This is a genomic window from Flavobacterium sp. U410, assembly GCF_053570605.1.
Map to the genome: position 1 here is coordinate 1 of NZ_JBSEFI010000006.1, position 115,343 is coordinate 115,343.

Sequence of the window (115,343 nt, forward strand, 5' to 3'; positions counted from 1 at the left end):
ACAAATAAAAAAATCCCACATTTCTGTAGGATTTAATTTTAGTGGGCGATGAGGGGTTCGAACCCCCGACCCCCTCGGTGTAAACGAGGTGCTCTGAACCAGCTGAGCTAATCGCCCTTATGTTTGCTTTACTTTGCCGTTGTTTTTAGTTCCGTATTGCGAGTGCAAATATACACTGATTATTTGTATTTGCAAACGTTTTGAAAATATTTTTTATTTTTTTTCTACTTTTTCTAAAACAGCCTTATTACTATAGTTGATCATAGTTACGGTAATGTCTTCACCTTGAGTATTTTTACCTTCAATAATGTAAATTTTACCCTTTTTATAAGGTTGGTTACTTTTTGAAAAATCTACATCGCCATAGCGCAACGTTTTTTTAATATCGTCTATATTAACCCAACCTTCGTGTAATTGAGCATCGGCTTCTGTAGAAACGTCTAATGGTTTTTTGCGTAAGTCTTGTAAAACTCTACAATTAGGAAGGTAACAAAATTCAACTCCGCGAGATTCAGCTTTTGCTCCTAAAAAATAAACCACGAAAAAAGTACCTAATAATAAACCAAATAAATAGTATGCTAATCGAAATTTAAATTTCATTTTTTAATTTTTTGTAAATGTAAGTCAATTTTTTGCATTAGCGGTAGCAGTGTCATCCTTTTTAACGGTTTTTAAATCGTTAAAAAGATAGAACGGATGACGCGACCCAAAGGGGAATGCCCTAAAAAACAAGCAAATTAATATCTCGGAATTCCAAATCAAACCAATCGGCAATGGAGCGATTAGTCAGCAAACCGTGATACATATAAACTCCGTTTTTTAAGCCACGATTGCAACGAATGGCGCTTTCGATTCCTCCGTCATCGGCAATGTGTAACAAAAATGGCGAAATAATGTTACTAATCGACATAGAGGCCGTTTTTGAATAGCGTGAAGGAATATTAGGTACGCAATAATGAATGACGTTATTTTTAATGAATGTCGGTTTGTCGTGCGTTGTTACTTCTGAAGTTTCAAAACAACCTCCGGTATCAATACTAACATCAACAATTACAGCGCCTTTTTTCATGTGTTCAACCATGGTTTCGGTAACCACAATGGGCGCACGGTTTTTGCCACGCATGGCTCCGATAGCGACATCGCAACGACGCAAGGCTTTTAAAAGCGATTTTTCCTGAATGGTAGAGGTAAAAATACGTTGGTTTAAAGCATTTTGTAAGCGACGAAGTTTGGTAATTGAATTATCGAACACTTTTACATTAGCACCAAGACCAATGGCGGTTCGTGCAGCATATTCGGCAACGGTTCCGGCGCCAATAATAACAACTTCTGTAGGCGGAACTCCAGTAATATTTCCGAACAATAAGCCTTTTCCAATATTTTGATTGATCATTAATTCGGCAGAAATGTGGATGGATGCTATACCTGCAATTTCGGAAAGTGAACGAACAGCAGGGTAGGAACCGTCTTCATCTTTAATAAATTCAAAAGCTAAAGCCGTAATCTTTTTTTGAGACAACGCCTCAAAATATGCTTTTCTTTGGGTTTTTAATTGGATAGCCGAAATGATAATTGTTTTTGGGTTCATCATTTCGATTTCAGTTAACGTAGGCGGTTCTACTTTTAGAATCATGGGGCAACCAAATACTTTTTGGGTATCGTTGGTTACTTCGGCACCTGCATCTTGGTATTCTTTATCAGAGTAACTAGAACTTTCTCCGGCTCCAGCTTCCATTAAAACTCGGTGTCCGTGAGAAACTAAAGAAGCAACAGCGTCAGGTGTTAAACAAATTCGACGTTCTTGATAAGCGATTTCTTTGGGAACACCAATGAATAATTCGCATTTGTGTCTTGCTACTTCAAGTTTTTCTTCTTGAGGAATTAACTGAGCTTTTGAAAACGGACTGTAAATAGCCATATTTTTGTATCTGATTAAAGGACAGCCAATTTAGGGAATATTTTAAAATTTTAAAAGGAATTTATGACTATAAAAACAAATTTATCCACATTTTTTTGTGAATTATTTATTTTATAATCCTTTGAATTTTAATGTGTTATTGTAAAAGTTGATCAAAACTTTGAATAATAAACTTTGGATTATCCACTATTCCGAAACCATAAGAGGCATAAACAAAAGGAATTGTGTTGTTTATAGCTGCTTCGGCATCCCAATGGGTATCGCCAATGTAAATCGGATTTTGTAATTGATTTCGTTCTATAACCTGTTGAATATTATATGTTTTGGGTTGGCCTGTATTGCCCGAACATTCAAAATCCTGAAACAAATGATTCAATTGATGGAAATTAAGAAAATTTTCGATATAACCCGACAAGCAATTACTGACGATATACAGCGAATACTTTTGACTCAATTCTTCTAAGACTTCTTTTACTTGAGGAAATAATTGACCGCCTTCGGCTTCTAAAAAGATCTTTTCTTGTTTTTTGTACAATTCGAAAAAGGAATCCAAGGCATCTTCCGTTACAAAAGGAAAGTTTTCTTTTAGAATGATTTCGACTCTTTGTCCTGAAAATGAACGTACTAATTGTCCGTCTACTTTAAAATCGGTTTTTCCAAAAAGAGCTAAAGTTTCGTTCCAAGCCTTTGCTGTGGTTTCGGAAGCATCCCAAAGTGTTCCGTCTAAATCAAAGACTAGACTATCGGGTGAAAGTTCTTGTAAAATTGCCATTAATTTTTGATTTTTAATTCTCTTTTTCCTCCGGGCAAGACTTTAATACTGATTGAAGCATGATCTATCGGAATAAGATTTGGGGTTTTTTCCGGCCATTCGATAAAACACCAATTTCCCGAATAAAAATATTCGTCAATTCCCATATCATAGGCTTCTTCTTCCGAATTTAAACGATATAAATCGAAATGATATACGGTTTCGCCATTGGCAGCCTGATATTCGTTAACCAAAGAAAAAGTGGGACTACTAGAATTATCAGTCACGCCTAAATGTTTAACCAAAGCCTTAATGAGTGTCGTTTTTCCGGCACCCATTTCGGCATGAAAAGTAATTACTTTTTTAAGTTTTGGAATAGCTAAAATTTCTTTTGCTACTTCATCTATTTCTTCTAATGAAAAAGTTCTGATCATTAATACTCAGTGTATTTGATTTATTTTGGTTCCAATACTAAAAACGGAATAATCATTTCTTCCAATGAAATTCCACCGTGTTGATAGGTATTGCGATAATAACTTACATAATGATTGAAGTTATTGACGTAAGCCAAAAATAAATCGTTTTTAGCAAAAATAAAAGAACTACTCATATTGATTGCCGGAAGTCCGATTTTTTTAGGATCTTTTACTGCAAAAACGTCTTTTTCTTCGTAAGTTAAACTACGTCCGGTTTTGTAACGCAAGTTTAATGAAGTGTTTTTGTCACCAATTACTTTGGACGGATTTTTACAATTGATTGTTCCGTGATCGGTAGTTAAAATCAATCTAAAACCTAGTTGTTGTGCTTGTTGAATGATTTCAAACAATGGTGAATTTTTAAACCAACTCACAGTTAACGAACGATAGGCTTTGTCATTGGATGCCAATTCTTTTACGACTTCCATTTCGGTTTTTGCATGCGAAAGCATATCCACAAAATTATAGACAACCGTTGTTAAATCATTGTTTTTTAAGGATTTAAAATTTTCAACTAATTTCTTTCCATCTTTAAAATTGGTGATTTTATAATATTCTTGTTTAATATTTAATCCTAAGCGTTTTAATTGCTCCGTTAAAAATTCGGCTTCGTATAAATTTTTTCCGCCATCATCAATGTCATTTTTCCAATATTGCGGAAATTTCTTTTCCATATCTAAAGGCAACAAACCTGAGAAAATGGCATTTCGAGCATATTGCGTCGCGGTAGGAAGAATAGAGTAGTAACTAACTTCTTTTTCTAATTTATAGTAATTGTTGACAATATTTTCAAACGCTTTCCATTGGTCATAACGCAAATTATCGATCACTACAAATAGAATCGGTTTGTCTTTTTTACGAATTTCGGGCGCTACTAATTTTCCGAAAACCTGATGTGATAAAATAGGGGCATCATCGTCATCTTGAATCCAATCTTGGTAATTTTTTTCTATGAATTTACCGAACTGAACATTAGCTTCGGTCTTTTGGCTTTCCAATATTTCAACCATACTTTGGTCGTCAATATTTTCCAATTCCATTTCCCAATACACCAATTTTTTATACAATTCCACCCAATCTTCAAAGGAATTCACCATGGCTAAATCCATTGCAATTTTTCGGAATTCTTTCTGGTAATCTAAAGTCGTTTTTTCGGAAACCAAACGCGAATGATCTAAATTTTTCTTTAAACTCAATAGAATTTGGTTCGGATTTACCGGTTTTATCAAATAATCGGCGATTTTGGAACCAATGGCTTCTTCCATGATATATTCTTCTTCACTTTTGGTAATCATAATTACCGGAACGGAAGATTTTTTTTCTTTCATTTCGGCAAGCGTTTCCAGTCCGCTTAAACCGGGCATATTTTCGTCAAGAAAAACAATATCGAAGTTGTTTTCTTCAAACAAATCAATAGCATCCTGACCGTTATTACAAGTGGTTACTTCGTAATTTTTCTTTTCTAAAAATAATATATGAGGCTTTAGTAAATCGATTTCATCATCGACCCAAAGTATTTTGATTTTGTTCATAGTTTTAATTTTAATGCGCAATTTACTACTAATTAAACGAAGAATTTATTAAAGTTAGTATAAAATTTGTTGGGAAATGGTTAAAAAGAAAAAGCTTCCTTTAGTAAGAAAGCTTTTCGAATTTTTATGTGATTTTTTATAGCTAGCAATTATAAAACGGACTATCCCAATTGTATTCGCTAACGCTATTTCCTTTTTTGATCAAAAAGAAGAACGTAATAGCGATAATCCATTTCCAACTGAATAGTAATATGATTAAAAACTGAACATCGGTTAATGTTTTTCCTAAAACAAAATGCAACAAATTGGTACTCAAAAGACTTAAAAGAGCAGTAGTTACAATTAAAGTCATTAAACTTTTCATAGGCCACGCTACTATTTTTTTGGACCAATGCAAATCATTTCCCCAGTAATCTAAAAGATAATAATAGTCGTTTCCTAAAGCCATAAATAACAAGGGATCATCATAATTATCCAATTTGAAACTGCTTTTAGGCGCTAAAATTTTAAAATGGTGCAATTCTGTTTCATGTAATTTTTCAAAACCAGCAATCTTTTCAATGGTTTCTTCCGGATATTCATTTTTGTAATATTTGGTATCCAAAAAACGCAGGCGATAATCAATACATAATTTCTTTATGGCATCAACATGATAAATTTTATCGGTTTCCAATGCGTCGAACTGAAAATAATTTGCTTTTTTTCCTTCCGATTGCTTCAGTCGGTCAGTGATGGCTTGGTTTAAAAATGGTTTATTTTCAATAATTTGAAGTTGGGAAAGTACTTCAGACAGTTCCAATTTTGCCTGAAATTTATCCAATTCTTTTTTGAGACTATAATTCATAATCCTTTCATTTTAAATTAAATAGCAATTTGGTATTGATATATCAAATATATTGAATTCTAACTAAGAAAAGAAAGCTTAAATGTTAATTTTGATATGAATTTTATAACTAAAAAAGCTATTTTATGAAAAATATAGCAAACGGATATAATTCTTATCTTTGTTGGAAATTTTTTACCTGTGAGCCAAACTAATAAACTCAAAATATTTAATGATCCTATTTACGGATTTATCACAATTCCTAATACGCTCATTTACGATCTAATTCAACATCCTTATTTTCAACGTTTACGCCGAATTTCTCAAATGGGAATGTCGTATTTGGTTTATCCCGGAGCGCATCATACTCGTTTTCATCACGCTTTAGGTTGTATGCACATTATGCAAAAAGCCGTGCAAACATTGCGTTTTAAAGGCGTTGAAATTTCTCCGGAAGAAGAAAATGCTTTATACATTGCTATTTTGTTACACGATATCGGTCATGGTCCGTTTAGTCACGCCATGGAACATAGTATTGTAGAGGCTATTCAACACGAACAGATTTCGCTTCTGTTTATGGAGCAATTAAATATTGAATTTAAAGGTCAATTGTCATTAGCCATTCAAGTTTTTAAAGGCGAATACCATCGAAAATTCATGTTGCAATTGATTTCAAGTCAGTTAGATATGGATCGAATGGATTATTTAAAACGGGATAGTTTTTATAGTGGAGTAGCAGAAGGGAACATCAATAGCGAGCGTTTAATCCAAATGATGAATGTTGAAAATGATGTTTTGGTTATTGAAGAAAAAGGAATTTATTCAGTTGAAAAATTTTTAGTAGCTCGCCGATTGATGTATTGGCAGGCTTATTTGCATAAAACATCAGTTGTGGGCGAACATATTTTGGTCAACATATTAAAGAGAGCCAAAGAACTTTATGGTAAAGGAATCATTTTAGAAGCTAGTAAACCTTTACAATTCTTTTTAGAAAAGAAAATAAAGTTCGAAGAATTTGATGCATTTGTTTTGGAAATGTTTTCCTATTTAGATGATTACGACGTATTGAGTGCGGTAAAAGCTTGGCAATTCAATGAAGATGTAGTTTTAAGTTCACTTTGTAAGATGATTATCAATAGAGATTTACTTAAAATTAAAATGAAGGACGAAAAACCAACTAAGGAAACCCTTTTACCATATAAAGAAAAATTTATGAGTATGACAGGACTTTCTGAAAAAGAAGTTGAGTATTTTGTCTTTAAAGGAAATCTAAAAAATCAGGCATACAATAAACAAGGTGAGCCCATTAGAATTTTAAAGAAAGACCGAACAATAGAAGATGTAGTGGAAGCATCAGACCAATTACACTTGAAAGCGCTTTCGAAACCCGTAACAAAATATTACATCTGTTTTCCAAAAGTGATCTTAGGAAACTAGGTTTTTAATTTAATTTTATATTTTTGTCGGGTTAAACCAATGTTATCAAGTGGCAAAATAGCTTGAAAAATGTTTTAATTTATTTGTTGAATGAAATTTACAGCAGAACAAATTGCAGGGATTTTGGAAGGTGAAGTAGTAGGGAATCCTAGTGCAGAAGTTTATAAATTAGCTAAAATTGAAGAAGGATCAGAAGGTTCCTTAACTTTTTTAGCCAATCCAAAATATATCAATCATATTTATACGACAGAAGCTACAATAACTATTGTCAATAAATCTTTTGAACCGGAACAAGAAATAAAAACCACTTTAATAAAGGTAGAAGATGCTTATAAATCTTTTTCTACTTTATTAGAATATTATAATCAAGTTAAGTTAATGAAATCAGGAATTGAGCAACCTAGCGTACTTTCTGAAGGAGTAACTTACGGAGAAGATTTGTATTTGGGAAGTTTCAGTTACATTGGTAAAAATGTAAAAATCGGAAATAACGTAAAGATTTATCCTAATAGTTTCGTTGGTGATAATGTAACGATTGGTGATAATTGTATTTTATTTGCCGGAGTTCGCGTGTATTCTGAAACTGTAATTGGGAATCATTGTACTTTACATTCAGGAACAATTATAGGTTCTGACGGTTTTGGATTTGCACCACAAGAAGACGGAACGTATAAAAAAGTACCTCAAATTGGTAATGTAATCATTGAAGATTATGTAGAAATAGGTTCTTGTACTACAATTGACAGAGCCACTTTAGGCTCAACAGTAATTAGAAAAGGTGTAAAATTAGATAACCAAATCCAAATTGCTCATAATGTAGAAATCGGGGAAAACACGGTTATTGCTTCGCAAACCGGAGTAGCTGGATCTACTAAAATTGGTAAAAATTGTCAAATCGGTGGGCAAGTGGGCATTGTAGGACATCTTATTATAGGTGATAATGTCCGCATTCAAGCACAATCCGGAATTGGCAAAAATTTAAAAAATAATGAAGTAGTGCAAGGAAGTCCGGCTTTTGGATATACTGATTTTGCGAAATCTTTTGTTCATTTCAAAAACTTGCCTAAAATTGTAGCCGATTTAGATCAGCTTAAAAAAAGTAACAACTAAACTAAAATAGATCGTCATGGTTAAACAAACAACCATTGGTAATGAAATTTCATTAAAAGGAGTAGGGCTTCACACAGGACAAGAAGTTACTATGACTTTTAAACCGGCGCCGGTCAATAACGGAATCACTTTTGTTCGTGTTGATTTAGAAGGGCAACCTATTATTGAAGCAGATGCTAATTATGTGGTTAATACTCAAAGAGGAACAAATCTTGAGAAAAAAGGAGTAAAAATTCAAACTCCTGAACACGTTTTAGCAGCAATTGTTGGATGTGATATTGACAACATTATTATTGAATTAGATGCTTCAGAACTTCCTATTATGGATGGTTCCTCTAAGTATTTTGTAGAAGCTTTGGAAAAAGCAACCATTGTAGAACAAGATGCTGAAAGAAAAGTGTATGTCGTAAAAGAGGTTATTACGTATATAGATGAAGCTACAGGAAGTGAAATCACAGTAATTCCTGCTGATGAATATAGTGTTACTACCATGGTTGATTTTGGTACTAAAGTTCTAGGTACTCAAAATGCAACTATGAAAAGTATTAAAGAATTCAAAAACGAAATTGCTAGTTGTAGAACTTTCAGTTTCCTTCACGAGCTTGAAACTTTATTGAATAACGGTTTAATTCAAGGAGGTGATTTAAATAATGCCATTGTTTATGTAGATAAAGAAATATCTGAAGAGACAATGGAAAACTTAAAGAAAGCTTTCAATAAAGATAATATTTCAGTAAAACCTAATGGAATTTTAGACAATCTTACGCTACATTATCCGAATGAAGCTGCTCGTCATAAATTATTAGATATATTAGGTGATTTAGCTTTGATAGGAACAAAAATAAAAGGTAAAATCATTGCTAATAAACCCGGACATTTTGTAAATACTCAATTTGCTAAAAAAATGTCTAAAATTATTAAGTTAGAAGAACGTAACAATGTTCCTTCTTATGATATTAATCAAGAGCCGGTAATGGATATTCATGGTATCATGAATTTATTACCACACAGACCGCCATTTTTATTAGTAGACAAAATCTTAGAACTTTCTGAAAATCATGTGGTAGGACTTAAAAATGTCACCATGAATGAAGATTTCTTTGTTGGACATTTCCCAGGAGCACCTGTAATGCCGGGAGTTTTACAAATTGAAGCAATGGCACAAACCGGAGGTATTTTAATCTTAAGTACGGTTCCGGATCCTGAAAATTACTTGACTTATTTTATGAAAATTGATAATGTTAAGTTCAAAAATAAAGTTTTACCAGGCGATACGTTATTTTTTAAATGCAATTTAATTTCTCCTATCAGAAGAGGAATTTGTCACATGCAGGCGTATGCATACGCTAATGGAAAATTAGTATCAGAAGCCGAATTGATGGCACAAATTGTTAAAGTAAAAAATTAAATATGAATCAACCGTTAGCTTACGTTCATCCGGGAGCAAAAATTGCAAGAAATGTGGTGATAGATCCTTTTACTACTATTCATAATAATGTAGAAATTGGAGAAGGAACTTGGATTGGCTCAAACGTAACCATCATGGAAGGGGCAAGAATTGGTAAAAACTGTAACATTTTTCCGGGTGCAGTTATTTCAGCTCCACCACAAGATTTAAAATATCAAGGCGAAGAAACTATAGTAGAAATTGGCGATAATACAACTATTCGTGAATGTGTAACCATTAACAGAGGAACCACTGATCGCATGAAAACGAAAATTGGTAAGAACTGTTTAATTATGGCGTATTGTCACGTAGCACATGATTGTATTGTAGGTGATAATTGTATTTTTTCAAATAATACCAATTTAGCCGGACATATTACTGTTGGTGATTTTGTTGTTTTAGCCGGATTAGTAGCTGTACACCAGTTTTGTTCTATCGGAAGTCATTCTTTTGTGACCGGAGGTTCTTTAGTTCGTAAAGACGTTCCGCCGTTTACAAAAGCTGCCCGTGAACCACTTTCTTATGTGGGTATTAATTCTGTAGGATTAAGAAGAAGAGGTTTTTCAACAGAGAAAATTAGAGAAATTCAAGAAATTTATAGAATTTTGTACCAAAGAAACTACAATACTACTCAAGCTTTGAGTATTATTGAAGGTGAAATGGAAGCAACAAATGAACGTGATGAAATTATTCAATTCATCAAAGACTCATCAAGAGGTGTAATGAAAGGATATTCAGGAATTTACTAAAATCAACATAAACAAAAATTAAATAAGAACCATGGCTACAACAGCAGATATTAAAAACGGATTATGTATTAAATTTAATCACGATATTTATAAAATCGTTGAATTTTTACACGTAAAACCAGGAAAAGGTCCTGCTTTCGTTAGAACTAAATTAAAATCATTAACCAACGGAAAAGTTCTAGACAACACTTTTTCTGCAGGTCATAAAATTGAAACTGTTCGTGTAGAAACACATACATTCCAATATTTATACAATGAAGGTGATGATTTTCACTTCATGAATACAGAAACTTTTGAACAAATTACATTAAACAGAAATATTCTTGATGCTCCGGATTTATTAAAAGAAGGAGAAAATGTAATGGTTCAAATCAATACTGAAACTGAGTTACCATTGGCAGTTGATATGGCGGCTTCCGTAATTTTAGAAGTAACCTATACTGAACCGGGAGTTAAAGGAAATACAGCAACAAATGCTACTAAACCAGCAACTGTTGAAACTGGAGCTTCAGTTAACGTTCCTTTGTTCATTAATGAAGGAGACAAAATTAAAATTGATACCGCTACAGGTAAATACATGGAAAGAGTTTAATTTTAAAAACAGCCCCAATGTTTTATTGGGGTTTTTTTATGAAATTTTATAGAAAACATAGCTTACAAGAAATTGCCGAAATCATTGATTGTGGTTTTATAGGCGATGCCCAGTTTCCGGTTTTAGGAATGAATGAAATTCATGTTGTAGAACCCGGAGATATTGTTTTTGTGGATCACCCCAAATACTACGACAAAGCACTTCAGTCGGCAGCTACTATTGTTTTAATTAACAAAGAGGTAGAATGTCCGGAAGGAAAAGCGTTGTTAGTTTCTGATGATCCTTTTCGTGATTTCAACAAATTAACGAGACATTTTAAACCGTTTCTTTCGGCTTCAACTTCTATTTCTGAAACGGCAGAAATAGGTGAGGGAACCGTTATTCAGCCCAATTGCTTCATTGGCCACAATGTAGTTATTGGTAAAAATTGTCTAATTCATGCCAATGTTACTCTTTATGACAATACCGTAATTGGTGACAACGTAATCATTCACTCGGGAAGTATCTTAGGTGCTGATGCTTTTTATTACAAAAAGCGTCCGGAAGGCTTTGACCAATTGCTTTCTGGCGGTCGAGTAGTGGTAGAAGACAATGTAGGAATCGGAGCTTTATGTACTATTGATAAGGGAGTTACCGGAGACACAACTATTGGAGCCGGAACGAAAATTGACAACCAAGTACATGTTGGTCACGATACTGTTATTGGTAAAAAATGCTTAATTGCTGCTCAAACCGGTATTGCAGGTTGTGTTGTCATTGAAGACGAAGTAACCCTTTGGGGGCAAGTAGGTACAACTAGCGGAATTACTATTGGAGCCAAAGCTGTCGTTCTGGCACAATCCGGAGTTTCCAAGTCTTTAGAAAGTGGAAAAGTATACTTTGGTTATCCGGCTGAAGAATCTCGTGAAAAACTAAAACAATTGGCTAATGTCAAAAAAATTCCTGAAATAATAGAAATTTTAAAGAATAAATAAGTTCAATTTTTGACTTAATCTTTCGATAAAAGGATACTAATTTAGCAAATATCCACTAAAATAATTTCAAAAACATGTGGCTATTTTGTTTAAAAACTTATTTTTGTAGAATAAATAAATAACAAATCAATAATCTCAAATTATGAGCGTTTTAGTTAATAAAAATTCAAAAATAATTGTTCAAGGATTTACCGGTAGCGAAGGTACTTTCCATGCATCACAAATGATTGAATACGGTACAAACGTTGTAGGCGGTGTAACACCAGGAAAAGGTGGTTCTACTCACTTAGACAAACCGGTTTTCAATACAGTTAAAGATGCTGTAGATCAAGCTGGTGCAGATACTTCTATTATTTTTGTTCCGCCTGCATTTGCTGCAGACGCTATTATGGAAGCTGCTGAAGCAGGAATTAAAGTAATCATCTGTATTACTGAAGGTATTCCTGTAGCGGATATGATTAAAGCTTATGACTATATCAAAGATAAAGAATGTCGTTTAATTGGTCCTAACTGTCCTGGAGTAATTACTCCTGAAGAAGCAAAAGTAGGTATTATGCCTGGTTTCGTTTTCAAAAAAGGTAAAGTAGGTATCGTTTCTAAGTCAGGAACTTTAACGTATGAAGCTGCTGATCAAGTAGTGAAACAAGGATTAGGTATCACAACTGCAATTGGTATTGGTGGTGATCCAATTATTGGTACTACAACTAAAGAAGCTGTTGAATTGTTAATGAATGATCCGGAAACAGAATGTATCATTATGATTGGTGAAATCGGTGGGCAATTAGAAGCTGATGCTGCTCGTTGGATTAAAGCTGACGGAAACCGTAAACCGGTTATTGGTTTCATCGCTGGTGAAACTGCTCCTAAAGGAAGAACAATGGGACATGCCGGTGCAATTGTTGGTGGTGCTGATGATACAGCTGAAGCTAAAAAACGCATCATGAGAGAAAACGGAATTTTCGTTGTTGATTCTCCTGCTGAAATAGGTAAAAAAGTTAAAGAAGTTTTAGGATAATTCCTAATTTCAAATATAAAATAGGAAAGCCTCGTTTTACGAGGTTTTTTTATGCTAATTGCTCATAAAATTAGGATAACTTTAAAAATTAGAAGTACATCTATACTATCGAAATTAGTATATTTGCTTATAATTTTAACAAACGGACAAAAAATGAAATTATTAGAAGGAAAGGTAGCTATCATCACTGGTGCCAGTAGAGGTATCGGTAAAGGTATAGCTGAAATTTTTGCCAAGCATGGTGCTAACGTAGCTTTTACGTATAGTTCATCGGCTGCTTCTGCACAAGAATTAGAAAATGAATTAAACGCTTTAGGTGTTAAAGCAAAAGGATATCAATCAAATGCAGCTGATTTCAGCGAAGCCCAAAAATTAGTGGATGATGTTTTAGCCGATTTTGGTAATATCGATATCTTAATCAACAATGCCGGAGTTACAAAAGATAATCTTTTAATGCGTATGTCAGAAGAAGATTTTGATAAAGTAATCGAAATCAACTTGAAATCGGTTTTCAATATGACAAAAGCCGTTCAAAGAACCATGTTAAAAAACAGAGCTGGATCTATCATTAACATGAGTAGTGTTGTAGGAGTGAAAGGAAATGCAGGTCAGGCTAATTATGCAGCTTCAAAAGCAGGTATGATTGGTTTTACTAAGTCTATCGCTTTAGAATTAGGTTCACGTAACATTCGTTGCAACGCTATTGCTCCTGGATTCATTGAAACAGAAATGACAGCTAAATTGAATGACGATGTTGTAAAAGGCTGGAGAGAAGGTATTCCTTTGAAAAGAGGTGGAAGTCCAGAAGATGTAGCCAATGCTTGTGTATTCTTAGCTTCTGATATGAGTGCTTATGTAACGGGACAAGTGTTGAACGTTGATGGAGGAATGTTAACTTAATAATTCGAAAGTAATATGACAACAAGCACATTTTTTTTACTTGGCTTAGCGTTTGGTATAGCTGCTTGTTTGTCCTATTTTCAATATTTATACAAAGCCAGTGAAAAGAGTTCCAAGTTCTTTTTATTGGCTTTTTTACGTTTTTTTAGCTGGTTTTTGGTATTGGTTTTACTCATTAATCCTATTATCAGTTCTAAGAAATACGAAATCGAAAAAACGCCTTTGCCGGTTTATTTTGATAACTCAGAATCTATAAGTGATTTAAAGGCAAATGAAGAAGCTAAAAAGATATTCAATCTCATAGAAAACAACCCTAAAATTCGTGAAAATTTTGAGGTTCAACTGTTCCAATTTGATGAAAAAGTTACTTTAATAGATACTTTAAATTTTAAAGGAAAACAAACACAAATAGAACAACTTAGTCGGGAAACAAAACAGCTTTTCAGAAATAAGAAAGCACCTGTTCTTATTGTAACAGATGGTAACCAAACTTTTGGTAATGATTATACCTTTAGTTTTACTGAAACCACTCCGGTTTATCCCATTGTTTTAGGTGATACAACACAAGTTTTAGACTTAAAAATTGACAAAATAAACGTCAATAAATATGCCTTTTATAAAAATAAATTTCCGGTTGAAATTTTTACGAATTACAGCGGAAATCAAAATACGGAAGCTACTTTACAAATCCTTTCTAACGGAAAGGTTATTGCAAAACAAAATATTACATTCAATTCACAACAGCAATCAAAAATTGTTCAGTTTTATTTAGAGGCCAATTCTATTGGTTCTCAAAAATTTTCGGCAGTAATTAGCAGTAATCTTGTTGAAAAAAACAAAAAGAACAACACTAAACCTTTTGTTGTTGAAGTTATTGACCAACGTACCGAAATTGCGCTAATCAGCGACATCAATCATCCCGATTTAGGTGCATTAAAAAGAAGTATCGAGAATAATCAGGAACGCAAAGTAACTATTGTAGCGCCTGATAAAATAAACGACTTAGGAAAGTTTAATGTGTTAGTTGTATACCAACCTAATGCTAAGTTCAAAAGTATCTTTGAAACCAATGCCAGATTTAAATTAGGCGTTTTTGTGATTACCGGAACCCAAACAGATTTTAATTTTTTAAATCAGGTTCAGCAAGATTTTGTGTTTAGAATGAATAATCAAACCGAAAATTACTCGGCAACTTTTAATTCCGGTTTTAATGCATTTCTTCAAGAAGACATTCGTTTTAGTAATTTTCCGCCTTTAGAGAATAAATTTGGAACGTTTAATGAAGTTTCTAAAGGAAATCCTTTATTGTTAGCCAAAATTAGAAATATAGAAACCCCAAATCCTTTACTTACGTTCAAAGAAGACGGTAACCAAAGAAAAGGGTATTTGTTTGGCGAAAATATATGGAAGTGGCGAATGGAAAGCTATTTGCAACAAAAATCGTTTAAAGATTTCGATTTGTTTGTAGACAAAATTATCCAATATTTGGCAACCAATTCTGATCGAAAATCATTATTGGTGCAATATGAAAGTTTTTACAACAGCGGAGAAACTATCGAAATTTCAGCGCAGTATTTCAATAAAAATTATGAATTTGACGAAAACGCAGAACTTTCAATTGCATTAAAAAATAAAGAAACTAACGAAGTTAAAAATTATAATTTCATGAAAGCCAATCAGACTTTCAAGGTTAATTTTAACGATTTGAAAGCCGGAAATTATAGTTTTACCGTAACCGAAAAACAATCGAAAGCAACAGAATCGGGTTCATTTGAAGTTTTGGATTTTGATATCGAAAAACAATTCGTCAATCCGGATGTAAATCGTTTGCAAGAATTGGCTCAAAATACTAACGGGAAAGTGTATTATCCTAACCAAGTTCAAGATTTGTTAACCTTTTTAGCTCAAAATAAAGAATATCTTCCGGTTCAAAAAGAAATCACAACCAAAGAACCTTTAATCGATTGGAAATGGCTGTTAGTTCTTATTGCTATTAGTCTTTCGGCAGAATGGTTTATTCGAAAATACAATGGCTTGTTATAGTCTTAAGCCAATCTTAATTTAACATTAAGCGGTTCTTAAGCAAAACTTAAGTTGTACTAAAGACCTTTGATTCGCTAATCAATTGTACTTTAAAATGCTTAAATTTTCAAAACGATTCAGAACGTTAACATGGTTCAGTTCAGGTTTTATCTTGATTTCTTTCTTATTGCGAATAGCTTTTTTGCTTTGGCAACTTAATGAAGTCGATCTAAGTATTATTAAGATATTCCGCATTGTATTGACCGGATTATTTTTTGACATCGGCGTGCTATCTTTTTTATGGACAATAGTTACACTCTATACCTTATTAATACCTCAAAAATGGATTGGAAGCTTTGCTGATAAAACAATCACTTTTTTCGGAATGGGATTGGTTACTTTAATTTTCACCTTTACTTTTTTTGCAGAAATTACGTTTTGGGAAGAATTCCATTGCCGTTTTAATTTCGTTGCAGTTGATTATTTGATTTATACTTATGAAGTGATTAAAAATATCAATGAATCTTATCCTTTGGTTATTTTAATTCCTTCCATTTTAGCTTTAGTAAGTTTGATTTTTCTATTATTTTCAAAGAAAAATGTGTTCAAAGATACTTTCACGGCTACAATTGATCTTAAAACAAAAGCTACTTTCTTTGGTACAAGTTTAGCCGTTTGTTTATTTTATTCTTTCTTTATCAAAAATAATCAAGCCGAATGGTCTGAAAACCGATACAACAACGAAATTTCAAAAGCGGGTATTTACTCATTCTTTTCTGAATTTAGAAACAATAAACTAGATTATGCTGCTTTCTACGAAACCATTGAGGAAAAAGAAGCCTTTTCTTTGGTACGCAATCATTTCAACCATAAAAACACTACTTTTCTTTGTACTGATGAATGCATTAAAAGAGAAATAAAAGATACTGTTCCTGAACTTCATCCTAATGTTGTTTTTGTTTTAATGGAAAGTATGAGTGCCGATTTTATGCGTTCTTTCGGAAACAATCAAAACCTAACTCCGAATTTAGATAGCATAGCCAAACAAGGTTTGTTCTTAGCCAATTTATTTGCAACCGGAAACCGAACTGTTCGTGGCATGGAAGCGGTTACGCTGTCTATTCCTCCGACACCGGGACAAAGTATTGTAAAAAGAGAGCACAACAATAATCTTTATACTGTTGCTAGTGTTTTTAAGGCTAAAAACTATCAATGTAACTTCTTTTATGGAGGTGATGGTTATTTTGATAATATGAATTCATTTTACGGTGGAAATGGCTTTGATATTTATGATAGAGGTAGAGGAAGCATTTTAAGCGATGAAATTAAAACTACTCGTCATTTGATTACGGATAAAGAAGTAACTTTTGAAAACGCTTGGGGAATCTGTGACGGTGACATTTATAATAAAATGATTCAAGTGGCTGATAAAAGTTACCAAGATAAAAAGCCTTTTTTCAACTTTGTCATGACGACTTCTAATCACCGACCTTATACGTATCCGGAAGGAAAAATTGATATTCCATCGGGAACGGGTAGAGAAGGAGCCGTAAAATATAGCGATTTTGCAATAGGCGAAATGTTCCGAAAAATAAAAGATAAACCTTGGTTTAAAAATACCGTTTTTGTTTTCATTGCCGATCATTGCGCTAGCAGTGCCGGAAAAGACGAAATTGATGTTAAAAACTATCACATTCCGGCAATTATTTATGGTAATAACATTATTCAACCTGAAAAAGTAGAAACATTATGTAGTCAAATAGATATTTTCCCAACATTATTTGGACAATTACATTGGAATTATACGTCAAATTTCTTTGGAAGCGATATAAAAGCTTCTGATTATCAATCACGTGCTTTAATTGCAACGTATTTAAAATTAGGTCTTTTAAAACCCAATCATGAAGTTTTAGTACTTTCTAATAAAAAGAATTGCCACCAATACCAATGGGATGAAGAAACTAATAATTTGAAACCAGAAAAAGTTAATTCAAAATTTGAACAAGAAACTATTGCATGGTATGAAACAGCTGACTATCTTTATAGTAATAGATTACTTAAATAAATAAAAAATGAAGCTATTTCTTTCTTTTTTTATATTGTGCATTTTTTACATGGTTTCAGGCCAAACAAAAAATGATACTATTTCAAAGGATAAAGATCTAAAATTCAATTATAAAGCTTTGATTATTCCAAGTGTATTAATTGGTTATGGAATAATTGGAATGGAAAGTCATACTATTCAGTCTTATAATAATGAAATAAAAGATGAACTCACTGAAAATATAGATGATAAAATAACCATTGATGACTTTTCACAATATTCACCGGCTGCTTCAGTATACGTTTTAAATGCTGTAGGGATAAAAGGTTGGCATAATATTAAAGACAGAACTGTTATTTTGGCTACAGCTTATGCTATAATGGGAGGAACGGTTTTAACTGTTAAAAGTACTTCAAGAGTTGAAAGACCGGATGGTTCTTCTAATAATTCCTTTCCATCAGGGCATACAGCAACGGCTTTTATGGGAGCCGAATTTTTGTATCAGGAATACAAAGATGTTTCCATTTGGTATGGTATCACAGGTTATGCTGTAGCCGCCGGAACAGGTTTTTTCAGAATGTATAATGATAGACATTGGCTTACAGATGTTATGGCCGGAGCCGGAGTAGGTATTTTAAGTACAAAGATAGCCTATTGGCTACATCCGGTATTAAAGAAAAGTATTTTCAAGAACGAAAAGAAAACCAACAAAGTAGTAATGCCTTATTACAACGGAAATCAATACGGAGTAGGACTGGCAATTACTTTCTAAATAAATTGATATGATTTTTCAGATATTATTTTTAACAGTGACTACAATTATAGCTTTTTGGTTAAGTGCTGTAAGTGGTGGTGGAGCAAGCTTAATTTTAATACCTGTATTGAATTTGTTTTTACCGACGTCAACCATTCCTTTTACATTAACCGTAGGAACTTTATCTAGTTCGGCGTCACGAATTGTTTTCTTTAAAAAGTATATCAATTGGAAGATTTTCTTCTGGTTTTTTCCTTTTTCGGTTCCTGCAGCGTTTTTGGGTGCTTCGTTAATGAAATCATTAAACCCCGATTATTTGCAATTTGGAATTTCACTGTTTTTAATAGCCAATGTATTTCAATTGATAAAACCGCAAGATCAATTAGAAAACAACTCTAAAAAATCAAATGTTATTTTAGCCTTAATCGGTTTCTTAGCAGGTTTTATTTCCGGAGTAACAGGTGCCATTGGATTACTTTTCAATAGATTTTATTTTAAATATGGCTTATCTAAAGAGGAAATCATAGCCACAAGAGCAGCAAATGAAATTTGCCTTCACATCACCAAATTGATTATTTACTTTTCATTAGGATTGTTTTCAAAAAATGCCATTTGGTTTGGTCTAGCAATTGCTATAGGAGCTATTTTATCTTCTTATTCTATTCAATTTTTGCTTCCGTTTATCAAAGATTCTGTATATAAAAAAATTGGTTATACAGCCATGGTATTTTCCGGTTGTCTTTTACTAATGAGTTCGTCAAAACGAATTATTGAACAAGATAGAATAGCTATATTAAATCAAAAGGACGAAACAAAAATCAATTGGAGAAACAAAACCATAGTTCTGGAATTTTCTTCAAAAGAAGGCATAGAAATTGAGATTCCTGCTAATAAAGAAGATTTACCTGAAAATCTTAAAAAAGAATTTCATAAATTTAAAGAATTATATGACGAAGTCATGATTGAAAAAGTCTATAAATCATATGCGCTAGAAGGTTATGAATTCAATTGCTACAGTCAAGATAATTTAAAGAAAGTTACCGTTCTCAAAGGTTAAAGTTAAGATTCACTTAAGAAAAAAAATAAGCATAATTATTAAACTTATAAATCGTTTAATTTGTATAATAAATAATCTACTATGAAAAAGATTGCAACGCTTTTAATACTATTAACTTCGTTAGTTAGTTTTTCTCAAGATTGGAAATACAATTTTGAAGAAGCAAAAAAAACGGCTCAAAAAGAGAACAAGAACATTATTGTAATTTTTTCAGGATCTGATTGGTGCGCGCCATGTATCAAGCTAGATAAAAACATTTGGCAATCCGAAGAATTCAAAAAAGAATCAGCTGAAAATTGGGTTTTAGTTCGTGCCAATTTCCCCAGAAAAAAAGCCAACCAACTTTCTGAAGAACAAACTACTCTCAATAGAGAATTAGCAGAGAAATATAATAAAGAAGGAAGTTTTCCTTTGGTTGTAGTTTTAACACCAACAGGGAAAGTTTTAGGAAAAATGGGATTCAAAAACGTTTCTCCTGAAGAATATATCAAAATGATTCACGCTTTAGAAGATTAAATTATGCGCTATTTCCTTTTCGTTTTATTTTTTGGACTGGTAACCAATGCCCAAATTGTCTATAAAAAGCAACAAAGCTTGTTGGGAAGTCCCTTCGAAATTACAGTAGTAGTTCCTGATAGTACAAAAGGAGAATATTACTGTAATATGGCTATTGAAGAAGTAAAACGAGTAGAAAATTTAATATCAGATTGGATTCCAACAACGGAAATTTCGCAAGTCAATCAAAATGCAGGAATCAAGCCTGTAAAAGTGAGCAAAGAAGTTTTTGATTTGGTTACCCGAGCTATTCAAATTTCTAAATTAACTGAAGGCGCTTTTGATATAAGCTATGCTTCTATGGATAAAATATGGAAGTTTGACGGCAGCATGAAAAAAATGCCAACTCCGGAAGAAATTCAAAAATCAGTAGAGCGGGTAGGCTATCAAAATATTATTTTAGATTCCAACAACTTAACTATTTTCCTTAAAAATAAAGGAATGAAGTTGGGTTTAGGCGGAATAGGACAAGGATATATAGCAGATAACATTAAAATGTTACTCCAAAAAAAAGGCTGTACTTCAGGAATTGTAAATGTATCAGGAGATATCAATGTTTGGGGATCACAACCTGATGGAGAGTCTTGGAAAGTCGCTATTGTGAACCCTATGAATAAATCGAAAGTTTTTGCTACTTTTCCATTGATTGACAGTGCGGTAGAAACTTCCGGAAGTTATGAAAAGTTCGTAACGTTTAACGGAAAACGATATTCACACATCATTGATCCTAGAACCGGTTATCCGGCAAGCGGAATCGTTAGTGTTTCTGTTTTTGCAAAGCAAACAGAACTTGCCGATGCCTTAGCCACAGCTATTTTCGTATTGGGAAAGGAAATCGGATTAAATCTGATCGATCAATTACCAGGATTAGGATGTATAATTGTTGATGACAAAGGCGAAATATTTACATCGAAAAGCATTGATATTAAACAATACCAACACCACGAATAAACTACTTAACATTATGAAGAAGATTTTAATTTTAATTGTCTTGATTGCAGGTTTACAATCATGCAATACTGTAAAAGAATACGACAAGCAGTATCTTAACGATCCTGAAATGAAATTATCGGCACGTCCATCCGAACGTTTCGAAACCAATTATCAAGTATATAGAGAAGCTGCTGCAGGAGCCAATGGTGGAAAAACCGGTGGTGGTTGTGGTTGTAACTAAAACTAACTTTTTTAACAAATAGAAATGAAGAAATTAATTGTCTTTCTTATAACATTGTCCGGTTTTGCAGCAGAAGCTCAGGAAAAAGACTCTACAGAAGTTAGTTACAAAAAACGTGTTTTGGAAGCTACAGAAGTAGATTTCTTAATGAGTTACTACAAACAAGACGGAGTTCACTCAGCTGTTTCAGGCGGTAGAGGAATGGAAAAATTAACAGATGTTACACCAACGATTGTGGTAACGATGCCTTTAAATGACGATGATGTTTTAACAGTAGATGTCGGAGTTTCTGCGTATTCATCCGCTTCTTCAGGAAATATCAATCCGTTTGATAGCAATACACCGAGTCCGTGGCAAGCCAGTTCGGGAGCTTCTGCTTCTGACCAATTGACGAGTTTGGTCATGAATTACAGCCATAGTTCTGATGACAGAAATACCATTTGGAATGCTCATATTTCGGGCTCTGTGGAATATGATTACCACTCTATTGGTTTTGGCGGTGGTTATACTAAATTATTCAATGATAAAAATACAGAATTTAATGCTTCTGCAAATGTGTATTTGGACCAATGGAAACCTATTTATCCTAAAGAACTTCAGGATTTTGCTGATTTTGGTTTAAATGGCGGAATTTTTCACCGTTTTACGATTACCACAGATGATCCTTTGAATTTTGCATCTTACAATCCTGAAAAATTTAAGTTTCATAATAACAAGAATCGTAATTCGTATGCTTTGTCATTGAGTTTATCTCAAGTATTTAGCAAAAAAATTCAGGCGTCCTTTTTTGTTGATATTTTACAACAACAAGGTTTACTTTCAACACCTTACCAACGTATTTACTTCAGTGATAAGCCTAATTATTACATTAATGAATTTCAGTTGGCCGACGACATCGAACGTTTGCCCGATACACGTTTTAAATTGCCTATCGGTATGCGATGGAATTTTTATCTAAACGAACGTATTACGTTAAGAACCTATTATCGTTACTATTGGGACAACTGGGGCATCGATTCGCATACAGCAAGCATCGAAATTCCGGTAAAATTAAGCGATAAGTTCACTATTTATCCAATGTATCGTTATTATACGCAAAATGCCTCTAAATATTTTGCACCTTACGAAATGCATTTGTCTACAGAAGAATATTATACTTCTGATTATGATCTATCTACTTTTGTGGCCAATCAATACGGTGGAGGTATAAGCTATACAGACATTTTTACATCGGCTAAAATTTGGAAATTCGGTATTAAAAATATTGATTTACGATTTAATCATTACGATAGAAACGATGGTTTAAGCGCAAATATCGTATCTTTCGGCATTAAATTCATACAGCAATAAAAAATATGAACATACTCATTGTTGAAGACGAAATAGGTATTTCAAATTTCCTAAAACAAGGACTAGAGGAGGAAGGCTTTTCCATAACTACAGCTTCAAATGGAGCAGAAGGGTTGGAAAAAGCCCTTCAATCTTCTTTTGATCTTATTTTACTGGATTGGATGATGCCCAAAATGTCAGGCTTAGAAGTATGTCAAAACATCAGAAAAGTAAATAAAACCGTTCCCATTTTGTTCTTAACTGCTAAAGATACCGTTCAGGAAACAATAGAAGGCTTAAAAGCAGGCGCAAATGATTACATCAAAAAACCATTCAGTTTTGAAGAATTACTGGAGCGTATCAAAATTCACTTTCGCCAAAAAGAAAATACTACATTAAAACTGGGTAATATTACATTAAACAAAAGTACATTTCAGGCTTTTATTGATGGAAAAGAAGTCTCACTTACCCAACGGGAGTTTGAACTGTTAGCTTATTTAATTGAAAATAAAGGAAAGGTTTGCACTCGCAATAATATTATTGAAGACGTCTGGGATATTCATTTTGAATATGATACAGGCGTAATCGATGTGTTTATGAATGCCATTCGTAAAAAACTGAATTTATCAAAAGAACAAGATTTAATTAAAACTATCCGTGGCGTAGGGTATATGGCGCAAGATTAAATGTTTTCACTGTCTTTTAAAAATAGAATTGCTTTTTATTACATCGTGAGTTCAGCTTTACTCATCGGATTGGTATTTCTATTTTTATTTCAGATATCCAAACTGAGCATTAATTCCCATATTAATGGCGAAATTACAACCGAACAACAAAAACATTTGCAAAGTGTCACCCTTGATAATAACGATACTTATTTAATACGTGTGAACCAATGGCGAGATAGAGAACATAACGCTGTGGATGTTAATCCTGTTTTTGTTGAATTTTATGATAATAACAGAGAACTCATTGATAAATCACCTAACTTAAAGGATAAAGATTTAATACTGTATGATCAAAGTAAAGACAATAAATTCGTTGATGCAGAAATAAACGGAAAAAAAATCCGACAGATACAAACTGAAATTTTCGACAATAAAAAAATTGTAGGGTACATGGTGGTCGCCATGTCAATGGATGATGCTGATTTTATAATAATTCTTCAAAATGTATTATTAATAACCTATCCCTTAATTTTAGTTATTCTATTTTTCATTGCCCGATTTTTTGCCGGTAGAAGTATCGCACCGATCAGTGCGATTATTGAAACTTCTTCAACCATAACAAAAGATAATCTTTCCAGTAGAATTCAACTTCCGAATAACAAAGACGAATTATATCATTTATCACTACAGATCAACCAGTTATTGGATCGAATTGAAAATGCTGTAGAACGTGAAAAACAATTTACTTCTGATGCTTCTCACGAATTAAGAACGCCTTTGGCAGTCATAAAAGGTACTTTAGAAGTTTTAATTCGCAAGCCCAGAACGAAAGAAGAATACAACCAAAAAATAGCATATTGTATTAACGAAGTGGATCGTTTGAACACTTTGGTCGATCAATTGTTGCTTTTAGCGCGTTTTGAAAACCAAAAACAAAATATTAAAAACGATACCATTTATCTCAACACATTGATTTTAGATATTCTCTCAAGGCATTCCATAAGTCTGAAAGAAAAAAATATTGCAGTTACTACATCGATTAAAGAAGATGCAACACTGACATCCGATTATTATCTGATTTCTATAATCTTCAACAACATTATTTCAAATGCCATTAAGTATTCTAATTTTTATGGAAAATTGCGAATTGAAGCAATTTCAACTGAAAACGGACTAGAATGCAAAATTTCTGATAACGGATTAGGCATTTCCAAAGAAGATTTAGATAAGATATATAATTCATTTTTTCGCTCTAATGTAACTTCACATCCCGAAATTAAAGGAACCGGAATTGGTTTATCCATTGTGAAAAGACTTTGTGACCTTCTAAATATTAAAATAGCTATTGACAGTACAGAAAATAAAGGCACTACAGTTCTTCTAAGCTTTTCTTAATTTTACTTTAAGGGAATCTTAAGTTAAATTACTATACATCCGTAGTATTTTTGCTAAAAATTTAAAAGCCTTGGAAAAAATCATTGCCTTTAGTTTACGTAATAAGTTAATTATTATACTTTTTACACTTGGAATAGCTGGATTTGGTATTTATTCAGTTTTTAATATTTCAATCGGAGCCGTGCCTGATATTACAAACAATCAGGTTCAAGTTATTACTACTTCTCAAAATTTATCGACTCAGGATATTGAGCAATATATTACCTATCCTGTGGAGCTGGAAATGGCAAACTTACCTGGAGTTGAAGAAATTCGTTCCGTATCAAAATTTGGACTTTCAGTAGTAACTATTGTATTTTCAGATGATGAAGGGACCTATTTGCCACGTCAGTTAATTGCTGAGAAAATCAAATCGGCTAGTGAAAAAATCCCGCAAGGTTTTGGAACTCCTGAAATGGGACCTATTACCACAGGTCTAGGTGAAGTGTACCAATACATTTTAGATGTTAAACCTGAATTTAAAGATCAATATTCGGTAACCGATTTACGCACCATTCAAGATTGGGTAGTAAGACGACAATTGTCTGGTATTAAAGGTGTTGTAGAAATCAATACTTGGGGTGGCTATTTAAAACAGTATGAAATCGCCATCAATACATCGCAACTCAAAGCGATGAACGTTACAATTAATGAAGTGTTTACAGCTTTAGAAAAAAATAACAGCATTGCAGGCGGTTCTTATATTGAAAAAGTAAACCAAAGTTACTTCATTCGTGGCGAAGGAAAAGTTAAATCGCTAGAAGACATCAATAATATTGTTATTAAAAACGAAAATGGAACTCCGGTTTTTATTAAAAACGTAGCCAATGTTCGTTACGGAAGCGCCAATCGTTTTGGTGCCATCACAGGAAATGGTGAAGGCGAAAAAGTATTAGGCCAAGTAATGATGCTAAAAGGAGCCAATTCTAAACAAGTACTAGAAGACGTTAAAACTAGAATTGCCGAAATTCAAAAAACATTGCCAAAAGGTGTTTACATCAATGGTTTTTTAGAACGAAGTGAATTAGTTGCCAAAACGACCTTTACGGTTTCTGAAAATCTTATTTTAGGTTGTTTGATCGTTATTTTTGTGGTGGTTCTTTTGTTAGGAAATTGGCGTTCAGGCTTAGTTGTAGCCTCTGTTATTCCGCTTTGTTTGCTATTTGCTATTTCGTTCATGAACATCTTCGGAATTGATGCTAACTTAATGAGTTTAGGTGCCATCGATTTTGGTATCATTATCGACGGAGCCGTAATTATTGTCGAATTTATTGCATTCCAAATTTCGAGTAAATCACAACATTTAAACGCTATTGATAAAGAACATCGTCAAGCAGAAATTGATGATATTACCTTAAAAAGTGCTTCTACGATGATGAATTCGGCTGTTTTCGGGCAGTTGATCATCTTGATTGTTTTTATTCCTATCTTGTCATTATCTGGGGTAGAAGGTAAAATGTTTAAACCCATGGCAATGACCTTTAGCTTCGCTATTGTGGGAGCTATGTTGTTCTGTTTTACTTATGTTCCTGTGGTTTCTTCAATCTTCTTAAAACCATCCGAAGAAAATCCGAAATCAATTTCAAACCGATTAATTAAAAAATTAAACAGTTGGTATTATCCCATCATCAAATGGGCTATTGTAAATACTAAAAAAGTACTTTATGCAGCCGTTGCTCTTTTAGTTATTTCTATTGGAATTTTCACCACAATGGGAGGCGAATTTACACCAACATTAGACGAAGGTGATTTCGTAATTCAACCAGTGCTAAAAACAGGAACGTCATTGAGTAAAACTATTGAAACTACAACTAAAATAGAACAAATTATATTGAAAAACTTTCCTGAAGTACAACAAGTAGTAAGTAGAATAGGAGCTGCCGAAGTTCCGACCGATCCTATGAGCATGGAAGAAAGTGATGTTATTGTAAAATTAAAGCCAAAATCGGAATGGGTTTCTGCAGAAACTAAGGATGAACTAGCGGATAAAATTAAAATTGCTATCCAAAAGAAAATTCCAAACTTAGAGGTTGAATTTACACAACCTATCGAAATGCGTTTTAATGAATTGGTTTCAGGAACCCGTTCTGACGTGGCTGTTAAAGTATTTGGTGAAGATTTAGATGTTTTAGCCCAAAAAGCCAAAGAAATTGAAAAAGCCATTAAAAATGTAGAAGGTGCTTCTGATATTATTTTGGAAAAAACAGAAGGTTTACCGCAAATGGCTATTACCTATAATCGTGCTAAAATTGCACAATTCGGATTAAATATTGCCGACCTAAACGAAATGATTTCTCTTGGATTTTCTGGAAAAACTGTTGGAAACGTCTTTGAAGGAGAAAAACGCTTTGACCTCGTAGTCCGATTAGATAAAACGAAACGTCAGGATATAGAAGATCTACGCAATTTATTTGTTACCACACCGGATAACTTCCAGATTCCACTACGGGAACTGGCTGATATAAGCTATACAGAAGGTCCCGCTAAAATTTCACGCGACAATACCAACCGTAGAATCGTAGTAGGAGTTAATGTAAGAAATCGCGATTTGCAAAGTGTGGTTGATGATATTCGAAAAATTGTAGATACACAGATCAAATTACCGGCAGGCTATTATGTTACATACGGAGGCCAATTTGAAAATTTACAAAGTGCTAAAGCTCGTTTAATGGTAGCCGTTCCTATTGCCTTGTTCTTGATATTCATTATGTTGTATTTTGCTTTTCATTCGATCAAGGAAGCTATTATGGTTTTCTCTGCCATACCATTATCTGCTGTAGGTGGAATTTTGTTCTTATGGATTAGAGATCTACCGTTCAGTATTTCGGCAGGTATCGGATTTATAGCTTTGTTTGGTATCGCAGTACTTAATGGAATTGTTTTGATCGAGCATTTTAAAGAACTTAAACATAGAGGAATGGATAGTATTGACGAGTTAATTTTAAGAGGTACAACAGATCGTTTGCGTCCGGTATTATTAACTGCCTCAGCAGCAGCATTAGGTTTTCTTCCTATGGCAGTCTCAGCTTCTGCCGGTGCCGAAGTTCAACGCCCGTTGGCAACTGTTGTAATCGGTGGTTTATTTACTGCTACATTGTTAACTATGGTTGTTTTACCGGTTTTATTTAAGGTTTTAAATACCAAAGAATTCAAGAAACCTACAATCAATGCATCGGTAATTGTATTGCTAATTTCTCTTTTTGGCGGAATGCAGTCAGTTAATGCACAAGAAAAATCGCAACAGGAAATTAACCAACTTTTTACTTTGGCGATGGAAAACAACACCGAATTAAAAGCCGGACAATTACAGGTTGACAAACAAAAAGCGAATATTGGTTCGGCATTTACCATTGATAAAACCAATATTTATTATAGCTACGACCAAAACAATTTAGCCATCAATAATTTACCGTTAAAAGTTTTTGGTGTCCAACAAACCTTTTCTTTTCCTACGGTTTATTTTGCCCAAAAGAAAGTTTTAAAAACAGCTTACGAAAAAGAAAAAGCGAGTTTCGAACTTCAAAAAAGCAAACTAAAATCAAGTGTAGAAAAAGTATATAACCAAATTGTGTTTTACCAACATCAAGAAAAATTATACCATTTCTTAGATAGTTTACACCAAAATTTCGCTAAAGCCAGTAGTCGCCGATTTGAATTGGGTGAATCTAATTATCTCGAAAAAATAACTGCTCAGGCAAAATATAAGCAAATTACCACACAACTAAAACAAGTTGCCAGCGATAAAAAAACGGCGTATGCCCAATTGCAAGCTTTGTTGCAAACCGATTCTTTGGTTACGGTTCAAAACGCAGAACTTCAGCCATATCAACTAAGCGATTCTACTTCGCAAGGTTTATACGAAGATTATTTTACAAGAGTTAGTGCTAATATGAAACAACAAAACCGCTTTCAGAAACAAAACTGGTTTCCTGATCTGAGCATTGAGTATTTCAGAGGTAAAAACAGCGGTTTGTCACAATCTTTATATGGAATTCAGGTTGGAGTAGCAATCCCTTTGTTCTTTAACGGCAATGTGACCAAACAAAAAGTAGCCCGATTGGAAATGGAAAGTTGGGAACAGCAAAAACAAAGTGAAACCGAAAAGATGAATCGCTATATCGAACAAAAACAAAGCGAATTATTGAAATATCAGGAAGCTATTGATTATTACAACCAAACTGGAAAACATTTAGCTTCCGAAATTATAAAAGTGGCTGATATGAGCTACAAACACGGGGAAATTGATTTCTTCCAATACATTCAAAGTTTGGACAATGCAACCCAAATAGAAATAGAATTTCTAAACAATGTTTTATTATACAACAATGCTAAAATTGACTTACAATACCTTAATTACTAATCTCATGAGAAAAATAAGCTATATCTTTTTACTAAGCCTGGTAACTCTTTCTTGTAAAAATCAGGAAACCACAGCAGAACCCGAATCTACTAATGAAGACGGATATTCTGTAACTCATGAGCAATTCAAAGCCATGAATATGGAATTAGGTTCACTATCTGAACACGATTTCAATATTTCCGTTCAGGCAACCGGAATGATTGATGTTCCGCCACAAAATAAAGCTAAAGTCACTACTTTTTTAGGAGGTTATGTAAAAACTACTAATCTTTTGGTAGGGGATAAAGTAAAAAAAGGAGAGGCACTATTAACGTTAGAAAATACAGATTTTGTTGATCTTCAGAAAGATTACGTAGAAGTTGCTGAACAAATAGGTTATCTAAAATCAGAATATGAAAGACAAAAAACTTTATATGAGGAGAAAATTACCTCACAAAAAAATTACTTAAAAGCGGAAAGTGATTATAAAAAAGCATTCGGAATGTACCAAAGTTTAAAAAAGAAATTAGAACTTTTAAATATTTCCCCCGCACAAGTAGAAAAAGGAAATTTTACATCTGTAATTACGCTTTATGCACCTATTTCCGGTGATATAACTCAGATGAATGCCAATGTAGGAATGTTTATGGCTCCTTCTGATATTATTCTGGAGATCGTTGATATCGATCATTTGCATATAGAATTAAATGTTTTTGAAAAAGATATTTTAAAAATAAAAGAAAAACAAAACATTGTTTTTACCGTTCCGCAAGCCTCTAAAGAAAAGTTTAATGCCGAAGTGGTTTTAGTAGGTAAATCCATTGAAAATAAAGACAGAACTATTATGGTTCACGGTCATTTAGACGATAATATTAAACAACGTCTGTTAACCGGTATGTATGTCGAAGCTAAAATTGAAACCGAAAGTATTAAAAGCTTAGGTATTCCAACAGAAGCTATTCTGTCAGAAAATGACAAAAAATTTGTATTTTTAGTAGATAAAGATCAAAACGGAAGTTACAGCTTCAAAAAGGTTTTGGTTAAAACAGGCGAACAAACCGATACCTTTACCCAAATTTTACCGGAAAGTAATTTACCTTCTACTGCTAAAATTTTGACAAAAGGCGCTTTTGATATTAACTAATGTGAATTGATATGACCGAAATCAAAAAACTAAGAGAACAACTGCAAATGGAAGTAGACACCAGTTTTCTCTATTATTCCATTGCTCAATTACAGGCTGACGAAAATTTAAAAGCAGTTTTAAACAGTTTGTCTGATATTGAAAAAGGTCATGCCAATGCTATTCTGAAAAAGATTAATGTGATCGACCCTAATTTTAAAATGATCCCGCCTTCGGGCAAAGCAAAATTACAATTGAAATTAGGTAAAGTCTTTGGATACAGTTCCATACTGAACAATTTATCCAATATTGAGAAAAATTATGCTTCAAAAACAATTCAGCAAAAAAATGCCGATGGCGTTCCGCTTGATGGTTTTGAGCACAATCACTTAAAGATCATTGAAGCAGTCAGTGACAATCAGAAACTTAATATTGATGGTGGCTTTTTATCCAAATTTGAAAGCCGACATAAATCGGTTGGGGGAAATGCTTTAAGAGCGGCCGTTTTAGGAGCCAATGATGGCTTGGTGTCCAATATGAGTTTAGTTATGGGAGTTGCCGGAGCAGCCGTTTCTAACAGTACCATTTTACTCACCGGAGTTGCCGGATTATTAGCCGGTTCCATTTCTATGGCTTTAGGCGAATGGCTTTCCGTGCAAAGTTCACGCGAATTAAACCAACGCCAGATTGAGTTGGAAACAGAAGAATTAGAAGCTTCACCAGAAGAAGAGAAACATGAAGTAATTTTGCTTTATCAAGCTAAAGGAATGAGCAAAGAAGAAGCTCAAAAATTAGCCGATAAACTTTTTGAAAACAAAGAAACCGCTTTAAATACATTAATTTCAGAAGAATTAGGAATTAATAAAGAAGAAATGGGCGGTTCGGCTTGGGAAGCGGCTATAACTTCTTTTTTATTGTTTTCTGTTGGAGCTATCATTCCATTGTATCCTTTTATCTTTTTAGACGGATTCAAAGCAATTATGCTCAGCATAGCCAGCGGAGTAGTAGGGTTATTTATTATTGGAGCTTCAATTACGCTTTTCACCGGAAGATCGATTTGGTTCTCAGGATTCAGACAGATTATTTTTGGATTGGCAGCAGCAGCAGTAACCTACGGAATTGGGGCTTTAATTGGTGTTTCAGTAGCAGGGTAATGTTATTTTTTGAAAATACTATTTGCTCAATTCAAAAACTGTTGTACATTTGTCAAACAAAATAGAACAAAAATGTTTTTAAATCAATTACATCATCATCATCATTTTTTACACGCTCAAGCGAGGTAATGATGATTGGTATGTAATAATCTCATAAAATAATAACCCGTTTGAGTACATCAAGCGGGTTTCTTTTTGCTCATTACTCTCTTGGTGTACTCATTTTTAAGAAAAAAGTAAAATGAACACCTTAAAAATTGCCATTCAAAAATCAGGACGATTAAACGAGGATAGCTTAAAAATCCTTAAAGACTGTGGAATTTCTATTGAAAATGGGAACGACCAACTCAAAGCTACGGCTTCAAATTTCCCTTTAGAAGTTTTATATCTGCGTAACTCCGATATTCCGCAGTATGTATCAGATGGTGTAGCAGATATTGCCATTGTAGGCGATAATCTATTAATTGAAAAAGGAAACGACCTTGAAATTGTCGAACGATTGGGTTTTTCAAAATGTAAGGTTTCGGTCGCTGTTCCAAAAGCTTTCGATTACAACGGATTGAAAAGCTTACAAGGCAAAAAAATTGCCACTTCTTATCCTAATACCGTGCAACGTTTTTTTAATGGAAATGGTATTGATGTCGAAATTCACCAAATCTCAGGTTCTGTTGAAATTGCACCAAATATCGGGCTTTCTGACGCTATTGTCGATATTGTTTCTACCGGAAGTACGTTATTCAAAAACAATTTAAAAGAAGTAGAAGTCATTCTAAAAAGTGAAGCGGTTTTGGCTGTTTCCCCAAAAATTGACCCCGAAAAACGAGAATTACTGCAAAAACTACAATTCCGTATCCAATCGGTTCTAAAAGCCAGAAAATCAAAATACATTTTAATGAATGTTCCCAATGATAAAATTCAAGCCGTAAGTTCTATTTTACCGGTTTTAAAAAGTCCAACAATTATGCCTTTGGCGGAAGAAGGTTGGAGCAGCCTGCACTCGGTTATTAATGAAGATACTTTTTGGGAAGTCATTGACCAACTAAAAGAAGCAGGTGCCGAAGGAATTTTGGTTTGCCCAATAGAAAAAATGGTTCTTTAATTCAAAAAACAACACACACAATGAATACAATTTTAAATCCGGAACAAAATACTTGGAACGAATTGATGCAAAGACCAACGCAGTCATTTCAAGATATCGAACTCACTGTCAGTGCCATTTTTAAAGAAATTCAACAAAAAGGAGACAAAGCAGTAGCAAAATATACGTCAATTTTTGATGGAATTACGTTAGAAACTAATCAAGTAACCCAACAAGAAACTACACAAGCCGAACAACAACTTTCTAACGAACTCAAAGAAGCGATTCAAACCGCTAAAAAGAATATTGAACGTTTTCACGCGGCTCAAAAAACAACCAAAGTTGCTGTAGAAACACTACCCGGAATCAATTGTTGGCAAGAAAAAAAGCCCATTTCAAAAGTAGGTTTGTATATTCCCGGAGGTTCAGCACCTTTGTTTTCAACTGTTTTAATGTTGGCCGTTCCTGCAAAATTAGCAGGTTGTCAAGAAATTATTTTATGTACCCCGCCTAACAAAGAAGGAAAGATCAATCCGGCAATTTTATTTGCAGCCCAATTATGCGGTATCACACAAATCCAAAAAATTGGTGGCATTCAAGCCATTGCTGCTATGACTTTTGGAACGGAATCGGTACCGAAAGTGTACAAAATTTTTGGACCAGGAAACCAATTTGTAACAGTTGCCAAACAAGTAGCTACGCAATACGGAGTTGCTATCGATATGCCAGCCGGACCTTCGGAACTTTTAGTGGTAGCCGACGAAACGTCAAATCCTGCATTTATAGCTTCTGATTTATTGAGTCAAGCTGAACACGGCGCTGATAGTCAAGTGATTTTGGTCACTACTTCTCAAGAGATTCTTAAACAAACTGAGGCTGAAATTGAAAAACAATTGGCTGTTTTACCACGCAAAACTATTGCCGAACAAGCTATTGCGCAATCGCGTTTAATCTATTTCGATTCGGAACAAAAAGCGTTGGATTTTATTAACGAATACGCTCCGGAACACTTTATTATTGCAGCACAAAACGAAGAGTTTTATATTAATGGTATTCAAAATGCAGGTTCGGTTTTCGTAGGTTCTTACGCGCCCGAAAGTGCCGGTGATTATGCTTCGGGAACTAATCACACTTTACCAACCAATGGCTATGCTAGAAATTATAGTGGTGTCAATTTAGATAGTTTCTTGAAAGCAATCACTTTTCAAAAAATCACTCCAAAAGGTTTACAAACTATTGGAAATACTATTGAAATTATGGCAGAAGCCGAAGGTTTACAAGCGCACAAAAATGCAGTTACAATTCGTCTAAAAACACTTGAAAATGAAAACATTTAATATCGATTCGTTTATTCGTTCCAATATCAAAGCTATGAAACCGTATTCGTCGGCACGTGATGAATTTCAGGATTTTGAACGCGAAATGATTTTTTTGGATGCCAACGAAAATCCGTTTAATACAGGCTTAAATCGGTATCCGGATCCGCAACAAAAGAAGTTGAAAGAGCTTTTGGCGAAGCAAAAAAACGTAAAAACATCACAAATTTTAATTGGAAACGGAAGTGATGAAGTTTTGGATTTAGTTTTTCGTGCGTTTTGCGAACCCAATTCTGACAATGTTATCTCTTTGCCGCCAACCTACGGAATGTACAGTGTTTTAGCCAATTTAAATGCTATTGAAAATAGAGAAGTTTTGTTGACCAACGATTTTCAGCCTAACACACAGCAGATTTTAGAAACCGTTGATAACAATACCAAAATCATCTTTTTGTGTTCGCCAAATAACCCAACAGGTAATTGTTTTACCGATGAAAACATTACTTTTTTATTGGATAATTTTGATGGATTAGTCGTTTTAGACGAAGCTTACATTGATTTTGCTCAAAAAGATAGTTGGTTACAAAAACTAAACGAATATCCTAATTTAATCATTTCGCAAACGCTTTCAAAAGCTTATGGTTTAGCCGGATTGCGTGTTGGTCTTTTATATGCTTCTGAAGAAATTATTCAAGTCTTAAACAAAATAAAACCGCCGTATAATATTAATACATTATCACAAGAAAAAGCAATTGCTGTTTTACAAAATGAAGACATATTAAAAAATATAAACACTTTATTTACAGAAGAAAAAAATAAATTAATTCAACAATTACTTAAATTTGAATTTATAAAAGAAATCTACCCAAGTGATGCTAATTTCATGCTGATAAAAGTAGATGATGCTAAAAAAAGATACCAAGAACTAGTAACCAAAAACATTGTTGTTCGCGATAGAAGTAACCAACCACTTTGCGAGAATTGTTTGCGAATTTCCATTGGTACACCCGAAGAAAATAAAATCGTTTTAGAAACCCTAATGAACTTATAAATGGCACAAAAAGTATTATTTATCGATAGAGACGGAACTTTGGTTTTAGAACCATCTGATTATCAAGTGGATCGTTTTGAAAAACTAAAATTCTATCCGGAAGTGTTCTATTATTTAGGGAAAATTGCCAAAGAATTGGATTACGAATTGGTGATGGTAACTAACCAAGACGGTTTGGGAACTGAAAGTCACCCCGAAGAAAACTTTTGGCCGGTTCAAAATTTCATTATCGAATGTTTTGAAAACGAAAAAGTTACGTTTAGCAAAGTTCACATCGACAACAGTTTTCCGCACGAAAATAAACCGACACGCAAACCACAAATCGGAATGTTAACCGAATATTTAGATGCCGAAAAATACGATTTGGCAGACTCTTTTGTTATTGGCGATCGTATTACTGATGTAGAATTGGCTAAAAATTTGAACGCTAAAGCTATTTTTATTGCGAATGAAGAAACTTTGGGACAAACAGAACTTTCGTCTTCAGTTCAGGATTTAGAAGCGTTTATTGCGTTAAAAACGAAATCTTGGAAAAACATTTACGAGTTTTTAAAGTTAGAAAGCAGAAGCGCAAGTATTGTTCGTAAAACCAATGAAACGGATATCGCCATCACGCTAAATTTAGACGGAACTGGTAAAAGTGAAATTGATACGGGAATTGCTTTTTTCGATCACATGTTAGACCAAATTGCGCGTCACGGTCAAATGGATTTGGAAATTTCAGTAAAAGGAGATTTGGAAGTTGATGAACACCACACCATTGAGGATACAGCTATTGCGCTGGGCGAAGTTTTTGCAAAAGCTTTGGGCAATAAATTAGGCATTGAGCGCTACGGATTTTGTTTACCTATGGACGACTGTTTAGCTCAAGTAGCTATTGATTTTGGCGGAAGAAACTGGTTGGTTTGGGAAGCTGATTTCAAACGTGAATTGATTGGAAAAATGCCAACGGAAATGTTCTTTCACTTTTTCAAATCGTTTACCGATGGTGCCAAAGCAAATCTAAACATCAAAGCAGAAGGAACAAATGAACATCACAAAATTGAAGCTATTTTTAAGGCATTTGCCAAAGCGATAAAAGTAGCCGTAAAACGCGATCCCGATAAAATGATTTTACCGTCCACTAAAGGTCTTTTATAATGAATACAACTCAAAAAATAGCACTTATAGATTACGGCGCTGGCAATGTTCAAAGTGTTTTGTTTGCTTTGGAACGCTTGGGTTTTCAAGGAATTGTTACCCATGACGCTGCAATTATTCAACAAGCTGATAAAGTGATTTTTCCAGGTGTAGGCGAGGCGAGTAGCGCCATGCAAAAGTTAAAAAGTACCGGTTTAGACCAAGTGATTCCACTTTTGAAACAGCCGGTTTTAGGAATTTGCTTGGGTATGCAATTGTTGTGTCGTCATTCAGAAGAAGGAAATACTAATGCTTTAGGCATTTTTGATTTGGATGTGAAAAAATTCAGCAATAGCGTCAAAGTACCGCAAATGGGTTGGAATACCATTTCAAATTTAAAGTCTGATTTGTTCCGAAATATTTCAGAAAACGAATATATGTATTTGGTTCACAGTTATTATGTTCCGAAAAATCCGTATAGTATTGCACAAACTAATTACGGAATTGATTATGCTTCGGCGATTCAAAAAGACAATTTTTACGGTGTTCAATTTCATCCGGAAAAAAGTGGAAAAGTCGGAGAACAAATTTTAAAAAACTTTTTAGATAGTTAAAAACATGAGAATTATACCTGCCATTGATATTATTGACGGAAAATGCGTTCGTTTGACCAAAGGCGATTACAGCACGCAAAAAACGTATAACGAAAATCCGTTAGAAGTGGCCAAAGCCTATGAAGATGCCGGAATTGACTATTTACACGTTGTGGATTTAGACGGAGCCAAATCGAGCCGAATCATCAATTATAAAACCTTGGAAACTTTGGCAATCAAAACCCAACTCAAGATTGATTTTGGTGGTGGCTTAAAATCGGATGATGATTTAAAAATTGCTTTCGATTGTGGCGCACAGCAAATTACAGGCGGAAGCATTGCCGTTAAAAATCCGGAAGTGTTTGAACAATGGATTTCAAAATACGGTTCGGAAGCCATTATTTTGGGCGCTGATGCTAAGAACGAAAAAATTGCCGTTTCGGGTTGGCAAGAAGAATCCACTGAAGATTTATTGCCTTTTATTGCCAAATATCAAACCAAAGGCATTCAATATGTAATTTGCACCGATATTTCGAAAGATGGAATGCTTGAAGGTCCGAATTTTGATTTGTACCAAAAGATTTTAACCGAATGCAATTCGTCAAATGAAAATTTAAAACTCATTGCTTCCGGCGGAATTTCTAACGAAAAAGAGCTGTATCAATTAGCCGAATTAGGTTGCGATGGAACAATTATCGGAAAGGCGATTTACGAAGGGAAAATCAGTTTAAAACAATTGGAACAATTTATTATGGGTCACAAATAAAAAAATTATGCTAACCAAACGAATTATACCTTGTTTAGATATTAAAAACGGACGCACCGTAAAAGGAGTCAATTTCTTAGCTTTACGCGATGCGGGCGATCCGGTGGAATTGGCACAAAAATATGCCGAAACTGGTGCTGACGAATTGGTTTTTTTAGATATTTCGGCTACGGAAGAACGCCGTCGAACTTTAGTCGATTTGGTTCGAAATGTGGCTAAAACCGTTAATATTCCGTTTACTGTGGGCGGCGGAATTGCTTCTGTTGCTGATGTTTCGGTATTGTTGCAAAACGGCGCTGATAAAATTTCCATCAATTCGGCTGCTGTTAAAAATCCGAAATTAGTAGAAGAATTAGCTAAAGAATTTGGAAGCCAATGTGTTGTGGTTGCCATCGATGCGAAACCAATTGAAAACCAATGGAAAGTACATTTGGTTGGTGGTAAACAAGCCACTGCAATCGATTTATTTGATTGGGCAAAAACTGTTGAAAATTTGGGCGCCGGAGAAATTCTGTTTACTTCTATGGATCATGACGGAACCAAAAATGGTTTTGCAAACGAAGCTTTAGCCCAATTGTCGTCTTGGGTCAATATCCCGATAATTGCTTCGGGTGGAGCAGGAGCCAAAGAACATTTTGCCGATGCGTTTATTCAAGGAAAAGCCGATGCCGCTTTGGCTGCTAGCGTTTTTCATTTTAACGAAATTCCCATTCCGGAATTGAAACAGTATTTAGCCGATCAAAATATTGTGATTCGGAAGGTTTAAAACTTCTCTATTTCACTCGAAGTGACAATCATACAAATTATTTTAACTCGTTAATGATACATTTAAAAATATGAAACCAAATTTTTCAAAAAATAGCGATGGCTTACTTCCGGCTGTCATTCAAGATGCAGAAACTAAAAACGTACTGATGTTGGGTTACATGAACGAAAAAGCTTTGGCACAAACGTTGGCTACTCAAAAAGTAACTTTTTTTAGCCGAAGTAAAAACCGATTGTGGACCAAAGGCGAGGAAAGCGGTAACTTTTTACAACTGATTTCCATTGCCGAAGATTGCGATCAAGATACGCTTTTGGTACAAGTAAAACCATTGGGACCAACTTGTCATACAGGTTCAGATACATGCTGGCAACAAGTTAACAATCAGGAATATGGATTTTTAACTCATTTAGAAGAAACCATTACTAATCGCAAAGAATTAGCCGAAAGTAATGCTGAAACCAATAGTTATGTCACTTCTTTGTTTAACAAAGGAATCAATAAAATTGCGCAGAAAGTAGGAGAGGAAGCTGTTGAAGTCGTTATTGAAGCCAAAGACAACGACGACGATTTGTTTTTAAACGAAAGTGCCGATCTATTGTTTCACTATTTGATTTTGTTACAAGCCAAAAATTATAAACTAAACGATGTCGTTAACGTTTTAAAAGAAAGGGAGAAGTAATGATTTGCTTCTCCTTATTTTAAATTATTGAATCTCCTAATATTTTAATCAAACTAGGAATCTTTATTTTATCTGTTGTTTGTAATAAATCTATGTTACCAAAACCATTTTGTAATTTACCTTTCAATATACCTAAAACGGTTTTACCATATCTATATCTTTTTGGATTACTTTCGTATTCTTGTTTTAATTTTTCAATAGTTTTAGGATAGCTAAATTTTATTCCTTCTCCATTTAATTCAGCTTGTTTTCTATAAATCTCAATTTTATTATAAAGTTTATCCAACGATTTCTCTTTTGCTTCTTCTGTAGCTTCATCTATAAAACTTTCTATTTGTATTATTGAATAATTAGGATATAGAGAGTTTATATGTTCTGCATTTATAAAGTATGACTCTATATCATAATTCTCAGTTTGAAATAAATGGAATCTAATTTTATTAAATTTATCTTCATTAAGACTTTTAAGTTTTTTCAAAACTCGATCTTTATCTGGCTCATCATTATTAAAAATATCACTATCTCTATGAAATATAATATCGGTTAAATCAGGCTTATCAATTAGTTTTATCTTACAAGATTGCATAGCTGCTAATAAATTAGAACGACTTTCATAAGAAATAAATTCTGTAGTCTCCATATTAAATCCCTGTATTTCAAATGCTTTTTTGACATATGTCAAATCTTGATCTTCTGATAAAACTAAAATTTTTGTGTTACTTCTAAGCTTTTCTAATTTTTTTGCTTTTTCTTCAGCTTTTTGCCTAAGCTCAACTTCTTTAGAAATGTAATCCGTAATTAAAGGTAAAATTCCAACTTCTTTATCAAAAATCTGTATATCATTTACATCAATTTTATTTAATTGTGTTCCTATCTCATCTGTTTCAGTTTTAACTAAATATAAATTGGTTCTATCTGTAAATTCCTTTGCAAGCGAATAAAAAGCTGGAGAATGGGTATTTATAAAAATTTGTAAATCAGTAGAAAATCCGGCAAATATTTTAGCTAATTTAAAAGCATTTCCCATTTCTAAATTATTTTCAGGTTCTTCAAAACCCCATATTGTTTCAGGATTAATTACAGCTTGTCCTGATATTGATTTATAGTGATTTGCTATAAATTTTAGAATTATTGGAATATGTTGAGCTTTTATACCGTCTCCTCTTTTATTTAAAGATATTACAATTCCTCCTTTATCTAATGAAAAGTCGAGAGTAGAAAATAATAATTTAAAATTTGTAGGTATTCCAATTTGGCTTGAATACCCTAAATCACTTGCTATATTATCTATTAATATTTCAACTTGATCTTTAAGTCCATCAATAAATCTTGTTGAAGCTTCATTAAAGGCAGTTGGTGTTATTTCACTAAGAGCATCATGTAATTCTCCCATTAAATGATTAAAATATTCAGTACCTCTTACCGCTGGAACATATTTAAATTTAATCTTTGTTAACCCATTGGAGCGAACCACTTCTTCCCGAAGGTTCTTTGCCACTACTAGTTTTAATTTCATCTTTATGTATTCCTTCTTTTCTCCAAACTTTTGTCCAAATAATTGTTTCTTTATGTTTGAATCTTAAAGGAGTTTGGAAGTAAATTTTAATAGTAATCTCTTCTGCTTTTTTATTTGGTGTTTTAGCAAACTTAGAAAAATCGTCGGAAAATCTAAAAGCATTACCAATCTCAGTTTCTCCGTTAAAGAATAAATTTAAAGCTTTTAAAAAATTTGATTTTCCTATGTCATTTTGACCTACAATAACATTAAGTTGATTAGGAGAAAACCCTTTTTCTAGCTTGACAATAGATCTAAAGTTTGTTATTTCAACTGCACTAATAATTATCATTATAAAAACAAAAAATTAATTATTTAACAATTCCACAAATATATCCAAATAATCTATTTATTAAAATAAAAATTTAACAGTAAAATCTTATTTTAAATCAACAGTATAATTTTATAAAAGCTATTTTCTTTCCCTAAACTTTTGTACCTTTAAAAATAAAAATGATCCGTCAAAAAACCTTTGATTTTTTAAACGAATTACAAGCCAACAATACCCGTGAATGGTTTGCCGAACATAAAAAAGAATTCGATCAGGAGTTTCAAAATGCTAAAGTATTCTTCCAACATATAGGAAGTGAACTTGGCAAACAAGACAGTATTGAAAAAGTACATGTTTTTAGAATTTACCGCGATGTTCGTTTTTCAAAAGATAAAGCACCTTATAAAACTCATTTTAGTGCTTCATTTTCAAGAACTAAACCTTTATTGCGTGGTGGAATGTATTTGCATATTGAGAATAATAACAGCTTTATAGCCGGTGGATTTTGGGAACCTAATGCAGAAGATTTACAACGCATTCGCAAAGAAATTGAACTTGATGCTGAAGAATTACGCTCCATTTTACAGCAGCCTCAAATTGTTGAAACGTTTGGAACATTAACAGGTGACGAATTGAAAACTGCTCCCAAAGGTTTTGACAAAAACCATACGGATATCGATTTGATACGAAAAAAACAATATTTATTGGTTCGAAAATTTACCAACAAACAGGTTTTACAAGCTGATTTTCCACAAGAAATATTGAAAACTTTCGCCGCTATGCGTCCGTTTTTTGATTACATGAGTAATGTGTTAACGACCAATCTTAACGGCGAAAGTTTGTATTAATCTTCTAATAATTGTACTTGGTTTTTCAAACGCTCAATTAACAAATTCATCATTCGTTTATTAATATTTGACGAATTTTGAATGTATTCCTTGTATTCGGTAATGGTAAACATACCAATGATAATGCCTTTCAGTGAATTTCGAAACTTAATGTCGCGCTGAATGGCATTTTCAATGTAATTCATCTTTTTTTCGGGTGTTAAAGTAAAAAACACACTTTTTTGTTTGGTAGCATAGTTCTTAAAGACTTCCAAAAATAAATCGTTTTGAAATTTTAAAATAGGACGGAGGGTTTGATTTTGAAATCGTTCTTCAGAACTCGAACTTTCGGTTACTAAGCCAATAGATTCACCACGGATTTCTAAAATGGCTTCATCTTTCGTTTTCATTTCTTATTTTTTTTGGTTATCTTAAATTTACAAAATCTATTGTTTACTTTATGTTAACTTAAGATAAGTTATTAAGAATCAATTGTTAATTACTTTTAATTAAAAACAATATTTTCTTCGTTTTACTATAAAAAATATTCTGTTTTAACAAAGTTGCGTTAAATTTTCTATTTCTACAAAAGAAAATAGTATCTTGCAGTGGTAAAATATTATACATTTCATTACATCAAAATGAAACTTATTGCCGGAATTTATATCGCTGTTTTTTTGACCATTATGAGCATCTTTATTTTAGCTGTTCATTTTTCAGAAACGCCGGAACATTTGATTGTAGGAAAATGGAAAGAAGTAAGTTGGGAATACGAACGTGTGAATAAAGTCGGTAACGAAAAAATCTCTAAAACTTCTGAAGAGATCAAACAACTTTTAGGAGAAAAACTAATCATCCACCAAGCGGAAACCTGGGATTTTAAACCGAATCGCTCTTTACTATTGATTGGACCTAATAGTACTAAGGAATTGGAATGGCGTTTAAAAGGGCGTGGTCATATTTTACAGCTGAAATGGAAAAATCACTACATAGAAAATTATGAAATTGATGTGATTAACGATAGTGTTATGATTATCAATTTTGAATCGGATATAGAGATCAGAGGAATCGCCAAATTAACTTTTACCAAGGAAAAAAAACAATATGCTCAGTAAATACAGTAATTCACGTACTTTAATGGATAACTTGCGATTAGGTTCGCTAACTGCTTTTTCGGCAGGAATGACTAATATTGCTTCGCTTTTAATTTTTTTCTCTTTCTCTTCAAATGTAACCGGATATTATGCCATTTTAGCTGCTGAAATAGCCAAAGGTGATTTTTTTAAATCGGCTGTGGTAATGGGGTGGATCTTCTTGTTTTTCTTTGGCGGATTCGTTTCTAATTTTATTGTGATTCATTTTAATCAGGAAAACGCTTATCTTGCTCATGCTACACCATTAATTATAGAAATCTGCTGTTTGTTAGGAGTAGGCATTTATGGTCAATTTTTTTATGAAGAAACCTTAACTGAAACCGAAATTTTATTGGCATTTATGTTATTTGCCATGGGTCTTCAAAACGGATTAACGGCCAGTATTTCTAATTTTTCGGTAAAAACAACGCATTTAACCGGAGCAACTACCGATTTAGCCATCCTTTTTTCCATGTTTACCAAAGAAGAGTTTCGCAATAATAATGATTTGGTAAGAAGAGTTAAGTTACTGATGACTATCTTTTTATCATATGTTACCGGCGCAATAGTTTCCGGAATTTTATATTTTCATATTCATTTTAGAGTTTTTTACATTGTTTGTTCTATTTTAGTTGTGGTGATCTTATATGACTATTCTAAAATTAAAATGAAACTTTTTAAAGAAAAAAGAGCTGCTTTTAATGCTTTTGAAGAAGATTAAATATTTATAAATTGTTACCTTTATGCCACTAATCTATAAAATTGCAAAACATGAGATTTCACACCAGAAAATGGGTAAAACCGGAAGATTTAAACGCTAACGGAACATTATTCGGAGGAACATTATTAGCTTGGATTGATGAAGAAGCAGCTTTGTATTCTATTATTCAGTTGGAAAACTCAAAAGTGGTAACGAAATATATGAGTGAAATCAACTTTATGAGTTCGGCTAACCAAGGTGATATTGTAGAAATTGGTATTGAAGTCGTAAAATTTGGTACAACTTCATTGGTTTTAAAAAGCGAAGTGCGCAACAAAATGACTCGAGAAACTATTATTACCATTGATAATATCATCATGGTTAATTTAGGTCCTGATGGAAAACCGGCACCACACGGTAAAACCAAAATAGAATATGTAAAAGATAGACTAGAACAACAAAATGGAAACGGCAGCGAAATTTAAGCTGCCGTTTTTCATTGTTCTGAAGTAATTTCTGCGTTACTGATTTCTAGAATTTCCAAACCAAAATAGCGAACCGAAGCGATAATATGATCAAATAGATCCGCCATGATGTGTTCGTAATTTATCCAAGTTTTATCTTTAGAGAAACAATATACTTCCAGTGGAATTCCACGCTCGGTAATTTGTAAATAGCGAACCATAATAAGCATGTCTTTATTGATTCCCGGATGTTGTAAAATGTATTGGTTTACATATTTTCGGAATAATCCTAAATTTGTTAAGTTTCTTCCGTTAACAATCAATGACTTATCAATTTCATTATTAGCATTGTATTTATCAATATCTGATTGACGATGCTCAATATAGGAAGTCAAGTGCTGAATTCTTTTGAAATAATCCAATTCTTCTGTTTTCACGAAACGAACAGAACTTGGTTTTATTAAGACTTGTCTTTTAATACGTCGCCCATTAGAATTTATCATTCCGCGCCAATTACGAAAACTATCCGAAATTAAGCTATATGTTGGAATCGTTGTTGTGGTATTATCAAAATTTCGAACTTTTACGGTTGCCAAATTAATTTCAATCACATCACCATCGGCACCGAATTTCTCCATCGTAATCCAATCGCCAATTCGTACCATATCATTGGCTGAAACCGAAATACTGGCCACAAAACCTAAGATGGTATCGCGGAACATCAAGATAATAATCGCTGAAATAGAACCAAAAGTGGTTAAAAAAGCGGTTTTACTGATTTCGAACAAAATGGATAAAAAGGATATTATTCCAAAAGTCCACAAAAAAATCATTACTACCTGAATATAGCTATCGATGGGTTTATCGCTAAAACGAGGTTTTTCTTTTAAAAAATCTTTTAAGGAATTGAAAACACTTCGTATGATCCAAAGTGATAATAAGATGATGTAAATTTTAATACTTTTTTCGAAAAAACTTTCCCAAGAAGTAAAATCATTTAAAATAATGGGAACGGTTTTGTAAACAAAAAGTAAAGGAACCAAATGTGCTATGTATTTAGCTGTTTTATTGGCCACTAAAAAATCATCAAAAGTAGATTTTGTTCGTGCAGCTACAATAGCTAAACAAATAATCAGTATTTTTTTGAAAATATAATCTAGAATATAGGCAATTGTAATTAGTACAATAATATTGATTATCAAGTTCAAGTAGGTACTTAAACTTTGACCAAAGCCTAAATCCAGAAATAGATTTTCAGCCCAGTTGAATATTTTCATGTTTTATAATTCTGCTAAATATCGTTTTTCGATATAAAAAGTACCAAATGGTAAAACGGATGCAATACAAATAATGAAGTACTTTTTAAAATCCCAATTTCGTTCTATTTTAAACATTGTTGCTAAAGCTATATAAGCTAAAAACAATAAACCGTGAGCCATTCCAACCGGAAATAATAAGGATTTATACAAAGCCATATTAATAGGTTTCACAATTAACATGTTTGAAAACAATACAAGTAACGAAATTCCTTCTAAAAAGGCAACAATTTTAAATAATTTGATCATGATAAAGCAGAATATATTGCAAATCCATAAATTACGAAGCGTAATACACGTAGTGCTGCAAATGCAAAGAATTGTTTTTTAGAAAATTTAATCATTCCGGCTGCTAAACACGCCATAGCAAAAGGCAAAGGCAACAACGCACCAACCGCAATTAAGAAACCACCCCATTTTTGCATGTTACGAATGTGTTTTGACATGCGTCCTTCTAAATATTCATTAATTTTAGGAACTAATAATAGACTTCTTCCGTAAAAATAAGAGATCACACCACCTAAATAAGATAAAACTGCCAAGAAACTCAAATAGAGTAGTGGATGTTCGGTTGTTTTTGTCCAGGCAATAAAAATATCAGGGGGCAATAAGCCTAAAAAACTTTCGGAAGCAAAAAATAATGAAAAAATGAAAGTTTTGCTAAAATTTTGTGTCACATACAACAACATTTCAGTAATACTCATTACACGATAATTGATAAACACTAAAATACCAACAATAATCAATAATGGCATTATTGCTTTTTTAGTATTTTCCCATATAAAAGCATAAAAACCAGTATACTTATAATACTGATGTAATAATTGAGCTCTTGATTTTTTCTGTTGTTTTTGCATGATTTCTTTCAAATGATTGCAAATTTAACAACTAAATGTAAAAATGACGTTAAAAAATGTATAAAAAAATCGGTCTTTTGACCGATTATATTATGTAAAATAGAAATGTGTTTGATTTTAAAAAGCTAAAAACGCTGCGTTATAGGCTTTTAGATCTAAAAGATTGTTCTTTTTAGATAAATCAGCTAATAAAGAAAGAAAATATTCAAAGCTTTCTAAATCATTTTCATTTGAAAATTTTTCATTTTCTTCATCTTCAGCTTCAAATGGTTCGTCATCAGGAATACCAATTAAAAACGCTTGATTTGATTCTAAATGTTCGTAAGCTAAACGTAATGCTTTTGTAACAACCGGATTTTGTTCTTCAAGAGAATATTCACGAATTTTTTTTAATTCGTCAATAATTGTATCCACATCAAATTTATCTTGTAAAAGATCTTTTTGAATTTTCTCAATTAATTTCTGTGCGTATTTATTTTCCATGGTATAGTATTAATATGGGCTACAAAACTAAAATTAAATTAAGATTCTTGCAACGCTTTATTACATTTTTATTGTATTATTTTTGAACTATAATATACATTATGTAAAATAGAATATTTAATTACTCTTTATTTTAATCATTTTTACTTTATATTTTCCTTTTTTGCAATTTATTGTAACCTTATGGTTTAAGAATAAAACTTATTTTTTATAATCTCTTTTATATAAGCTATTCCTGAAAGTTTAGTTTCTTATTTCCAAATTTCTATTTTTGAAAAGTTTGAACTTTTATTTTCTATTAAAGTTCGTTTATGCGTTTTCCTTCATAATTAGAAAATCTCTTATTTTTAGGTTCTCCAATCATTTGTTTAACGTAAATACTTGTATGTCCTGATAATAAATAAGAAACAATACAAGCTATGGCTACATAAATACCACATTCTGCACCAAAAAGTTCAATGGCCATAATACTGCAAGCTATTGGTGTATTAGTCGCTCCGGCAAAAACAGCAACAAATCCCATTCCCGCCAAAAGCCCTGTCGGTAAAGGAATAAAATAACTTAAAGCATTTCCTAAAGTAGCTCCTATAAAAAATAAGGGAGTTACTTCTCCTCCTTTAAAACCTGCAGAGAGTGTAATTATTGTGAAGATCATTTTCAATGCAAAATCATATGCCGGCAATTGTTGGTCAAATGAATTGACAATGACAGGAATACCTAAACCGATATATTTTGTTGTTCCTATTAACCACACTGCTAAAGCCACTATGATTCCGCCAATTAATGGGCGTAAAGGCGGATATGAAATGTTTGATTTAAAGATATTTCCGGCTTTATGAATACCTTTGCTAAAGGTTGCTGCACACCATCCGAACAAGATACCGGCAGCAATTGCATAAATAATATTTAGGAAAGAAATATCAGGAATGCTATTTATATGATAGTGTGTATGATGGGCTTGCCAAAGCTTAGTAAACCAATCTGCAATAACTGCTGTTATAAAAGCCGGGAAAATAGCGTTGTAACGAATTCGTCCTACTAGAAAAAACTCTAATCCGAAGACAGCTCCTGCTAATGGTGTTCCAAATACAGAACCAAATCCTCCTGCAATTGCTGATATAATTAAAATAGTTCGATCTGATTCGGAAAGCTTAAAAGGTTTTGAAAATTGATCGGCAATAGCTCCGGCCATTTGTAAAGCCGTACCTTCACGTCCGGCAGAACCTCCGAAAAAGTGTGTTGCAATGGTTCCGATATAAACTAAAGGAGCCATTTTAAAAGGTATAATTTGCCTTGGTTGATGAATGGTATCTATTAAGAGATTGTTTCCTGCTTCGGCTTCTTTTCCCCAATGGTAATATACAAATCCAATCAAAAAACCACCTATAGGCAGTAAGGCTATTAACCATAAATGCTCTTCTCTAAAAAGAGTTGCCCAATTTAAAGAAATGAGAAAACCTGCTGAAGCACTTCCTATACAAAATCCTATAAATAAACTAATTAGTGTCCATTTGATGATATAAGGAATGGCTGGATAGTTTCTGAAGAATAGTTTAAATAGTAGCTCTTGTTTTTTGCTGAATGATCTTTGTTTATTTTTAGACATACTTTACCTGATTAAATTTATACAATATTTAATTAATCAGGTGTCATCAGCTTCTTTAAAAAGAGCGGTTGGGTAAGGAAGAACACCATTTCCTTTTGTCTGCTACAAATGTATAAAAATTAATTTGTGTATAAAAGTTTTATTTTCAGACTACTTCCCTCTTGTATTTTAAGGAAATAAATGAGACTCTATTTTTTAATTATTATATCGTAAAGGGTTCCTATTCCTATAATTAAAACTTGAAATGTTAACATTCCAAAGAAATAAGCAAGAAGTGCCTTAAAATAATTTTTCATCTTTTTTTCATAAAATTGTCCAATTGCCCACCCCATATATATAAAGACGATACTCGCAACGATTGTTTCGTTAATCATAAAAGTGTGAGGAAAAAACTTGTTTAGTAAAGGTTCTAATGAAAATATCAACATTCCTATTCCCATTATAAAAGAAATCTGTACAAAGGTTTCGTAAAAATTGTATTTATATTTTCTAAAAATGAATTTGGTACAAAGTGTAATCGGTAAAATCATTATGAGATTTGCATGTCCATAATTATTTTGTATCCAGTTTGCTATATGATAAACACTTGAATCTTGGTAGATGCTTTTTGACAAGTTAGAGTGTATTTCCTCTGTTTTCAGATAATGGGAAATGAAAGTATAGATTACAGATGTAAGAATAATAAATGTTATAGGCTTTGTTATTTTCTGTCTGTTTTGGTTTATGTATTCTGATATTACTTTTCCCGGTCTGATTATTAATTCTTTACAAGTAAAAATAAATCCTTTTTCATAACCTATAAAATTCAGGAATTCTTGAATTGCATACTTTTTATCAATTCTATGAAGTTCAACAACTTGTCCACAATTGCTACAATAATTCCCGGTAATAGTATGTCCGCAATTTTGACAATTCATTTTTTTTTGTATTATAAGTTTCTTTTTTTTAATTCCTCTTCTAAAGCTTTATAATTTTTACCGTTTTTAACGATGAGATACACAAAAAATAAAGGAAAAAAAGTAAAGAAACTAAAACCATTTTTTACTGCGCTATAAATCGTTACTCCTATCAAAACTCCGATAATTACGGCATTTATTATCAAATTAGATTTTGTCTTTTCTTTTTTATCTAATAATTCTTGATTCGTTAGTTCTGTCAATTCTTTTTCTTTCATCTTTGCTGTTTTTTATTATGATGTTATAAAAGACATAAATGAGTAAAAACAAATATAAAATAATTAATTGGGTATCTTCTCTCCTATCGCTTATAAATAATTAGAGTTAAAGTGCCGTTTATTATGTTTTTTATTTTCTATTCTATGTTATGAGAATCAAAAGGAAGATGTTTATCTGTAAGATAATTTTGTTTCCTTCATTAAAATTTATTTTAAAAGCCATAAACTTCAATTCTACTTTTATATTTTATTTTTTCTATTATCCATATTACTTCATAACTTCCTGCTCCGTCACTGTTTGAAGAATGAATGTATAAAATATCTTCTTTTTCATTATAATTTGCCTTTGAATTATATAAATTAGGTTCGAATAAATTTCTCAAAGCTACCTTAGGCAATTCTATTTTTATTTTATTAATTTCAATCTTTATTGATTTATATTCTTTTTTGGGAATATTTCCATCTGTTCCAAATATCTTAAAATCGTCAATTTTTTCTAGCTGTACAGAATTATCGTTAGAAAATATAAGCTTGTGTTTTTCTTTAGAGAATTCAGTCTCTATAATCTCAATTTTTACATTCTTATTCTCCATTTTTACTATTCCTTCAACATTTGTATTCAAAGGAATATTCATAAAATCTGTAATATATTTGATCCTATCTTTATAAATATAACCGTTTAATATTTTCCCTTCTTTCTTATAATCAATATTAATCCAGTTTCCTTCTGTTTCAAAAGAAAAAACTACAAATCCATTTTCTAATTTGTCGAAAATATTATCATCTTTTTTGGCAGAGCTTCTAACATTTACAAAGCCATCTGAATCTTGAATTATTCCAAACTGAGAAAAACAAAAATTATAATTTAAAATAAAAATTAAGTAAACTATTTTTCTCATAATAATGTTTTAAATTCAATCCGGTATTCTACAAAGCCAAAAAGCAGAATTAGTTTATATGACAAAAAATGTATAGGATTCGTTACTTTTCTTCGGTTCAATTTATCCGATATTTTTTGGATCAAACTCTACGATCCATTCAATACCATACTTGTCTCTAAACATTCCGAAATAAGTTCCCCAAGGGCTTTCTTTCATAGGTACTTCTATTTGTCCGTCTGCAGAGAGTCCATTAAATAGTTTGTAGGCTTCTTCTTTGTTTTCTGCGCTTATTGAAATTTTACTTCTATTCTCATTTTCATTGGTTCGCCCCATACTTTCCGGAACATCATTTGCTATTAAAAAGTTTTTTCCAATAGGTAAAGCTATGTGCATTATTTTATTGATCTCATTTTCCGGTATCTGGAATTCTGGACTTGATAGTTCTTTGAAACGGATAATTTTTGTAAACTCTCCGCCAAAAACGGATTTGTAAAACGTAAATGCTTCTTCTGCATTTCCATTGAAATTAATATGAGGATTAATCTGTGCCATTTTTTATAGTTGTTAATGAAGTCGGTATAGTATTATTTAAAGCATCTTTTACAATTACTAACTGTTGTTATTACAAATTAGTGATGCTTAACCCAGACCGAAATAACAAATATATATAATACTTTTGAATTTTAGAGCAATGAATGGTTGGATCAGTTTTGTAAAAAATCAATACTAATTTTATTAAGTTCATCGGGTTGTTCAAAAGGGATGTAATGGCTTGCGTTCAAAATTATTTTCAATTCGGAGCCTTTAATCAATCGATGGATCAGTTTTGTATGCTCTTCTTTAATTACATCGTTACTTCCTGCAAATACCAAAACAGGATTTTTTATTTTTTCAAGTTCATCAGGAGTTATGTGAGGATGGTTTAACATTAATCTTATCAACCGCTGATTTCCTTGTTGTTCAGATATTTGACTTTTAAAGGTGTTTATTAAATTTTCTTGGATACCATCAGGGTTCAAATTTGCTCCTATTGTTATCAATTTATTTACTTTTTCAGGATGTTTTGAATTGAATACTAAACCTGTGTTTCCACCATCACTCCAGCCCAATATATTTATTTTTTCTAAATTGAGATGTTGTATTATTCTCAACAAATCGGCAGCAAATAGTTTGTAAGTATAATCAGAAGTGGTTAAATCTGTACTTCTCCCCTGTCCTCTTGTATCTATGGCAATTACATTAAAATGCTTTGCTAACTCCGGAATTAGTTTATAAAAGTCGGAAATACTGCCGTTATTTCCATGAAGTAAAATTAACGGTTCTCCTTTACCGTAGGATTCATAGTAAATTTTAGCATCGCCTATGTCTATATATTTCCCGCTTTTATCTTTTCCGTAATTTGTTTTATTTGCTTTTTCTTTGTTTGTATAATAGTTGATTAAAGATTGTGTGTCAGCATCGTTTTGAGGTTGATTTTCATTTTCCCTTTCTTTTATTTCCTTTTCTCCACTTTTTTTAACGTAGGAAATAGCCAAGTTAGCAATAAAAACACCTTTGCTTTTTTCCCAATTTCCTTGATTTTGGTAACGGAACAGTAAATCATCTGTAATTGATTTCTTTGCCGAAATACCGAATACAAAATCGGTATTTTCTAAAGGTTTATAATTTACAAGTTGTAGTGTTACGGCTATTTGCTTTAAATCATCAAAAATTAATTCATAGGGAATTAAATCTATAGTCTGCCATCCCGTATTATTTGTTTTGTATATGATGTTTTCTGAAAGCAGTATTTTGTCCGGAATACCATCTTTTGCACTATACATATTTAGTTTTAAAGTGATTTCTTCAAATTTGGAGCTTGGGATGATATAAAAGCTATATGATTTTAATTTGGTTTTTTGATAAACATTGAAAATGTTTCCTTGCTCAATTGTGGGTACATTTTGATCAAACATTTTTGAAAAAGTAAGCATAGGTTTTGATTTTTGACCAATTACTTTGTCTTTCATCTTTGTTTGGTAAATAATAACCGGCGCAAGTGTAATAGATTTATATTCTAATACGACATTAGCGTCTTCTATTAATTCATCTTTACTTTTACTACTCTCTAAATAACCAATGGCACTGAAAATAATTTTTTCATTAATATCATTAGGAATAATTAATTTGTAATTTCCTTTTTCATCTGATATTGCACCAATATTTAAATTTTTAACTCCAATAGAGCAATATGGAATAGGTTCATTATTTTCATTTGTTACCATTCCACTAAGGGAAATTTGGGCATAATTATTACATGTAATTATAGAAAATACTAAACAAATAATTTTATACATATTTATAGATTTTAATATATAAACGAATATTTTTCCATAAAAGTTGTATCGTTCATATTTTTTATGATTGCAGTTAAAAGTGATTCTTGCCTATTCTAGAAAATGAATAGTTATTTGTAATAGGGCTTAGCTGAAATATCAATATTTTAAGAAATGAAATAATTAAATATTACAATATAAAACCATTAAAGACTCTTAAGTACTTAAATCTGTTTCATCCCAATCTATATCTTTTGAAACCATCCACGTTAATGAATGTCTTCTTTCGTGAATAACTCCACCATTCATTATTGGATCAAAATTCAATGGAACAGTTTTTCTTCCTAATTGGGCACTTCTTACTGCATTATGTAAACAATAAAACAAATCTTCTTTTTTAAGTACCATTTCTTCTGAAACTATTTTTTTAGTTTTTATCCATTCTTCAATTTTTTCATCTAAAGGACAAGTGAAATTCATTAATATTTCACTCATTTTTTCACCACTCATCATATTACCAAATATTTCTGGTTCATCATAACCGAAATACCAAGCTAAAGACCATGCATTTTCAAATTTCCAACCAATAGAATTTCTAGCATCTTCATCTTCTCTGGAGTTCATTAATATTAATTTCTCTTCCTCTGTTAAAAAAACTTCAAGTTCATTTGTTTTAATAAAATATTGAATCTTTTTATCTGGTAATTTATCCTTTGAAACCATAAGCCAAAGTACAATTGCTTTGATTGCATTTAATCTTTTTGCAATTTCAATTGAAGTACGAAGCTGCTTTTCAAATTCTGTTGGTAGTGAACTAGCTGGTTTAAAACCGTTTTTAAGACATATAGATAAAACATCTAACCTCGATTCTGTCATCCAAGGAATATTTTTATATTCATTTAATAATTGATTAGTCTCATTTGACTCATTCTTTTTACCAAATATATTTTTAAATACTCCTCCCATTCTATTTATCTTTAAAGTTAAGCTAACAATCCTAGGTAAATTATAGTATGCCTAAACAAGATTGGACTAAAACAAATATATATAAACTTTTAAATTTTCAGATAACTAGTGAAACAAACTTTGAAAGGTTTATTAAACCCAGTCGTGATTTATAGCTGATGTCAGTATTAGCCCTTTACCAACAATACCATGCTATTATTCTAATTCTTTCTGCTGAAAGATTTTTTAACTCCATAAACTTCTCAATTAATATGAAAAGCTTATACCAATCGCTTTCACTTTCTTGAACTATCGATTTCCAATTAAAAGTTCTAATTTCAGAATAAAGAAAGTGTGTAAAACCAAATTCTTCCTTTTTTAAATCATTTAATTTTAAGTATTTAATATCTTGGATTAAATCAAAACTTGGATTAACCGGGAATCCTTTATTTTTAGCAATATATTCTTCGTTTATATCTTCAAAATCCCTAGGATTACCAAATATTTTCCAATTTATTTTATCATTAAATTTAATAATTGAAGGTAGGTTCATCCATGTTTGCCAATTATTATCTTCAATATCAAAAGATAAATCAAGGTATTCTATTTTCCCTTCAATTGAAATAGACATAGTTTTTCTTTTAGAGTTAATGCTAACAATCCTCGGCTATAAAATTTTGGAGGAAATCCCAAACCGAGCGAGTCCAAATATAAAACAAACTTTTAGATTTTAAGAGACATGAACGAAATGAACTGATGAAAGAAACTTTGAAAGATGTATTAAACCCAGTCGTGATTTATAACTATTATTAGCTGTTGTTGTTCTCAATTTTTAATTCCATTATTGGTAAATATCTGTGCTTTATTGAACTTTCAAGTTGTCCAATTCTTTCAAAACCGAAAGTTTTATAAAAGTTTTCAGCATTTGGTTCAGCGTCAAGAGTTATTTTTTCAATATTTAATTGTTTAGTATTTCTTAGAAAATCATTCATCAATATTTTACCAAATCCTTTTCCGATAAATTCTGGAAGAATGAAAATATTATCAAGTTTTATAGTGTTTTCATTAACGAAAAAGTAAGAATAATATCCGATAACTTGGTTGTTTTCGACAAGTTTATAAACTTTATTTTGTTCAATATAGTCTCTTGTTATAGTTAATAAATGTTCCCATTCTTTCAAAACATCTTCCGAAAATCCCCAATATGCTTTAGACTTTTTTGTAATTATTGTCAATATTTCATTGTCTGTTATTTCCGCTTTAATTATTTCCATATTTGTACAATACACAAGTTTTTAATTGGTCAAAGCCTTAATATTTTTATTAACCCCATTGTTTTTTAACTCCAAACTTACTTTTTCAAAAGTTATATCTTTTATTTCATCCCATTTTATTTCTACAATTCCTAATTCAGTTACCTTTATGTGTGAAATATAACCTTTTGTAAATAATAGTAATCCAACTATTAAAGTTAATAAACTACCAATAATTGCAGGTAAAATATTTTTCAATATCATAAAACTTTTAAGTTCTGTTGTTAAATATTTATAAACCGGCGTTAGCCATTTCTTAAAACCTCTATTAGCAGAAGTTTCTAATCTAGTTCGGTTATATTGATTCTATCGAATAGCCTTCCTTTATTTGGAAAAAAATAAAAACCATCTTTCTCTTTTTCTCTAAATTTTTCTTCAGACTGTTCTTTAGATATCATCTTTAACGTATTATTTTCGTAAAAATATATACCTTCCTGTGTCGGTAATTTTTTATTCCAGTTTTTAGGAATCGAATCCGGACTGAATTTAATACCTTTTGTGTGAAAAGGAAATTTACCTTCTGTATAAAATTGAGAATAAACCCAAATACCATTCTTACGAAATTCACCATCTTCATCAATTATAAACGCAGGATAGTAAGAAAGTATTATTGAATCATTTTCCAATTCACAACCACTTTCAAAAAGATATAAGCGATTTGATTTAACTAAAAGTCTTGAATATTCATCATCGATGGTTTCACCGATTTTCATGACCAAAAGATTTGACTTATTTGTCAATGTATCTTGTACAGTGAATTTTTTAAAATCCTTATCACTAATTACTTTGTAAGCCTTATCACATGAGTATAAGAAGGATAGGATTGTTAAACAAAGGAGGATTTTTTTCATACGGTTTGTGAAATTTCTGCTAACATTTTTTAGGACTTTGCGATGATAAGAAAATCAAAGCATAAATTTGCAATTTTGGATAAAAGTTCAATTAAAGAATTGTAGTTGAACTTTGCAATTTCGCTCCACTATTACAAAATCCGTGTTATCAGCATATTATTTGACGTATTTTTTTCTGTCGTCTTCCCAAAATTTATCCATAATGGTTTTAATTTCTTCTGGTTTTCTCAACATTACACTTTCTCCATTTTCGTCTGTTGTAAAATGTCCTTTGAATGCTTCCGGCATTGCATCATATTGTTTGTTTACTTGCTCCAAGGTTTCTTTAAAACAGCTATATCCATATTTCTTCACTAAAAATGGTAAAGCATTTTTTCCTTTTAATAATTCGTATTCTTGGTAGTTATATGGTGTTGTTTCTTGCCTTTTTGCTAATGTTAGATTAAACTTTTCAAGCAGTTTAGCAATCTCTTTCTCTCCAATAAAATTTGAAAGTCCACGCAAAGCATAGATTTTCATATCTAAATATCGTTCTTTCTTGTACGCATTTGAAAAGAATTCCTTTAATGTCACAAAGTCAAAGTCATACAACAATTTTAAAATTTTATTTCTAATATCAAGTTGTTTTGTTGACTTGTAAATATTTGTCAAGTATTCGAAATTTTCAATACTAATTCCATTTTTGTCTAAACCCAATAGAGCATTTCGAAAGTCAATGTGTCTGTCGTTAATTTTTTGATCAGTTAGTATTTCGGGAAAGTTGTTTATCATAGCGTGTCATGTAAATATTGCTGATAACGTTTTTGGGCTTTGCGTTCGGGCTGGTTTAGGAGCATAAAGTTTCAATTTAATACAAAAGTTCATTTTGAAGCTCAAAGCTTCAAGTTTACATGCCAGCCCGCCTGACGCAAAACCCGTGTTAGCGATAGTTTTTATATTTTTTTTCGATAATAATATTTTTCAAATCCTTTTGGAAAATCACTTTCCGTTCCAAGTTTTTCAAATCCAAGTTTTTCATAAAATGTAGGTGCTTGAAATGAAAAAGTATCCAAACTTATAAACCTACAATTTCGTTTTTTTGCTTCTTTTTCTGCTTCTAAAAGTAATTTTTTTCCAATTCCGCTGTTTCTGTTTTCGGCCTTAATGGCAAAGGTTTTAATTTCTAGTGTTCCCCAAATAGAACGACCATATAGTCCGCCAATAATTTCTTTCTTTTCATTTCTCGCAATTATTTCTATAGGTTTATTAATCTCATTATTAAACTCTTTGGTTTTACTTAAATTGTATTCAACAAGAATTTCGACAATTTTGTCATAAGATTTTTGATCTATTATATCTGTTACTTTTATGTCCATTTATTGATTAAATATTATTTTCAAAATATTTAGATTTTATTGTCTTTAAGGTAGTCTTGGTAAAATTACCGCTAATTATCCTCGGCTATAAAATTGTGGCGAAACACCACAGACCGAACTATAACAAATATAGAATTTAATTTCGAATTTTTAGAAACACGAGTGAAGTGAACTGATGAAACAAAATCCGGCAAATGTGCACACAACTAGCCATAATTTATAGATGATGTTAACAGACGTAATTTTAATTTAACAAGTCAATTCCGTTTTCTTTTACATATTCTATTAGTCCTTTAACACCTTGTTTTATAAGTTCTTTTTTTGATTCACTTAAAAACTCTTTAATGAATTTTGTACCTTGTTTTGCAATTTTTGCCCAAATACTTGTCAACCTTTTTACAACCCATTTTTTAGATTTGTTCGTTAGGTTTTCACGAAGTATGAGAATGTCTTCTTTTATTTCTTCAATATCTTGTGAATTGTGTTCAGTCTTGAATTCTAAAAGCTTCTTGTCAATCGTTTCTAAATAATTATCAAGAAGTAAAATTTGTTTTGTGTTAAGTGGATTAGTTTCAGCATCTTCCTCAATTATTTCAAATTCTTCATAAAATTCCTTGCTAAATGATATTATAATTGGGTCGTCAAAAAATGAATTTACAGATTCATATTCGTCTAATAATTTTAGCCAATATTCAAATTGTGATTTTAAGGAATCTATCTCTAACCAACTTTGCATATTGCCATTATCATTATTGTCTTTAGGCATTCTTGTCATTAGAAATTGAAACTTTCCATTACTAGTATTTCGTTGATATTTATGAATTGTGAAATGAAATTGAGATTCAGAGTCTTTATCAATTACTTTTAATAAACTTTCTTTGGGCTCAACAACTTCAAACTTGTCGCCTTTTAAATTAACATAAGGCTCCAACGCTTTTAAAATCACTAATGGTAAATCTTTCTTTTTTCTCATTTAGTCAATTGTTGCAAATTCTGTTTTATTATAGCTGTTAACGTTTTCCGGCTTTGCATTCGGTCGGGAAATCGAAGTACAAAAGCTGGTTTTATTACCAAAGTTTAATTGAAAACTACCGTTGGATTTTGTACTTCAGCCCGCCTGACGCACCCCTCATGTTATCGGTAGTTTTAGTTTATTATTGATGGATAGGGTTAAGTAAATTCCAATATATCATATCGTTTTCTGTCTTTACTTGTCTAAACTTGAATTTATTCAATAGATTTATAGAACTTATATTTTCTATTAAACAATTTGCAGTTATTTCTTTTACTATTTCGTTTGAGAAAGCCCATTTTATTATTTCATTTACAGCTTCTTCTGCGTAACCTTTTCGCCTTTCCTCTTTGATTATACCATATCCTAAATCAATATTTTCTTCTTCATTATTAAATCCTTTAAAACCCAAATCTCCAATTACTTCCAAAGTGTCCTTTTTAATAATCATCCAAGATTCATAACCTGTAGGAAATTCTACTTTACTTAAGTTATTGATTATTCTTGGTAATGTATCCAAAACGTCTGCGTCTGGCCAACTCTTACCTTTTTTTAAGTTCAAGACTTCTAAATCTCTATAATCATTGTTTAAAATATTTTTACAAATGTCAATTGTGAATGGAATGAGTATTAATCTTTCAGTTATAAGATTATCAATTTCTAATTTTTTAACTTTCATTATTTGTCAGTTTCATTATTTTTCTTTGTAAATTACGCGGTCTTGGAAAATTACAGCTAACAGTCCTTGGCTATAAAATTGTGGCGTGAGCCAAAACCAAGCCAACCCAAAAATAGATAAAATTTAGAAAATTCGGAGAATTTTCGGGAAATTCTTGACCAAGCCATTTTTTTAACCGTCTTTGTTAGCTGTAGTATTTGTTTTTAATAAATCAACACTTTGATTTGATAATTTTTGTTACAGACATTAAAAACCTCAAAAAAATCTGATATGTAAAATGCTTTACTTTTGTTTTCAAATTCTAAGAACTCAGTAAGCTTTTCATTGTTAGTTTGGTTAATGTAAGAGAAAGAACCTTTTGTCGATTTTTTTAAAATAATCTTACATTTACAGTTTGTTAGATTTAGTTCTTTTGAATTGATGCAAAAATGAATTTGTTTCTCGCTAGATGAAAAACTTGAAAATTTTAAATAATCTATTGTTAAATTTTTATCTAAAACGCTTAACCAAAATTTTAATCCATTCTTAATAATTTGTAATTCTTGTTTTTGTTCTATAAGCCAAAATAGTTCTTCGTAAAATTCCTTTAGTAAATCGAATAAATCTTTAGTGAATTTTGAGCTTATTATTGAAGCATACCCCGTGTTGTTATCTAGTTTTAGACTGCTAGAATATTTTTGTAAAATTTTAGAAGCTTCGTCAATCTTTGAGAATACTGATAAATTATGGATGATGGTATTTCTTAGATATTGAATATCTTTTAATTTAGAAATATATTTTTCTAAAGTTGAAATATCTATTTCAATAACTAATTCTAAATACTGGATTTCAGCATTTAAATAATCTTTTGAATTAAAATGTGATGGTTTAATTTTTTTATTGAAAAAATCTGAAGACAGATTTGTAATCTTGTTTAAGATACTTTCATTTAGTGAGTATAAAGCAATAATTGTCGATTTACTGAATAAATCTAAGAACTCATTATACTTTAAATTTATCCTTTCAACAGTTTCATGGTAATGATATTCAATATGATCTAGTCCTGAAACATTCATTGCATACTCATGAGCATATTCGTCATTTTTTGAATAATTTTCCTGATAGACTTTTTCTGCAGAAGATTTGATTATTTTATAATTACTTTCAGAAGTTTTTAACTCATCTTTCCACTCCGCTAAATATGATTTAATTGTTAGGTCATATTGTTTTTTGTATACTTCAATTTGATTTTTTAAATCTTTAAATATTAATTCGAAATCATTAGTTTCTTTTTCATTAAAAGAACGATATATAGTGTATTGAAATAGATTCATTAAATATTTTTTACACGTTTTTTGGTAACATTACAGCTAACGGTCCTCGACTAAAGAAAGTGGCGTGAGCCAAAACCAAGCCAAACCAAAAATAGACAAAATTTAGAAAATTTTCGGGAAATTCTTGACCAAGCCATTTTTTTTAACCGCCTTTGTTAGCAGAAGTGTTTATTCTCCAATTATAAATATGGGACTCCAATTATCTGGAAAATCTTTCGAATTCCATATTTCATTAAATCTATGTTCTGCACATATTCCTGTTTTCACATAAAATACTGCATAAAAATGTTTATAAATAGGGTCATTTGAATAGCCTTTTACATCAATTACGATTTGGTCAATAGTTTCAATTAGTTTGTTTAAATCGTTTGCGTATTTATATTCAATCGCACAGTTTAAAGATGGTAACAAAATGTCTGGAATATAGGTTTTAGCACTTCCACTAATTTTATATGTTTTGACGTGATCTATATATGTGTTCTTTATGACAAATTTTACACCATCATAAACTTCTTTTTCACATGTTGGTACAATTTGTAAGTCTTTTAAAATAATTGATGTACTTTTTAGTATGTTTTCTAAATATAAGATCCCAGGTTTATTATTGAAGTCTTTATCAAATGAATAGAATGGTTCTAAAAAAGTTATCAATTCATTTAGCGATTTGCTATAAAACCAAGATTCTTGTTCCTCATCATTATTAAAGACGTTTATGAAATGTTTTCTTTTTTTGTTAATTATATCTTTACTAAAAGTAAGAAAAAGTGAATAATAATTTTTATAATCCTTTTTCTCTAAATATGCTAATATTACTAAACATAATAATCTTAAGTCTTTGTTGAAGTTCCAAGTATGGTTATCTATTTTTTTACAAATGCTTTCTTCTTCTCCTTGTTGGCAATAACTAAAATACTCATTTAATTGATTAATAGCATCCAAATTCGAATTTAGACTTTTAATAAAATCGTTTATTTTTTTTTCTTGATAATGTATTTCCTGCATTTTTTTAATATTTCTGCTAACGGTTTGGGTATTGCCGAAGGAGCGGGGTAGAAAACACTACAGTTTCAATTAAGCACCAACGTTAGCAAAACCATTTTTTTATTTGCTAATTTACATTTTCTATGCAAATAAAAAATGGTTTTTGCGGTGAAGAAAGTACAAAAGTTCAGTTTTGCACTTAACCCGCTCTTTTGCAAACACGATGTTAGCCGTAGTTTTTATTTTTCTAAATATTCAATTGCGAATTCTTCCCAATTTTTTATCGACTTATCTAAATATATGTCTGGTTGAATACCAATATTATCAATAGGATAATCGGGTAAGCGAAAAGAACGATAAGTGGGCATAAGTAGTTTATACTTTGTACAGGCAAAATCATCGAAAAAGTAGGCATTGGCATAGTCCAAAACACCTGAAGTTGGTGTACCTATAACTTTTACTTTCTTGCTTTGCTTGGCAATGAGTAAAAAGGATTCTGCCGCACTCCCTATTTTATTATCTGATAAAAAAATAATTTGTTTCGGACTTTTAGATTCAAAATTTACAGTCTCAATTTCAACAGTACTATTAGAAAAGTTGACAAATTTACCAGAGTTAGCTTCTAAAATTCGCAATCTATTTTCAATATCAGCAATTTGAGTTTTATTTTTTTCATTATCAACTAACGATGCTCTGTACTTTTTCATACCATTGATGAACGACGGAGTTGATAAATATTCAGTTCCATAATTTCTCACAGAATTAGTTAATATATAGGGTAATAATTTTTGAAATGCATCTGTTGTACCGCCACTATTTCCTCTTAAATCAATAATTAAATTTTCGGTATTTTGCAAAATATCCTTGTTTTTTTCTATTAAATTCTCAATAGTTTCAACAAATGGATAACTAAAATTTGATAATTTCAAAACAGCCGTTTTTGCTGTTAATCGCTTACAATAGAAACCATTGAGTTCGTTAATTTTGTTGGTAATTTCTTCAGTACTAACAATTTTGTTGGGAGTTTGCTTTACAAGCTCGGTTAGTATTTCTTTAAAATACAAAAGTTCCTCATCCAAATAATATGTCCCTTTTTGTAATGAGTGGTCTTGCATTTTATATTCAAATGTACCATTGTTGAATAGTCTAAATTTTATTTCGTTGGGTTTCCAAAACTTGGAGTCAGTATTAATAATGAAACCAACATACTCATTTGGCTTTGTTTTTTTTATTCCAATTTCATAAGTGTCATTTTTCCAAATACCTTCCAATTTATCTGTCGATTTTAAAGCTTGTTTTTTGAACTTTTTTACGTCAATTTTATATATTTCGCTTTGTGTATTTGCCGAAACAGTATTGTTTTGTAAATCTTCATTAGGTAGCAACCAAATATGTCTGTCCTTAAAAAAAGAAACATATTTTTTTAAAATAGGCAAGCAACTATCATTGCTTGCTATTTTAGTTTCCTTTTTTAAATTATTTTTTAAAGTGCTATATAATAAAGTATCTTTTGTTTTTTCTGCAAATCCGGGATATTCAGTCTCTATTTTTTCAATTAATTTTTCCAATGATTGACTGCAATTGCAATTTTGCTGCTGTGCATTTATAATTTCACTTGAAAAGATAAAAGCAATCCATAAATAATATTTTAATTTCATTTAAACAGTTTTAATTGCAAAAGAAGGAATTATTTCTCTGTGAAAATTGTAAAAATCTTTCACTTGTTATTATAAATCCATAACAACTGTTGCTGACGAATAGAGATTTTGTTTGAAAGATTTTTTGGAGGAATACCAGTAAAGTTTTTAAAATCTTTAATAAAGTGAGATTGGTCAAAATATTGATTTTGATATGCGATATTGGTTAGAGATTGATTTGCATATAATATATCATTTAGAGCATTTCTAAATCGTATGGTTTTTACATAAGATTTCGGATTTTGTCCTAAATGCATCTTAAATAAACGAAATAGAGTTACTTCGCTTATTTGAAGTTCTTTTGAAAGTATTTCGACGCTTAACATATTTTTTTGATGAATTAGTAAAAGAGCTTCTTCCATTTTCACAGAAATTGAATTCTTTAAATTTTTTAAAAGAATAATTTCCAGCTTTTTTGCTCGCTCAGTTATGTCTGTTAATTCAAAAATTTCTTCCAAATCTGATTTTTCATTTCCGAAAATTTCATTGAAAACGTTATCAGAATCTAATAAATTTTCAAACGATTCTTTAGTAAAAATTTTTAATGCGGCGGGATGAAAAAGGATACAAATCTGATCTAATTCAGTTGATATTTCGACATGAAAAGGAGTTTTATGAAACCCTAGTAATTTACTTGTAATTGAAGAGTTGAATTTATTATTTTCAATAATACACTTGTTCTCATTTATTTTAAAATGAGAAATTTTATTTTGTTTATAAATGGCAAGACATAGATTATTGTTTGGAAAAGTTGTGTAAGTAATAATTTTAGTATTTGTTTTTTGAAAAAATAAGAAATACTGGATATATTTTTTTAGTATTTCATTTTTAGGTCTTATTAGTATTGAATTCAAGGCGATACTGTCTTATAAAATTACGGCTACGGTCCGCGGCTAAAGAAAGTGGCGTGAGCCAAAACCAAGCCAAACCAAAAATAGACAAAATTTAGAAAATTCGGAGAATTTTCGGGAAATTCTAGACCAAGCCATTTTTTTTAACCGCCTTTGTTGTGCGACGTTATTTATTTAAATCTATTAATGTTTTTTCCGAGTGTTTTTTTGTAGTATCTTCATTTTCATCATCACTTTGACTGCCAATTTCACAAGTTTCGTTTTGAGTAATTTCTCCTGTAAGTTTACTGATTTTTAAAATGAATTCACTTTAACAATTGGCGGTGGATTCCTGTTTAGCAATTTTTTTGCATTCAACTAAGTTGTTGTTTTGGTTTAGCTTAATTAAATATAATTCAGATAGTTTTCCATCTGGAAATTGATTTTCTTTTAAAACAAAGATTGTATTAATGAGTTCGTTTTTAACCAAGCATATTGGATAGAGATTGAAGTTCATATTCTCCCAATATTCACCATTTTTTGAATATAAATTGCTTTTACCTAATAAGTTTTTAAATGACTTATCGAGTTGTTTTTTTGATGTTTTATCTTTTTGGGAATAATATTCAAACTTATTGACAATTTTAATACCATCTAAGTTTAAGGATTGTTTTTCTTGACAGCTCGCAAAAAAGGGAATTGATAAAAAAAGTGAAAGAAATTTCTTCATTATATAAGGTTTGTATTTTTATGTGTTTTTTTACGCGAAGTTTTTTATAATGTTGCACAACTAGTAAATATCACCAAATATATACAACTTTTTTAATTATATTATGTATTTATTGACTAATTCTATAGTATTATCCATTTCTGCTTTTTTAAAGCGGAATGCGGGTCCCGAAACGCCTACTGCTCCAATAATGCGGTTGTTTTCCCGTAAGGGTACAGCAATGCAGTTCAGATCTTTTTCATATTCTTCAAAATCGTAAGCAAAATCATTTTGAGCTACCAATTCTAATTCTTTTTCTAGTTTTTGTCTTTCGGCGCCTTCCAATTTATTCAATAATACATTTCTGAGATGTGATGAATTAGCCATGAAAATTTTACCAATAGCGGTTCGCATCATTTCAAAATCTTTATTCAATTCTAATGATATTTTAATAGCACTGTTAGGTTCGCTGATTAATTCATGTCTAAAGTACATGCCCATTTGTACTGATAAGTATGCCGTTTCATTGGTTGCCAAGGTAATTTGTTCTAAAACCGGACGCATTCTGGCTTTTATGCTGTTATAATTCACGTCCGGAGCCATTAAATATTGTATTTTGGGAGTTACCCTATAGCGCGGCGACAACTCGTCTTGTTCTATATAACCTAACTCTTTTAAAGAATATAAAAAATTGTGTACAGTGGTTTTCTTTAGATTTAATGCTGCTGCAATATCATTTAACCGAACCATATTTCCATTAGATGAAATATACTCCAGAATATCAAAAGCTCTTTTTATGGATTGTATCATTTATTCAATATTATGGAACTTATTTCTTTTTTAAACCTATTCCCTATTAAAACATTCAAAATTAATGCATCTTTGTATAGTAAACTATAATTTTTATAAAAACTTAATCTTTCATTTATGCAAAGTTTAAAAGGTAAAAATGCCTTAATTACAGGTGGCGGTAAAGGTTTAGGAAAAGCTGTAGCTTTAGCTTTGGCTGCCGAAGGTGTTAATTTAGCTCTTGTTTCCAGAACGTTGACCGATTTAGAAGCGGTTGCCGAAGAGGCTAAAAAAGTTAATTCAACGATTAAAGTAGCAGTTGCTACTGCTGATATTGCTGATTATGAATCTGTTGTAAATGCGGTAAACCAAGTGCAGGCTGATCTTGGCGCTATTGATATTTTAGTCAATAATGCCGGTGTTGGAAAATTTGGTAAATTCATGGATTTAGAAGTGGCTGAATGGGAAAATATTATCAAAATCAATTTATTAGGAAGTTACTACGTTATCAGAGCGGTTTTACCTCAAATGTTAGAGCGTAAATCAGGTGATATCGTCAACGTTTCTTCTACAGCTGGATTAAAAGGTGCTCCGGTAACTAGTGCGTACAGTGCTTCAAAATTTGGTTTAATTGGACTTTCAGAATCCTTAATGCAGGAAGTTCGCAAATCAAATATTCGCGTAATGACGATGACTCCAAGTACTATTGCTACGGACATGTCGATTAATTTGAATTTAACAGATGGAAATCCGGAATCGGTTTTACAACCGGAAGATTTTGCTGAACTGTTATTGGCACATTTAAAATTAAACTCAAGAGCTTTGGTCAAAGATGTCGGTCTTTGGTCAACCAATCCATAAATATCTTTTTGCCCCCAATAAAAGATATACGAACTGTTTCAAACTTTCATCTATTTTATGATTTTTTGGAACAGTTTTTCTTTTGGTGTAAACTATAATTTTCCTTTATTTTACAGCAATAAAATCTAAGCCATGCTATACCTTATTTTTAGTATCATTTGTAGCGTAACTGTTGGAATCCTCTTCAAAATTTTAAAGAAATATTCGGTTTCTTTTCAGCAAATTATCAATTGGAACTATGTCAGTGCTTTGATTTTTTGTTTTTTAGCGTTTCAACCTCAATTAGATACGGTTTCATCTCTACAATTGCCTTGGCAAACGTTTTTGATATTGGCTCTACTCCTACCGGTTGTCTTTATTTTTATGGCGGCTTCGGTTAAAACTATCGGGATTGCCAAAACTGATATTGCACAACGCTTGTCTTTGTGTATTCCTATTTTGGTTTCGGTCTTTATTTTTAAAGAAGAAATTAGTTCGTTGAAAACTATTGGTTTAGGCATTGGTTTCCTGTCTGTTTTTCTGATTTTTTATACGAATTCGAAAACGACAATTTCTACAAAAAGTATCTTATTTCCGCTTTTAGTTTTTCTGGGTTATGGAATTATTGATGTTTTTTTCAAGCAATTAGCCGGTTTTACAGCACTTCCCTACACCACTTCCTTATTTTTAGTCTTTTTTGGAGCTTTGCTCATTTCGACTTTGATTACTCTGGTTCAATTTTTTCGTAAAAAAGAACATTTTCAGTGGAAAAATGTCTGGATTGGTTTAGGTGTTGGAATTGTTAACTTTAGCAATATTTTATTTTATTTGAAAGCACATAAAGCGCTGGCTTCTAATCCTTCAACAGTATTTGCTATGATGAATTTTGGCGTAATTGTTTTAGGAAGTATTATCGGAATTTTGATTTTCAAAGAAAAGTTCAATAAAATCAATTATTGGGGAATTGGAACAGCTTTAGTTGCTATTACTTTGGTTACCTGGGCTCAATTTTATGCAAAATAATAACTACTATTTTGTACGTCAATCAATTCAATAGATAAGAGGCTGTCTCAGAAGTTGAAGATCTGATTGTGTTTAATCTATTGATTTCGTTGACGAAATACTGAATATCTTTTTAATCAAAACCTAACAAAAATAACTATTGATATTCAATGGTTTTCCTTTTCAGATAAACAACAGACAGCCTCTTTTTATGGTATTATTCTTTTATAAAAATCTTTGATTCGCTATCATTTTCAGAATCTAATTTTATAATATATGTTCCTTTTGCTAAAGAATCAATATTCAGCACATTATGAGTCGTAATAGTGTTCATCTTCATAACCTCTATTCCTAACATATTGATAATACTTATGCTCTTATAATTATTTATTTCAGGCATTGTAATATTTAAAACATCACGAGACGGATTAGGATAAATTTTCAGTGATGATACACTTTTTTCCGTAACCGTATTTTTAACATTACTTCCTTTTGAAGTTGATCCTGAACTAAATTCAATCCAATCAATATCTGCACTTTCTCCTGATGCATTAGTTGTCAATACAATTGTGTTAGTTCCACTTGTTAAATTAACTGACATTGAAGCTGTTGCAAAAGCTGATGATGAAGTTTCAGGTAAAGACAATGTTTGATTAGAACCATTATTGATAGAAATAGATACTGAAGGATTCATTGTCCCTTTTCTGGTATATCGCAACGTCAACTGATACGTTCCTGAACTTGAAGGCGTATAATTCCAAACAATTTGTTGTCCTGCAGCGTTAGACAAATTAATTGCATTTCCGTTATCTGCAGCAGTATATGCTTTTAACGATCCGTCATAAGATATTGTTCTGGAATCATCATCTTCTATTCTATCTGAAGTTGATCCTCCTCCTGAACTTCCACTTGGTGTAGCCGACGTTGTATTTGAATCTATACTTGCATTGGCCTTTATCCAATAATAATACGTTGTACCGCTTGTTACAGAAGTATCTGTATATGAACGTGTAGCTTCACTTACTTGAGCAATTCTTACTCTTCCGCTTGGATCTGAATCCGTATCTCTGTAAACTTCTAATCCTGTAACAGTCAAGTTACTGATGGTCCAGTTTAAGTTAACCAAACTACTTCCCGCACTTGCTGTTAAAACAACTGAAGCTGTTCCGCCTCCCGAACTTCCCGCAAATTCTATAGCTCCCAAATCCGGTGCTGTTCCACTATAAGTTATTCCGGAACTTGTAACTCCTGCATCAATCAGATCGCTTCCTGATACCAAGCTAAGGAACCCGTTAGATGTTGGATTAGCATTAGATCCCATAGACAATGTAACAAAGTCAGAACTATTGACTGTAAAACCTCCTGTAGCTCCTACAAACGAATTAGGAGCAGATGTGTCTCCTCTTAAACGGTCATTTGTTGAATTTTCAAATGAGATATTATTTTTAAAAATATGGCTTGCTCCATCTCTGGTATGCCAATTATACCCATCATTGTCATAAGATGTATTGTTGGTAAACTCAATGCTTCCTATATTTCCATTATCGGTAAAGCCATGTTTTCCGTTTTTATAGGCAATACAACGACGAACAATATGATTAACCTGATGAGCTGACGAACCTAGTTTGTAACCATTTTTATCTCCACCTCCGGAAGTAACACCATCTGTCAAGCTTCCGTTGTGATGAGCAATACAATTCTCAAGCGTAACAATGCCAATAGCTCCTGTTTCCGTTTTGCTATACAGATCCCATCCGTCATCAATATTATGATGTGATACACAGTTTCTAAAAATATTTCCTGTTCCTACAGTTAATTTTGCAGCAAAACCATCAGCATCTTCATTTGCACTATCTTTGTTATCATAAGATTCGCAACCTAGAATTAAATTATTAGAAGGCCATTGGCTAATATTTGTTGCTGAAGTACTATATCGGCTTAACTGTAGACCTGTGTCGTGGTTTTTTCTAAAAATACAGTTTTCGATCGTATTGTTATTACCGGATAGTAACATACCATTATCTCCTGCTTTTTCAATAGTAATCCCTTTCCAGTGCCAATAATCTCCATCAAGTACAATTCCTCTATTGGAATCACTCTCTGAATCATTGAAAGTAAGTACTGGTACTTCACTTCCGTAGGCATAAACATAGATCTTTGCAGAAGATGTCCCGTTTGCTGTAATCACTATAGGAGAAGATGTCATGGTATATGAACCACCTCTTAAGTAAATATAATCTCCCGGAGATACTACACTTAATGCTTTGCTTAGCGTTCCAAAAGGGCTACTAATAGTTCCTGAATTAGAATCATTCCCGCTAGGTGCTACATAATAATTAGCAGCAAATGTTGTTACACTTGTAAAAACGATTACAAGTATACATGAAAAAATATTTTTCATCATATTTAATTTATAAGTTTTGGTTGTATAAAAGTTTTTGAATCTATAATCGAATTATAGATTGCCATAAATTTCAAGCAAAAACAACCGCACTTAAGGTATTTTACCTCTCGGGATAGACTGAATTAAGTAAATCGAATTCATAACCATTTAATATTTTAAATTAAATGGTAATAGCAGTGTTGTATTAAATATTTACAACGTAATCGATTACAGCAGTTTTTAAATTTTTTATTCTAAGTAATAATTTGATTTCAACCAATTTTTACATTGTTCTGTCCAGTACAAGCTAGTATCTTCTCTTCCTAAACCAAAACCATGTCCGCCTTTTTCATACAAATGCATTTCAGCGGAAATCTTATTTTTTTTGAGTTCTAAATAATAATTGATGCTACTTTCAACCGGAACGGATTGATCATCAGTAGCATGAACTATGAAAGTTTTGGGCGTTGATGCATCAATTTTCTTTTCGTTCGAAAAATTATTAATCATTTCAATTGATAGTGAACTTCCCAATAAATTAGTCCTAGAACCTTGATGTGTAATTCCGTTTTCCATAGAAATTACAGGATAAATCAAAATCGAAAAGTCAGGTTTAGCACTTACAGAATCGGTTACTTTATAAACCACATCATTATAATGTGTTGACAATGTAGAAGCCAAATGTCCGCCCGCCGAAAAACCTAAAATTCCTATTTTATCTTCTTGAATATTCCATTCTTTGGCGTGACGTCTTGCATAACGCATGGCTTCTTGAACATCTTGTAATGGTCCAATGGATTTGTCTTTCATAATAACATCAGATGGTAAACGGTATTTCAAAACTAGCGCCGTAATGCCTAACGTATTCAACCATTCGGCAACTTTATAACCTTCTTTATCTATCGACAAATGAGCGTAACCGCCACCCGGACAAATAATTACAGCCGATCCGTTTGGATTATTAGGTTTAAAAATTGTTAGCGTAGGATTTACAACCTGACTCACTTTTACCAAAACGGAATCTTTAATCGTTTGAATTTCAGTATATTTTGAATTGGAAATAGTATTCGGAATTTTTCCTTCCCATAAGGCTACTTCGGTTACTTGCGCTGCTAATCCATTGGTTAAAACCAAACAAATTAACATTGTCATATTTTTCAAAATCTTATTCATTTTCTTTTGTAATGAAATCTTGTAAAGCCGGAACTTTTTGACCTAATTCTTTAACGATACGTTTTGCAACTTCTGTCGCGCCTAATTTAGACAAATGCGTATTATCGTCTTTTCCTTCCGGATAATACGAAACTTCACCCGGCAAAAAATGAAGATGCAATTTTTTGGATGGTTCAACTCCATAGGTTTCTTCTAAGTGTTCTGTTACATATTGTGCGTCAACCAAAGGAACATTGTATTCTTGTGCTACCAAACGAACAACCAACGGATAAGCGCCGTGCGTGTCTACTAAAGTTCCGTTTTCGTTAAAATTTCGTCTTACAATAGACGTAAACAAAACCGGAATAGCTTCTTTACTTCTGGCTTCTTCTACAAATCGAATTAAATTGTTTCGATACGCCGTGTACGGATTGGTATAACGCTTAGGATCGTTATCTTTTTGATCGTTGTGACCAAATTGAATAAAAACGTAATCTCCTTTTTGCAATTTATTATACACAGAATCCCAACGTTTTTCATTGATAAAACTTCGTGTACTTCTTCCGTTTACCGCATGATTTTTAATAGTAACATTGGCATTGAAAAAAGAAGGTAACATTTGTCCCCAACCGTGTTCCGGATTAACCTCCGGATTTTCTTTGTCGGCCATTGTAGAATCACCAATCGTGTGAATCGTAATATTCGTTGGAGTTTCTTCTGCTTGCTTTTTATCACAAGAAATCAACAATACTACTGACGCTATAATGATTTTTAAAACTTTCATTTCTACTCTTTTAATCTAATTGAAACCAAGGTTTATTGGTACTTTTTGATTCCGAAAATATCGCTTCTTTAGTATATTTTTTTGCTTCTTTAGCTGATAATTGGTGCGCCCACTCTACTCTATTTTTCAAATCGCTTCCCGGACCAGAATTTTGATATTCCGCATAAAAAGATTCCTTTTCAGCATCAGGTTTTGACCAATTATTCCAACCTTCCGGTAAAATGTGACTACCCAAAGTACAATTCATAAAAACCGTTTTAGCGTAAATGCGCCAAGGTCTTCCCAAATACACTTTATGCAAATTTTCATCGGCTGTAAGCTTACAATCTTGGAAAACAAACCCAAATTTTGCGTCTTTACCCGTTGAAGCTGCCGTAACAAACGAGTTGCTTTTGCTATGAATTTCGCAGTTTTCAAATACAGCAGTTGCGTTTCCAAAAATAAAATCGGTTGTACCTTCAATATAACAATTCGAATACAATTGGTTTCCGTTACCCGAAGCATACAACGTATCTTGGTTACCCAAAAGATTACAATTGATCACTTTTACACGATTTGAAGTCACTGACAAAGCAATGGCTTGACCAACTTCGCCAGAAGTATTCGCTATCGTCAGGTTTTTTAGGACGGTATCGTCAGCTTCCACCAACATTGAATACGAATGAAAAGTACTGTTTCGACCTAAATTGATTTTATCGAAATAATCATCAAAATAGATAATTGTTTGTTCGCGACTTTCTCCTACTAAAGTGATATTCGGATTGCATTCATACACTTTAATTTTCTCTTTGTACACGCCATTTTTAATCAAAATAGTAACGCGTTCGTAAGGAAATGAAGGCGAATCATCAATGGCATCTTGAATACTTTTATAATCTCCAGAGCCATCTTGAGCGACTACTTTTTGAAATTGGTTTTTACCTTTTTCTTTTGTATTTAAAACTTTGTTTTTTAACCAATTATCATATTTAACTAAAACCTTTTGTGGAAGATTAGTATACCAGGCATAACCCGTTCTTCTTTCCCAATCAATTTGGGATAAGGAATCTTTTTTAACACCATCTCTACCACAGAAAAAAGGTGCATTGGTTTGCAAATCCATGAAGCGCGCCCAAATAGGATTTACTTCTTTGGTTTGCACTACAATTTTGTCTTTTAACGATCCGTCTTCTGCGTAAACAGCTTCAAATTTAGTTTTTGGCAATTGGGTATTTTGAAACCAATACACGGCATGATTTACCGCATTAATTACTTCGTAAGAAGGATTTTCTAAACTCATTAAAAGCAAGACAATATTAGCCGATTCATAACCACTTAATGATGGTAATTCGTAAGCACGAGCTTTTGCGGGTTCCAACGTATTCTCGTCATGTTGTGCACACCAAGCCGTTAAAAGTCCGTTTTGTTTGTATTGCGTGGCCAAAATACAGTCGATTCCTTTATCGAAAGCGGTTTGTATCTTTTGAAAATGAGTTTCCGTCAGAAAAGCATATTGATCTTTGTAATTTAAAATATCTTGAAGAAACTTCAACACATTTACCATGGCGTCATCATTATACGTGATATGCGAATAATAGCCTTTTTGTAACGGATAAAATTGAGGCCAACCACCGTTTTGATATTGGGCTTCCAAAATATAATTTAAACCCGAAATGATAGCTTTTTTATAGCTTTCCTTCGGAAAATGAACATATACTTTGTGTAAAAAAATCAATTCTTGAGTTGTAGCTCCGTTGTCAATAGTAGAACCTTTGGCTTCCGTTTTTAGTTGTTCCAATTTCTTTTTGTCATCATTACTTAAGACATGATGCATTTCGATATTTTTGGGCCAACCGCCACTATTTCTTTGGTATAAAACCACTTGATCTGCAATTTCAGAAGCTTCTTTCATTCCAAACCAAGCGGATTCATTTTTAAAAATGACATTTTTCCACTTCATACTTTGTGTTTGCGCACTCAGCCCTAAAGTGAAAAATGTCAATATAAAAAGACTGATTTTTTTCAAAATTCAATTATTTATTCAGTTCTAAAGCAGCCATAATAAATGGACCTGTGGCTTTAGGATCGTTATCTTTTTTCTTTTCGTTGATGTAATATTCGTAAGAACCATCACGTTTTTCTTTTCCGCCTAAACCGGCAACAGCACAAACTTGCGTAATGGTTACATAACCTTCTGGACTTACTTTTACCAAATTGTTGATTAATCCGTCAAAAGCTTTGTTAGCGACATCTTTGTAAGTGCTTGGTAAATAGCCTTTGTTTGCCCCTTTTGCCAAAGCATAAGCAAACATAGAACTACCAGAACCTTCCAGATAATTTCCTTCTCTAGTACCTTGATCGGTAACTTGATACCAAAGTCCGGTTTTGTCTTGAAATTTCACCAAAGCTTTAGCCAATTGATTCAAATATTGTACTAGTTCGGCTCTTTTTGGATGGTTTTGAGGAAAATAATCTAAAGCATCAACCAAAGCCATTGCGTACCAACCTAAAGAACGCGACCAGAAATTAGGAGAAGTTCCCGTTTCTTTGTTCGCCCATTCCATTTCTTTACTTTCGTCCCAACCGTGGTATAACAAATTGGTTTTTGGATCAAGCAAATGCTTTTGAATTAATTCAAATTGTTTGGCAACATCATCTAAAGCAGCACCTTCTTCGAAAGTTGCCGTATATTGTGCATAAAACGGAGACCCCATAAATAAACCGTCTAACCACATTTGGTTTGGATACACTTTTTTATGCCAAAAACCGCCTTCTGTTGTTCGCGGGTGATTTTTAAGCTGCTCTCGAAGCAATTGCATGGCTTTTAAATAGCGTTCATCTTTCGTTTGGTTATACAAAAAGAACAAGCTATTTCCGGCTTCAATCATGTCGATGTTGTATTTTTCCATTTCATAACTTACAATGGTACCATCTTCGTTAATTGTAGCATCAGCATACCCTTTTACATAATCGAAATATTCTTTTTTATGTGTTTTTTGGTATAATTTTTCGAAAGAAGTCATTACCAAACCATGAACATAATCCCATTTAGGTTCTGTTTTATCGTCAATTTGGTACGCTTCCGGATGATGATGCATTAATGTTTGCGCCATACGTTCCGACCATTTTAAGGTATCGGAAACAACTAAAGGCGTTTTTTCGGTCTCAGGTGCTTTTTCTTCTTTTTTGCAACTCACTAAAGCTACAGCAATAAAGAATAAAGCGAATACTTTCTTTTTCATTATTTATCTAATGTATTTTCTTTGTCTAATCTTTCTAATAATTGATCTAAGTAAGCGACAAATTCAGCTTCCGTTTTAATTCCGTTTTTCTCTTTTTCCCAAGCTCCTAAGAAATAGAACGAAACCGCTTCAGTTGTAGGTTTAAATTCAATTAAATGATCTTGATCCCACTCAAAAGTTTTAGCTACAGCATCTGTAGGATAGAAAATAGCCATACCTAAATGATCGGGAACTAAAGTTTGAACACCATAGGTTGCTATATAAGCCCATTTTTTGTTAGGACTCGTTTTTACATATTTTGTGGTATTCTCTAATTTTACAATTCCGGTAGAAATTCCTTCTAAAGCTTCCGATGTTTGGATGGTATGTTTAGTATATCTGTCATCAGGAAAAATAGTTAACGTACTTGATAAATCTGTTTTTTTACCAGCCGTTTCCCAACCTTTATAATTAACATGAATCGTAGAATTACTAGCATTATTTTCAACTTTTGCCGTTGTTTCTTCTACGTTGTTAAAATGCAAAACTTCTTTATCAACCCAACGACCAATAGAACCAATTCCTAAACCTTTTTTCACTTTAAGAATATCCATTCCCCAGTCGCTCATGTGATGATACGATTCGAAACCATCTTGCCCTACTTGCGGTAAAACTATACTATCTGTTTTCTTACCGTAAATATCAATCGCATTTCTCCAATCTAAATACAAACGGTAACCAATTTTATTACTTTCCCAACCCGGACCTTCATAACGGATATACCAAGAATGATCGGTATGTTCAGCAGGAAGATTTATAGAATCTTTATTGACGAAAGTTCCGCCTTCGTACTTGCGACCATTCCATTTTCCACCTTCTTTTACTGAAATTTCAGCATAGGTTTTAGGCTGTACAACTTCAGTAGTTTCTGTTGCTGCAACAGTTTCTTCTTTTGCTTCCTTTTTTTGATTACAACTGATTGCTAATAATAAGCTTGAGCTTAAAATTAATAACGAAGTCTTTTTCATTTTTGACAAGTTTTTTGGATTATTATATAATTATTATTTGAGGCATAATTTTGGACTGTATTCAGTTTAATCATTATACTAATTTACTTAATACTTTTTAATCTAATTGTGTTTTTAAAAACTGTAAAATTGGCGGCACAATTTCATCGAACCAAGGATGAAATAGCCAAAAAGTATGTGGACTATCTTTAACTGAAACAATTTCGGAATAGATATTTTTTGCATTTAATTGTTGAATCATTTCGTCTCTTCCGGCGTGAAAACGTTCGTACTGACTATTGATAAACAACATAGGCAACTTCGCTTCGCTTACATGATGTAAAGCCGAAGCTTCTTCCCAAACTTCTGGAACCTCTTCATACGTTCCACCTAGCCATTCGGCAGCCATAGTTCCTTCTTTAGATTCTGGGTGATGAAAAGCTAAAATGCCATCGATATCCACAATTGCCTTAAAATGGTCATTATATTTTGTTCCTAATAATGCTGCCATTTGTCCGCCAGAAGAACAACCTAAAACTGCCATATTTAAAGTATCTACCTTAAACTCATTCGAATGCTCTCGAATAAACTGAACAGCGTTTAGTATATCATTGACTCCTGCCGGATAAATTGCTTCACCAGACTTTCTGTATTCTACAGCAAAACATTGATATCCTTCTTTTGCAATTTGTTGAGCTAATGGTTTTACTAATTTTTTATCACCATATTTCCATCCGCCGCCGTGAATTAAAATGACTGCGGGTTTGTTTTTTTTGGATTGAAACTGATAGACATCCATTTTTGTTTCAACTCCATTAATCGTTTGATATACGATTTCTTTTTCTATAACTTTTTTATGGGTTTTACTTTTTACAATTGAAATATTCGGATATTTTTTACTGTGCTTGTTGAATTCGTTTTGAACGGTATACATATCCTGAGCTACACCTTTTTGTATCAAAAAAAAGGAAGCAAAACAGAATAAAAAAGTAAGCTTAGAAATGAAGTTCATAATGTAAAAAGTAAAATAAGCTTGGCCTTTTGCAAGCCAAGCTTATTACTAACTAACTCAAATATTATTGGTATGCCGGGTTTTGTGGAAAATCATTATTTTGATTCAAGTCGATAGCTGACTGAGGAATTGGTCTTAAAATTTTCAATTCACCATTGTTACCATCAAAATAACTTGCTTCAATTCTATAATTGTGAGCAGAAGCCCTTTCTACTAATTTACCAGTTCTTTTTAAGTCGAACCATCTGTGGTATTCTCCAAATAACTCACGGGCTCTTTCATCTAAAATGGTATCAATATCATAAGATGTTAAAGGAGTTGTGATACCAGCTCTTGTTCTAACGGTATTTAACATTTGTAAACCTAAAGTCGGATTAGTATTCAAATATGCTTCTGCAGCAATTAAATAGGTTTCTCCTAAACGAGATAAAATAATATCTCTTGTTCCAACTCTTTTATCACTACCGTATAATGAACTAGGATCATCAAATTTTCTAACAGGAATGGTTTGATAATCACTACTTACCACTCCGGCTGCATAAGTACCCCACAAATGAATTTGAGTAGTAGGGTTTACCAATTCATAAGCATCAATATCGGCTTGAGTAGCCCATTGTGGAACATAATAATGACTTTTTTGTCCTGCAGGATAATCGCCATTGTCTCCGTCATACGCTGCAAAATATCTAGAATATACTTCCGTCATAAAAGTAGCTTCATAGCGTTCGTCTTCTTGTGTAAATAAGCCTAAGGCAAAATCAGTTGCTAATAGTGTGTAACTTCTCCAAGGTGCATCTCCAGCGACATCGGGGCCTCCCATATAAGGTCCAAACCAATTAGATTGTTTATTCCCTAAATTTGTTGGATCTGTAGCTATTGATCCCGCAGAAAATTGTACAGAAAAAATAGTTTCTGCATTCATTTCATTACCAGGCTCCCATAAATCGGCAAAAGGAATAGATAATGCTTGCCCAGCAATAGCATCTTCTGCATACGAAGCTGCAGTTGCAAAATCAGAAGCTTGTCCAAAACTTTCATAAGCTCTAGTTAAATACACTTTAGCTAATAAATGTCTTACGGCTCTCTTGTTTACTTTTCCTGCATAACCGCCCTCTGATACTAAATCAAGTGATTCTTCCAAATCTAGAATAATTTTTGCATATACTTCTTCAGCTGAATTTCTATCAAAACTTAAAGTTGGGCTTTGAATAAATTCATCTACAATTCCTAGTCCTCCAAAAGATTGAACTAACAAGAAATAAGCATTAGCTCTTAAGTATTTTATTTCTCCCACTAAAGTTGGTATATTCGAAGTTTGTTCCGTCAATTCCGAATAATACAAAGCCATATTTGCTCTTTGAATTGCTTGATAACAACTAGAATATAACTCTTCTATTCCTCCATCAGAGGCTGGATTTAATTGTAGATAGCGAGATAATCCTTCTGGTTCTGTTCCTCTACCTAACCCTACAGCATATAAATCGGTTCCTGCACAAAATACATACGCATCGTTTCCATATATTTCGCGCAATTGTGAATAATTAGCATCTATTAAACTCTGAAATCCTTCAGTAGTTAAATAAAATGTTTCTGCATCAACACTACTCTTATTTTCTTCATCTATAAAATCAGCACAAGAGAACAACGATAGCACTAATAAACTATATATAATCTTTTTCATCATTTTCTAAATTAAAAATTAACACTTAAGCCTAATTGGTAGGTAATCGAACTTACGCGAGCTGTATTAAATGAAGCTGTTGCCCACTCCGGATCATACCCTTCATATTTTGTAAATACAAATGGATTCAAAACATTAGCATAAATTCTCATATTTTTCATTTTCAATTTTGACATTAAATCTGCATCAAAATTATAGCCAATAGAAATATTTTTTACTTTTACAAAAGAAGCATCTCTATAATATCCTACTTTACTATCATTCCAATAAGTACCTTCATTACCAGGTTGTGGATACGTATTTGAAGACTGTGCAGCCAAACCTGCTGTATTCTCAGGAACGTAAAAATCCGCTACATCAAATTTTTGTCTTCCTCTGTCTTTCATATTGGTAAAATTCTCATGGAATTGACTATAGGCTAAAACCCCTTGATTGGTAATAATCGAAAAAGAAAAATCAAAATTACCTACATTCAAGGTTGAATTTACACTTCCTGACCATTTAGGATCTGAATTTCCTAAAACAGTTCGGTCATCTCCTGTAATTTTACCGTCTCCATTTAAATCTTTCACTCTAGCTTGTCCTGGTAATTGTCCATAAGTAGCCGCTTCTGCTGCTTGGTCTGCTTGCCAAATACCATCAAATACATAGTTATAATAGGAATGTAAATTTTCACCAATAAAAAGATTATTTCCTATATCATCTACTTCTGATTGACCGTATAAAGAGACTAATTTATTTACATTTTTTGTAAAGGCAAAAGTGGTTTGCCAACTTATTTTATCTTTTTGAATGTTCTTAGTAGTTAGTAATATTTCTACTCCTTTATTACTAGCTGAACCCACATTAGCATAAGTTGTTGCCCAACCCGATTCTAAAGGTAGTTTTTGAGGGTATATCAAATCTTTTGACAATCTATCATAAACATCTACCGATCCCGTAATTCTATTATTAAAAAAACCAAAATCAACTCCTACATTAAACTCTCTTGTTTTTTCCCAAGTCAAACTTTTATTCGCTAATGCTGATGGATACCAACCATTAACATCTGTACTTCCATAATTATAATAACTTTGAGAAGTTAATGAATTTAAAGTTGTATAAGGGCTTACATTACTATTCCCTGTGTAACCGTAACTAACTCTGGTTTTTAAGGCACTCACTATTTTGCTATCTTTTAAAAAAGATTCTTCATTAATTTTCCAAGCCACTGCTACTGAAGGAAACGATGTCCATTTATTTCCTTCTGACAATACTGAAGATCCATCCCAACGATTAGATGCAGTTAATAAGTATCTATTCTTTAAAGTATAATTTAAACGCATAGCATAAGAACTTAAGCTCTTTTTTGAATAATATGAATCTACGTCGTATGTTGACTGAGGACCAGAACCTATATTATAAAATCCTGTGTCAAAAGGCTGATATCTTGAACTCAAAAATGATGTCTCAGTCACTGTTTCATATAAACTTTGCAATCCTAGGAAAGTAAATTCATGAACTTCATTAAAGGTTTTATTAATTGTAAATTGATTGTCCCATGTATAGTTATAATTATCCTGATTATTTATCGAAGATGACGACAAATTACCATTACTAGCTCCTGTATCTGTTAAAGCTCCTGAAAACTTACCTTGTCTAGATGTATTGTAATTTCCTGAATAGGAAGTTTTCAAAGTTAGCCATTCGATAGGTTTATATTCAAAAAATATATTACCTATAGCTTTCCATCTTTTACGCTCATTAGATGTATTAGCAATTGTTAATAAAGGGTTATAAGTACTGGTTTTATTGATTGCCCAAGAACCATCAGGATATTTTAATTTACCCGGAGTAGTCACATATTCACCTACTATTTCATTTCCATTCTCATCAACTTCCCAAGGTGATAAAAAGGGGTTCAAACGGAAAGCATCACGCATAGCTACATCACTTCCTAATTGTTCATCTGTTCTAGCAATGGTTAAATTAACACCTGTCGAGAACTTTTTATTAATCTTATGATTTAATCCTGCTTTTAAAGTATATTTATCAAGTGATTCATTAATCATATTACCAGTTTCATTTTGGACTCCAATTCCTAAATTATATGACATCCCGTTATCAGACCTTCCGGTAATGTTTAAGTAATTATTTTTTTGAATTCCGCTTTGTAAAACTGTATCGTACCAATCGAATGTATCATTATCACTAACTCTTTGCAATAAAACGGGATTAGTTGTTCCTGCTACTGCTGTAGCCAATTGTTCAGGCGTAGTATTCATATAATCAGCATTATTAGTTCCATATAAATAAGCTGCTTGGTGATAATACCACCATCTGTCACCACTCATCATTTGAGGTAAACGAGCTACATCTTTTATACCGACTGATGACTCAAAATTCACATTCATTCCTGCTTTAGCCGATGCTCCGCTTTTAGTTGTAATTAAAATTACCCCACTTGCTCCACGAGATCCGTAAATAGCAGCTGACGAAGCATCCTTTAATACATCCATTCGTTCAATATCTTGAGGATTCAAGAAACTAATATCGTCTACAGGGGATCCATCAACAATGAATAAAGGTTTAGTATCTAATAATATTGAATTTGTTCCTCTAATAGTGATATTAAATCCATCACCAATTCTTCCCGTATTAGATGAAATTTGAACTCCGGGAACATTTCCTTGGATACCTTCTAAAACACTAGTGGTATTTCTTTTGGTAATTTCTTTAGAATCAAGAGTGTTAACAGTTCCTGTTAAATCTGATTTTTTTACCGAACCATACCCTACCATTACTACTTCTTGTAAAGTACTAATTTCGGCTTCAAGTTCAATCGTTAAATTTGTCTTTCCGGCTACGTTTACTTCTTGTGTTTTATAACCTACATAGCTTACTATTAATATAGCTTTAGGACTACTTACTTTTATGCTGAAGTTTCCGTCAAAATCGGCAGCTTGTCCATTACTAGTGCCTTTTTCTAAAATAGTAACTCCAGGCAATGGTAGTTTATCAGTTGCATCTAAAATAGTTCCAGAAACTGTCGTTTCTTGCGCATTACTCTTTTGCAGAGCTGACAAACCAAAGAAAAGTGATAGAATTAAAAGATATTTAAATCTACCAAAAACTGTACGTTTAATTCTCATAATTTTATTGTCGTTTTTAGTTAGGTGTTAGTTATTTATTTTTGTATTTATAATGTTCAGATTTTCTATATATTCTAATTTATATCCTTCCTGTACTTTATCTATAGTTACGTTTTTAAAGGTCACATTTTGAATCGGTGATTTTTCATGACCTAAAGCCATTATGGCATATTTACCTCCGTCTTTTACTGTTATGTTTTCTAATAAAACATTTCTAATTTCCGGAACAAATTCACCTGTTTGATCTCCATAAATGGCATAATGCATATTAATCTTAAGAACTGATTCTCTAACTGTACCTATATTTAGGTTTCTTGCATAAACTCCGTCAACTACTCCGCCTCTTCTTGTATTGGTTTTAATACGAATTACTCTTTCTAAATTCGGGCTATCCATTTCACAATCCTCGACATATACATTTTTAACTCCGGCAGACATTTCACTTCCAATCACAACACCACCATGTCCATCAATCATTTTACAATCTTTTACTAAAATATTTTCACTAGGAATAGCTGTTCTACGTCCTTCATTATCACGACCTGCTTTAATAGCAATACAATCATCTCCTGTATTAAATACACAGTTCTTAATCACTACATTTTTAGAATATTCCGGATCACAACCGTCATTATTTGGTCCATGACTTTCTACTGTTACTCCATCAACAATTACATTTGTACATTTATAAGGATGAATTATCCAAAACGGTGCATTTACAATTTTAACTCCTTTTATTAATATATTTTCACAATTAAAAGGTTCAATAAAGTTAGGTCTTAAATAATGTCCGTTACCAAAGACTCTTTTTTCAACAGCTACATTTTCATCAGCCATTTTCATTAAAGTCGGTAAGTTTAAGCTATCTTTTTGCGATGGCATCCCTTCTTTAAAACCGTACATTCCTCCTTCAGAAGTTGCTCCTTTCCATGGCCACCAATTTTCTTTATTCGCTTGACCGTTCAAAACACCATTTCCTGTAATTGCAATATTTTTCTTATTATAAGCATAAATTAAAGGTGAATAATTCATCACTTCCAATCCCTCAAACGATGTAGTAACTAGAGGTAAAAAATCGTTTACATTTTTGCTAAAAAGAATTTCAGAACCATCCTCTAAATGCAAACAAACATTACTTTCCAAATGGATAGGTCCTGTTAAAAATTTTCCACTAGGTACAATTACTATCCCGCCACCATTTTCTGAAGCTGCTTTAATAGCTTTTTTAAAAGCTTCTGTTGCTAAAGTTTCTCCGTCAGCAACTGCACCATATTTAGTAATATTAAATTTGTCTTGTTTAAAATCGGGTTCTTTTAAACTATTCAACGCTTCATAAGTATCTCCCCAAGGATTTTTTTCTTGAGAAACAATTTCTGTTTTTTCAGTCTCCTCTTTTTCTCCTTTTGATTCGGTACATGCTCCTAAAAAAAGAGAACATGTAATTGCAAAGGCAAGAATCGTATTTTTCTTCATAATTAAATATTAAGATAATGTAATCGATTACCAAAAATATATAAAGCAAAATATATACGCAAATTTTTTTTGTTATAAATAAAAAAAAATATTAAAAATTATATTATTCTCAATGAATTTAAAAAAACATCTTTTTTTAATGTAAGTTTATTACATTAAAAAGCTTTTGTTACATTTGTTTTACCGTTTATTTCAAAAAATGAAAAGAAAAGTTACTATTTATGATATTGCTAAAGAGTTAAATATCACCGCTGCAACCGTTTCCAGAGCTTTAAATAACAATCCTCATATCAGTGAATCCACACGAGAGCTTGTTTTAAATACTGCTCAGAAAATGAATTATGAACAAAATAAGCTTGCTTTGGCTTTAAAAAGTGGTAAAAGTCATAATGTGGGAGTTATTGTTCCTAGAATTGACAGTAATTTTTTCGGTTCAGTGATCAGAGGCATTGAAGAAGAATTGAATCCACATGGATATCACGTAATTATCTGCCAAACAGATGGCTTGGAAGAAAAAGAAGTTTCTAATATTGAAGCTTTGCTCAATTCACAAGTTGATGGAATATTAATTTCTACTTCAAGTAGTGATAGTAAAGTGTTTGATCGTGTTTTAAAAAAAGAAGTTCCTTTAATCTTTTTCGATAGAACCAAGAACATTAAAAATGTTAGCTCAGTGACTATCAATGACTTTGAAGCCGGATATAAAGCTACCAATCATTTAATTAAAACCGGATGCACCAGAATAGCACACTTTTCCGGGGATTTAAATATTGAAATTTTTAAAGATCGTTTTTCTGGCTATAAACAAGCATTATTGGACAATGGAATCGATTACATAGAAGATTATGTAATCAATACGCGAAGTTCAATTGAAGCCGGAAAAACTAATATTCTTAAGTTATTAAGTCTTGAAAACCAGCCACATGCTGTATTTTCTTCGAGTGATTTTGCTGCTTTAGGCGCTATTCAAGAACTGAAAGCTAAAAATATTAAAATCCCAAGTGACTTTTCTGTTATTGGATTCAGTAACGAACCTTTTACAAAATTCATGGAGTTATCGATTAGTACGGTAGATCAGTTTCCTTTAGAAATGGGAAAACATACTGCAAAAGTCTTTTTAGAGCAAATAAACAACAATTCAAAGGCACGAATTGAGAAAAAAGTTGTTTTAGAACCTGAACTCATTATTAGAAAATCTTCCAAAAAATAAAAAAAGGCACTTTAAACAAAGTGCCTTTCTTAAATTAACCAAATTTACGTCTATTACAAGGAAACTCCACGTTTCCAAGGAATAAAATCGTCTTGTTCTAAAATACTTGCTTTCGGTAAAACAGTTCCACTTGCTACATCAATAATATAATCTAGTAAAGCTTCCCCTGCTTCATCAATAGTCTGTTGGCCACTGATAACCGAACCTGTATCGATATCAATAATATCATTCATTTTATTAGCTAAAACCGAATTTGAAGAAACTTTAACAACCGGAGCAATTGGATTTCCTGTTGGGGTTCCTAATCCTGTAGTGAACAACACTAAATTGGCTCCCGAACCTACCATTGCCGTTGTACTTTCCACATCATTTCCTGGTGTACACAACAAGTTTAATCCGTTTTGAGTTACATATTCTCCATAATCTAACACGTCAACAACGGGTGAAGTTCCGCCTTTTTTAGCTGCTCCAGCCGATTTCATAGCATCAGTAATTAAACCATCTTTAATATTTCCTGGTGACGGATTCATATCGAAACCTGAACCTGCAGCAACTACTGAATTTTCGAAATCTTTCATCAATTTCAAAAACTTATCCGCTTTTTGTTCGTCCACACAACGGTTAACCAACTCCTGCTCTACTCCACATAATTCCGGAAATTCAGAAAGAATGCTCGTTCCGCCTAAAGCCACTAATAAATCGGAAACATGACCTAAAACCGGATTCGCCGAAATACCTGAAAAACCATCAGAACCACCACATTCTAAACCAACTTTCAACTTAGAAAGCGGTGCTGGTTGACGCTGAATATCATTAGCTCTCTTAATTGCTTCATACGAATCTTTGATAATAGTTTGCAACATATTATCAACGGTTCCCATTTGTTGTTGTTCATAAATCAGTACTTCTTTGCTGCTATTCGGATTGATTTCTTCCAATGCTTGTTTGAAGATCGAAATTTGAAGATTTTGACAACCCAAACTTAAAACTGTAGCTCCGGCAACATTCGGATTGTTCACATAACCTGCTAACAAACGCGCTAAACTTTCAGAATCTTGGCGAATTCCACCACAACCGCCTTGGTGCATGATGAATTTCACTTCAATATTTTCAAAAACAGATTGTTTTTTATGTGATTGTTCTACTTCTTCATTTCCGTTAACCAAAGAACGCAACAATAATTGATATTGATCTGTTTTTGGTGCCAAAAGTTCTTTTTCGAACACTTCTTTTAAACGCTCAATATTTTTGTTTTCGCAAAAAACCAATGGAAAAAATAACCAAACATTTTTGGTTCCCACCTGACCGTCAGGACGATGATACCCCATAAACGTTTTATCTTGCCATTTTGAAACATCTGGTGCTAACCAATTAGGAAAAGATTCTTTTTCTTTCACTTTTTGGCTTTGGTGTTTTACATTAGCTGTCGTTAAAACCGCTCCTTTTTCAATTTTTTGAGAAGCTTTTCCAATTAAAACGCCATACATAATAATGCTATCGCCTTCGTTAAAATCGACTAAGGCAATTTTATGTTTTGCTTTGGCATCTGTTTTTAACTGAACATCTTCTCCTTCAAAAACTACCTGATCTCCTGCATTCAAATCAAGTAACACTACCAATACATTATCGGCAGGATGCACTTTCAATACTTTCTTCAACTCGCTCATGGTGTTATGCTTTAAATTCGTTTATAAAATTTTGATAGGCTTGTTCTAAACCATTGGCTTCAATTTGGTCCAATGCAAATTCTAAAGCGGCTTGTAAACCTTCAATTTTAGTCAAATCTTGATCCCAAAATTCTTCATTTTTTAATATAACGGTCAATGGCTTTCCGTTGTTATTCTCTTGCCAAAACTGATTGAAAAATTCAACAATTTCTGTATTATCTTTAATTGGTAATTTTCCATTGTTCCATTCGCCTTTGTAAAAACGAATCATACAAGCAAAAGCAAAGGTTAAGTTCAATGGTAATTTACTGAATTTAGTCTGATATTGTAATAAACTTGGTAACACACGAACTTTAAACTTGGAAATCGTATTTAAAGCGATGTCAGACAACAAGTGTTTGATAAATGGATTTCTGAAACGATCCAAAACTTCATTGGTAAAGCTTTCTAGTTCTGCTCTATCCATGTCTAAAGTTTCATTGATTTCGTCAAACATTAAGGTATTCACAAACTGAAACGTAAACGGATTTTCAATCGTTTCTCTTACCGTTTCATTTCCGTACATCAATGAAAACGGCACCATAGCTGTGTGCGCTCCGTTCAAAATACGAACTTTACGCGTTCTGTATGGTTGCATATCGGCTACAATTTTTACATCCAAATTAGTTTTATGGAACGGTAATTTCTCTTTCAATTTGTCATCGCCTTCAATTACCCACAAAAAGAAAGGTTCAGCCGTAACGATTAAATTGTCTTGGTAATCTAATTTGCTGTTGTAGCTTTCAATTTCGTCTTTTGGATATCCCGGAACAATTCGGTCAACCAAAGTATTATGGAACGTACAAGCGTTTAAAATCCAATTTTCGAATTCTTGACCTAAATTCCATAGGGCAATATATTTCAAGATAATTTCTTTTAAAGTATCTGAATTATAATTAATTAACTCACAAGGAATAATTGTCAATCCTTTTGAAGCATCGCCATTAAAATGTTTGAAACGCTCTAATAACAATACGGTTAATTTTGCAGGAAATGCTTGTGGCGGAGTCATATCTACCGTATCAGTTTCAATAAATTCGATACCTGCTTCGGTAGTATTAGAAATGATAAACTCAAGCGATTCTTCGTGTGCCAATTTCAAATAATCCTCAAAATTACTGTACGGATTGATTCCTTTTACGATATTGGAAACCAATTCGATATCTTGAATTTTTTCTCCTTTTTTTACACCGTTTAAAAATAACGTATACAAACCGTCTTGGTCGTTTAACATAGGAACTAAACCATTAGCTAACGGCTGAACCACTGCAACGCCCGCATTAAAATCTACGGTTTTATTCAACTGTTGAAAAGCATAATCTACGAAAGCTCTCAAAAAGTTTCCTTCACCAAACTGTACCACTTTAATAGGTAACAATTCCGTTAATCCTGTATTTTCTCTATTTAGTTTTTTCATAACATTATCAATGAAATAATTGAAATTCTTTTTTTATAAATCTGATATTGGGCTATATTTTGGAACTAAAGTTTTCATTACGGTCCAACCAATTAAATAACAAACGGCACAAATGGAGAAGATGATGAAATATCCGGCTTCAATTCCGTGGAATCCCATGAATGACATGTTGGTATTTTCGCTAAAATCGAACAAAACTCCCGAACCTTTGTTGATTAATGTTGAACCTAATCCACCGGCTAAACCACCAATTCCTGTAACTGTAGCAATCGCTTTTTTAGGAAACATATCGCCTACCGTCGTGAAAATATTGGCTGACCAAGCTTGGTGAGCTGCTCCCGCAATTCCGATGATAATTACCGGAATCCAATACGTAAAATGTCCTAAAGGTTGCGCCACCAAAGCTAACAAAGGAAAAAATGCAAAAATTAACATGGCTTTCATTCGACCTTCATACGGATTCATTCCTTTTTTCTCCACAAAATATGTTGGTAACCAACCTCCTACGATTGAAACCAAAGTAATCATGTATAAAACAAATAATGGAAATGCCGCTTGTGTAGAATCCATGTTGTAAACAGAACTTAAATAAGCTGGCGTCCAAAATAAGAAGAACCACCAAACGCCATCGGTCATAAATTTACCGAAAGCAAATGCCCATGTTTGTTTGTATTTGAAACAATCTGCCAGAGAAACTTTGGTTGCCGTTTCCGGAACATAACCTTCAATTTTACTGTCTGAAATAGCATCTTGTTGAATATATTCTAATTCTGAAGGACTCACTTTCGGATTCTTTTCTGGCTTTTCATACATAAAAACCCAAAATCCCATCCAAATAAATCCTAATGCTCCAATGATAATAAAAGCCATTTCCCAACCGTAAGCTTCAGCAATAAAAGGAATTGTAACTGGTGCTGCCAAAGCTCCAACTGTTGCTCCTGCATTGAAAATACTCGTTGAAAAAGCTCTATCTTTCTTCGGAAAATATTCGGCTGTTGTTTTAATAGCTGCAGGGAAATTTCCGGCTTCACCTAAAGCCAACACAAAACGAGCAAAAATGAATAAGGTAACACTCACAGAAATCACTAAACCAGTATCATTCACCATTTTAATCATTTCTTTTGCACCTTCAAAACCAACAAACCAATGACCTGTGATGTAACCTGAAGTTGCAATACCGGCAAAAGCATGTAAACAAGCTCCGACTGACCAAATTCCGATTGCCCAAAGGAACCCTTTTTTAGTATCCATAAAATCTACAAAACGACCTGCGAATAATAAAGAAACCGCATAAAATATTGAAAATAAAGCGGTAATATTTCCGTAATCGTTGTTAGTCCAATGAAATTCAGGTGCAATAAAATCTTTCCAAGTTAATGAAAGTACTTGTCGATCTAAATAATTTATTGTAGTTGCAACAAACAAAAGACCGCAAATTGCCCATCTAAAATTAGTTACAGGTTTTGGCGTTGAATGACTCATATTCTTGTTGTTTTTGGTAATCAATCCTAGAAAAATAGAATTGAAGTTTTATTTATTTTTATTTTTGTTTGATTGACTTGACTAAAGCCAGTACTTTTTGGGTTTCCACCTCAATAGTATTATAGTCTTTATCTTGCATTAATTTTTTACTGATTAATTTGCTTCCCATTCCTACTGCCGAAACACCAGCGTTAAACCAACTTTCAATGCTTTCTTGCGTGGTATCTACACCACCTGTTGGCATGAATAACAATTTTGGAAAAACGTCTTTAACAGCGCTCATAAATCCCGGACCCAAAACATTTCCTGGGAACAATTTAATGAACGTTACTCCTGCATTTTCAGCAGCAATAATATCGGTTGGTGTCATACATCCCGGACTGTACAAAATCTTGTTGCTAATTAAAAACGCTGCTACTTCCGGTACAAAACCCGGACTGATAAAAAAATCAGCACCCGCGTTGAAATATTGTTTGGCTTGGTCAAGGTTTTTAATGGTTCCAATTCCTAATAACATATCGGGCATTTCAGCGTTTCGTACTTCGATCATTTTGGTGAAATTGGCAAAAGCCTCATTTCCTCTATTCGTATATTCTACAGCTCTAATTCCACCACGATAAATGGCTCGTAATATTTCTATAGTTACATTTTCATCAGCGTTGAAATACAAAGGAAGAACCCCTTGTTTCACGATTGCTTCTGATACTTTTTGAACTTTATTCATTTTTGTACTTTTCTTATCTTGATACTAATCCTGAAGAGTTTCCTCCGATACTATTTTCAATTTCTTGCAAAGTGACCAAATTATAGTCGCCTACAATAGTGTGTTTCAAACAACAAGCCGCTACAGCAAAATCTAAAGCGCGTTGTAAATCATTAGGTTGACTGATTAAACTGTATAACAATCCGCCCATAAAAGCATCACCAGTTCCTACTCTATCGACAACCGGATGCACTTCTCGTACTGCAGCTGTAAATAATTTACTTCCGTCAAATAAAACACCGCCAATACGTTGATGGGATGCATTAACCGAATAACGTAGTGTTGTTGCAGCAATCTTTAAATCGGTGCAAAATTCTTGTAATTTCCCGTATAAAGAAGGAAGTGACGCTTCATTTGTATAATCCGGAGCTACTTTATCCAAACCTAACATGAAATAAGCCGTATCAATATCACCTAAAATCACATGGCAATATTTCAACATTTCCGGCATTACATCCTTTGGTTCCTTGCCATATTTCCACAATTTTGAACGATAATTTAAATCGCAAGAAATAGTTAAACCTAATTTATGTGCAATTTGGATAGCTCTTAAACATTCATCGGCTGCATTTTGAGAAATAGCTGCTGTAATTCCGCTCCAATGAAACCAAGTTTTGCCTTCGAAAATTTTCTCCCAATCGAAAGCACCTTTTTCAACGGTTGCAATAGCACTATTAGCTCTGTCATAAACTACGTTACTTCCGCGATTTCCGGCACCTGTTTCTAAAAAATAAACGCCTAATCTATCGCCACCTAAAAGAACATTTTTTGAACCTACATTCATTTTTTGCATTTCTCTCAGGGCACAATGGCCAATTTCGTTATCGGGAATTCGAGTAACAAATTCCGCTTCAACGCCGTAATTAGCCAATGAAACAGCAACATTGAACTCTCCGCCGCCATAGGTAGCTACAAACGATTGAGATTGTCCAAATCGCAAATGTCTTTCCGTTGAAAGGCGTAACATGATTTCGCCAAATGCAACAACTTTATTCATTTTTATTCGTGTATTAATAATTATCTAAAGTGTCAAAATGAGCATTATGAGAACATACGTTTACTAAAACGCCGTCGTCAATGCACTTTACTTCATGTGTTAAATACGAAGGAACCAAGAACGAATCTCCTTTTTGCAAGATCTTTTTAGTTCCTTTCATATTAATCTCAAAAGTTCCTTCGCTCACAAATGCAACTTTAGTTTGGTTTGTTACTTTACCTAATTCAATACCTCCTTTTTTGTAACGAATCATTTGTAACGTTAGGTTTTCGCAATATCCTACAACCTTTTTTTCTATTGATTCAGAAACAACTTCCCAACAAGTATCTGATTGTTCTTTTAAAAGATGGCTTAAATTCATAAAAATATTAAATCTTAAAAATTAAAATATTCTTTTGCGTTATAATAACTGATGTCAGAAACTATTTTTCCGATGAATTCCATATCATTTGGCAATTCCCCTCTTTTGATTTCGTCACCAATTAAGTTACACAACACACGACGGAAATACTCATGACGTGGGAAAGACAAGAAACTTCTAGAATCGGTCAACATTCCCACAAAACAACTTAACAAACTCATGTTTGACAACGCATTCAATTGTTTAGTCATTCCGTCTTTTTGATCTAAAAACCACCAACCCGATCCAAACTGAACTTTTCCTTTTACGCTTCCATCGTTGAAATTTCCAATCATAGTAGCTAAAACTTCGTTATCAGCAGGATTTAAGTTGTATAAAATAGTTTTTGTCAATTTATCTTTGGTATCCAAAGCATTTAAGAAAGCAGACAATTTTTGCGCTTGCGAAAAATCTCCGATTGAATCCCAACCGGTATCCGGTCCTAAAATGCGATGCATTCTAGCATTATTGTTACGTAAAGCACCTAAGTGAAACTGTTGAATCCAACCGTACGTATGGTACGTTTCGCACAAGAATAACAAAATAGCACTTTGGAATTTTAAAGCTTCTTCATTAGAAATTGCTTCATTATTTCTCTTTTTAGCGAAAATAGCGTTTACTTCCTGTTGGGAAAAAGGTTCGAAAAAGATGTTTTCTAAACCGTGATCCGAAAGTTTGCAACCATTTTCGTTGAAGTATTGAATACGTTTTGATAGCGCTTCACATAGACCGTCAAAAGTACTGATTTCCAAACCAGAAACTTCGCCTAACAAATTAATATAATCATTATAATCTTTTTGTTGAATTAAGATCGCTTTATCAGGTCTAAATGAAGTACTTACCTTAACAAAAAATTCACTTTTATGTAATTGTTTATGATACACTAAATCATCTGTAGGATCTTCCGTAGTACAGACTACTTCTGCATTAGCTTTTTTCAATAAATTTTGACACGAATAGTCCGATGAATTAACTTTAGCCGATGTTTCATCAAAAATTCGCTCTGCTGATTTTTCGTTCAACAATTCGAATTCGTCAAAATAACGAGCCAATTCTAAATGCGTCCAATGAAACAACGGATTACGCATAGTGTAAGGAACTGTTTTTCCCCATTGCATGAACTTATCCTTATCGGAAGCATCGCCGGTAATAAACTTTTCGTTTACACCAAAGGTTCTCATCGCTCTCCATTTGTAATGATCTCCATTAATCCAAACATCTGTTATAGAGTTAAACACTTTATCTTCCGCAATAAATTTTGGCGATAAATGGTTGTGGTAATCAATAATAGGGAGATTTTTGCTGTAATTATGAAATAATTCTTCAGCATATTGGTTTTCCAAAAGGAAATTATCGTGTATAAAATTCGTTTTCATGTTTTATTGTTCGTTTGAAGGTTTACCAATGGTCGCTAAGATTCCACCATCGACATATACAATTTGACCGTTTACAAAATTACTTGCCTTAGAAGCCAAGAAAATTGCGGTTCCTGCTAAATCTTCGGGATCACCCCAACGAGCTGCCGGTGTTCTATTGATAATGAATTCGTTAAAAGGATGTCCGTCTACGCGAATAGGCGCTGTTTGTGAAGTCGCAAAATATCCCGGACCAATTCCGTTAACTTGAATATTGTATTTAGCCCATTCTGTAGCTAAATTTCTCGTCAACATTTTCAATCCTCCTTTTGCCGCAGCATAAGCCGAAACGGTGTTTCGACCCAATTCGCTCATCATCGAACAAATATTGATAATCTTACCTTCGCGACGTTCAATCATTTGTTTAGCAACCAATTGAGACATAATAAAAGGTCCCACTAAATCAACATCAACCACTTTTCTAAAATCGCTAACTGCCATAGAAATTGCAGGTTCTCTCATGATGATTCCGGCGTTGTTCACCAAAATATCGATATTTCCAATTTCGTTAGTAATCAATTCTACATTTCTCGCAGCATCTTCTTCATTGGTCACATCAAAAAGATAACCTTTTGCCTGATATCCTTTTGATTGATAATAGGCAATAGCATCTTCCATTTTACTTGGAGTAGTACCTGTAATTATCAACTGTGCTCCTGCTTGCGCCAAAGCTTCTGCAATTGCCATACCTAGTCCGTGTGTTCCACCGGTAATCATGGCATTTTTTCCTGAAAGATCAAATAAATTCATGGTTTATCTTAATTCGTTTGGTGCACAAATATCCATATCGCTGTAGTCTAAATTCTCACCCGCCATTCCCCAAATAAAAGAATAGTTAGAAGTACCCGCTCCCGAGTGAATTGACCATTCCGGAGATAATACCGCTTGATGATTTTGCATAAAAATGTGACGTGTATTTTGAGGTTCACCCATAAAGTGAGAAATAGTTTGTCCTGCTTCTAAATCAAAATAGAAATACGCTTCCATTCTTCTATTGTGCGTGTGCGCCGGCATTGTATTCCAAACATTTCCCGGTAACAATTCGGTTAATCCCATTTGTAACTGACATGTTTTCACCACACTATTTACTAACAATTTATTGATAATTCGTTTGTTAGAATAGTTAGTATCGCCCATGTGAACGATTTCTGCATTCTCTTTAGTTACTTTAGTCGTTGGAAAAGCTGTATGAGCCGGAGCAGAATTGATGTAAAACAAAGCCGGATTTTCTTCTACACTTGAAAACACAACTTCTTTAGCGCCCATTCCTACATACAAAGCTTCTTTCTTATCTAATTCGTAAACCGTTCCATCAACAGTTACCGTACCTTTTCCACCAACATTAATTACACCAAGCTCTCTTCTTTCTAAAAAATACGCTGATTTTAAATAAGGTATTGTTTCTAATTGTAGATTTTCTTTAACCGGCATAACACCACCAACGATGTAACGATCATACATAGAATACACCAAATTAATCTCATTTTTAGAGAAAATAGTTTCAATTAAAAATTCCGTTCTTAATCTTTCTGTGTCGTAAGCTTTTGCATCATTTGGATTTGATGCGTATCTAAAACTAAAGTTTGTTTTCATAATTCATATTGTAATCGATTACACAAATGTAACACTTTTTTTTAAAAATCAATACTAAATAAAAATAAATAGAAAAAAATATATATTATTCAATATTAGCAACAGTAAATTCATTTTAATTTAACATATAGTAAATTTTACCACACTTTAACTATTTTTAATAATTATTATTAAATTTGATAACATATACTATAAATAATGAAAAACCCTATCGCTGAAAGAATTGCCGATTTTTTAAAACAATTTCATCCTTTTTCTGAAATTGGTTTCTCAGATTTATTAGAAGTTGCTCAAAACTGTTCTGTTTTATATTTAGAGAAAAATCAGATTCTTTTTCATGTTAATGATACTATTCACAGTAGCTTTTATGTAGTAGCTTCCGGAGCTGTAGGGCTTTCCGTTAGTTCTGATACCGATGATGTACTTATAGATAAATGTGATGAAGGTGACATTCTAGGCTTGAGACCTTTCTTTGCCAAAGACAACTATTTAATGACTGCAAAAGCTCGTGAAGAAAGCATTGTATATGCAATTCCTATTGAAGTTTTTCGTCCGGTTGTAATGAAAAATTCAGGTGTTTTGGATTTTTTATTGCAAAGTTTTGCTTCTAATACCCGAAATCCTTTGGACAAAAAAAATAAAGGAAAATTGATCTCTGAAAATGTAATTTATGATGAACAGAAAAATGAGATTCAGTATTATCAGCCTATTAATTATACTAAAAATCCAATAACTGCTTCTGCAACCGATATTGTAAAATTTGTTGCACAAACGATGTCAAGCCGAAAAATAGGAAGTATTATTATTCATGAAAACCGCTTACCTGTTGGGATTGTAACAGATAAAGATTTACGTTCTAAAATTGCAACCGGATTGTTCAATATTGATGTAACAGTAAATCAGATTATGTCGGCACCTGTTATTACCGTACCTGAAAATTTATCGATAGCGGAAGCGCAAATGATGATGCTGAAACACAATGTTGGTCATTTATGTGTGACCAAAGACGGTTCTAACTTAACAGAAATTACGGGAATCATTTCGGAACATGATGTTGTCGTTGCACAAGCTAATAATCCCGGTGTGTTATTACGTCAATCACGCAGAGCCGAAAAAACAAAAGATTTAAAAGCTATTCGCGAGAAATTATCTGATTTAATTCAGAGTTCTATGGATAGTAATATTCCCATTCAACATATTTGTTCGCTTACCGGTGAAATCAACAATGCTATTTTAGAACGTCTGATTGATTTATCTATTGCTAAAATGGAAACACCTCCACCGGCAAAATTTGCTTGGTTTAACATTGGTAGTCAAGGACGAAAAGAGCAATTATTACTTACAGATCAGGACAATGCTTTAGTTTTTGAAGATGTTGAAGACGAACGTTACGATGATGTAAAGAAATATTTTTTAGAATTAGCAGCCAAAGTCACTAAGGGACTTAACAAGATTGGCTATGCCTACTGCCCTGCCGATATGATGGCGAGCAATCCACAATGGTGTAAATCTATTAGCGAATGGAAAAGTCAATTTAAAGGCTGGATCCAAAGTCCGGGTGAAAGAGGTATTTTAATGTGTACTATATTTTTCGATTATGATTATGTTTATGGCGAAGAATCTTTGATTAATGAAATATCGAATGTGGTTTTCGGTGAAACAGAAGACAATAATCTGTTTTATGCTTATTTAGGTGCTGATGCTTTGAAAAATCCTGCTCCGTTAGGATTCTTTCGCCAGTTTTTAGTGGAAAGCGACGGCGAACATAAAGATACTTTTGATATTAAAGCACGAGGTTTGGTTCCTTTAGTCGATGCTGCAAGACTTTTGGCTATTCAATGCAGAATCAGAAACAATGATAATACCGCTTTTCGATTTATGAAATTAGCCGAACACGAGCCACAAAATGCTGCTGTTTATGAAGCTTGTGCCGAAGCTTTTTTAGAGCTTTTGAATTTTAGAACCGAAGAAGGATTACGAAACGGAAATGATGGTAGGTATTTGAATTTAAATGAATTGTCTAAATTAGATAAAGTAAAACTTAAAAATGCTTTTCAGCCTATAACTGAAATTCAAGAGATCATTAAAAACCGTTTTCAACTAACTTATTTCACATAGTTTATGGATTGGAATTGGTTTAAAAAAATACAGAAAGAAGCACCTCAATTTTGGGAAAATTATTTGGATAGCTTTAAAACGGAATCTAATCCCAAACGATATGTTGTGTTTGATTGTGAAACTACAGGTTTAGACATCAAAAAAGATCGAATTTTATCTATTGGTGCGGTAGCTGTTATTGACAATGAAATCAAAGTTAATGACACACTAACTATTTTTGTAAAGCAGGACATTTTTAATCCTGATTCTGTGCCTATTCATGGAATTTTGAAAGAAGGTCAGGAAGAAAAAGTAGTTGAAGCTGAAGCTGTTATTCGATTTTTAGATTATATCAAAGATGCAACATTAGTGGCGCATCATGCTAATTTTGATTTAGAAATGATTAATCGTGCTCTAGCTCGATTAGAATTAAGTCATTTAAAAAATCAATACATGGACACGGACATCATGTACCAAAAACTAAAATATTTTCCGGAAGACCAGCATACTTCTTTGGATGAATTATGCGATGTTTTCAAAATCAAAAAATCAGATCGCCATACAGCTACGGGAGATGCTTTTATTACAGCCTTGATTTTCTTAAAACTCAAGCGAAAATTATCTATTTAATTTATGAAAGTTAAAGCTGCACTCCTAATTTCTTTTCTCTCTTGTTACTTAGAATGGGGACATGGACAATCGGCTTTTTTATTCCAAATTGCTTATACGATTTTATTTGAAAAACTAACCGCCGGAAACTTTTTTCATCCCTTAGTTTTAGGAAGTTTTTTATCTGTATTTATTCTTTGTATCAGTTTATTTGTCGATATTTCCATTACACTTGAAAAAACAGCTATTCTCATTCTCACGTTATTTGTTGTTTTCTTTTTATTTATCGGAGTCATTTCTTTACAATACAAAGTCATTTTATCAACCCTACCCTATTTATTTTTAGTCAATTACTATTTTAAAACAATCAAAAAAGCTAATTAGTTTTATTTTAAATGTAACTTTTATCACTAAAAAGAGATTGCATCAACAACTGATTTTTCGTAACTTTATACTATATTTATTACATATATTAATATTAACTGATTCTATGGAATTTATTGATTATTATAAAGTTTTAGGTGTTGACAAAAATGCCTCTGACGAAGATATTAAAAAGCCTACCGAAAATTAGCCCGAAAATTACATCCCGATTTAAACCCAAATGACAAAGAAGCCAATCTTAAGTTTCAGCAATTAAACGAAGCCAATGCTGTGTTGAGTGATCCTGAAAAAAGAAAAAAATACGACAAATACGGAAAAGATTGGGAACACGGCGAAGAATACGAAAAATACCAGCAGCAACAGCAAAGACAATATGCTAATACCGGCGGACAAGGTGGAAATTATAGTTTTGAAGGCGATGATTTTTCAGATTTCTTTTCTTCCATGTTCGGTAAAGGTGCTACGGGAAGCCGAAGAAGTCAGGCAAAATACAAAGGTCAAGATTTTAACGCCGAACTCAATTTGGATATAAAAGAAGCAGCTCAAACGCATAAAAGAGAGCTTTCGGTCAACGGAAAAAGTATCCGAATCACTATTCCTGCAGGAATTGAAGACGGACAAACTATTAAGATTAAAGGATATGGTGGTGAAGGTCTTAATGGTGGACCGAACGGAGATTTATATATTACCTTCTCAATTTCCAACACTACTCCGTTTAAAAGAGTTAACCATGATTTATATCTTACCAGTACTCTTGATTTATATACTGCCATATTAGGAGGAGAAACGACCGTTACTGATTTTAATGGAACTACGCTGAAACTCAAAGTAGCTCCGGGAACACAAAACGGAACTAAAGTCCGTTTAAAAGGCAAAGGGTTTCCTGTTTACAAAAAGGAAAACGAATTTGGTGATTTATATGTCACTTACGATATTAAAATCCCAACACAACTTTCCGAGAAAGAAAAAGAGTTGTTTAACGAATTAGCTCAACAATCAAAAAAATAACATTATGGAAATACAAGAATTAATAATCGTTGAGACATTTTGTGAAACGCATCAAGTAGAAATGAGTTGGATTCAGGATTTGGAAGAATTCGGATTGATTGAAATTACTATTCAAGATAACACCAAATATATTTCTGAGAATCAGTTGTATAAAATCGAAAAAATATTACGTTTACAAAACGATTTGAATATTAATAACGAAGGCATTGAAGTCGTTTTAAGTTTGCTAGAAAAAATAGAATCTTTAGATCAAGAAGTCCGTTACTTAAAAAATCGTTTGGATTTATACGAATAAAAAAGGAAGCTAAGCGCTTCCTTTTTTATAACCATTCTATACAATAAATAGATTGTTTATTATTTGCTCTCTGCTTTTTTAGCAGCACAACATCCTGCTTTTTTATCAGTACTTGCTTCTTTTTTATCAGAACTACAAGATTTTTTATCTGCGCAACAAGATTTTTCAGTTTTAGCTGTTTTTTTCTCTTGTTTAGGCTCTTGAGCATTTACATTAAGAGCTACTACGAAAGCTGCTAAAGCAACCATTGAAACCAACTTCTTCATTTTTCTAAATTTTTAATTTTATAACTACTTTTCATTTAACTAATGAAGCAAATATATAAATTTCTATAAATTCTACTTCAATTTTATTCTTTTTTTATGAATTTACTTTAATTTTTAGTTCATCTTTCGGTAACTTAAAACGGCTAGTGTATTTACCACGATGGCATAAACCAAAATTACAACCAAATGCAGTTGGATTTCTTTCCATCCGGCTCCTTTAAGCATTACCATTCGTATCATTTCAACAAAATATCGAATAGGATTTAACAATGTAAATTTTTGAGCCCAAATGGGCATACTGTCTATTGGTGTAAACAATCCGCTCATCAAAATAAAGATCACCATAAAAAACCACGCTACAAACATGGCTTGCTGTTGCGTTTGAGCATTGTTAGAAACAAATAATCCTAATCCTAAAACTAAGAACAAATATAATGCCGTAAATAAATATATTAAACCTATATTTCCAATAATCGGAACATCAAAAACCAATTTAGCTATCAATAAACCAATAGTTAGCACAATAAGTCCGATGACCCAAAACGGAAACAGCTTGCCAATAATGAATTGGTACTTTTTGAGCGGTGTCACGTTAATTTGCTCTAATGTTCCTATCTCTTTTTCTCTGACAATATTCATGGATGACAAAAACAATGTCAGCATAGTGACCAGTAATACTAAAATTCCCGGAACCATATAGGTTTTATAATTTAGCGTTTCATTATACCAAAAAGAAGGTATGGTTTCTACATTCAAAACAGAAGATTGGCTACCAGACCAGTAAGAAGATGTCATTAAAATATTTTGACTGAAATTACGGATTACTTCTGCTATATAAACATTTTCTACACCGGCTGTTGCTCCGTCAATGGCATTGATTCGAACGGGAAGATGAACCAGTCCGTCTTTTATTACATTTTGTTCAAACTGATATGGAAATTCTAAAATAACATCAATAGTTCCGTTTTGCATTGCCAGATCGGCTTGTTTTGCCGTTTGCATTTCCGAAAAAACTTTAAAATAAGGCGAAGCTTCAAACTTTGACTGCAATTCTCTGGATAGTTTTGAATGATCGTGGTCAACAAAAGCAATCTGAATATTTTTAATATCAAAACTAGCGGCATTAGACAGTATGACCAGTTGCATTATCGGCATTAAAAACAGCAGTGGCAGCATACCTTTATTTCTAAAAATCTGCTTGAATTCTTTCTGTATGATATAAAAAAGCACCTGCATTACTCTAATCTGATTTTATATTTTTTAACACTCAACGCAATAAAAAACAAGGTCATTCCTAGCAAAACTAAAGTCTCTTTCCATATCAATGCAAAAGATGCACCTTTTAACATTATCGCTTTTATAATAATAATGAACCATTTAGCCGGAATTATATTACTCATGATTTGTAAGGGTAAAGGCATACTGGCAATCGGAAATATAAAACCCGATAAAATAATAACCGGAAGCATTAATCCCATCATAGAAATCAACATGGCTGTTTGTTGTGATTCTGCTATAGTTGAAATCAAAATTCCTAGTGACAATGCGGTAACAATAAACAAAATACTTTCTAAAGCCAAAAGCAATACACTTCCTTCTATGGGCATTCCGAAAACAAAAACGCCAAGCGAAACAATCACTGTTGCATTAATTATGGATAAAAAAACATAAGGAAATACTTTTCCTAAAATAACCTGAAACGGATGCAATGGCGAAACCAACAGAACTTCCATAGTTCCGATTTCTTTTTCCCGGGCTATTGAAATAGAAGTCATCATGGCTGAAACCAACATTAAAATAACGGTCATTACACCCGGAACAAAAGTATAAACACTTCGCATATCGGGATTGTATAAAAATCGGGAATCAATGACTACGTCTGACTGTTGCCCTTTTCCCTGATTTTCTTCCAAAATATAATTTTGAATGATCGCATTAACATAATTTGTGGCTGTATTGGCTACATTCGGATCGGTAGCGTCGGAAATGATTTGAATTATAGGCCGTTTTTTGTTCCCTAATTTTTGACTAAAATATTTTTCAAAGACTAAAACTAATTTTATTTTCCCTTTTTTAAATACAGTTTCAATTTCATTATCTGATTGCAACTTCTGTTCAATATTAAAATAATGAGAAGCGTCAATTTTAGCAATTAGCTGTTTGGTTTCACTATCATTTGATTTATCCAAAATGGCAATATTCACATTATTAATTTCATTGGTAATCGCAAAACCAAATAACATAATTTGAATAATGGGCATTCCAAACAAGATAAACATGGATCGTCTATCTCGTAGAATGTGATAGAATTCTTTTTTAACAAAGCCTAAAAATCGTTTCATAGATACAACATTTGTTATTCGATATTTCGAGCCAATTTTAGAAACACATCATTCATACTGGAAACCTTAAATTGTTCTTTTAGCTTTTTAGGCGTATCTAAAGCTTCAATTTTTCCGTCAACCATAATAGAAACTCTGTTACAATATTCGGCTTCGTCCATGTAATGTGTGGTTACAAAAATAGTAGTGCCGTTATGTGCTTCTTCGCCGATCATTTCCCAGAACTGACGGCGTGTTACAGGATCTACTCCGCCTGTAGGTTCGTCCAAAAAAACAATTTTCGGTTCATGAAGCAGTGCTACTGAAAACGCCAGTTTTTGTTTCCAACCTAAAGGCAACTGCCCTACTCTTTCATCGGCCACTTTTTCTAATTCTAATCTTTGAATGAGGTCAATTGTTTTTTCCTGAATGGTTTTGGATTTTAAACCGTATATCCCGCCAAAAAAACGGATATTTTCTTTGATTGTTAAATCGTCGTACAATGAGAATTTTTGACTCATGTAACCAATATTCTTCTTTACTTCATTTGCACTTTGCGCTACATTTAAACCCGCTACTATCGCCATTCCGGAAGTTGGCTTAGAAATCCCGATCAGCATTTTCATCGCAGTTGTTTTTCCGGCACCGTTTGCTCCTAAAAAACCGAAAATCTCTCCTTTTTTCACCTCAAATGAAATTCCTTTTACGGCCACAAAGTCACCAAACTTTTTAGTCAATTCATTTACTTGTATGATATTTTCTTGTTCCATGCTGTTGGTTTAATCTGCGTTCATAAAAACATCTTCAATAGTGGCTTGTATAAGCTGTATATCGAGATTTTTATGTGCTTTTTCATTTAAATACGTTTGCAATTTTTCCTTTGTAAACTCGGTTTTTTCATTGATATAATGAATACTTTCTCCAAAAGAAAAAGTACTTTTAGTATCCGGAATTTGTTTTAAATCTAGCAAAAGCTGATACATATCATCACTTTTTACTTCGTAAATTTTCGATTGAAAATCGCGGATAATATTTTGTGGCGAATCTATTTTAAAAATTTTACCGTTTTGAATAAAAGCAATTCTGTCGCAAAGCGAAGCTTCATCCATATACGGTGTCGAAACTAAAATAGTTATGTTTTTCTGTTTTAAGCGTTTGAGCATTTCCCAAAACTCTTTTCTCGAAACCGGATCCACACCGGTTGTTGGTTCGTCTAAAAACAAAACTTTCGGAGCATGAATCAAAGCACAACACAAGGCTAATTTTTGTTTCATTCCTCCCGATAAATCTTTGGCTCTTCTATTTTTGAAAGGTTCTATCTGAATATAAATATCTTTAATGAGATCGTAATTTTCTTCAATGGTTGTTCCAAAAGTAGTGGCGAAAAAAGTCAAATTCTCTTCTACGGTCAAATCCTGATATAAAGAAAACCTTCCGGGCATATAGCCCACACAATTGCGAATGGATTTATATTCTTCTTTTACATCAAATCCGGCAATAAAAGCTTGTCCGTTTTGAGGCAATAAAAGAGTCGTTAAAATCCGGAAAAGCGTTGTTTTTCCGGCGCCATCAGGACCAATAAGTCCAAACAGTTCTCCTTCTTTTACTTCGAAAGAAACTTCCTGAAGCGCCTGAACAGTTTTGAAACTTTTGGAAATATTTTGAACAACAATACTCATCTACAATTATTTTAACCAGACTTCTGCCGGCATTCCTATTTTTAACGTTCCGTCATTTTTCACCAAAACTTTTACCGCATACACCAAATTAACGCGCTCTTCTTTCGTCTGAATGATCTTTGGTGTAAACTCCGCATTGGAAGCGATCCATGAAATTGTACCGCTATAATCTTTCATTCCGTTTTCGGCATCTATTTTTACTGTTACTTTTTGACCGATTTTTACCTGCGGTAATTGCTTTTCACCTACATAAACCCGCAACGTCAACTCGGAAATATCGGCTATTTTATACAATGGTTTTCCAAATACAGTAACTTCTCCCGGCTCGGCATATTTTGCCAAAACAGTTCCGTTTATAGGATTTATAATTTTGCTTTTTTCAATCTGGTCATTGATTTTAGCAACTTGTACTGCTACCGATTTCACTTCGTTAACTATTGGCGTATTTTGTGTTTTTACATTTTTGATTTGCTCCTTTAACACATTTACTTTTCCGTCAATCTCATCGACTTGTCTTTGTGTAGCTGCTTTTTCCGTAAACATGTCACGTATTCTTTTTTGCTCAATCAAAGTGGTTTTCAGCTGTTCTTGCAGAACTTGCTCTTGTGTAGAAACCATTGCCGTTTTTGATGCCACTGAATTCTGAGTGGCTTTTAACTGCTCTTTCGCAAAATACAATTGAAGTGTATCTACTAACCCAACTGATTCGTTGGCTTTTAAAACCTCTCCTTCTTCCAGTTTTAAAAATTCTATTTTCCCGTTTGCTTCTGACGAAACGGTTATTTCTGTAGCTTCAAAATTCCCATATCCATCTGCTTTATCTGCATCATTTCCACAGGCTAAAAGGCTTAAAACCGGTAGTAAAAACAGTATTTTTTTCATTGATCTCATGTTTAGTTTCCTTTGATTACATTATAATTTGCTTTTGTTAAAGCCAATTGTACTTCGTGTACTTTTTTAGCATTTTGAGCATCAAAAAGATTGGTTACTTCTACTAAATAATCGGCTGTTGTAATAACGCCGTGTTTCATTTGGGCTTCTGAAGCCTGAGCAATTTCAGCTCTCAACGCTATTATTTCATCATCTTTTTCCAGTAATTGTTCTACTTTTCGAATTTCCTTCTCATTTTCCTGCAACTGACTTTTTTGATTCAATTCAAACGTTTCTTTTTCGCTTGAAACAATATTTTTAGCAATATCCAGCACTTTTTTATCCGTCTTGGTTTTGTTCCAATCGAATACGTTCCAATTCAATTTAACTCCGGTCATATAAAACGTTTCGAAAGAATTTTTCAGCATGTTCAACCCCGGATTACCATAGCCTAACTGTGCAAAAGCTGAAATTTTAGGAAATCGCGATTTGGTAATTGCTTTTTTATTGAAATCCAATTGTTCTACCTGTAAATTGAATAATGTAATTTCCGGACGAACGGTTTCATCAGGAGCTGTATACTCAAAAGGAATTTCAAACTGTGAATTGTCGGAAATTGCCGTTCCGGTAAACAAACTTAAATTCTCTATGTTTTTCTCTTTATCTGCATTAAGTTCTATTATTTGTTGATTGATTTTCAATACTTCGGCTTGTAAAACTTGTTCTGAAGATGGTAACAACGCACCATGCTTTACGCCTACTTTTACTTCCTCTATTCTTTTCTGCAACCAATCCTTTTTAGCTTGCAGCAACAAAACCCTTTCTTGTAGCAACAATACTGTAAAATAAAGTTGGTTAACCTTAGCTTTGAGTTGGTATAAGGTAACGGCTACTTGCTGTTGCTCTGTTTTAGTTTGCGCTTGCTTTAAATCGGCACTGGCTTTTACAAAACCTCCGTTATACAACAATTGGTAAGCATCTAACGTCGCTTTGTATTGGTCTTTATTTAAAGGATCTACAGAAATACCCGGTAATGAAATCGGCATTTTAGTTACCTCCGATTGATAAGTTGCCTGTGCATTCACATCAAGTTTAGGCAATTTTGCTTTATTAATAGAAACCGTTTCTAATTCGCCTTTTTCGGCTAAAAGATTGTATTGCGATGCTACCGGATAATTCTTTTCCACCTCGTCATAGCAACTTTGAAGGCTTACTTTTTCTTGCGCTAAGCTAAAAAAAGGCACCAAGAGCAACAGGTATTTTTTCATCGTTTTATAGCGTTAATAATTTGTTCGGTAATGTGTGTTTTTCGTTCTTCTAAAAAGATTTCAAACTCTTCATCTGAAATTTCTAAAATGCCTTTAACTAATGTTTGAGCCGCAAAAGGAAAAACTGTCATGGAAAAAATATCAATCAACAGTTGCTTTGGATTCATTGTTTTAATAATTCCTTTTTCCATTTCTTCCTGAACTTGTTTAATCAGTTTAGCAGGATTTGGTCGTGCTTCATTCGACAGTACTTCTTTCACAAATTGCGGATTATTATTCATTTCCTGAATAATAAAAGCCGGCAGGAATCGATTTTTCTTTACGAATGAAATATAATTTTCCGTAAACTTTTCAATCTTGATAAAAAGGGAATCTGACGAATTAAAAATCTCATTCATCTGAGGGGCAATCTGATAAAAGGCATTCAGAAAAACAGCTTTAAAAAGCTGCTCTTTACTTCTAAAAAAATAATGCAGCATGGCTTTATTGATTCCTGCTTTGTCTGCAATTTCCTGCATGCGCGCTCCTGCGTATCCTTTTTGTTGAAAAACACTTCGCGCTGCATTGAATATTTTTTCTTCTGTAGTCATTAACTTTTTAGTTTAACCATTTGGTTAGTAAAAGTATTAAAAAAAGTAAACAAACTCAAAATGAATCTGTTTACTTTATATTTTAATGTTCTCCGTAGCCTACATCGTCCATTTTTCCTTTAAAAACACGGTATTGAATTGTAAAATATATTACAACTAAAATAAGCGCAATAAAGAACCATGACAACCCAACTGACAATCCGTATTCGTGAGCAGCCACATTTTCAACGGTTAATGAAGGATTCACTCCATTAGTTGACGGCAATAATTTTGGAAAAATAGAAGCCACCGTTGAAGACAAACCTCCTAACAAGAACAAGGTTGAAAATAAAAATCCGTAACCATCTTTCTTAAAGCTTTTTACTTTGAATAAGCCAAATAATCCAGTAAACGTTATGATAGGCAAAATCCAAAGAAACGGATATTTTATAAAATTGTGAAAAGGTTCCGGTTCTATAATATGCCAAATCAATAATGAGGCAATTACTAAAGTAAACAGAGCAAAATTCATTTTAAAAACGACATCTTTAAGTTTTGTATTCAAATCGGAATTAGTTTTGAAAATAATCCAATTGGCACCATGAATGGTCAACGCTACTACAGCAATAACTCCTAACATTAAGGTAAACCAATCGATGATTCCTTGATGTTCTGCTTGCGGACTGAAGGTTTCGTTCCATAATGGTAAGAAGAAATAATGCGGTTCATGTGTAGAAACTCCATTTTCTACCATTCCTAAATTCACTCCGCGAACGACATTTCCTAATGCTGCGCCAAAAAACAAGGCCAACAATAAACTTGCAATTCCGAAAGCTTTATCCCAAATGGCTTCCCACATCGGATGGTGAATTTGTCCGCGCATTTCCAATCCGACTGCTCTAAAAATGAGCAACCATAATACCATCATTAAAGGCAAATAAAATCCGCTAAAAGAAGAAGCATATAATGTTGGAAAAGCAAAAAATAAAACGCCTCCGGCTGCAATCAACCAAACTTCATTAGCATCCCAAAACGGTCCAATAGCATTGGTTATCGCTTTTTTATCTTTTTCTGTTTTAGCAAAAAACAAATGAATGATTCCTGCTCCAAAATCGTAACCGTCTAAAACGACATAAACGGCTAACATAGCAACTAATACAATATACCAAAAATATTCCATGACTTAGTGTGTTTGAGGCTGCGGACCTTTTCTGATTATTTTTCCGGCTAATATTAAAAATAACATTCCTAACAAAAGGTATAAACCAATAAAGCCTAAGAATGTAAACAAAGTGTTCCCTGAAGAAACTGTTGGCGAAGCTCCGTCTGCTGTTCGCAACATATTATATACCAACCAAGGTTGACGACCTAATTCGGCAGTATACCATCCGGTAGTGTTAGCAATATATGGAAAAGGCATGGCAAACATAAATGCCCACAACAACCATTTGGTTTCAAATAATTTTTTACGAACTAATTGTATCAAGGCTAAAAACATCATCCCGATAAAAATTGTTCCTAACCCAACCATAATATGATATCCGTAATACAAACCCGAAATATTGGTTGGATAATTTTCTTCCGGAAATTCGTTTAAGCCTTTTATTTCTTGATCCCAATTTCCATACGTCAAAAAGCTCAAGATATTAGGAACGGCAATTTTATTGTCTAATTTTTTATTTTGAACATCCGGCTGACCAATTAACACAATTTCAGAACCGCCTTTTTCGGTATGAAAAATTCCTTCCATAGCAGCAAAAGTAACCGGTTGGTGTTTTACCACATTTTTAGCTAACAAATCACCTGTTGGCATGGCTACAATCATGGAAGACACTAAACCGAAAATCACTCCTGTTTTGACAAACATTTTCCCAAAAGAAAGATTTTTTTTACTCAAAATATAAAAAGCTCCAATCCCTGTTACCACAAACGAACTTGTAACGATTGAAGCCGCCTGATTGTGAAAATAAGAAGGCCAAAGCCAAGGATTTGTAAACAATGCTCCGAAATTATTCAATACAAATTTACCATTGGCTAATACTTCATATCCTACGGGATTTTGCATCCAGGAATGTGTTGCAATGATTAAAAAACCACTCATCCACGAACCTAAGAAAACTAAAAATCCGGTTAAAAAGTGAAGTTTATGTCCTAGTAATTTTTCACCAAATAAAAACAAACCTAAAAAGGATGATTCTAAGAAAAAGGAGAACATACCTTCCATTGCTAAGGTTTGACCAATAATTCCTCCGGTTAATTCGGAGAACTTTGCCCAATTGGTTCCAAACTGAAACTCCATGGGAATTCCGGTAACCACACCCATCGCAAAATTCAAAGCGAAAAGCCTCATCCAGAATTTGGCTGCATCATTGTATCCTTCATTTTCAGTTTTGAGAAATTTCCACTTGAAGTAAACAATGAGCAAAGACAAGCCCATGGTCAATTGTGGAAACAAGTAGTGAAATGTGATAGTAAATGCAAATTGCATTCTATCATAAAAAAGCATTTCTTCCATGATAATTAAGTTTGTGCAAATTTCGGTTGTTTACAGGGTTTTGAATGTAACAACCATTACAAAAAAACGTTAAATTTTATAGGCGAAAAGTTACGAAAATTTCACTTAAGACTTGTTCCTTATTCCCAGTATTTTGGATAAATTCCAATTATTTTTTTATTATTTTTTTGGAAACGAAAAACTTATTATCAAAAATCAATGTCAATACAACTACCTGATTATTGGGTGATTCCAAATTAAAATTCATGGTATTACTGCCTACTTTAAAATCGCTAATCATACCATCTGAAATAATTTTACCATCGATAGACATCACTAAGTATTCTAACGGAGCTGTGTAGGGCGCTTCAAAAGTCAATTTAATAGTATCTCCTTGGGTCGGATTAGGAATAACAGTAAAACTAAATGGATTATGTCCGTCAATATTTGGAGCCGATAATGCAGGGTTATAGACTAATTTTACTTCGTAGATAGAAGTGTCTGCCGAAGTTAAGTTGGTTTGATTATCCGTAAAAGCTGAAGCCGAGGTCGTTAAAATCCCTCCATATAAATGTCCGATTACAAATTCACTAGCTGTAATATTTGCTAATTGGATTACTTCGTTACTATAATGAGGTAAATTTTCATTCGGAATAAACTCGGCACCAGAACCTTTCAAAGCCGGCATTTCAGTAGGCAACTGATATTCTTCTAAAGTTCCGTCTGCTAACCTGGAAACCCTACTAATTGTTTTGACAAAAGGAACTGTATTATCTTGAATTAACGTTCCGTTTTGATAATAATATTGGCTCATGCCACCAAAAAACAAACTGTGCATTTCGTTTAAAGTCGCATTATATAGCCCTACACTTCCACTATGATAGTTGCTCAAATATTGATTGAATTGTGTTTGAGGAAAATATCCACTTGCTTTAATATCTACAGGATATAAATACGGTAAATCAGCACTGATTTGAAAAACACCGGAAGAAATTGTATATCCTAATTCGCCATTTGAAAAAACTTGGGGTACCAAATTATAATCGCGACGATGTAAATGTGTTACATCTGCCGTTATGCTATAATTAGATATACTCAATTGTGTTCCCGAATTATCTATTTGGAATTTTCGAATAGAGCTGGAATACGTTTGTATAAAAGTGGGGTTATTCATCGGATTATATCGACCATCAAACTGATGGCCTCCTATCAAGTAAAAATCATTACCTATTTTCCCTAATTGTCCGCCTGTTATTGCGAAATTAGGGTTAACTATTTGTTTAAAATAAGACGAGATTGATGTTCCGTTAATAATTGCATTAATTAAATTGGGTACATCAATTGCAGTTAATTTGTCATGTGTAATATGATCGTTTGCAGAAACCGAAAAAGCATAACCACCAATGATATATAAAGTATCATCATCTTGATAAAAATTCATATTGGTAGACTGTAATTGCTCTTTTAAACCGGTTGGTAAAACATTTACAGAAGCACTCCAAAACTGATTTGTAGCAATATCTACTACATAAATATCGGTATTATTTTCGCTTTCCGGAAAAGCATTAAAAGGTTGGCGCGCGTGAATTCCATCTTTTCGCCCACCAATAATTAACCATTTTCCGTTGTTTTGAGCAAAAGCATACGAATGTAGTCCTGGTAATCCGGTTACTGTCACTGGTGTTAAAACGATATCATAAGGAAAAGTGCTTTGAGCTAGTGCTATTTGCATAAAAAACAGCACTATTAGAATATATATTTTTTTCATGTTATTGTAATTTAATTTAAAAAGATTTTAAAGCGGAATTACAATGCATTCTTTGGCGGACGCCAAATGGAATTTTCTAAAGGTGATTTTACAAAAAGAACATAAAAAAATTGTTGTTGTTCTTGAGAATATTCTGAAACAAAATATTCTTTCGGAACAATTGTCATTTCTTTCACAAACTGCACGGCACTAAAATTTAAATCGGCAACTAATTTACCCATTTCACAAGTCTCTTCGTGATTGCATTTTTGTTCTAATTTTGAACCATACTGAAGCCTTAATGCTCGCACCGAAGGCAAAAGGGTAATCGCAAAAAAATAGAATATTAGTATGTAAATTTTAGTCTTCAACTATCTATTTTATCCAAAACTATATTAATAATCTCTTGCTTGGACAATACTTCTGATGATTGCCATAAAACTTCTCCCTTATGAAACAACACCGTTGTAGGAACAACTTCAATATGATATTCTTGGGTTACTTTTTCAACATCCGAAACCGGAACAATATGTACATTAATTCTCTTTCCTACTGTATTTTTAACTTGTTGTAAAGCAGGCGTCATCATTTCACAAGGACCACAATTAGCATTGATAAACTCAATCAAAGCCGGTTTTTCATCTTCAATAATGGTTCGTAATGTATTTTCCATAATTTAATCTTTTGGTTTTATGGAACAACTCCCCGATTGGCAACCGAAATCAAAAACAGTTTGTATTAAAAAATATAATGCAAACAAATAAAAGAAACTTTCTCCGCTTTTATAGGCGTGAAAACTGATTCCAAGTGCCAAAACTAAACGAACTATCCTCATTATATACTAGTTCGAAAGGAGCATTTTTTTCCAATCTATATTTTTCATATAAGCTAAATTACGGTATCATAAAAAAACGTTAGGTGACTTTTGTCACCTTTCTAAAATATTTTTAAGTAATCCATTTACGTTCAACGGTATGACTGATTTCTTAAGAATTCTGATTACTAACCTAAAATAATTTTTATTTGTTTCTAAATCATGTATATTTAAATTGGAATATGTTTTCGGACTTGAAGATTAATTGGTAAAGCTTATTAAGCATCTTCATCCTGTTCAAATCCGAAAACTTTTTTAAATTAAAAAATTAAGGACGGATTATTCTCAATTGACATTCTGGAAGAGGTACATTTTTATCTGCGATCATCAGATTATTCCAATTTGACAAGTATTTTCCTTCATTTGATTTTAATACAATATCGTCTATTGTTCCTCCCCATCCATCTTCTACATCAAATAGCATATCGGGATGTATCGGAAGGGGTTCTGTTTGCGGAAACAGGTATTCAAAAGTACTCAATTCTTCTTTTATATTTAACTGGTTTTCTGATAATACTACAAATTTTTGATAGTAATAATTTTCAATGATAATTTTTGTAGTTACACTTCGTCTGTCTTTCCATAAACCATGAATAACATGGATACGGAATTGATCTTCAATTTGAACTTGACTTATCAATTTGTCAACCGTCGTTAAATTTCCGTTTTGAAGGGATAGAAATCGTCTTTGAGATCCGGTAGTTTGATTAGATTTTACTTCAATAAGAACATCATCCAAAAGTTGAACAAATCTGAACTCATAATCCGGATTCCAGAATTCTTGATTATTGCCGGATCCCGGCAAAGCATACATGGCTCCAAGTTCATCAAAATCAGGTCTACCTTTTATAAATTGCCTTGGGTCAGATTCCGGTAATTGTGACTGTACCCAATTCATCATATTGAAATGCTTATAGACACCTTGTCCAGCCCAATTAGGAGGGCTGAAAATCCCATTGACATCAAATAGCTCATTTATTGTTATTTGTTGATTGCTACTTACAGTTTTGACTTTATTTAGAGCGCTATCAAAGCTTAAAATAAAAGGATCATTAAAATATCGTGTTTCAAAAACAACACTTTTATTTAAACAAGGCCAATTTTGCTGATTAGTATTTACTAAATAATGAGCATTATTCACTTCATATACAACTCTACATTTATTTGCTATTCCTATACTTCTTGAAAAAATCACCACACTTCCTGCCGCAATAAAGAAATTATTTCTTAATTGTATAGCAAAAATTTCATCTTCAACTGTATCAATAAAGTTTTCTTGACTTTCTAAACTTTCAACCAAAGCTTGTTTATCTAACTCTTTTGAATAAAATAATTCATACTTTTTTACGTCTGAGACAGGTTTTACAATCTCGCCGCTATCAGTGATTATTAATTCTTCTTTAAAGGCTACTTCTTTAAAGTAAACAGTCTCTGAATATTCTTCCGGAATAGATGGCTCTCCTTTAAAAATAAATAAATTGTGAGATTTCAGATAATTCTCTGATTTTTCATTTATATCTAATCTGTCTTTCCACAATTGCCAACTTTCTTCTTCTATTCCAAAGAAATCTAATACCATTACTTCACTTGTAAACAATTGTTCTTCTCTTTTCTTTATAATTTTTTTAGCTAACTCTTCTCCCAATTCCCCTTCAACATAAGGAAAATGTGACAACAAATCAAAATCTAAAGAATTTAAAATTCCCAAAAAAACACTTAGTATCATATATAATTATTTAGTATTATCACTTATTTTTTTCGAATTTAAAACAAGTAAGAATGCTAATATTTGCTAATTATGGTGAACATAGCATTTGAGTTTACGAAAGACCTATATTAAGCTGTAAAAGCTTTATCCTTTTTTTATTCCCAAAAAACGAATAACGGAACCTTCTCCCTGATGGTATTTTCCTTCATTTAAGTTGATTATTATCTTTTCAAAGTTTTCAAAATGAACACTTTCAAATTCATCTTTTATTTCTTCTTCAGAAAACAACATTTCAAAATCTTTTGGTCCTCCGGATTGATACTTCAATTGTTCTTTGCTAAAAGCTTCAAAAATGATTTTTCCACCGGGTTTTAACAAAGACAGTATTTTTTTATGTACTTCCTTACGAATAGACTTTGGAAAATGAGCAAAAATAAGTACTAAAGCATCAAACCTATCGGACTCATAAGGCATTTCCATTGCGCTACAAACTTCATATTGCAATGAAACATTTTTGGTTTCTGCCAATTCTAATGCTTTTTTCTTTCCTTCTTCGCTCATATCAAAAGCGTAAACTTCTCGACTATTTTGAGCTGTAAAAACAGCGTTTCTTCCCTCTCCTTCTGCCGGAAACAAAATTTTACCTTTGGGCAAAAAATCAAGATGTTTCTTTAGAAATTCATTAGGTTCAGCGCCGTACGCAAAATCAGCTTCGGCATACCGATTATTCCAAAATTCTTTCATTCTTTATCATTTTTTTTAGGTGAAGTCACAAACATATTAAACAATAATCCGCCCATTAAACCTCCGTATAATGTACTATTTAAAGGCTTAGATGTTATAGCACACGTTCCTGATGCACAACCTACATAATGATAATAGGCATAACCGGCAATACAACCCATAATTACACCGATTCCTGTAATGAAATATGTTTTCTTTTTCATTTTATTTACAATGTGAATGTCCGCTACAACACGATTTTTCTTCAATTACAATTTGACCTTTATATGGAAATCCTTTTTGAATCCATTTTTCAAGTCCTTTTTTCATATTCAGTAAATTGGTAAATCCTTTTTCATATAAAAACTGGACTACCAAATAACTTCTTTGACCTGTTAAACAAGTTACAATTACTTTTTTATCTGTTGGAATTTCATGTATTCGCTTTTCAAGTTGACTTAGCGGAATATTTATAATTCTCGGCACATCAAAACTACACTCTAAAAATTCATCTTCTTCACGAATATCTAAAATTAAATAACCTCTATTTATTAATTCTAATGTACTCGTAGGACAAACTTCTTTTATTTTAATAGCTTCCATATCATTTTTTATCAAATGTAATACTCCAAATTCCTCTTACTTCATTTTCATTGTAACCAACTGCTAAATCATTCGGATACAAAATTTCAATCTTTTTCAAAACTTCCGGTTTTATATTTTCCTGTTTTCCATGACATTGCAGACACATCGTATTGGTTTCTATCGGATAATAAAAGTGAACCTTTTCAGTTTCTTCTACAACTATAGGCTGAATTTCTTTTTGAGCCATCAAATCTTTTTTGAATTGCTCTATATATTCTAATTCTTCTGCATTTGCTTTGTTATTAGGATTTCTATTTTTATCAGAAACTCTTTTAATTTTTGCATTATAATGAAGCGACATACTATCCGTCAACGGAATAGCACTTACATTACAGAATTTTAAAGCCGCTTCGGTTCCTTCTTTTTGTATGGTTCCCATAAGATTTTTACCTAAAACTTTTTTGGTTCCCAAAGCATATTCCAGACCAATATCGGCATGTGTCTTTTCTTTTGCTTCTACTTGAAATATTTTACCACTTTGCTTCCAATTTTCATTTCCATGACCCTGCCAATGTCTTACAAACCAATTTGGCTCTTCAATTTGATAATCATACATGAACTCCGCTATTTTGGCAATGCTACCTTCAGGAAAAGCTTGTTTTGGCATCACTTGAAAACGTTTAACTGCTCCGTTCATTAAGGCTTTCTCTTCCGTTGGATTACTTACAAATTCAGAAATAGCTTTAATAAATTCTTCTTTAGTATAGCCTTGCATATCAATATAACGTGCTTTTATGGCAACCATAGGCGGAGCGATTCTACCTTCTTGTTCTGCTGCAGTAGGATTATGGCATAAATAACAATGCTTTTCCATGAGTTCCTTGGCTTCTTTTGGATCAAATGAAACTAAATTAACAGCATCTCCAGTTGTTTCCTTTTCCTTATACTCTGTCTTCTTATTATTACAGGCTATTATCAAAAAAGCGATGACAAACCACATTATTTTTTTCATTTCTTTAGTTTTTACCAAAAGTATGATGCTAACTCTACTTTTGAAGTAACTCTTGTTACAAAAGCATCTGTAAAATAGAAAATTACAATATTAAAATAGGAATTATCTATAATTAGTTAACTTACAATAAAAATATTTAATACACAAATACTTCCATGACAAACACTCTTATTTATTGACAGGATATTTGCACTATAAAATTAATTATTAAACAAAAATTATAATTATCATGGAAGAACAAGTAACATTTATGCCTAGAATTGGAGAAAAAGCTCCGGAATTCATTGCAAAAACAACACAAGGAACTATTAATTTCCCGAAAGATTATGAAGGGAAATGGGTAATTTTCTTTAGTCATCCCGCAGATTTTACTCCAGTATGTACCTCTGAGTTTATGACATTTGCCAATATGGAAAAACAATTTAACGAAGCAAATTGTGAATTAGTTGGTTTATCAGTTGACGGTTTATATAGTCATATCGCATGGTTACGAACTATTAAAGAAAAAATTGAATACAAAGGGATGAAAGATATTGAGGTAACTTTTCCTTTGATTGAAGATATTTCTATGGAAGTTGGAAAAAAATACGGAATGATTCAACCGGGAGAAAGCAACACACAAGCTGTAAGAGCCGTTTTCTTTATCGATCCAAAAGGAATGATTAGAACTATTTTATATTATCCGTTGAGTATCGGTAGAAACTTTGAAGAAATCTACAGAGCACTGCTTGCTTTACAAACCGCTGATGCCTTTGAGGTAGCTTGTCCTGCGGATTGGCAACCGGGAGACGATGTAATTGTTCCTACAGCCGGTTCATGCGGTGTAGCTAAGGAAAGAATGGATGACAAAGAAGAACTTGATTGTAAAGACTGGTTCTTCTGTACAAAAAAACTGGATAAGCAAAAAGTTTTGGATACTATATTAAAAAAATAAAGGAATTGCTATGAGGAATAGAACGAGGCTGTCGCTTTTTGGACAGCCTCTATTTGATGGGTTCTAATGCTTTTTCAATTCGATCGATACAATCAATATAATGGTATTTCATAGTCGTATTAGAAGTAGCATTTTTGGCAACATTCAGTTTACTTTTTAATTGAACCAATTCTCCTCTTACCACAGCTCTCAAATCGGATAGAGAAACGGCATAATCTCTAAAGTTTTTAAAGTCATCGTTTAGCAAATAATCCATTCGTTCCAAATAAGCACGCTGCAAGTTTCTTCTAAATACACTACTATTTCCACCATTATAAGCTTCTTTCCAAATTCCTTTTCGCAAATCAGCTAAAAAATCTACGGCAGTATATGCTAAAGGATCAACTAAAGCCGAATCAAATAATCTTCCTAATCGTTCAGCACTTAATAAATTAGTCAATTGACGTGCTTG

General features: G+C 32.6%; 113 protein-coding genes, 1 tRNA gene, 1 pseudogene and 1 riboswitch (1 of these 116 running past the window's edge). Of the genes and pseudogenes, 42 read left to right on the top strand and 73 right to left on the bottom strand.

Annotation, left to right across the window (positions count from 1 at the left end):
- Nucleotides 1-42: 42 nt before the first annotated feature.
- From ACUSJC_RS05860 to ACUSJC_RS05890, 7 genes are all read right to left on the bottom strand, one after another.
- Nucleotides 43-117: transfer RNA gene (locus ACUSJC_RS05860), tRNA-Val, on the bottom strand.
- A 96-nt stretch (nucleotides 118-213) separates the two neighbouring features.
- Nucleotides 214-600, bottom strand: coding sequence for a DUF4258 domain-containing protein (locus ACUSJC_RS05865; protein WP_449268625.1), 387 nt, complete (start codon nucleotides 598-600; stop codon nucleotides 214-216).
- Between the two features lie 121 nt (nucleotides 601-721).
- Nucleotides 722-1,918 carry an alanine dehydrogenase gene (locus tag ACUSJC_RS05870; RefSeq protein WP_449268626.1) on the bottom strand — a complete coding sequence of 399 codons (1,197 nt, stop codon included), beginning with the start codon at nucleotides 1,916-1,918 and terminating at the stop codon, nucleotides 722-724.
- A 136-nt stretch (nucleotides 1,919-2,054) separates the two neighbouring features.
- Nucleotides 2,055-2,690, bottom strand: a complete 636-nt coding sequence (locus ACUSJC_RS05875; RefSeq protein WP_449268627.1) for an HAD family hydrolase — start codon at nucleotides 2,688-2,690, stop codon at nucleotides 2,055-2,057.
- Nucleotides 2,690-3,103 carry a tRNA (adenosine(37)-N6)-threonylcarbamoyltransferase complex ATPase subunit type 1 TsaE gene (gene tsaE, locus ACUSJC_RS05880; RefSeq protein ID WP_449268628.1) on the bottom strand — a complete coding sequence of 138 codons (414 nt, stop codon included), beginning with the start codon at nucleotides 3,101-3,103 and terminating at the stop codon, nucleotides 2,690-2,692. The genes ACUSJC_RS05875 and tsaE overlap by 1 nt, the downstream gene beginning before the upstream one ends.
- A 20-nt stretch (nucleotides 3,104-3,123) precedes the next feature.
- A complete protein-coding gene (porX, locus tag ACUSJC_RS05885; protein ID WP_449268629.1) occupies nucleotides 3,124-4,677 on the bottom strand; it encodes a T9SS response regulator signal transducer PorX in 1,554 nt (517 codons plus the stop codon).
- Nucleotides 4,678-4,819: 142 nt separating this feature from the next.
- Nucleotides 4,820-5,521 (bottom strand): hypothetical protein, encoded by a 702-nt coding sequence (locus ACUSJC_RS05890; RefSeq protein WP_449268630.1) that lies wholly within the window; start codon nucleotides 5,519-5,521, stop codon nucleotides 4,820-4,822.
- Between the two features lie 180 nt (nucleotides 5,522-5,701).
- Here ACUSJC_RS05890 and ACUSJC_RS05895 point away from each other — a divergent pair, with 180 nt between their 5' ends.
- The 29 genes from ACUSJC_RS05895 (at nucleotide 5,702) to hisIE (ending at nucleotide 38,745) form a co-directional block, all read left to right on the top strand.
- On the top strand, nucleotides 5,702-6,937 hold the full coding sequence (locus tag ACUSJC_RS05895; RefSeq protein ID WP_449268631.1) for an HD domain-containing protein: 1,236 nt from the start codon (nucleotides 5,702-5,704) through the stop codon (nucleotides 6,935-6,937).
- Between the two features lie 90 nt (nucleotides 6,938-7,027).
- On the top strand, nucleotides 7,028-8,047 hold the full coding sequence (gene lpxD / locus ACUSJC_RS05900) for a UDP-3-O-(3-hydroxymyristoyl)glucosamine N-acyltransferase (RefSeq protein WP_449268632.1): 1,020 nt from the start codon (nucleotides 7,028-7,030) through the stop codon (nucleotides 8,045-8,047).
- Between the two features lie 16 nt (nucleotides 8,048-8,063).
- Complete coding sequence (locus tag ACUSJC_RS05905) at nucleotides 8,064-9,455, top strand: bifunctional UDP-3-O-[3-hydroxymyristoyl] N-acetylglucosamine deacetylase/3-hydroxyacyl-ACP dehydratase (protein ID WP_449268633.1); 1,392 nt, start codon at nucleotides 8,064-8,066, stop codon at nucleotides 9,453-9,455.
- 2 nt (nucleotides 9,456-9,457) lie between these two features.
- Nucleotides 9,458-10,243: an acyl-ACP--UDP-N-acetylglucosamine O-acyltransferase gene (lpxA, locus tag ACUSJC_RS05910; RefSeq protein ID WP_449268634.1), complete on the top strand. Its 786-nt coding sequence runs from the start codon at nucleotides 9,458-9,460 to the stop codon at nucleotides 10,241-10,243.
- 31 nt (nucleotides 10,244-10,274) lie between these two features.
- Nucleotides 10,275-10,835, top strand: coding sequence for an elongation factor P (gene efp, locus ACUSJC_RS05915; protein WP_449268635.1), 561 nt, complete (start codon nucleotides 10,275-10,277; stop codon nucleotides 10,833-10,835).
- A 38-nt stretch (nucleotides 10,836-10,873) separates the two neighbouring features.
- Nucleotides 10,874-11,809 (top strand): UDP-3-O-(3-hydroxymyristoyl)glucosamine N-acyltransferase, encoded by a 936-nt coding sequence (locus tag ACUSJC_RS05920; RefSeq protein WP_449268636.1) that lies wholly within the window; start codon nucleotides 10,874-10,876, stop codon nucleotides 11,807-11,809.
- A gap of 142 nt (nucleotides 11,810-11,951) precedes the next feature.
- Entirely contained in the window at nucleotides 11,952-12,824 is an 873-nt protein-coding gene (sucD, locus tag ACUSJC_RS05925; RefSeq protein WP_449268637.1) for a succinate--CoA ligase subunit alpha, read from the top strand.
- A 153-nt stretch (nucleotides 12,825-12,977) separates the two neighbouring features.
- Nucleotides 12,978-13,724 carry a 3-oxoacyl-[acyl-carrier-protein] reductase gene (gene fabG, locus ACUSJC_RS05930; protein WP_449268638.1) on the top strand — a complete coding sequence of 249 codons (747 nt, stop codon included), beginning with the start codon at nucleotides 12,978-12,980 and terminating at the stop codon, nucleotides 13,722-13,724.
- 15 nt (nucleotides 13,725-13,739) lie between these two features.
- On the top strand, nucleotides 13,740-15,767 hold the full coding sequence (locus ACUSJC_RS05935) for a hypothetical protein (protein ID WP_449268639.1): 2,028 nt from the start codon (nucleotides 13,740-13,742) through the stop codon (nucleotides 15,765-15,767).
- 94 nt (nucleotides 15,768-15,861) lie between these two features.
- The gene (locus ACUSJC_RS05940; RefSeq protein WP_449268640.1) at nucleotides 15,862-17,811 is read left to right on the top strand and encodes an LTA synthase family protein; all 1,950 of its coding nucleotides are present in this window, start codon (nucleotides 15,862-15,864) and stop codon (nucleotides 17,809-17,811) included.
- Nucleotides 17,812-17,818: 7 nt separating this feature from the next.
- On the top strand, nucleotides 17,819-18,562 hold the full coding sequence (locus ACUSJC_RS05945) for a phosphatase PAP2 family protein (protein WP_449268641.1): 744 nt from the start codon (nucleotides 17,819-17,821) through the stop codon (nucleotides 18,560-18,562).
- A 10-nt stretch (nucleotides 18,563-18,572) separates the two neighbouring features.
- Nucleotides 18,573-19,601: a sulfite exporter TauE/SafE family protein gene (locus tag ACUSJC_RS05950; RefSeq protein ID WP_449268642.1), complete on the top strand. Its 1,029-nt coding sequence runs from the start codon at nucleotides 18,573-18,575 to the stop codon at nucleotides 19,599-19,601.
- 81 nt (nucleotides 19,602-19,682) lie between these two features.
- Nucleotides 19,683-20,117: a thioredoxin family protein gene (locus tag ACUSJC_RS05955; protein ID WP_449268643.1), complete on the top strand. Its 435-nt coding sequence runs from the start codon at nucleotides 19,683-19,685 to the stop codon at nucleotides 20,115-20,117.
- A 3-nt stretch (nucleotides 20,118-20,120) separates the two neighbouring features.
- Nucleotides 20,121-21,107 carry an FAD:protein FMN transferase gene (locus ACUSJC_RS05960; protein ID WP_449268644.1) on the top strand — a complete coding sequence of 329 codons (987 nt, stop codon included), beginning with the start codon at nucleotides 20,121-20,123 and terminating at the stop codon, nucleotides 21,105-21,107.
- A 13-nt stretch (nucleotides 21,108-21,120) separates the two neighbouring features.
- Nucleotides 21,121-21,330, top strand: a complete 210-nt coding sequence (locus tag ACUSJC_RS05965; RefSeq protein ID WP_449268645.1) for a DUF4266 domain-containing protein — start codon at nucleotides 21,121-21,123, stop codon at nucleotides 21,328-21,330.
- Between the two features lie 24 nt (nucleotides 21,331-21,354).
- Nucleotides 21,355-22,680 (top strand): DUF3570 domain-containing protein, encoded by a 1,326-nt coding sequence (locus ACUSJC_RS05970; protein WP_449268646.1) that lies wholly within the window; start codon nucleotides 21,355-21,357, stop codon nucleotides 22,678-22,680.
- A gap of 5 nt (nucleotides 22,681-22,685) precedes the next feature.
- Entirely contained in the window at nucleotides 22,686-23,345 is a 660-nt protein-coding gene (locus ACUSJC_RS05975; protein ID WP_449268647.1) for a response regulator transcription factor, read from the top strand.
- Nucleotides 23,346-24,722 (top strand): sensor histidine kinase, encoded by a 1,377-nt coding sequence (locus ACUSJC_RS05980; protein ID WP_449268648.1) that lies wholly within the window; start codon nucleotides 23,346-23,348, stop codon nucleotides 24,720-24,722.
- A 70-nt stretch (nucleotides 24,723-24,792) separates the two neighbouring features.
- Nucleotides 24,793-29,121: a CusA/CzcA family heavy metal efflux RND transporter gene (locus tag ACUSJC_RS05985; RefSeq protein ID WP_449268649.1), complete on the top strand. Its 4,329-nt coding sequence runs from the start codon at nucleotides 24,793-24,795 to the stop codon at nucleotides 29,119-29,121.
- Between the two features lie 4 nt (nucleotides 29,122-29,125).
- Nucleotides 29,126-30,244: an efflux RND transporter periplasmic adaptor subunit gene (locus ACUSJC_RS05990; RefSeq protein WP_109570702.1), complete on the top strand. Its 1,119-nt coding sequence runs from the start codon at nucleotides 29,126-29,128 to the stop codon at nucleotides 30,242-30,244.
- 11 nt (nucleotides 30,245-30,255) lie between these two features.
- The gene (locus tag ACUSJC_RS05995) at nucleotides 30,256-31,377 is read left to right on the top strand and encodes a VIT1/CCC1 transporter family protein (protein WP_449268650.1); all 1,122 of its coding nucleotides are present in this window, start codon (nucleotides 30,256-30,258) and stop codon (nucleotides 31,375-31,377) included.
- A gap of 241 nt (nucleotides 31,378-31,618) precedes the next feature.
- On the top strand, nucleotides 31,619-32,476 hold the full coding sequence (hisG, locus tag ACUSJC_RS06000; protein WP_449268651.1) for an ATP phosphoribosyltransferase: 858 nt from the start codon (nucleotides 31,619-31,621) through the stop codon (nucleotides 32,474-32,476).
- Nucleotides 32,477-32,496: 20 nt separating this feature from the next.
- Nucleotides 32,497-33,792 (top strand): histidinol dehydrogenase, encoded by a 1,296-nt coding sequence (hisD, locus tag ACUSJC_RS06005; RefSeq protein WP_449268652.1) that lies wholly within the window; start codon nucleotides 32,497-32,499, stop codon nucleotides 33,790-33,792.
- Nucleotides 33,779-34,822 (top strand): histidinol-phosphate transaminase, encoded by a 1,044-nt coding sequence (hisC, locus tag ACUSJC_RS06010; protein WP_449268653.1) that lies wholly within the window; start codon nucleotides 33,779-33,781, stop codon nucleotides 34,820-34,822. Before hisD ends, hisC begins: the two co-directional genes overlap by 14 nt.
- Nucleotides 34,823-35,962, top strand: coding sequence for a bifunctional histidinol-phosphatase/imidazoleglycerol-phosphate dehydratase HisB (gene hisB, locus ACUSJC_RS06015; protein ID WP_449268654.1), 1,140 nt, complete (start codon nucleotides 34,823-34,825; stop codon nucleotides 35,960-35,962).
- Nucleotides 35,962-36,555, top strand: a complete 594-nt coding sequence (gene hisH / locus ACUSJC_RS06020; protein WP_449268655.1) for an imidazole glycerol phosphate synthase subunit HisH — start codon at nucleotides 35,962-35,964, stop codon at nucleotides 36,553-36,555. The genes hisB and hisH overlap by 1 nt, the downstream gene beginning before the upstream one ends.
- A gap of 4 nt (nucleotides 36,556-36,559) precedes the next feature.
- Nucleotides 36,560-37,300: a 1-(5-phosphoribosyl)-5-[(5-phosphoribosylamino)methylideneamino]imidazole-4-carboxamide isomerase gene (gene hisA / locus ACUSJC_RS06025; RefSeq protein WP_449268656.1), complete on the top strand. Its 741-nt coding sequence runs from the start codon at nucleotides 36,560-36,562 to the stop codon at nucleotides 37,298-37,300.
- A gap of 7 nt (nucleotides 37,301-37,307) precedes the next feature.
- Entirely contained in the window at nucleotides 37,308-38,066 is a 759-nt protein-coding gene (gene hisF, locus ACUSJC_RS06030; protein ID WP_449268657.1) for an imidazole glycerol phosphate synthase subunit HisF, read from the top strand.
- Nucleotides 38,067-38,136: 70 nt separating this feature from the next.
- Complete coding sequence (gene hisIE / locus ACUSJC_RS06035; protein ID WP_449268658.1) at nucleotides 38,137-38,745, top strand: bifunctional phosphoribosyl-AMP cyclohydrolase/phosphoribosyl-ATP diphosphatase HisIE; 609 nt, start codon at nucleotides 38,137-38,139, stop codon at nucleotides 38,743-38,745.
- Nucleotides 38,746-38,764: 19 nt separating this feature from the next.
- Here the strand turns inward: hisIE and ACUSJC_RS06040 are convergent, their stop codons facing one another.
- Both ACUSJC_RS06040 and ACUSJC_RS06045 read right to left on the bottom strand, forming a co-directional pair.
- Entirely contained in the window at nucleotides 38,765-40,261 is a 1,497-nt protein-coding gene (locus ACUSJC_RS06040; protein WP_449268659.1) for a hypothetical protein, read from the bottom strand.
- Entirely contained in the window at nucleotides 40,188-40,592 is a 405-nt protein-coding gene (locus ACUSJC_RS06045; RefSeq protein WP_449268660.1) for an AAA family ATPase, read from the bottom strand. Before ACUSJC_RS06045 ends, ACUSJC_RS06040 begins: the two co-directional genes overlap by 74 nt.
- A 155-nt stretch (nucleotides 40,593-40,747) precedes the next feature.
- Between ACUSJC_RS06045 and ACUSJC_RS06050 the strand changes: the two genes are divergently transcribed.
- A complete protein-coding gene (locus tag ACUSJC_RS06050) occupies nucleotides 40,748-41,419 on the top strand; it encodes a DUF2461 domain-containing protein (RefSeq protein ID WP_449268747.1) in 672 nt (223 codons plus the stop codon).
- On the opposite strand, the gene ACUSJC_RS06055 is transcribed toward ACUSJC_RS06050, so the two are convergent.
- Nucleotides 41,416-41,808 (bottom strand): glyoxalase, encoded by a 393-nt coding sequence (locus tag ACUSJC_RS06055; RefSeq protein ID WP_449268661.1) that lies wholly within the window; start codon nucleotides 41,806-41,808, stop codon nucleotides 41,416-41,418. The genes ACUSJC_RS06050 and ACUSJC_RS06055 overlap by 4 nt on opposite strands.
- Before the next feature lie 231 nt (nucleotides 41,809-42,039).
- Here ACUSJC_RS06055 and ACUSJC_RS06060 point away from each other — a divergent pair, with 231 nt between their 5' ends.
- From ACUSJC_RS06060 to ACUSJC_RS06070, 3 genes are read left to right on the top strand one after another with little or no spacing between them, the layout of a single operon-like run.
- Nucleotides 42,040-42,513, top strand: a complete 474-nt coding sequence (locus ACUSJC_RS06060) for a hypothetical protein (protein WP_449268662.1) — start codon at nucleotides 42,040-42,042, stop codon at nucleotides 42,511-42,513.
- Entirely contained in the window at nucleotides 42,503-43,252 is a 750-nt protein-coding gene (locus ACUSJC_RS06065; protein ID WP_449268663.1) for a YoaK family protein, read from the top strand. Before ACUSJC_RS06060 ends, ACUSJC_RS06065 begins: the two co-directional genes overlap by 11 nt.
- 50 nt (nucleotides 43,253-43,302) lie before the next feature.
- The gene (locus ACUSJC_RS06070) at nucleotides 43,303-43,716 is read left to right on the top strand and encodes an acyl-CoA thioesterase (RefSeq protein WP_449268664.1); all 414 of its coding nucleotides are present in this window, start codon (nucleotides 43,303-43,305) and stop codon (nucleotides 43,714-43,716) included.
- Nucleotides 43,717-43,727: 11 nt separating this feature from the next.
- Here ACUSJC_RS06070 and ACUSJC_RS06075 read toward each other — a convergent pair whose 3' ends face one another.
- From ACUSJC_RS06075 to ACUSJC_RS06195, 25 genes are all read right to left on the bottom strand, one after another.
- A complete protein-coding gene (locus tag ACUSJC_RS06075) occupies nucleotides 43,728-44,972 on the bottom strand; it encodes a mechanosensitive ion channel family protein (RefSeq protein WP_449268665.1) in 1,245 nt (414 codons plus the stop codon).
- Nucleotides 44,973-44,975: 3 nt separating this feature from the next.
- On the bottom strand, nucleotides 44,976-45,260 hold the full coding sequence (locus ACUSJC_RS06080; protein WP_449268666.1) for a DUF3817 domain-containing protein: 285 nt from the start codon (nucleotides 45,258-45,260) through the stop codon (nucleotides 44,976-44,978).
- A complete protein-coding gene (locus ACUSJC_RS06085; RefSeq protein WP_449268667.1) occupies nucleotides 45,257-45,868 on the bottom strand; it encodes a YqaA family protein in 612 nt (203 codons plus the stop codon). The genes ACUSJC_RS06080 and ACUSJC_RS06085 overlap by 4 nt, the downstream gene beginning before the upstream one ends.
- A gap of 117 nt (nucleotides 45,869-45,985) precedes the next feature.
- The gene (locus ACUSJC_RS06090) at nucleotides 45,986-46,351 is read right to left on the bottom strand and encodes a hypothetical protein (RefSeq protein ID WP_449268668.1); all 366 of its coding nucleotides are present in this window, start codon (nucleotides 46,349-46,351) and stop codon (nucleotides 45,986-45,988) included.
- A 298-nt stretch (nucleotides 46,352-46,649) separates the two neighbouring features.
- Nucleotides 46,650-47,957 (bottom strand): voltage-gated chloride channel family protein, encoded by a 1,308-nt coding sequence (locus tag ACUSJC_RS06095; RefSeq protein ID WP_449268669.1) that lies wholly within the window; start codon nucleotides 47,955-47,957, stop codon nucleotides 46,650-46,652.
- Nucleotides 47,958-47,987: 30 nt separating this feature from the next.
- Nucleotides 47,988-48,059, bottom strand: a riboswitch (Fluoride riboswitch).
- Between the two features lie 86 nt (nucleotides 48,060-48,145).
- Complete coding sequence (locus ACUSJC_RS06100) at nucleotides 48,146-48,874, bottom strand: DUF3667 domain-containing protein (RefSeq protein WP_449268670.1); 729 nt, start codon at nucleotides 48,872-48,874, stop codon at nucleotides 48,146-48,148.
- A gap of 11 nt (nucleotides 48,875-48,885) precedes the next feature.
- Nucleotides 48,886-49,131 (bottom strand): hypothetical protein, encoded by a 246-nt coding sequence (locus ACUSJC_RS06105; protein WP_449268671.1) that lies wholly within the window; start codon nucleotides 49,129-49,131, stop codon nucleotides 48,886-48,888.
- 212 nt (nucleotides 49,132-49,343) lie between these two features.
- Nucleotides 49,344-50,030 (bottom strand): hypothetical protein, encoded by a 687-nt coding sequence (locus ACUSJC_RS06110; protein ID WP_449268672.1) that lies wholly within the window; start codon nucleotides 50,028-50,030, stop codon nucleotides 49,344-49,346.
- Nucleotides 50,031-50,132: 102 nt separating this feature from the next.
- Nucleotides 50,133-50,564 (bottom strand): VOC family protein, encoded by a 432-nt coding sequence (locus ACUSJC_RS06115; RefSeq protein WP_449268673.1) that lies wholly within the window; start codon nucleotides 50,562-50,564, stop codon nucleotides 50,133-50,135.
- A gap of 152 nt (nucleotides 50,565-50,716) precedes the next feature.
- Nucleotides 50,717-52,348 carry an alpha/beta fold hydrolase gene (locus ACUSJC_RS06120; RefSeq protein WP_449268674.1) on the bottom strand — a complete coding sequence of 544 codons (1,632 nt, stop codon included), beginning with the start codon at nucleotides 52,346-52,348 and terminating at the stop codon, nucleotides 50,717-50,719.
- A gap of 195 nt (nucleotides 52,349-52,543) precedes the next feature.
- Nucleotides 52,544-53,293 (bottom strand): DUF4272 domain-containing protein, encoded by a 750-nt coding sequence (locus ACUSJC_RS06125; protein WP_449268675.1) that lies wholly within the window; start codon nucleotides 53,291-53,293, stop codon nucleotides 52,544-52,546.
- A gap of 175 nt (nucleotides 53,294-53,468) precedes the next feature.
- Nucleotides 53,469-53,903: a hypothetical protein gene (locus ACUSJC_RS06130; RefSeq protein WP_449268676.1), complete on the bottom strand. Its 435-nt coding sequence runs from the start codon at nucleotides 53,901-53,903 to the stop codon at nucleotides 53,469-53,471.
- 178 nt (nucleotides 53,904-54,081) lie between these two features.
- A complete protein-coding gene (locus ACUSJC_RS06135; RefSeq protein WP_449268677.1) occupies nucleotides 54,082-54,546 on the bottom strand; it encodes a GNAT family N-acetyltransferase in 465 nt (154 codons plus the stop codon).
- Between the two features lie 21 nt (nucleotides 54,547-54,567).
- The gene (locus tag ACUSJC_RS06140; RefSeq protein WP_449268678.1) at nucleotides 54,568-54,783 is read right to left on the bottom strand and encodes a hypothetical protein; all 216 of its coding nucleotides are present in this window, start codon (nucleotides 54,781-54,783) and stop codon (nucleotides 54,568-54,570) included.
- An 83-nt stretch (nucleotides 54,784-54,866) separates the two neighbouring features.
- Entirely contained in the window at nucleotides 54,867-55,436 is a 570-nt protein-coding gene (locus ACUSJC_RS06145; RefSeq protein WP_449268679.1) for a hypothetical protein, read from the bottom strand.
- Between the two features lie 156 nt (nucleotides 55,437-55,592).
- Nucleotides 55,593-56,207: a hypothetical protein gene (locus ACUSJC_RS06150; RefSeq protein WP_449268680.1), complete on the bottom strand. Its 615-nt coding sequence runs from the start codon at nucleotides 56,205-56,207 to the stop codon at nucleotides 55,593-55,595.
- Nucleotides 56,208-56,368: 161 nt separating this feature from the next.
- Complete coding sequence (locus ACUSJC_RS06155) at nucleotides 56,369-56,791, bottom strand: GNAT family N-acetyltransferase (RefSeq protein WP_449268681.1); 423 nt, start codon at nucleotides 56,789-56,791, stop codon at nucleotides 56,369-56,371.
- A 244-nt stretch (nucleotides 56,792-57,035) separates the two neighbouring features.
- Entirely contained in the window at nucleotides 57,036-57,764 is a 729-nt protein-coding gene (locus ACUSJC_RS06160; protein ID WP_449268682.1) for a hypothetical protein, read from the bottom strand.
- A gap of 181 nt (nucleotides 57,765-57,945) precedes the next feature.
- Complete coding sequence (locus ACUSJC_RS06165) at nucleotides 57,946-58,482, bottom strand: GNAT family N-acetyltransferase (protein WP_449268683.1); 537 nt, start codon at nucleotides 58,480-58,482, stop codon at nucleotides 57,946-57,948.
- Nucleotides 58,483-58,685: 203 nt separating this feature from the next.
- Nucleotides 58,686-59,795 carry a hypothetical protein gene (locus ACUSJC_RS06170; RefSeq protein WP_449268684.1) on the bottom strand — a complete coding sequence of 370 codons (1,110 nt, stop codon included), beginning with the start codon at nucleotides 59,793-59,795 and terminating at the stop codon, nucleotides 58,686-58,688.
- Between the two features lie 168 nt (nucleotides 59,796-59,963).
- Nucleotides 59,964-60,797: a hypothetical protein gene (locus tag ACUSJC_RS06175; protein ID WP_449268685.1), complete on the bottom strand. Its 834-nt coding sequence runs from the start codon at nucleotides 60,795-60,797 to the stop codon at nucleotides 59,964-59,966.
- 218 nt (nucleotides 60,798-61,015) lie between these two features.
- On the bottom strand, nucleotides 61,016-62,434 hold the full coding sequence (locus ACUSJC_RS06180) for a S41 family peptidase (RefSeq protein ID WP_449268686.1): 1,419 nt from the start codon (nucleotides 62,432-62,434) through the stop codon (nucleotides 61,016-61,018).
- 59 nt (nucleotides 62,435-62,493) lie between these two features.
- Complete coding sequence (locus tag ACUSJC_RS06185; RefSeq protein ID WP_449268687.1) at nucleotides 62,494-63,327, bottom strand: helix-turn-helix domain-containing protein; 834 nt, start codon at nucleotides 63,325-63,327, stop codon at nucleotides 62,494-62,496.
- A gap of 307 nt (nucleotides 63,328-63,634) precedes the next feature.
- Nucleotides 63,635-64,033 (bottom strand): hypothetical protein, encoded by a 399-nt coding sequence (locus ACUSJC_RS06190; protein ID WP_449268688.1) that lies wholly within the window; start codon nucleotides 64,031-64,033, stop codon nucleotides 63,635-63,637.
- 96 nt (nucleotides 64,034-64,129) lie between these two features.
- Complete coding sequence (locus ACUSJC_RS06195) at nucleotides 64,130-64,822, bottom strand: IclR family transcriptional regulator (protein WP_449268689.1); 693 nt, start codon at nucleotides 64,820-64,822, stop codon at nucleotides 64,130-64,132.
- A gap of 117 nt (nucleotides 64,823-64,939) precedes the next feature.
- Here ACUSJC_RS06195 and ACUSJC_RS06200 point away from each other — a divergent pair, with 117 nt between their 5' ends.
- Together ACUSJC_RS06200 and ACUSJC_RS06205 are read left to right on the top strand one after the other, a co-directional pair.
- The gene (locus ACUSJC_RS06200; RefSeq protein ID WP_449268690.1) at nucleotides 64,940-65,662 is read left to right on the top strand and encodes a 3-ketoacyl-ACP reductase; all 723 of its coding nucleotides are present in this window, start codon (nucleotides 64,940-64,942) and stop codon (nucleotides 65,660-65,662) included.
- 132 nt (nucleotides 65,663-65,794) lie between these two features.
- Complete coding sequence (locus tag ACUSJC_RS06205; RefSeq protein WP_449268691.1) at nucleotides 65,795-66,664, top strand: EamA family transporter; 870 nt, start codon at nucleotides 65,795-65,797, stop codon at nucleotides 66,662-66,664.
- Nucleotides 66,665-66,860: 196 nt separating this feature from the next.
- Here the strand turns inward: ACUSJC_RS06205 and ACUSJC_RS06210 are convergent, their stop codons facing one another.
- The 10 genes from ACUSJC_RS06210 to ACUSJC_RS06255 all read right to left on the bottom strand — a co-directional run bounded on the left by ACUSJC_RS06210 (nucleotide 66,861) and on the right by ACUSJC_RS06255 (nucleotide 82,466).
- Nucleotides 66,861-69,047: a right-handed parallel beta-helix repeat-containing protein gene (locus ACUSJC_RS06210; RefSeq protein ID WP_449268692.1), complete on the bottom strand. Its 2,187-nt coding sequence runs from the start codon at nucleotides 69,045-69,047 to the stop codon at nucleotides 66,861-66,863.
- Between the two features lie 228 nt (nucleotides 69,048-69,275).
- Nucleotides 69,276-70,178: an alpha/beta hydrolase gene (locus ACUSJC_RS06215; protein WP_449268693.1), complete on the bottom strand. Its 903-nt coding sequence runs from the start codon at nucleotides 70,176-70,178 to the stop codon at nucleotides 69,276-69,278.
- Between the two features lie 13 nt (nucleotides 70,179-70,191).
- On the bottom strand, nucleotides 70,192-70,962 hold the full coding sequence (locus ACUSJC_RS06220) for a rhamnogalacturonan acetylesterase (RefSeq protein ID WP_449268694.1): 771 nt from the start codon (nucleotides 70,960-70,962) through the stop codon (nucleotides 70,192-70,194).
- A 10-nt stretch (nucleotides 70,963-70,972) separates the two neighbouring features.
- A complete protein-coding gene (pelA, locus tag ACUSJC_RS06225; protein WP_449268695.1) occupies nucleotides 70,973-72,901 on the bottom strand; it encodes a pectate lyase in 1,929 nt (642 codons plus the stop codon).
- 73 nt (nucleotides 72,902-72,974) lie between these two features.
- Nucleotides 72,975-74,183, bottom strand: a complete 1,209-nt coding sequence (locus ACUSJC_RS06230; RefSeq protein ID WP_449268696.1) for a glycoside hydrolase family 88/105 protein — start codon at nucleotides 74,181-74,183, stop codon at nucleotides 72,975-72,977.
- Nucleotides 74,183-75,190: a DUF4861 family protein gene (locus ACUSJC_RS06235; RefSeq protein ID WP_449268697.1), complete on the bottom strand. Its 1,008-nt coding sequence runs from the start codon at nucleotides 75,188-75,190 to the stop codon at nucleotides 74,183-74,185. Before ACUSJC_RS06235 ends, ACUSJC_RS06230 begins: the two co-directional genes overlap by 1 nt.
- 97 nt (nucleotides 75,191-75,287) lie before the next feature.
- The gene (locus ACUSJC_RS06240) at nucleotides 75,288-76,181 is read right to left on the bottom strand and encodes an alpha/beta hydrolase (protein ID WP_449268698.1); all 894 of its coding nucleotides are present in this window, start codon (nucleotides 76,179-76,181) and stop codon (nucleotides 75,288-75,290) included.
- A gap of 64 nt (nucleotides 76,182-76,245) precedes the next feature.
- Nucleotides 76,246-77,862 (bottom strand): RagB/SusD family nutrient uptake outer membrane protein, encoded by a 1,617-nt coding sequence (locus ACUSJC_RS06245; RefSeq protein WP_449268699.1) that lies wholly within the window; start codon nucleotides 77,860-77,862, stop codon nucleotides 76,246-76,248.
- A gap of 11 nt (nucleotides 77,863-77,873) precedes the next feature.
- Nucleotides 77,874-80,993 carry a SusC/RagA family TonB-linked outer membrane protein gene (locus ACUSJC_RS06250; protein ID WP_449268700.1) on the bottom strand — a complete coding sequence of 1,040 codons (3,120 nt, stop codon included), beginning with the start codon at nucleotides 80,991-80,993 and terminating at the stop codon, nucleotides 77,874-77,876.
- A 27-nt stretch (nucleotides 80,994-81,020) separates the two neighbouring features.
- The gene (locus ACUSJC_RS06255; protein WP_449268701.1) at nucleotides 81,021-82,466 is read right to left on the bottom strand and encodes a glycoside hydrolase family 28 protein; all 1,446 of its coding nucleotides are present in this window, start codon (nucleotides 82,464-82,466) and stop codon (nucleotides 81,021-81,023) included.
- Nucleotides 82,467-82,665: 199 nt separating this feature from the next.
- Here ACUSJC_RS06255 and ACUSJC_RS06260 point away from each other — a divergent pair, with 199 nt between their 5' ends.
- Complete coding sequence (locus tag ACUSJC_RS06260) at nucleotides 82,666-83,676, top strand: LacI family DNA-binding transcriptional regulator (protein WP_449268702.1); 1,011 nt, start codon at nucleotides 82,666-82,668, stop codon at nucleotides 83,674-83,676.
- Nucleotides 83,677-83,729: 53 nt separating this feature from the next.
- On the opposite strand, the gene ACUSJC_RS06265 is transcribed toward ACUSJC_RS06260, so the two are convergent.
- The 9 genes from ACUSJC_RS06265 to kduI are packed head-to-tail and all read right to left on the bottom strand — an operon-like array spanning nucleotide 83,730 to nucleotide 93,449.
- Nucleotides 83,730-85,343 (bottom strand): UxaA family hydrolase, encoded by a 1,614-nt coding sequence (locus ACUSJC_RS06265; RefSeq protein WP_449268703.1) that lies wholly within the window; start codon nucleotides 85,341-85,343, stop codon nucleotides 83,730-83,732.
- A gap of 4 nt (nucleotides 85,344-85,347) precedes the next feature.
- Nucleotides 85,348-86,799, bottom strand: coding sequence for a tagaturonate reductase (locus ACUSJC_RS06270; protein ID WP_449268704.1), 1,452 nt, complete (start codon nucleotides 86,797-86,799; stop codon nucleotides 85,348-85,350).
- Between the two features lie 33 nt (nucleotides 86,800-86,832).
- On the bottom strand, nucleotides 86,833-88,281 hold the full coding sequence (locus ACUSJC_RS06275) for an MFS transporter (protein WP_449268705.1): 1,449 nt from the start codon (nucleotides 88,279-88,281) through the stop codon (nucleotides 86,833-86,835).
- Nucleotides 88,282-88,339: 58 nt separating this feature from the next.
- The gene (locus ACUSJC_RS06280) at nucleotides 88,340-89,005 is read right to left on the bottom strand and encodes a bifunctional 4-hydroxy-2-oxoglutarate aldolase/2-dehydro-3-deoxy-phosphogluconate aldolase (protein WP_449268706.1); all 666 of its coding nucleotides are present in this window, start codon (nucleotides 89,003-89,005) and stop codon (nucleotides 88,340-88,342) included.
- Between the two features lie 13 nt (nucleotides 89,006-89,018).
- Nucleotides 89,019-90,041, bottom strand: a complete 1,023-nt coding sequence (locus tag ACUSJC_RS06285; protein WP_449268707.1) for a PfkB family carbohydrate kinase — start codon at nucleotides 90,039-90,041, stop codon at nucleotides 89,019-89,021.
- A gap of 13 nt (nucleotides 90,042-90,054) precedes the next feature.
- Nucleotides 90,055-90,402: a cupin domain-containing protein gene (locus tag ACUSJC_RS06290; protein ID WP_449268708.1), complete on the bottom strand. Its 348-nt coding sequence runs from the start codon at nucleotides 90,400-90,402 to the stop codon at nucleotides 90,055-90,057.
- A gap of 14 nt (nucleotides 90,403-90,416) precedes the next feature.
- Complete coding sequence (uxaC, locus tag ACUSJC_RS06295) at nucleotides 90,417-91,817, bottom strand: glucuronate isomerase (RefSeq protein ID WP_449268709.1); 1,401 nt, start codon at nucleotides 91,815-91,817, stop codon at nucleotides 90,417-90,419.
- A 3-nt stretch (nucleotides 91,818-91,820) separates the two neighbouring features.
- On the bottom strand, nucleotides 91,821-92,606 hold the full coding sequence (locus ACUSJC_RS06300) for a gluconate 5-dehydrogenase (RefSeq protein ID WP_449268710.1): 786 nt from the start codon (nucleotides 92,604-92,606) through the stop codon (nucleotides 91,821-91,823).
- Nucleotides 92,607-92,609: 3 nt separating this feature from the next.
- Nucleotides 92,610-93,449 (bottom strand): 5-dehydro-4-deoxy-D-glucuronate isomerase, encoded by an 840-nt coding sequence (gene kduI / locus ACUSJC_RS06305; RefSeq protein ID WP_449268711.1) that lies wholly within the window; start codon nucleotides 93,447-93,449, stop codon nucleotides 92,610-92,612.
- Nucleotides 93,450-93,647: 198 nt separating this feature from the next.
- Here kduI and ACUSJC_RS06310 point away from each other — a divergent pair, with 198 nt between their 5' ends.
- The 5 genes and pseudogenes from ACUSJC_RS06310 to ACUSJC_RS06330 all read left to right on the top strand — a co-directional run bounded on the left by ACUSJC_RS06310 (nucleotide 93,648) and on the right by ACUSJC_RS06330 (nucleotide 97,842).
- Nucleotides 93,648-95,567, top strand: coding sequence for a DUF294 nucleotidyltransferase-like domain-containing protein (locus tag ACUSJC_RS06310; RefSeq protein ID WP_449268712.1), 1,920 nt, complete (start codon nucleotides 93,648-93,650; stop codon nucleotides 95,565-95,567).
- A 3-nt stretch (nucleotides 95,568-95,570) separates the two neighbouring features.
- Complete coding sequence (locus ACUSJC_RS06315; protein WP_449268713.1) at nucleotides 95,571-96,176, top strand: 3'-5' exonuclease; 606 nt, start codon at nucleotides 95,571-95,573, stop codon at nucleotides 96,174-96,176.
- Between the two features lie 3 nt (nucleotides 96,177-96,179).
- Complete coding sequence (locus tag ACUSJC_RS06320; RefSeq protein ID WP_449268714.1) at nucleotides 96,180-96,539, top strand: hypothetical protein; 360 nt, start codon at nucleotides 96,180-96,182, stop codon at nucleotides 96,537-96,539.
- A 106-nt stretch (nucleotides 96,540-96,645) separates the two neighbouring features.
- Nucleotides 96,646-97,547, top strand: a pseudogene (locus ACUSJC_RS06325) (DnaJ C-terminal domain-containing protein).
- A gap of 4 nt (nucleotides 97,548-97,551) precedes the next feature.
- Entirely contained in the window at nucleotides 97,552-97,842 is a 291-nt protein-coding gene (locus tag ACUSJC_RS06330; RefSeq protein WP_449268715.1) for a chaperone modulator CbpM, read from the top strand.
- A gap of 59 nt (nucleotides 97,843-97,901) precedes the next feature.
- On the opposite strand, the gene ACUSJC_RS06335 is transcribed toward ACUSJC_RS06330, so the two are convergent.
- The 18 genes from ACUSJC_RS06335 to ACUSJC_RS06420 all read right to left on the bottom strand — a co-directional run bounded on the left by ACUSJC_RS06335 (nucleotide 97,902) and on the right by ACUSJC_RS06420 (nucleotide 113,958).
- Nucleotides 97,902-98,108, bottom strand: a complete 207-nt coding sequence (locus ACUSJC_RS06335) for a hypothetical protein (RefSeq protein WP_449268716.1) — start codon at nucleotides 98,106-98,108, stop codon at nucleotides 97,902-97,904.
- A 114-nt stretch (nucleotides 98,109-98,222) separates the two neighbouring features.
- A complete protein-coding gene (locus tag ACUSJC_RS06340) occupies nucleotides 98,223-99,344 on the bottom strand; it encodes an ABC transporter permease (RefSeq protein WP_449268717.1) in 1,122 nt (373 codons plus the stop codon).
- Nucleotides 99,344-100,450 carry an ABC transporter permease gene (locus ACUSJC_RS06345; protein WP_449268718.1) on the bottom strand — a complete coding sequence of 369 codons (1,107 nt, stop codon included), beginning with the start codon at nucleotides 100,448-100,450 and terminating at the stop codon, nucleotides 99,344-99,346. Before ACUSJC_RS06345 ends, ACUSJC_RS06340 begins: the two co-directional genes overlap by 1 nt.
- A 14-nt stretch (nucleotides 100,451-100,464) precedes the next feature.
- The gene (locus ACUSJC_RS06350) at nucleotides 100,465-101,199 is read right to left on the bottom strand and encodes an ABC transporter ATP-binding protein (RefSeq protein WP_449268719.1); all 735 of its coding nucleotides are present in this window, start codon (nucleotides 101,197-101,199) and stop codon (nucleotides 100,465-100,467) included.
- 9 nt (nucleotides 101,200-101,208) lie between these two features.
- Nucleotides 101,209-102,108: an ABC transporter ATP-binding protein gene (locus ACUSJC_RS06355; protein WP_449268720.1), complete on the bottom strand. Its 900-nt coding sequence runs from the start codon at nucleotides 102,106-102,108 to the stop codon at nucleotides 101,209-101,211.
- 6 nt (nucleotides 102,109-102,114) lie between these two features.
- Nucleotides 102,115-102,990: an HlyD family secretion protein gene (locus ACUSJC_RS06360; protein ID WP_449268721.1), complete on the bottom strand. Its 876-nt coding sequence runs from the start codon at nucleotides 102,988-102,990 to the stop codon at nucleotides 102,115-102,117.
- Nucleotides 102,991-103,001: 11 nt separating this feature from the next.
- A complete protein-coding gene (locus ACUSJC_RS06365; RefSeq protein ID WP_449268722.1) occupies nucleotides 103,002-104,246 on the bottom strand; it encodes a TolC family protein in 1,245 nt (414 codons plus the stop codon).
- Nucleotides 104,243-104,836, bottom strand: coding sequence for a TetR/AcrR family transcriptional regulator (locus tag ACUSJC_RS06370; RefSeq protein WP_449268723.1), 594 nt, complete (start codon nucleotides 104,834-104,836; stop codon nucleotides 104,243-104,245). Before ACUSJC_RS06370 ends, ACUSJC_RS06365 begins: the two co-directional genes overlap by 4 nt.
- Nucleotides 104,837-104,918: 82 nt before the next feature.
- Nucleotides 104,919-105,995, bottom strand: coding sequence for a cytochrome d ubiquinol oxidase subunit II (cydB, locus tag ACUSJC_RS06375; protein WP_449268724.1), 1,077 nt, complete (start codon nucleotides 105,993-105,995; stop codon nucleotides 104,919-104,921).
- A 3-nt stretch (nucleotides 105,996-105,998) separates the two neighbouring features.
- On the bottom strand, nucleotides 105,999-107,330 hold the full coding sequence (locus ACUSJC_RS06380; RefSeq protein WP_449268725.1) for a cytochrome ubiquinol oxidase subunit I: 1,332 nt from the start codon (nucleotides 107,328-107,330) through the stop codon (nucleotides 105,999-106,001).
- A 148-nt stretch (nucleotides 107,331-107,478) separates the two neighbouring features.
- Nucleotides 107,479-109,077, bottom strand: a complete 1,599-nt coding sequence (locus ACUSJC_RS06385) for a hypothetical protein (RefSeq protein WP_449268726.1) — start codon at nucleotides 109,075-109,077, stop codon at nucleotides 107,479-107,481.
- Nucleotides 109,078-109,115: 38 nt separating this feature from the next.
- Nucleotides 109,116-109,427 carry a hypothetical protein gene (locus ACUSJC_RS06390; RefSeq protein ID WP_449268727.1) on the bottom strand — a complete coding sequence of 104 codons (312 nt, stop codon included), beginning with the start codon at nucleotides 109,425-109,427 and terminating at the stop codon, nucleotides 109,116-109,118.
- Entirely contained in the window at nucleotides 109,424-109,729 is a 306-nt protein-coding gene (locus ACUSJC_RS06395) for a thioredoxin family protein (protein ID WP_449268728.1), read from the bottom strand. Before ACUSJC_RS06395 ends, ACUSJC_RS06390 begins: the two co-directional genes overlap by 4 nt.
- A gap of 469 nt (nucleotides 109,730-110,198) precedes the next feature.
- Complete coding sequence (locus tag ACUSJC_RS06400; protein WP_449268729.1) at nucleotides 110,199-111,656, bottom strand: hypothetical protein; 1,458 nt, start codon at nucleotides 111,654-111,656, stop codon at nucleotides 110,199-110,201.
- A 126-nt stretch (nucleotides 111,657-111,782) separates the two neighbouring features.
- Nucleotides 111,783-112,382: a class I SAM-dependent methyltransferase gene (locus tag ACUSJC_RS06405; RefSeq protein ID WP_449268730.1), complete on the bottom strand. Its 600-nt coding sequence runs from the start codon at nucleotides 112,380-112,382 to the stop codon at nucleotides 111,783-111,785.
- Nucleotides 112,379-112,585 carry a DUF6132 family protein gene (locus ACUSJC_RS06410; protein WP_449268731.1) on the bottom strand — a complete coding sequence of 69 codons (207 nt, stop codon included), beginning with the start codon at nucleotides 112,583-112,585 and terminating at the stop codon, nucleotides 112,379-112,381. The genes ACUSJC_RS06405 and ACUSJC_RS06410 overlap by 4 nt, the downstream gene beginning before the upstream one ends.
- A gap of 1 nt (nucleotide 112,586) precedes the next feature.
- Nucleotides 112,587-112,964 carry a rhodanese-like domain-containing protein gene (locus ACUSJC_RS06415; RefSeq protein WP_449268732.1) on the bottom strand — a complete coding sequence of 126 codons (378 nt, stop codon included), beginning with the start codon at nucleotides 112,962-112,964 and terminating at the stop codon, nucleotides 112,587-112,589.
- A 1-nt stretch (nucleotide 112,965) separates the two neighbouring features.
- Complete coding sequence (locus ACUSJC_RS06420; RefSeq protein ID WP_449268733.1) at nucleotides 112,966-113,958, bottom strand: Tll0287-like domain-containing protein; 993 nt, start codon at nucleotides 113,956-113,958, stop codon at nucleotides 112,966-112,968.
- A gap of 229 nt (nucleotides 113,959-114,187) precedes the next feature.
- Here ACUSJC_RS06420 and ACUSJC_RS06425 point away from each other — a divergent pair, with 229 nt between their 5' ends.
- Complete coding sequence (locus ACUSJC_RS06425; protein WP_449268734.1) at nucleotides 114,188-114,892, top strand: peroxiredoxin; 705 nt, start codon at nucleotides 114,188-114,190, stop codon at nucleotides 114,890-114,892.
- Between the two features lie 49 nt (nucleotides 114,893-114,941).
- On the opposite strand, the gene ACUSJC_RS06430 is transcribed toward ACUSJC_RS06425, so the two are convergent.
- On the bottom strand, nucleotides 114,942-115,343 hold the final stretch of the coding sequence (locus ACUSJC_RS06430; RefSeq protein ID WP_449268735.1) for a zinc-dependent metalloprotease. Its footprint extends 2,076 nt past the window's final position; only the last 402 of its 2,478 coding nucleotides appear in the window; the start codon falls outside the window, past its right edge — the gene reads right to left on this strand; it ends in the stop codon at nucleotides 114,942-114,944.

Coding starts and splice junctions, on each gene's coding strand:
- ACUSJC_RS05865 (WP_449268625.1), bottom strand. CDS start 600: ATGAAATTTAAATTTCGATTAGCATACTATTTATTTGGTTTATTATTA.
- ACUSJC_RS05870 (WP_449268626.1), bottom strand. CDS start 1,918: ATGGCTATTTACAGTCCGTTTTCAAAAGCTCAGTTAATTCCTCAAGAA.
- ACUSJC_RS05875 (WP_449268627.1), bottom strand. CDS start 2,690: ATGGCAATTTTACAAGAACTTTCACCCGATAGTCTAGTCTTTGATTTA.
- tsaE (WP_449268628.1), bottom strand. CDS start 3,103: ATGATCAGAACTTTTTCATTAGAAGAAATAGATGAAGTAGCAAAAGAA.
- porX (WP_449268629.1), bottom strand. CDS start 4,677: ATGAACAAAATCAAAATACTTTGGGTCGATGATGAAATCGATTTACTA.
- ACUSJC_RS05890 (WP_449268630.1), bottom strand. CDS start 5,521: ATGAATTATAGTCTCAAAAAAGAATTGGATAAATTTCAGGCAAAATTG.
- lpxD (WP_449268632.1), top strand. CDS start 7,028: ATGAAATTTACAGCAGAACAAATTGCAGGGATTTTGGAAGGTGAAGTA.
- ACUSJC_RS05905 (WP_449268633.1), top strand. CDS start 8,064: ATGGTTAAACAAACAACCATTGGTAATGAAATTTCATTAAAAGGAGTA.
- lpxA (WP_449268634.1), top strand. CDS start 9,458: ATGAATCAACCGTTAGCTTACGTTCATCCGGGAGCAAAAATTGCAAGA.
- efp (WP_449268635.1), top strand. CDS start 10,275: ATGGCTACAACAGCAGATATTAAAAACGGATTATGTATTAAATTTAAT.
- ACUSJC_RS05920 (WP_449268636.1), top strand. CDS start 10,874: ATGAAATTTTATAGAAAACATAGCTTACAAGAAATTGCCGAAATCATT.
- sucD (WP_449268637.1), top strand. CDS start 11,952: ATGAGCGTTTTAGTTAATAAAAATTCAAAAATAATTGTTCAAGGATTT.
- fabG (WP_449268638.1), top strand. CDS start 12,978: ATGAAATTATTAGAAGGAAAGGTAGCTATCATCACTGGTGCCAGTAGA.
- ACUSJC_RS05935 (WP_449268639.1), top strand. CDS start 13,740: ATGACAACAAGCACATTTTTTTTACTTGGCTTAGCGTTTGGTATAGCT.
- ACUSJC_RS05940 (WP_449268640.1), top strand. CDS start 15,862: ATGCTTAAATTTTCAAAACGATTCAGAACGTTAACATGGTTCAGTTCA.
- ACUSJC_RS05945 (WP_449268641.1), top strand. CDS start 17,819: ATGAAGCTATTTCTTTCTTTTTTTATATTGTGCATTTTTTACATGGTT.
- ACUSJC_RS05950 (WP_449268642.1), top strand. CDS start 18,573: ATGATTTTTCAGATATTATTTTTAACAGTGACTACAATTATAGCTTTT.
- ACUSJC_RS05955 (WP_449268643.1), top strand. CDS start 19,683: ATGAAAAAGATTGCAACGCTTTTAATACTATTAACTTCGTTAGTTAGT.
- ACUSJC_RS05960 (WP_449268644.1), top strand. CDS start 20,121: ATGCGCTATTTCCTTTTCGTTTTATTTTTTGGACTGGTAACCAATGCC.
- ACUSJC_RS05965 (WP_449268645.1), top strand. CDS start 21,121: ATGAAGAAGATTTTAATTTTAATTGTCTTGATTGCAGGTTTACAATCA.
- ACUSJC_RS05970 (WP_449268646.1), top strand. CDS start 21,355: ATGAAGAAATTAATTGTCTTTCTTATAACATTGTCCGGTTTTGCAGCA.
- ACUSJC_RS05975 (WP_449268647.1), top strand. CDS start 22,686: ATGAACATACTCATTGTTGAAGACGAAATAGGTATTTCAAATTTCCTA.
- ACUSJC_RS05980 (WP_449268648.1), top strand. CDS start 23,346: ATGTTTTCACTGTCTTTTAAAAATAGAATTGCTTTTTATTACATCGTG.
- ACUSJC_RS05990 (WP_109570702.1), top strand. CDS start 29,126: ATGAGAAAAATAAGCTATATCTTTTTACTAAGCCTGGTAACTCTTTCT.
- ACUSJC_RS05995 (WP_449268650.1), top strand. CDS start 30,256: ATGACCGAAATCAAAAAACTAAGAGAACAACTGCAAATGGAAGTAGAC.
- hisG (WP_449268651.1), top strand. CDS start 31,619: ATGAACACCTTAAAAATTGCCATTCAAAAATCAGGACGATTAAACGAG.
- hisD (WP_449268652.1), top strand. CDS start 32,497: ATGAATACAATTTTAAATCCGGAACAAAATACTTGGAACGAATTGATG.
- hisC (WP_449268653.1), top strand. CDS start 33,779: ATGAAAACATTTAATATCGATTCGTTTATTCGTTCCAATATCAAAGCT.
- hisB (WP_449268654.1), top strand. CDS start 34,823: ATGGCACAAAAAGTATTATTTATCGATAGAGACGGAACTTTGGTTTTA.
- hisH (WP_449268655.1), top strand. CDS start 35,962: ATGAATACAACTCAAAAAATAGCACTTATAGATTACGGCGCTGGCAAT.
- hisA (WP_449268656.1), top strand. CDS start 36,560: ATGAGAATTATACCTGCCATTGATATTATTGACGGAAAATGCGTTCGT.
- hisF (WP_449268657.1), top strand. CDS start 37,308: ATGCTAACCAAACGAATTATACCTTGTTTAGATATTAAAAACGGACGC.
- hisIE (WP_449268658.1), top strand. CDS start 38,137: ATGAAACCAAATTTTTCAAAAAATAGCGATGGCTTACTTCCGGCTGTC.
- ACUSJC_RS06040 (WP_449268659.1), bottom strand. CDS start 40,261: ATGAAATTAAAACTAGTAGTGGCAAAGAACCTTCGGGAAGAAGTGGTT.
- ACUSJC_RS06045 (WP_449268660.1), bottom strand. CDS start 40,592: ATGATAATTATTAGTGCAGTTGAAATAACAAACTTTAGATCTATTGTC.
- ACUSJC_RS06055 (WP_449268661.1), bottom strand. CDS start 41,808: ATGAAAACGAAAGATGAAGCCATTTTAGAAATCCGTGGTGAATCTATT.
- ACUSJC_RS06060 (WP_449268662.1), top strand. CDS start 42,040: ATGAAACTTATTGCCGGAATTTATATCGCTGTTTTTTTGACCATTATG.
- ACUSJC_RS06065 (WP_449268663.1), top strand. CDS start 42,503: ATGCTCAGTAAATACAGTAATTCACGTACTTTAATGGATAACTTGCGA.
- ACUSJC_RS06070 (WP_449268664.1), top strand. CDS start 43,303: ATGAGATTTCACACCAGAAAATGGGTAAAACCGGAAGATTTAAACGCT.
- ACUSJC_RS06075 (WP_449268665.1), bottom strand. CDS start 44,972: ATGAAAATATTCAACTGGGCTGAAAATCTATTTCTGGATTTAGGCTTT.
- ACUSJC_RS06080 (WP_449268666.1), bottom strand. CDS start 45,260: ATGATCAAATTATTTAAAATTGTTGCCTTTTTAGAAGGAATTTCGTTA.
- ACUSJC_RS06085 (WP_449268667.1), bottom strand. CDS start 45,868: ATGCAAAAACAACAGAAAAAATCAAGAGCTCAATTATTACATCAGTAT.
- ACUSJC_RS06090 (WP_449268668.1), bottom strand. CDS start 46,351: ATGGAAAATAAATACGCACAGAAATTAATTGAGAAAATTCAAAAAGAT.
- ACUSJC_RS06095 (WP_449268669.1), bottom strand. CDS start 47,957: ATGTCTAAAAATAAACAAAGATCATTCAGCAAAAAACAAGAGCTACTA.
- ACUSJC_RS06100 (WP_449268670.1), bottom strand. CDS start 48,874: ATGAATTGTCAAAATTGCGGACATACTATTACCGGGAATTATTGTAGC.
- ACUSJC_RS06105 (WP_449268671.1), bottom strand. CDS start 49,131: ATGAAAGAAAAAGAATTGACAGAACTAACGAATCAAGAATTATTAGAT.
- ACUSJC_RS06110 (WP_449268672.1), bottom strand. CDS start 50,030: ATGAGAAAAATAGTTTACTTAATTTTTATTTTAAATTATAATTTTTGT.
- ACUSJC_RS06115 (WP_449268673.1), bottom strand. CDS start 50,564: ATGGCACAGATTAATCCTCATATTAATTTCAATGGAAATGCAGAAGAA.
- ACUSJC_RS06120 (WP_449268674.1), bottom strand. CDS start 52,348: ATGTATAAAATTATTTGTTTAGTATTTTCTATAATTACATGTAATAAT.
- ACUSJC_RS06125 (WP_449268675.1), bottom strand. CDS start 53,293: ATGGGAGGAGTATTTAAAAATATATTTGGTAAAAAGAATGAGTCAAAT.
- ACUSJC_RS06130 (WP_449268676.1), bottom strand. CDS start 53,903: ATGTCTATTTCAATTGAAGGGAAAATAGAATACCTTGATTTATCTTTT.
- ACUSJC_RS06135 (WP_449268677.1), bottom strand. CDS start 54,546: ATGGAAATAATTAAAGCGGAAATAACAGACAATGAAATATTGACAATA.
- ACUSJC_RS06145 (WP_449268679.1), bottom strand. CDS start 55,436: ATGAAAAAAATCCTCCTTTGTTTAACAATCCTATCCTTCTTATACTCA.
- ACUSJC_RS06150 (WP_449268680.1), bottom strand. CDS start 56,207: ATGATAAACAACTTTCCCGAAATACTAACTGATCAAAAAATTAACGAC.
- ACUSJC_RS06155 (WP_449268681.1), bottom strand. CDS start 56,791: ATGGACATAAAAGTAACAGATATAATAGATCAAAAATCTTATGACAAA.
- ACUSJC_RS06160 (WP_449268682.1), bottom strand. CDS start 57,764: ATGAGAAAAAAGAAAGATTTACCATTAGTGATTTTAAAAGCGTTGGAG.
- ACUSJC_RS06165 (WP_449268683.1), bottom strand. CDS start 58,482: ATGAAAGTTAAAAAATTAGAAATTGATAATCTTATAACTGAAAGATTA.
- ACUSJC_RS06170 (WP_449268684.1), bottom strand. CDS start 59,795: ATGAATCTATTTCAATACACTATATATCGTTCTTTTAATGAAAAAGAA.
- ACUSJC_RS06175 (WP_449268685.1), bottom strand. CDS start 60,797: ATGCAGGAAATACATTATCAAGAAAAAAAAATAAACGATTTTATTAAA.
- ACUSJC_RS06180 (WP_449268686.1), bottom strand. CDS start 62,434: ATGAAATTAAAATATTATTTATGGATTGCTTTTATCTTTTCAAGTGAA.
- ACUSJC_RS06190 (WP_449268688.1), bottom strand. CDS start 64,033: ATGAAGAAATTTCTTTCACTTTTTTTATCAATTCCCTTTTTTGCGAGC.
- ACUSJC_RS06195 (WP_449268689.1), bottom strand. CDS start 64,822: ATGATACAATCCATAAAAAGAGCTTTTGATATTCTGGAGTATATTTCA.
- ACUSJC_RS06200 (WP_449268690.1), top strand. CDS start 64,940: ATGCAAAGTTTAAAAGGTAAAAATGCCTTAATTACAGGTGGCGGTAAA.
- ACUSJC_RS06205 (WP_449268691.1), top strand. CDS start 65,795: ATGCTATACCTTATTTTTAGTATCATTTGTAGCGTAACTGTTGGAATC.
- ACUSJC_RS06210 (WP_449268692.1), bottom strand. CDS start 69,047: ATGATGAAAAATATTTTTTCATGTATACTTGTAATCGTTTTTACAAGT.
- ACUSJC_RS06215 (WP_449268693.1), bottom strand. CDS start 70,178: ATGACAATGTTAATTTGTTTGGTTTTAACCAATGGATTAGCAGCGCAA.
- ACUSJC_RS06220 (WP_449268694.1), bottom strand. CDS start 70,962: ATGAAAGTTTTAAAAATCATTATAGCGTCAGTAGTATTGTTGATTTCT.
- pelA (WP_449268695.1), bottom strand. CDS start 72,901: ATGAAGTGGAAAAATGTCATTTTTAAAAATGAATCCGCTTGGTTTGGA.
- ACUSJC_RS06230 (WP_449268696.1), bottom strand. CDS start 74,183: ATGAAAAAGAAAGTATTCGCTTTATTCTTTATTGCTGTAGCTTTAGTG.
- ACUSJC_RS06235 (WP_449268697.1), bottom strand. CDS start 75,190: ATGAAAAAGACTTCGTTATTAATTTTAAGCTCAAGCTTATTATTAGCA.
- ACUSJC_RS06240 (WP_449268698.1), bottom strand. CDS start 76,181: ATGAACTTCATTTCTAAGCTTACTTTTTTATTCTGTTTTGCTTCCTTT.
- ACUSJC_RS06245 (WP_449268699.1), bottom strand. CDS start 77,862: ATGAAAAAGATTATATATAGTTTATTAGTGCTATCGTTGTTCTCTTGT.
- ACUSJC_RS06250 (WP_449268700.1), bottom strand. CDS start 80,993: ATGAGAATTAAACGTACAGTTTTTGGTAGATTTAAATATCTTTTAATT.
- ACUSJC_RS06255 (WP_449268701.1), bottom strand. CDS start 82,466: ATGAAGAAAAATACGATTCTTGCCTTTGCAATTACATGTTCTCTTTTT.
- ACUSJC_RS06260 (WP_449268702.1), top strand. CDS start 82,666: ATGAAAAGAAAAGTTACTATTTATGATATTGCTAAAGAGTTAAATATC.
- ACUSJC_RS06265 (WP_449268703.1), bottom strand. CDS start 85,343: ATGAGCGAGTTGAAGAAAGTATTGAAAGTGCATCCTGCCGATAATGTA.
- ACUSJC_RS06270 (WP_449268704.1), bottom strand. CDS start 86,799: ATGAAAAAACTAAATAGAGAAAATACAGGATTAACGGAATTGTTACCT.
- ACUSJC_RS06275 (WP_449268705.1), bottom strand. CDS start 88,281: ATGAGTCATTCAACGCCAAAACCTGTAACTAATTTTAGATGGGCAATT.
- ACUSJC_RS06280 (WP_449268706.1), bottom strand. CDS start 89,005: ATGAATAAAGTTCAAAAAGTATCAGAAGCAATCGTGAAACAAGGGGTT.
- ACUSJC_RS06285 (WP_449268707.1), bottom strand. CDS start 90,041: ATGAATAAAGTTGTTGCATTTGGCGAAATCATGTTACGCCTTTCAACG.
- ACUSJC_RS06290 (WP_449268708.1), bottom strand. CDS start 90,402: ATGAATTTAAGCCATCTTTTAAAAGAACAATCAGATACTTGTTGGGAA.
- uxaC (WP_449268709.1), bottom strand. CDS start 91,817: ATGAAAACGAATTTTATACACGATAATTTCCTTTTGGAAAACCAATAT.
- ACUSJC_RS06300 (WP_449268710.1), bottom strand. CDS start 92,606: ATGAATTTATTTGATCTTTCAGGAAAAAATGCCATGATTACCGGTGGA.
- kduI (WP_449268711.1), bottom strand. CDS start 93,449: ATGAAAACAAACTTTAGTTTTAGATACGCATCAAATCCAAATGATGCA.
- ACUSJC_RS06310 (WP_449268712.1), top strand. CDS start 93,648: ATGAAAAACCCTATCGCTGAAAGAATTGCCGATTTTTTAAAACAATTT.
- ACUSJC_RS06315 (WP_449268713.1), top strand. CDS start 95,571: ATGGATTGGAATTGGTTTAAAAAAATACAGAAAGAAGCACCTCAATTT.
- ACUSJC_RS06320 (WP_449268714.1), top strand. CDS start 96,180: ATGAAAGTTAAAGCTGCACTCCTAATTTCTTTTCTCTCTTGTTACTTA.
- ACUSJC_RS06330 (WP_449268715.1), top strand. CDS start 97,552: ATGGAAATACAAGAATTAATAATCGTTGAGACATTTTGTGAAACGCAT.
- ACUSJC_RS06335 (WP_449268716.1), bottom strand. CDS start 98,108: ATGAAGAAGTTGGTTTCAATGGTTGCTTTAGCAGCTTTCGTAGTAGCT.
- ACUSJC_RS06340 (WP_449268717.1), bottom strand. CDS start 99,344: ATGCAGGTGCTTTTTTATATCATACAGAAAGAATTCAAGCAGATTTTT.
- ACUSJC_RS06345 (WP_449268718.1), bottom strand. CDS start 100,450: ATGAAACGATTTTTAGGCTTTGTTAAAAAAGAATTCTATCACATTCTA.
- ACUSJC_RS06350 (WP_449268719.1), bottom strand. CDS start 101,199: ATGGAACAAGAAAATATCATACAAGTAAATGAATTGACTAAAAAGTTT.
- ACUSJC_RS06355 (WP_449268720.1), bottom strand. CDS start 102,108: ATGAGTATTGTTGTTCAAAATATTTCCAAAAGTTTCAAAACTGTTCAG.
- ACUSJC_RS06360 (WP_449268721.1), bottom strand. CDS start 102,990: ATGAAAAAAATACTGTTTTTACTACCGGTTTTAAGCCTTTTAGCCTGT.
- ACUSJC_RS06365 (WP_449268722.1), bottom strand. CDS start 104,246: ATGAAAAAATACCTGTTGCTCTTGGTGCCTTTTTTTAGCTTAGCGCAA.
- ACUSJC_RS06370 (WP_449268723.1), bottom strand. CDS start 104,836: ATGACTACAGAAGAAAAAATATTCAATGCAGCGCGAAGTGTTTTTCAA.
- cydB (WP_449268724.1), bottom strand. CDS start 105,995: ATGGAATATTTTTGGTATATTGTATTAGTTGCTATGTTAGCCGTTTAT.
- ACUSJC_RS06380 (WP_449268725.1), bottom strand. CDS start 107,330: ATGGAAGAAATGCTTTTTTATGATAGAATGCAATTTGCATTTACTATC.
- ACUSJC_RS06385 (WP_449268726.1), bottom strand. CDS start 109,077: ATGAAAAAAATATATATTCTAATAGTGCTGTTTTTTATGCAAATAGCA.
- ACUSJC_RS06395 (WP_449268728.1), bottom strand. CDS start 109,729: ATGGAAAATACATTACGAACCATTATTGAAGATGAAAAACCGGCTTTG.
- ACUSJC_RS06400 (WP_449268729.1), bottom strand. CDS start 111,656: ATGATACTAAGTGTTTTTTTGGGAATTTTAAATTCTTTAGATTTTGAT.
- ACUSJC_RS06405 (WP_449268730.1), bottom strand. CDS start 112,382: ATGAAAGAATTTTGGAATAATCGGTATGCCGAAGCTGATTTTGCGTAC.
- ACUSJC_RS06410 (WP_449268731.1), bottom strand. CDS start 112,585: ATGAAAAAGAAAACATATTTCATTACAGGAATCGGTGTAATTATGGGT.
- ACUSJC_RS06415 (WP_449268732.1), bottom strand. CDS start 112,964: ATGGAAGCTATTAAAATAAAAGAAGTTTGTCCTACGAGTACATTAGAA.
- ACUSJC_RS06420 (WP_449268733.1), bottom strand. CDS start 113,958: ATGAAAAAAATAATGTGGTTTGTCATCGCTTTTTTGATAATAGCCTGT.
- ACUSJC_RS06425 (WP_449268734.1), top strand. CDS start 114,188: ATGGAAGAACAAGTAACATTTATGCCTAGAATTGGAGAAAAAGCTCCG.